Below are 97,643 nucleotides of genomic sequence, written 5' to 3'. Positions count from 1 at the left end.
AGAACACCTGGTCGATAGACCGGACGTGGAAGCCGCGCGAGCGGTGGAGCTGACCGGCACTAACGGTCGAAACACAAACACACCAGACCCGTTCCACGGGCACTGGCCAAGCATCCAACTACGCTAACCAGACCGACCACACACTTGGTCGACAGTCACGAACACACACACGCCCCGCGTCCACCCACCGGTCCCCAAACAACCACACCCGGCCCACGCCACGGGCCATAACAGAAGATTTGCGGCGGCCATGGCCCAGGGGAGACGCCCGGACCCATTCCGAACCCGGAAGCTAAGACCTGGCACGGCAATGGTACTGCACCCGACAGGGTGTGGGAGAGTAGCACACCGCCGCACCACACTTGAGGACCCCGGAAGGCGAACAACCAACCGGGGTCCTTCGCATACCCAACCTATACAACCACGCATCCACCAACACCAGCACCCCACCACCCCGCCAACACACGTTCGTCACGCCAGACGGCATCACGCACGACTTCCGCCAGGACGGTACAGAAGACCGTCATGTTCAAAGACGCCACGCACGACCTTCGTCAGGACGGTACCGAGGATCGTCACGGGACCACCCCCAATGGATGACTTCCGTCGAGGATATACAGAGGATTGCCATGCTCACAGGCGTTTTGCATGACTTTCGTCAGAGAACCACTTAGAGAACCGAAGGGCGCCACCTGTAGATATCGCTACAGGCAGCGCCCTTCGTATATGCCCTGAAACATAGGACATCTATGCCCTGCTATAGATATATATGCCCTGATATATAGGAGCGGATTCGGCTCAGCGGGTGAGGGACCAGTGGGAGAATGGCCAATAGATCAGTTTGCTGACGCCGGTGATATTGTTCATTGGCACGGTGCCCGTGCCATCGGTGCCGGCATCATTGAGGTGGTAGCGGGAATCAGCGGAATTGGTGCGGTTGTCGCCGAGCACGAACACATGCCCTGCGGGCACCGTGACGGAAAACGGGATCTCGCTTGGCGCCATGCCTTTCTGCAGATACGCGGATTCATCAAGCGGCTTGCCATTGACCACAATCGGCGCGCCACCGCCTTCGCACTCCACCGTGTCGCCGGGCATGCCGATCAGTCGTTTGATCAGGATGTCGGAGTGCTTCTTCTCGTCGGTGCGCAGCCAGCCGCCCGGGTCCTTGAACGTGATGATGTCACCGCGTTCGGGCTTTGCGATCGTCGGCTTGACCACCATCACGCGGTCGCCGATCCTGAGCGTGTTCTCCATGCTGCTCGACGGGATCTCGTACATCGTGAACACGAACATGCGCAGCAGCACAACGACCACAATCGGCACGACAACCCAAGGCAGATACTCCAGAATCGTCCTGCCGGCGCTGTGGTGCGGCTCCTGAGCGATCTGTGCGGCATCGGCCCCCGCACCGCCCGCATTGGCGCGCGGCTCGGTACTGTGCGAATCGGAAGAAGTCATTGGTGCACCCCTCATCCCCAAACCCCAGCGGGAGGGATAGTCAACGTTTGCATACTGACACAACATGGTAGCAGTTCGGCGCCGCCGCCCATAGATATGGCAACGCGCGGGCGCACAATATTCACATGTGCGCCCGCGCGTTGCGGGAAATCGCTGTATTACGCGTAGATATTGCGCGTGCGCATGTCTTCGGGCAGGCCGTTGAGCAGATTCGACACGGAGCGCGCCTCGAACACCGAACGGATGCCTGCCGCGAGCAGTGGCGCCGCGGACAGCACCGTCATGTTCGGCAGGCGCTTCTCTTCGGGGATCGGCACCGTGTCCATCAGCACGATCTCCTTGGCGCCGCAGTCACGCAGGCGCTCGACGGCCGGACCGGAAAGCAGGCCGTGTGTGGCGACGAGCGTGACCGACTTGGCGCCGTGCTCGTGCAGCGTGCGTACCGCTTCGGTGATCGTGCCCGCCGTGTCGATCATGTCGTCGATCACCACGCAGTCGCGGCCCTTGACATCGCCGATGATGCCGTGCGCCACCGCGTGGTTGGGGCGCGTCGTGTCGCGCGTCTTGTGGATGAACGCGAGCGGAAGCCCGCCCAGCTTCGCGGCCCACTGTTCAGACACCTTGATACGGCCCGCGTCCGGCGAGACGATTGTCGTATTGTCGAGCGGCAGGCGGCTGCGCATATAGTCAAGCAGCACGGGCAGCGCGGTCAGATGGTCGACAGGGCCGTTGAAGAATCCCTGCTCCTGTGCGGCGTGCAGGTCGACGGTCATAATGCGGTCCGCTCCGGCTGCTGCAAATAGCGTGAACATCAGTTTCGCCGTAATCGGCTCGCGGCCCAGATGCTTCTTGTCCTGACGTGAATAGCCCAGGAACGGCGCCACCACGGTGATCGAGCGGGCCGACGCACGCTTGGCGGCGTCGATCATGATGAGCTGTTCCATGATCGCTTTGTTGATCGGAGTCGTGTGCGCCTGCATGATGAACACGTCGGCGCCGCGCACGGGCTCGGTGAACCGCACATACATCTCTCCGTTGGCAAAGTCGTACGCCGTCGTTGGCAGTACTTCCGTCCCGAGATAATGGGCGGTCTCCTCAGCCTGCTCCGGGTAGGCACGGCCCGTGACGAGTGCAAGACGTTTATCGGGGGTGCCTTCGAGAACTGCAGACATTATTCGCCTTTCAAACTGCGTTCGGATGCCCGTGAATCGAGCATATTCACTATAGCAACGTGCATGTATGTGCGGCCCGTGCGTGTCCAATCTGGCGGGTATGCTGGCACAGTTGCCCGCGCACACCAGTCTGCACCTGCAGTCCGCGTGCGCGCAGGGGCACAACGCATACACACTCCTGTCGCGGAAAGTCCGCGGCCAACAGTCCGAAGGAGGTGGGTGATGTCTGCGCATAACTACGAACTGATGTTCATTGCCGATCCTGAGATGGATGACAACGGCCTCAAGAAGCTGACCGATCAGCACATGGAAATCGTCACCAAGGAAGGCGGTTCCGTCGACAACATCGATATCTGGGGTCGCCGCAAGCTCGCGTACGAGATCGACGGCAAGACCGAAGGCAACTACGTTGTGGTGACGTATTCCTGCGAGCCGGCCACGAGCGACGAGCTCGACCGTGTGCTCAACCTGAACGAATCCATCGTTCGCACCAAGATTCTTCGCAAGTAAGACCACTGCGGCATCAGCACACATACGTTGGAAGGAACGTTATGGCAGGTGAAACGATTATCACCATCGTGGGCAATCTGACCCGCGACCCGGAACTGCGCACCGTGGGCAGTGGCTCCACGGTCGTCAACTTCACGATCGCGTCATCGTCCAGGCAGTTCAACCGCAACACGAACCAGTGGGAGGACGGCGATACGCTGTTCCTCAACTGTTCGGCGTGGGATTCGGCCCGCAACTCGCTGGCGTCGAACATCGCGAACTCGCTGTCCAAGGGCATGACGGTCATTGCACAGGGCCGGCTCACCCAGCGTTCCTACCAGGCACAGGACGGTTCGCAGCGAACCGTCGTGGAGCTGCGGGTGGACGACATCGGCCCATCGCTGCGCCGCGCCACGGCCCAGGTGAATCGACAGTCGTCGAGCTCCGGTTTCGTGGGCAACCAGCAGCAGGGCGGGTTCAACGGCGGTTATCAGGGCGGAGCAGGCTATGCCGGCGGTGCCAACGGCTTCGGTGCGCAGGGCGCGCCGCAGCAGCAGGCACAGGCACCGGTCTCCGACCCGTGGAACAGCGCCGAACCCTCCGGATCCAGCTTCGGCTCCTTCGGCACCTCCGAATTCGGCGGTGGATCCGACGAGCCGGAATTCTAAGACGTATCGCGCGCGTAACGCCGCACCCCACAACATATTGAACAGTATTCGTTAAGGAGACAAATAGATGTCACGCAAGAGGCCGCAGCCGCCGGTCAAGCCGTTTAAGAAGAAGCCGAACCCGCTCAAGGCCGCCAAGGTCACCGAGATCGATTACAAGGACGTCGCGCTGCTGCGCAAGTTCATCTCCGATCGCGGCAAGATCCGCTCCCGTCGCATCACCGGTGTGACCGTGCAGGAGCAGCGCGAGATCGCCAAGGCGATCAAGAACGCCCGTGAGATGGCTCTGCTGCCGTACGCGACCACCGGCCGCTGAGTTCTGAGGAGGAGACGAAATGGCTACTACCAAGGTTATTCTCAAGAAGTCCGTCACCGATCTGGGCCACGCAGGCGACATCGTCGAAGTCAAGAACGGCTACGCCCGCAACTACCTGATCCCGCAGGGCCTCGCCTTCGCATGGTCCAAGGGTGCCGCCGCCCAGGCGGAAGCCATGAAGCGCGCTCGCCTGGCCAAGGCCGTGGCGACCCGTGAAGGCGCCGTCGAGGCCAAGGGCATCATCGAGGGCATCGCCGTCGAGATCCCGGCCAAGGTGTCCGAGTCCGGCAAGCTGTTCGGTGGCATTTCCAACGACCAGATCGCCAAGGCCCTCGCCGACAAGGTTGCCGTGGATCCGCGCGCAATCACCGTCGAGAAGATCCAGACCCTCGGCGAGTTCCCCGCCACCGTGGCGCTCCACCCGGAGATCTCCGCGAACTTCTTCGTGAAGGTCGTCGCTGAGTGAACCCTCGTTGAAGATCGTATGACCGTATGATCTTCCCATCAGACCGATTACCAGTCTGAGCTTAAGCATTGGAAGGCCCCTGCAGTTCGCGCTGCAGGGGCCTTCTGTATGCATGGATTGGGGCCGGACGGTGGCCGGATTGCATGCTTCGGCGTGTCGTTTGTGAAGATAATGGCCGTTGGAGCGGATTATCCGCGCGATCATGTCTGAGCTGGGCGCGTTTGGGGCACATGTGGCCTAGTGGCGCAAAGTGCCCAAAATCGTTGGAATCGCAATGATTTCCTTTTTGCGACACGCCGAAGGTTGCGAAGATGCAGAATCTGAGTATATTTATCACTCGGTTCGCAAAACCAACGCCCCTTTAGCTCAGTTGGTTAGAGCAGCTGACTCTTAATCAGCGTGTCCAGGGTTCGAATCCCTGAGGGGGCACCTGCAAGAAGCCTCGGTCATCACGGCCGGGGCTTCTTTCGTATTCCGGCGCACTGTTGCCCATGGTGGGCGCTACACTCATACCGGTTCCCACGCATTCCCATACGGGGTGAACCATGCAATCCATCCATCAGAGAAGATTATTCAAACCATCTTGCATACGCAGAGAAAAGGCTGAAGAGCAGTGGAATACTCGTTGTTTACGCGGTTGGCGGCGGAGTTCGTCGGTACCGCGGTACTGATGATCTTTGGCAATGGCGCAGTGGCCAATGTCGAATTGAAAAACACGAAGGGGCATAACGCCGGCTGGATCAACATCGCCATGGGCTACGGCTTTGGTGTCATGTTCCCCGTGCTGATGTTCGGCGGTGTCTCCGGCGCGCAGATCAACCCCGCCATGACGATCGCGCAGGCGGTCAATGGCATGTTCCCGTGGAGCGAGGTCCTGCCGTACATCATCGCGCAGGTGCTGGGCGCGGCCGTCGGCCAGCTTGTCGTGTACATCACGTATTACCCGCACTACAAGGCCACGGAGAATTCCGAGGCCATCCTCTCCACGTTCTGCACCACCGATGCACATGAGAGCCGCAGCAACTACTTCATCAACGAGTTCTTCGGCACGCTCATGCTCGTGCTCGGCGCGCTGTGCTGCCTCGAACTGCAGTGGGGCCGCCAGAACTATGCGTCCGCTTCGATCGTCGTCGGTTTCATCGTCTGGGGCCTCGTGTGCTCGATGGGCGGACCGACCGGCCCCGGCCTCAACCCGGCGCGCGACCTGATGCCGCGCGTGCTGCATTCGATCCTGCCGATCCCGCACAAGGGGTCGTCGCGTTGGAACGAGGCGTGGATTCCGGTCGTCGCCCCGATCCTGGGCGCGATCATCGGCGCGTGGCTGTTCAACGTGCTGTTCGCCATCTGATTGCGCGCGTGCTTGTGCACGCCGCATCGTCCAGACAATCCCCGGCAAGCGTGCCGGGGATTGTTGTTTCGAGGGGGAGCGGATATACTCGCCGTACTACCCCAAGAAGTCCATGGAGTGAGAGGTCACGGTGAGCACTACCCGCAGTCCGCGCCGCCACGTGCACGCGCGCCGCAGACGGATCTACCGCATCCGCCGTGCCGTGGTGGTCTGCGCATGCCTGCTGCTCGTGCTTGGCGTCACGCTCAGCGCGCGTGGTGCGTTGCGCGCGCTGAACGCGCTCCACGAGCAGGCCGCGGCGCACACCGGTTCGGGCATATGGTCGTCGGCGATGAGCCCATACCGCGCGCCTGAGCGCAATGCGAGCCCCTCGCCGTCTGAGCAGACGCCGACCGAAGACGAGCATACGAAGAAACAGAGGCAGGAGATCGCCGCACTCGAGGCGCCGCTGACCGACGCTCAACGCAACGAGATCTACGCCAAGGCGAAACAGACCGCGCAATCGAGCGGTGCGGTGCCCACACGCATGACGTATTGCATCGCCTCGCGCGGCAACGTCGGCTCGGTCGACCATTTCGCCAACACCGTGTACCGCGCGCTCAACGACGTGCGCGGCTGGCCGCGCGCTGGCGTCGTGTTCGCGCAAGGGCAGGACGGCCAGTGCGATGTGACGATCACGCTCGCCGAAGCGAAGGAGCTGCCGTCGTTCTCGGCGGGTTGTTCCGAGGAATACAGCTGCCGGGTGGGCAGCGACGTCATCATCAACAAGAAGCGCTGGGGCAGCGCCGTGCAGCACTGGTTCGACGCCGGCGCCACGCTCGCGCAGTACCGCACGATGGTCATCAACCACGAAGTGGGCCATGCGCTCGGGCACATCGACAACGAGACGCCGTGCGGCGGCGACAAGCAGTCGGCGCCGCTCATGCAGGAACAGTCGATGTTCCTCAAGGAATGCTCGCCGAACCCTTGGCCGCTCGACAGCGAGCTGTGGAGCACGTTCGTGGGGACTGAGCCGTAGATGACCGGTCGTTTCGCACCCACCCCCTCGGGACGCATGCACATGGGCAACGCGTACGCCATGCTCGCCGCGTGGCTGTCCGCGCGCGCACGGCACGAGCCGATCCTGCTGCGCATCGAAGACATCGACGCCCCGCGCGCGATTCCCGACGCCGACCGCTGGATCATGGACGACCTGGCATGGCTCGGCCTGGACTGGGACGGCGAGCCGGTCTACCAGTCGCAACGGCTCGACCTGTACGAGGGGGCGTTCCGCCTGCTGCGCGACGCCGACCCCTCGCCGCTCTACCCGTGCTTCTGCTCGCGCGCCGAGATCCGCGCGGCGAGCGCCCCGCAAGAAGGCGATCGGTTCATCATCTACCCGGGCACATGCCGCCGCCTGTTGGCGCACGACCCGCACGAGGTGCGGCGCAGGCTCGACGCCGGTGTGCGCCATTCGTGGCGGTTCGCCGTGCCGCCCGCAGGCACCCCACAATCGCAAATACTGTTTGATGACCGCGTCTTTGGCGCCCAGAACTTCGATTTGGGGGCGGAGCTGGGCGACGTGGTGCTGCGACGGTCGGACGGTCTGTTCTCATACCAGCTCGTCGTCACCGTGGACGACCTGCTGATGGGCGTGACCGACATTGTGCGCGGACGCGACCTGCTGCGCTCGACCGCGCTGCAGATCGCAGTGCGCGAACAGTTGCTCGCGCTCGGCGTGGGCGGCGCGGATTCGCCTGCGGCGGTGCCAGAGTACGCGCATCTGCCGCTGCTCGACAACGCGGCGGGCGTGCGGTTGGCGAAGCGCACGCGCTCGCTCGATCTGGGTGTGCTGCGCGCGCAGGGCGTGAAGCCGCAACAGGTGGTGGGGTATTGCGCGTGGGCGCTCGGGCTTGTGCCGCAGCCGCGTGCGATGAGCACGCGCGAGGCGCTCGCGGCGTTTTCGTGGCGGCGCGTGCGCGCGCATGCGGCCGACGTGCGCGTGCCCGACGACCTGCCCGCGCGCCTGCTGTGCCTGTAGTGCGGGCATTGCGCGCGCGTTGCGGTATGGTTGCGGTAGAGGACTGCCGTTGGCGAGGAAAGGCGGGGCAGCATGACTGCGTATATGGACCATAAGGATCTGGCGAACGAGACGATCGATGCGGCGCGCATCCAGGAGATCACGGATGGCGCGCACCGTGTGCTCGACCTGATTGCACAGACGGAGTTCACGAGTGGGCGCGAAGAGGGGGCGGTCACACTGCTGGCGGCCACGAAGACGCGCGACGTCGGCGAGATCATGGCCGCGATCGACGCCGGCGTGCACATGATCGGCGAAAACCGGCCGCAGGAAGTCATTGCGAAAATCGATGGACTGCGGTATGCATGCCTGCAGCGCGGGATCGTGCTCGGCGCGAGCGACATGCAGACCGTGGCGAGCCTTGACGAGACCGACGACCCCGAGGCGCTCGACCGTCTGCCGCTGCACCTGATCGGGCAGTTGCAGAGCAACAAGATCGGCAAGATGCTGCCTGACGTCAACACGATCGAATCGGTGGACTCGTTCGAACTCGCCGAGAAGATCGCGCGCCGTGCGGCCGCGCGCGAGCAGACGGTGGGTGTGCTGCTCGAAGTCAACGAGTCGGGCGAGCCGACGAAGTCCGGCTGTGCGCCCGACGAGGCGTTTGAACTCGCGCTGCGCATCGCGCAACTCGAGGGGCTTGAATTGCAGGGATTGATGACGGTGGGCGCGCATGTGGATGATGAGCGTGAGATCCGCCGTGGATTCGCGCATCTGCGCGATGTGCGTGACCGCGTGCGCGATTCCGACGCCGAGGGGACCGCCACGTGTGTGGAGCTGTCGATGGGCATGAGCGGCGACATGACGTACGCGATCGATGAAGGCGCGACGATCGTGCGCATCGGGCAGGCGATCTTCGGCGAGCGCGACTTCAAGTGAGCCATGGCGTGCGCCCCGGCGAGGGGATGGTGCCGGCGATGGAGGGTATGCCCGGCACCACTTGAGGTTGCTAGACTGCGGTGCGTTGGCATGGTGCGGCGTCTGGGCGCCCACCGCAGACAGCGCAGGAGCCGGGGTGATGATGCACGCGAACAGCGACGCCGGAACAGGTGGAGGGCCAAGACCACAGTGGCGTCCAGCCACATTCGAGGAGGCGACCGACACCGCGGACGTGGTGCGGGTGCGCAGGTCGTTGCGCCGGCGCATGATCGCGATGCGCGCGCTCGCGCTCGTGCTTGTGGTGGCGGCGATTGTGGTGGGTGGCACGCCGTTCGTGCTGCAATGGAACACCTCCCGTGATCTCGCGTCACAGACGCGGCATGTGCACCAGCGGGTGCTCGGCTGGTCGTATCCGCAAGCGGAGAACCAGCTCAGGGAGGCTCGCGCATACAACAGCAGGCTTGCGGCAGGCGGCCAGGCGGTGCTTGGCGAAGCGGCCGACCCCTTCGCCACCACGGGTGGCGGTTCGGCGGCGTCCACGCAGACGGATCCCGCTTCGGCCCAGAACCGGGAATACCAGTCGCTGCTCGATACAGGTGGCGGGGTGATGGGGGCGATACGCATCCCAAAGATCAGTGTGGACTTGCCGATCTACCATGGCACTTCTGAAAAAGCTCTTGCGGATGGCGCCGGTCATCTGTATGGCACGAGCCTGCCCGTCGGTGGGGTGAACACGCATGCGGTGGTCACCGGTCACCGCGGTCTGGTGTCCGCGCCGATGTTCACGCGCCTCGACGAGTTGCGCAATGGCGATTTCTTCTACATTGAGGTCATGGGTGAGCGGCTCGCGTACCAAGTGGACAGCATTACGGTGATCGAACCGGACGACGCGTCGACGATGCGCGTGGTGCCAGGGCAGGACCGCGTGACATTGATGACGTGCACGCCGTATGGGGTGAACACCCATCGTCTGCTTGTCTCTGGGCACCGCGTCTCGGTACCTTATCAGGCACCGGAGCCGGCCGATGTCCATGATGCGCGGCTGCTTGCCATGATGGCTGCGACTGCGGTGCTCCTAGTGGGCCTGCTGCTGTGGATGTCGTTTGCGAAGCGGCACGGCCGCACAATGCGCATGCGTCATGCACGTTTATGATTTATGTTTTTTCTTTACTCAGATACGAGGAAGATAAAATATTTTCTCATTATACTTATCGTTAGAAGTATCGCATAAATATGCTATTTATTTTACTCCATTAGCGGAACGGGTGACGATATTGCCCTTCTTGTCGAATAGAACTACGGGTTACTGGGCATAGTGTGAAAAGTGTTGGGATTTATGGAATTATGACGTAATGACGGATTGTGGAAATGAGGTTGTCTTTACATGATTCACGACTTTTATATCTTTTTTAAAAGAAACTAGAGGCGGGCATATTCGAGGGGATTACAACGGCGCTGGCGCGGTAACCGCATATGTGTTATGAGGGGATGAATACCTCGAATGGAGAGGTTGGGAACATTGATGTTTTCAGTAGAGTTTCAGTCAGATAGATTCCGCTATCCGTAACACATTGGGGCAGTTATGAGAACGACTATACGATTTGGAAAGTCCCGCGGCGTTGGGCTGATCGCGGTCCTCTGCGTTGTGATCGCCACAGTCGCTGGCTGTGTCGGGCCAGTGGCCGCCGCCCATGGCGAGGAAGTGCCGGGCCAAGAGGCGCCGGTGCATGGCAAGCACGTGACCGCCCATGGCGATGGCACCTATACGTTGAGCATGGACGTGAAAGGTGGGTCCACCGAACAGGAACAGCAGCAGGTGATCCCGCTCGAGGTCGTGCTGGTGCTGGACGTGTCGGGAAGCATGGACGGGGTAATCACCAGAGGGCTGTATCAGGGCAGGACCAGACTTTGGGCGTTGCAGGATTCGGTGAAGTGGTTCCTGCGGCAGATAGGCGAGGAAAACCGGCAGATTCAGCGGCCCGATGACCGCATACGGGTATCGCTCGTCAAATATGCGGGTGAGAGCACGGACAGGATCGGCAACGACACCTACCGCTTCCGGGGAGGCGCCGCTTCCTACAACTACTCCCAGACGGTGAGCCCGCTGACGTCCGATACCGACCGGCTGATCGGCATGGTCGACCAGTTGAGGGCGGCGGGCCCCACCAGAACGGATCTGGGCATGCGGCACGCGGCGGACCAGCTGGGTGGCGCCAGGGTCAATGCGCGGCGTGTTGCCATTGTGTACAGCGATGGTCAGCCGACAACATGGGCCGAGGACTTCAACTACACCGTGGCGAACGCAGCCCTCCAATCGGCGGCGGCCATCAAGAGGATGCCCGACTCCACGGTCTTCTCAATCGGTGTCAGGGACGACGCGAACAACCAGTGGGCCCTGACCAACCAGTTCATGAACTACACCTCAAGCAATTACCCTGATGTGCAGTCCATGCCCCGCACCCCATGGCCTCCCGCCAGTGGCCCCTATTACTATTCGGTCACAGACGACACGAACCTGAGGACCATTTTCGAGAATATCGTCAGCATTGTCATCACCGGAGCCGCGTATCAGGACGTGAAGATGACGGACACGTTGTCGACATACGCCGAATTCGCCATGCCCGACGAGCCGAACTTCGGCGCCCGCCTTGTCGTCAGGGATGCGCAGGGCAAGGATGTCCCCGCGGCATCGGTCGGATTGGGCGGCGATCAGGGAGGCTCCTACACCATTGCCTCTGACCCGGCGTCGAAAACCATCTCCGTGGCCTTCCCTGAAGGCTATGTGATGCGCGACGGATACACGTATTCGCTCGAATACAGGATCAAGCCGTCCACTGAGGCCCATGAGCGGTACGCGGCCAACATCAACGCCGGGGTCAACGGCTATGGCGAACCCCCGGCCGTGGGCGAACCTGGAACCGGCGAATCGTCCGCTGGCAAGGAAGGGTTCCTGAGCAACCAGAAGGCGACGCTCGACTACACGCCACGCGTCAACGGCAAACCGGCGTCGGACCCCCAGACAAGTGAGTACCCGCATCCGGTCATCCAGGTGGACGGTTCGAAACTCACGCGCATGACCATACGCAAGCACTGGGAGGGCGTCACCGAGCCCCCACAGTCCATCCTGGTGAACGTCGAATGCTCGACCGGCGGCAGCCAACCCTGCGCAAGCTACACGGACCTCGAGCTCACGGCAGGTCCAGACGGTGGCGATTGGCAGCGTGATGTGGTCATTCCCGTCAGCGGTGTGGACCGCAGCTACACAGTGACCGAACACAGCTCCGGCGACTACTACACGCGTTACGACGACAAGCGTGTGTGGAACCTGAAAGCCGGTGAGTCGGCCCTTGCGGGTGGCTACGTCACCGTCATCACCAACTATCCGCGCACGGGGCTCGTCGATCTGCACAGCATCCGCATCGGCAAGACCGTCAAAGGGGTGAGCTTGGGCGTGCAGGGGAAGTTTGATTTCACGCTCCTCGCGCCGGAACACCAAGGCGTCACCAAGGACGGTATGCCATTCACTTCCACGTCATCCAGCATCACCGGGCCGTTTGAGAACGGCAGGCAGAAGACCGGCGCGTTCAGTGGGCGTGTGTCAGTTCCGCTGCCCGGACCCGAGGAACAGGAGCGGCGCTACTCCTTTGTTGTTTCGGAAGAAGCCCCGGTCTCCGGCCAGTGGGAGTGGGACCGGGACCATGTGGATGTCACGGTGACGGTCACGAACGCCAGTGGGGGCGTGCCCGCGTTCAACAGCGATAACACCGTGCGGGCCGCAGTCACCTACACATACCAGGCCGGCGACGCCGATGGCGCGGCGTCGAACAGTGGTTTGGCGGCCTTCACCAACACGGTGAAGCCTGTATCGAAGCTTCCCCTTACCGGCGAGAACGGTGCGACGCCGTTGCTTTGGGCTGGTATCGGGGGCGGATTGGGCGCGCTCGCGCTCCTGCTTGCAGGCAGCGCGGCCCTCTTGCAGCGGCGCCGCCCGATCTGACGCCTTCGCCCGGCATGGCTTTTGGCGGTTGCCAAAGGACATGCCGGGCGGGGCGAATACGTCGCCGCATGGCGGCGGAGAACACAACACAGGATGTGGCGACTCGCAGCAGTACGAAGAGGAGCCATACCGCGTTCGCGCGAAAGGCGCGACACAGGAAGGACAAAGCACATGAAATGCAAACGACTGTTTGCCGGCATCGCCGCGGCCGCGACCATGCTCGGGGGTCTGGCGGTGGGCGCCATGGGCGCCAATGCGGCCGATGCGCAGACCATCACCATTACCAATGTCCGTGACGGCATGACATTCAACGCCTACCAGCTTGCGACGTTCTCGGACGTCCAGGGTGCGGATGGCCGAATCTCCTCGCTGCAGCTGGAGACCAATGCGGAAGCCGCCGGAGCGCTGGGTGAGGCGATGGCGCAGATCGGGCAGGCGCCTGCCGACCCGTACCGGAAGAACCCCGCCGCGCAGGCCGCAAGGTTCGATGACGGCCTGCTGCGCCAGCTCGCGGACAAGCTGAAGGACGGGACCGACCGTCTTGGCCAGGCGTACCCGTCCGGTGAGGTCGCCGGCGAATCGACGACGGTCACGGTGCCGGCCGCCGGCTGGTATCTCGTCACAAGTCCCACCGAGGGCGTCGCCCCGGCGATCGTGGCGTCCACCGTCTCCGGCTTCACCACAATCGACCGCAACAACCCCGCCATCACAACGATGGATCTGGGCAAGCTCGTGGCCAAGCACAACCTCACGCCCACGCCCGATAAAACCGTGGACAAGGGCGGCAAGAACGTCGTGGGCGTCGGTGACACGTTGGACTACGAGATCAGGACAACGCTGCCGAGCCGTCAGGCGAACACGGAACCCATCGCTTTCCGCGTGCACGATCGCCCGAGCACCGGCCTGAGCGTCCGGTCGTCCGACATCACAGTCAAGGTCGGCGGTACCGAACTCGCCGCCTCCGACTACAAGCTCGAAGGCTTCGGCGACGATGGCGCCTTCCGCGGCGACGGGCAGCGTCACTTCACGGTGAACCTCGACGACTATGCCAACTCCGCCGTAGGCGAGCGGCACGCCGGCGAGCGCGTGGTCATCTCCTACAAGGCCACGGTGAACGACGACGCCAAGACCGATCCGGTCACCAACTACGTCGCGGTCACCACCACGCCCACTGACGAAGTGGACTTCAGGAAGAAGACCGAGGACATCCCGGTCGGACGCTTCGAGTTCAAGAAGGTCGGTGTCGACGCGCAGGCCACGGGCCTTGCGGGCGCATCGTTCCAGGTGCGCAATGCCGAAGACGCCGTGCTCGCCTTCAGGAATGACGGCGACGGCGTCTATGCCTACGCCCCCGATGGGGGCGCGGGCACCGTTGACACGATCGTCTCGGGTGCGAACGGTCTGGTCAAGGTGACGGGTCTGCCGCAGGGCACGTACCAAGTCACCGAGACCAAGGCCCCGGAAGGCTATTCCGAGCAGTTCAGGCCGACCTTCCGAATCACCGTGGACGGTGACGCCGATGGGGCCGCATGGAGCCTTGCGTCCGGCTCGAACGCCCTTGGCCTTGCGTCTGGTGGTGCCCGGAACGACATCACCGTCAAGAACGTCAAGGCGATCACCCAGCTGCCGATGACCGGTGCCGCTGGCATCACGGTGCTTGTTGCCATGGCGCTGCTGGTCGGTGGCGCGGGCGTGCTGATCGCGATGCGCGCCAACAGCCTCAAGCGTCAGCTGCACGCCTGAGTGGGGCATGATCCGGTCGGGTGATGTGGACTGAACTCCTGATCACCCGCTGCCTCATCCGATGCCGGCCGTTCATCCGCGACGACCGGCATCGGACTGTTCTATCCCGCATCGACCGGTGCCAATCATGGCAGGTGCCCCGCACGGCGATATCCAGAGGAAGGAGCCCATGATGACCAGTGGGGGAGGCATGTTCAGTGCCGAGGAAGTCGCATATCTGAAAACACTGCCAGCGGTCGCGGACGCGACGGTGAAACGCATACTGTACACCGAGGAATTCAAGGCCAGCTGTGTGCAGCGCTACGCGCAGGGCGGCTCGCCCGTCGGGATTTTCCGGGAGGCCGGGCTGGACCCCGCGTTGATAGGGTACAAGCGCATTGAGTGTGCGATCGCCCGTTGGCGCAAGGCGATGGGCGTACCCGCGCGCACCACGGCCCGTGACCGGACCCGGGCCATGTATTCGGCCGGTTCGCCGACGCAACGTCCGTCCCCAGGAGGAAGGGGAAGCGGTGACATACGTGATTTGCTGATCTCCCAGCAAGTGCGGCGCATCGATGAGCTCGAACGGCAAGTGGAGGAGCTGACCGCGCAGCTCGAGGCCGCTGGTGTGGAGCCGCATGCCGCCCAACGGCGTGACACGCCTGGCCTGCGGGACGCGTAGACTGGGGCGCATGAGACTCGCACGTTTTTCCAAGGATGACACGCCCCGGTACGCATTTGTGCAGACCGACGAGGCGGACGGCAACGATTATCTGGTGGTGCTCGACGGCTACCCGCTCGCCGGGCAGGTCAGCCCGACAGGCGAACGCATTCCGCTCGACGCGGACGGCGTGCGCCTGCTCTCCCCGGTGATTCCCTCGAAGGTGTATGGCCTGGCCAAGAACTACGAGGCCCACGCGCAATACATGTACGAGCAGGGGCAGTCCACGGTGGAGCATGCCCCCGAAGACATGGTGATCTTCATGAAGCCGTCGACGTCGGTGATCGGCCCCGACGACCCGATTGTGTACCCGCCGTGCTCGCACGACATGAATTTCGAGCCGGAGGTGGCCGTCGTGATCGGCCGCATCGCCAAGAACGTGCCGGTGGAGCGCGCGATGGACTACGTGCTCGGCTTCACCTGTGTCAACGATGTGACGCTGCGCGACCTGCAGCAGGGCGATCCGATGTGGACGCGCGCGAAGGGCTTCGACACCTCGTGCCCGCTCGGCCCATGGCTCGTGACGAAAGACGAATTCGACTGGCGTGATGCGGCGATCTCGTTCACGCTTAACGGCGAGGCGGTTGAGAAGGCGAGCGGCACCACCGCGAACCTGATTCACGACATCCCCTCGCAGATCGCGTTCATCTCGAGCTTCTCCACGCTGCTGCCCGGCGATGTGATCCTGACCGGCACGCCGGATGCCTCCGGAAGCCTTGTACCAGGCGATGAGGCCGTGGTGCATGTGGAGGGCATCGGCGATTTGCGCAACGTGGTCGTTCGCGGCTGAGCGCTTCCACTATCCATATGCATCCCGCCGGCGCAACCGCGCCGGCGCTGCTGTATCTGCGGCCATCGTCGCAGCCGTATCCGCTTCAAACAAGGCGTTCAGTGGCTGTATTCGCTGTTTTGGTCGGGGTTTTCGCCGTTTTGGTCATGAAATGGCCTAATTTGTGACCAAAACGGCGAAAACCCCGACCAAAACAGCGAACGCATGGACCAAAACGGCGAAAACAGCGGTTAGTGGGGTCGGCTGGATGAGGGTGGTAGCTGAGTAAGAGGGGGAGGCAGCCGGCGGGGCGGAATGGCTGGCATGCGCAGAGACCATCAGGCCAGAGGGGCAGGTATCTGGCAGGGGGCGCTAGGCCAGAGGGGCAGGTGTCTGGCAGGGGGCGCTAGGCCAGAGGGGCAGGTGTCTGGCAGGGGGCGCTAGGCCAGAGGGGCAGGCATCCGGCAAGGGAGGAGCCTCTCGGGCAAAGAAGCGTCCACCCGGCAGGCGGGCTACATTCATACGCCTGACTGGAAGGTGCCGTGGCGCTCTCTGGCTGAGCGCTGAAAACCAACATCCTCCCACCGTTGCGCGACACAATGGGCTGTGGATGGTCGATTGCGAAGCACATCATCATCGTTTTTCAAAACTTGAGCGAGATTCACTCAAGTTTTGGGAATACATGATCTGGATCGTTGGTTGACCATATCAGACAAACGAAGCCGCCGGCTCCGCGTACGCAGCAGCAGCGCGGGGCCAGGCGTGCACTGATGGAGGATGATATGGAACAAAAATTCACGACACTGGCACAGGAGGCCTTGGGCGACGCGATCCAGAGCGCTTCGGCGGCCGGTAACCCGCAGGTGGACCCGCTCCACCTGCTTGACGCACTGCTGCGTCAGGAAAACGGTGTGATCCGCGGCCTCATCGAACAGTGTGGCGCGAACGCACAGCAGATCGGCGCCGCCGTGCGCAACGCCCTCGTCGCGCTGCCGAGCGCCTCGGGGTCGTCGACCGCGCAGCCGCAGGCGAGCCGCCAGCTCACGCAGGCGATCGCCGCCGCGGAAAAGGCGATGAAGGAGATGGGAGACGAATACGTCTCGACCGAGCACCTGCTGCTCGGCATCGCCGAAGCAACGCCGAACGAAGCCGCGAAGATCCTGGGCAACAATGGCGTGACCGCCGACAAGATCCGTGAGGCGATCCCGCAGGTGCGCGGCGGCGCCAAGGTGACAAGCCCCGACGCCGAAGCCTCGTACAAGGCGCTCGAGAAGTTCTCGACCGACCTGACCGCGCGTGCACGCGACGGCAAGCTCGACCCGGTGATCGGTCGTGACCAGGAGATCCGCCGTGTGATCCAGATCCTGAGCCGCCGCACCAAGAACAACCCGGTGCTGATCGGCGAACCCGGCGTGGGCAAGACCGCTGTTGTGGAAGGCCTCGCCGAGCGCATCGTGGCCGGCGACGTGCCGAGCACACTGCAGAACAAGCGCCTGATCAGCCTCGACCTGGGCTCCATGGTGGCCGGCTCCAAGTACCGCGGCGAGTTCGAGGAGCGCCTCAAGAGCGTGCTCGACGAGATCCGCAAGTCCGACGGGCAGATCATCACGTTCATCGACGAGATCCACACGATCGTGGGCGCCGGTGCGGCGGAAGGCTCGATGGACGCGGGCAACATGCTCAAGCCGATGCTGGCCCGCGGCGAACTGCGCCTGATCGGCGCGACGACGCTCGACGAATACCGCGAGAACATCGAAAAGGACCCGGCGCTCGAACGCCGCTTCCAGCAGGTCTTTGTGGGCGAGCCGAGCGTGGAGGACACGATCGCGATCCTGCGCGGCCTCAAGCAGCGCTACGAAGCGCATCACAAGGTCACGATCGGCGACGACGCGCTCGTCGCGGCCGCCACGCTGTCGAACCGCTACATCACCGGACGCCAGCTGCCCGACAAGGCGATCGACCTCGTCGACGAAGCCGCCGCGCACCTGCGCATGGAGCTCGACTCGCAGCCTGAGGAGATCGATGAGCTGCAGCGCAAGGTGACGCGCCTCGAGATGGAGGAGATGCAGCTCAAGAAGGCAGAGGACCCGGCGTCGAAGGACCGCCTGGCCAAGCTGCAGTCCGAACTGGCCGATAGCCGCGAACAGCTCGCGGGACTCAAGGCCCGTTGGGACGCCGAAAAGGCGGGCCACAACAAGGTGGGCGACCTGCGCGCCAAGCTCGACGAAAAGCGCGTGGAAGCCGACAAGGCCACCCGTGAGGGCGATCTGGCGCAGGCCAGCCGCATCCTCTACGGCGAGATCCCGGCAATCCAGAAGGAACTGGCCGCGGCCGAAAGCGAAGCCGAAAAGGAAGACGAGTTCGCGCACCAGAGCGAACCGATGGTCCCCGACCACGTGGACGCCGACTCGGTGGCCGGCATCGTCTCCGAATGGACCGGTGTGCCGGTGGGCCGCCTGATGCAGGGCGAGAACGAGAAGCTGCTCAACATGGAGGAGTACCTCAACAAGCGTGTGATCGGCCAGCCGGAAGCCGTGCAGGCGGTCTCCGACGCCGTGCGCCGTTCGCGCGCCGGCATCTCCGACCCGAACCGCCCGACCGGATCGTTCCTGTTCATGGGCCCGACCGGTGTGGGCAAGACCGAGCTCGCCAAGGCGCTCGCCGACTTCCTGTTCGACGACGAAAAGGCCATGGTGCGCATCGACATGAGCGAGTACATGGAGAAGTCGTCCGTGTCGCGCCTGATCGGCGCCGCGCCCGGCTACGTCGGGTATGAGGAGGGCGGCCAGCTCACCGAAGCCGTGCGCCGCCGCCCGTACTCGGTCGTGCTGTTCGACGAAGTCGAGAAGGCGAACCCCGAAGTCTTCGACATCCTGCTGCAGGTGCTCGACGACGGCCGCCTGACCGACGGTCAGGGCCGCACGGTGGACTTCAAGAACACGATCCTGATCATGACGTCGAACCTCGGTTCGCAGTACCTGGTCAACCCCGACCTGAGCGAGCAGGAGAAGCGTGACGCGGTCATGAACGCGGTGCACACGCAGTTCCGTCCGGAATTCGTGAACCGCCTCGATGAGCTCGTCATCTTCCACCCGCTCACCCGCCAGGAGCTCGGCAAGATCGTGGATCTGCAGGTCAAGCAGGTCGCCTCGCGCCTGACCGACCGCCGCATCACGCTCGACGTGACCGACGCGGCGCGCGAATGGCTCGCCGACACCGGGTATGACCCGGCGTATGGCGCACGTCCGCTGCGCCGTCTGGTGCAGACGGAAGTGGGCGACCAGCTGGCGCGCATGCTGCTCGCCGGCAAGGTCAAGGACGGCGAGACCGTGCTCGTCGACCACACGGGTGGCGAGCATCTCGAGCTTTCGGTGCACGAGATCAACCCGATGGACGGCGACACCAACCCGCTCGACACGGAAGTCAAGATTGACGGCAACGCCGATGCAAACGGCACCAAATAACCCCCGGGAGTGATCCCGGCCTCGCGAACTGCGCAGGCGCGTCACCGCACGCACCTGCGCAGTTCGCATATGGTCGCGTACAGTAGTCACTGTCCGTCAACAACATTGGGGGAGACCCATGAGTCTGAATCTGTTCATTGCAGTGGTGTGCGTGGTCGCGGCGATCCTGCTGACCATCGCAACGGTTCGTTTCTTCTTCAGCGCGCGGAAGCCGCAGGCGCGGCCCGCCTTCAAGGACCAGCCGGCCGACGCGCGCGCGAGCGCCGGCGACACGCTGCGCACCCGCCGTTCGGACAACCGCGAAAGCATCGTGCTGCTGACGCGCCAGCTGGTGGTGAGCGCCATACTGACGCTGCTCGTGCTGCTGCCGTCGCTTGTGCGCGCGCTGTACCCCAACGTTGTGCCCGACTGGATGGTCGACCCATGGGTGCAGGCGATCATCATCACGCCGGTCATGTTCTACGGCGGCGCGCCGATCCACATCGACGGCTGGGACGCGCTGCTGCGCCGCGTGCCGAACATGAACTCCCTCGCGTCGATCGGCACGATCGCCGCATACGCCTACGGCATACTCGTCTGCCTGTTCGAGAGCGCGCTGCCGCAGGCGATGCGCGAACCCTACTTCGAAGTGACCGGCGTGATCATCACCCTCGTGCTGTTCGCGCGCTGGGCGGTGGACATGTGGTTGCCGCGCCGCCCCGCGTTCCCGCTGCAGGAGCGCGTGGACCGCGTGTCGCGCGTGTGGGTGCCTATCACGATCCTGATCGCCCTGTGGGCCTTCGTCTGCTGGCTCATCTTTGGCCCGCAGCCGTCGTTCACGCGCGCCCTGCTCATGGGTGTCAGCGTGCTGATCATCGCATGCCCGGCGGCGCTCGGCTGGGCGGCGCCGCTGTCTGCGGGCGCGGCGCTCGACGACGCGCAGCGCTACGGCCTGACCGTGCGCACCACAAGCGCGCTGCAGCAGGCGAAAGACACGGCTGTGGTGCTCGTGTCGCGCAAGCTCGCGCCGAGCGCCGGGCAGGCCATCGCGCAGCTGAGCGGCACCGGCGTGGCGGTCGCCGAGGTCGATGCGCGACGCACCGACGAGGCGGTGCGTGCGCTCGCCGAACGCCGTGCCAATGGCGCGACCGTCATGTTCATCGGCGACGGCAGCGAGGACGTGCGTGTGCGCGACGCGGCGGACATCGCCGTCGCGTGCGTCGCGCTCGACAACCCCGAGGCCGCGCCGATCCACGCCGACGTGATTGCCGCACCGACCGACTACGCATGCGCGCTCAAGCTGATCCGCCTGTCGAAGGCGACCATGCGCAACATCCGCGAGAACCTGTGGTGGGCGTTCATCTTCAATCTTGTGGGCATTCCGCTCGCAGCCGGCGTGCTCTACCCGTTCACCGGCTGGGTGCTCAACCCCATGCTCGCGTGCGTGGCGATGATCCTCTCGTCGATCTGCGTGGTGCTCAACGCCGTGCGTCTGCGCCACTGCAAGCTCGACGGCGCATGGTGAGTTTTGACAAGCGGCAACGGTACGCTGGGCACCATGAGTGAGGACACAGAATTCCGCAAGACGGGGAGCGACTTCATGATGATGGAGCCGCGCGACCAGCTCAAGACGCTGCTGCGCGAGCATATGCACGACAAGCCGTTTTCCGAGCTCGCGCCGGTCACGTTCGACCACCGTGGCGCCGCGCTGATCGGGCACATCATGCTCGACACCTTGGAAGAACAGGGCTATTCGATCGAGGACTTCGACGCGGTGGGCGCGCTGACGGCGGCCGCCGTGCCGATGGTCTGCTCGCTCATGCATGCCGCCGCCTCGCGTGGCGAGGATCTGGACGGTTTTGTGATGGACTTCGTGTACCCGGCGATCAAGGGGCCATCCATTGCCGGCAAGCGTGTGATCCTTGTTGATTCATGGCTTTCCGAGAAATCGTATGTGCAGACCTCGTCGCTGGTGACGTTGCGCAACGGCAACGAGCTGAGCCTCGACTTCGGCATCGTCGACGCGCAGGGCGCCACCGTGGTGGCCGTGGCCGCGCTGATCGGCGGCGTCGACATGGAGGAGCCGACGCTCAAGATCACCGACCCCGTGACCGGCGGAGCACATGAGACGCCGTTCGTGGAGGTCTTCCACGAATCGGAGCTGCACTAGGCCCCCGCGCACTTTTTCGGGCCGCCGAAAAAAGTGCGCGGACAACAGGGGGATATGGCCAAAAAGTGCGCGCTGTGGCTTCCACTTTTTTCGGCATTCCGAAAAAAGTGGAAGAGCCCCTATCTGACCACCTTCTTCAATCCCATCAAATGATGCTGCTGCTCAACGGTGACCTGGATAATATCCAGAAATTGGGCTGGATTCCGGAAATCTTCCAGTGTCACATAAATAATCTGCCATCCCCTTTTCAACAGGTCATTATGTTTGGCCATGTCCCGGCGCATCTGTTCCACATCGGCGTGGTATGCGCCCTGATATTCAAACGCTATTTTGAGATCCGGGTATGAGATGTCGAGATAGCACACCCTACCTTCAAGCTGTACGCGGAAGTTGGCCACTGGCTTGCCGAATCCGTGGCGTATGAGGAACGCCGCAAGCATGGCCTCCCGGGGTGAGTCGGTGTTGTCAATGAGGAACGGGATGACCTCCATGCACTTCCTCTTGCCATGAAATCCCTTGAGGCTTGTTGCGTACCCTATGATCTCGTCCAATGTGGTCACCCTCCGGACCCTGTCGCGGCATGTGAAGTCGGCGGCGATGGTGATCAAGGTGGTGGGTGGGCAGTGTTGGGCCATCTGCGCCCAACACACTTCCGGACGCACTATCTCGAATCCGTCGTCCACATGGGTGAGGAGCGGGCCACACCACAGATGTGCGCTCACACCTTGCGTATGGGGCCTCTCATCACGTCGAGGCACGCTGACATGGAGCGTGAGCGGCTTCATACTGCTGTCAGTGGCGCGGCTTCCCCAATACTCGATGGCGGTACGGTGCGAAAAGACAGGAGTGTGCTTCATATGGGGAAGCACCAACCGCATCTTGCTTCGGATACATGAACTCAAATGCTGCGCTTCATCTCTCATGAACGATGCCATATTGCTTCCTTTCTATAGGTCGAATGGCCAATGTAGGGGCGCCGGCGTGGCCATGACAATCTGAACAGGCACATGTGGTCGGACGGTCCGCGCACTTTTTTCGTCAGAGAGAACAAGTGCGCGGACCATGAGGGGATATGGTCAAAAAGTGCGCGCTGTGGCTTCCACTTTTTCAAGGCGTCGAAAAAAGTGGGTAAGCTGGGCCCCATGCATGAGCCGAATCCGATCGATATCGCAGCCAAAGCCTCCGGCGAGCCCACATTCCGCGAAGTCGGCGTGGGGCCGTGGGAAGAGGCCCACCCCGGCGAACCCCGCCCCGATGACCCGCGGTTCAGCGCACAACTGCTTGATGATGGCGACCGCCGCAACGTGCTCGACCGCTACCGCTATTGGACGGTCGAGGCGATCAAGGCCGACCTGGACGCGCACGGCAGGCATCCTTTTGAAGTGGCCGTGGAGAACTGGACCCATGACTTCAACATCGGCTCCATGGTGCGCACAGCCAACGCGTTCACCGCGAACCGCGTGCACATCGTCGGCCCGCACAAATGGAACCGCAAGGGCGCGCTGATGACCGAGCTCTACCAGCACGTCGTCAACCACCCTTCCATCCAGGACCTTGTGGACGACTGGCACACACGCATCGCCTCCGAGCGCGCCGAAGCCGAACGGCATATCGCCGAACTTGAACCCCAGCTGCTTGAACTGGCGCCCGGCGACCCCCGCACCGCCGACCTGCGCGCAGGGCTCGAACAAGCCCGGCACCAACTGCACATGGCGCAACATGCCAAGATCATCGCGCTCGACATTGTGCCAGGCGCGGTGCCGATCGAGACCTATGATTTTCCCGAACGCTGCCTCATGCTCTTTGGCGCGGAAGGACCTGGCCTGTCACAGAAGGCCATCGATCTGGCGGACGACGTGGTGTACATCAGCCAGTTCGGCTCGGTGCGCTCAATCAACGCGGGGGCCGCGGCGGCCGTCTCGATGCACGCGTGGATCAGCCAACACGCAGACACAGTGTGAACGCCGCCCCGCGCGGCACCGCCCGCGCATGCTAGCCTTGCGGCGTGATCGAGATACAGGGCATTACCAAGACATTCGGTGCCAACCGCGTGTTGGACGATGTGAGTTTTGTGGCCGCAAACGGCGCGGTCACCGGATTCCTGGGGCCCAACGGCGCCGGCAAATCCACCACGATGCGCGTGCTGCTTGGGCTGATCACGCCCGACCACGGCACCGCGCTGATCGACGGCGTGCCATACACGCGGCAGGCGAGCCCGATGAGCTCGGTCGGCGCCGTGCTCGACGCCAAATGCGCGCCGCGCAACCGCTCCGCTTACGCGTACCTGTGCGCGCTCGCCTACACGAACAACATCGCGCGCGGCCGCGTGGACGAGGTCATGGACCTGACCGGCCTCGCCAGTGTGAAGAAGACGAAGGCGGGCAAATTCTCGCTCGGCATGAGCCAGCGTCTCGCGATCGCGGCGGCGCTGCTGGGCGACCCGAAGAACCTCGTGCTCGACGAGCCGGTGAACGGCCTCGACGCCGAAGGCGTGAAGTGGGTGCGCGACCTGTGCCGCAACTGCGCGGCACAAGGGCGCGCGGTGCTGCTCAGCTCGCACCTGATGAACGAGGTGGCGCTCACCGCCGACAATCTGGTGATCATCGGCGAAGGCCGCATCCTGCGCACCGGTACCGTGGCCGACTTCGTGAAGGAACATTCGCGCCACCTGCTCTCGGTCGTCACGCCGGACGCCGGGAAGATGCATGCGATGCTCGCCGCGTCGCCCACGGTGCGCATCACCGAGAAGCCGGTGGAATCCGGATATCCCGCCGACGCGCGCGCCTTTGAGATCGAAGGCGCGGATTTCGCCGCGGTCGCGCGCGGGTTCGCCGCACACCAGATCATCGCATACCAATTCGTGCGCCAGCAGGTCTCGCTCGAGCAGGCGTACATGGAACTGACCCACGGGCACGCGCGCTATGTTGCTGCGCAGCCCGCCCAACAGCCGCAGAACGGAGGTGCGCGATGAGCGCAACCCAGCCGGCCGAACGCCATGCCGCGCACCGGCCCGTACACACGTTGACCTTCGCCGGTGCGGTGCGCTCGGAATGGTGCAAGATGTGGAGCGCCATGTCCACCTATGTGCTGCTTGTGCTGTGCGTGGCGTTCTTCGCCGTCAACAGCCTGATGATTGGCTGGCTCCTCAATTTCATGGCGTCGCAGGAAGCCATGCCGGTGGGCATGGAAGACGTATGGACCACGGCGAGCGCCGGCGCGACCGACGGCATGCTCATCGTCGGCATCCTGGGCGTCATGGTCATGACAAGCGAGTATTCGAGCCAATCCATCATCACGTCGCTCACCGTGAACCCGCGGCGCGCGATGTTCATGAACGCGAAGGCGCTCGTGCTGGCCGCGGTCACCTTCCTCGCCTCGTTCGTGGGCGTGCTCGTGGCGTGGGGATGCGCGTGGCTCATGCTGCACGGCGCAATCTCGACCGGCACGCAGGCGATGCCCGCGGCGCTGCCGTGGGTCACGCTGCTCGGCGTGCCGGTCGCGATGGCGCTCACCGCGGTCATGGCGATGGGATTCGGCGCCATGCTGCGCTCCACCGTGGGCGGTGTATTGTGCGTCGTGGGACTGTTCACGCTGCTGCCGTCGATTCTGCAGCTCGCGCAACTGCTCGGCGACCGCTTCGCGTGGATCGTCTCGGTCAACAACTGCCTGCCGTCCAGGGCACTGGAATCGTTCATCGGCGCCGGCGCCTCGTCGTTCTCCAACAGCATGGGCGCCGTCATGACGGTCGGGGGGTCGACCCAGCCGTTCCAACCCACATGGGGCTGGGCCGGCGTGATCCTCCTGGCATGGGCTGTGGCGGTCTATGCCGCCGGCGTGGCCGTCACCGCCAGGCGCGACGTCAAGTAGCGCGGGCCTCGTCACATTTGGTTCGTATAGTAAGAGGCATGCCAACATTCACACGCGAAGAAATTATCCATCTGGGTGATCTGGCTCGCATTGCGCTCACCGACGAGGAAATCACTCGTATGCAGAGCGAGCTCAATGTGATCGCCGACGCCATCGACTCCGTGCAGGAAGCCGCCACCGCAGACGTGGAGCCGACTGCCAACCCCGTGCCGCTCGAGGCATACCTGCGCCCGGACGTGCCGGTCACGCCGCTGCCGCAGTCCGAAGTGCTGGCCGCCGCGCCGGCCACCGCCGACGGCATGTTCGTGGCGCCGCAGATCCTGGGGGAGGAGTGACATGACCGATACCACTGAACTCGTCAAACTGTCCGCCGTGCAGATGGCGGAGAAACTGCGCGACAAGGAGATCACGAGCCGTGACCTCGTCTCCGCGCAGCTCGACGTGATCGACGCCGCAGAGCCGTCGATCAAGGCGTTCCTGACCGTCTCGGGCGAAGCCGCCCTTGAGCAGGCGGACGCGTTCGACGACCTGTCCGACGACGAGAAGGCCGAACTGCCCGAGCTCGCCGGCGTGCCGATCGCGATCAAGGACATGATCGTGACGAAGGGCATCCAGACGACGGCCGCCTCGCGCATCCTCGAAGGCTGGATTCCGCCCTACGACGCGACCGTGATCGAGAAGCTCAAGGCCGCGCACATGCCGCTGCTCGGCAAGACGAACCTCGACGAGTTCGCGCAGGGCTCATCGACCGAGCATTCCGCATACCAGAACACGAGCAACCCGTGGGACGTCGAGCGCGTGCCCGGCGGCTCCGGTGGTGGCTCCGCCGCGGCCGTCAGCGCGTTCGAGGCCCCGCTCGCCCTCGGCACCGACACCGGCGGCTCGATCCGCCAGCCGGGCGCGTTGACCGGCACGGTCGGCGTCAAGCCGACGTACGGCGGCGTCTCGCGCTTCGGCGCGATCGCCATGGCCTCGTCGCTCGACCAGATCGGCCCCGTGACGCGCACCGTGCTCGATTCCGCGCTGCTGCAGGAGATCATCGGCGGCCATGACAAGCGCGACTCGACGTCGATCCCCGAGGGCCCGCGCCCGATGGTCGCCGCCGCGCGCGAAGGCCAGCGCCGCGACCTCAAGGGCCTCAGGGTGGGCCTCGTGAAGGAGCTCAACGGCGAAGGCTTCCAGCCGGGCGTCGAAGCGCGCTTCCATGAGGCGGTCGACATGCTCACCGCCATGGGCGCCGAGGTCGTGGAGGTTTCGTGCCCGAACTTCAAATATTCGCTCGGCGCGTACTACATCATCATGCCGTCCGAGGTCAGCTCGAACCTGGCGCGTTATGACGGCATGCGCTACGGCCTGCGCGTCATGCCGCCGGAAGACGTGGCGCAGACCGCCGCGAACATGATGGCGTACACGCGCGAAGCCGGCTTCGGCGACGAGGTCAAGCGCCGCATCATCCTCGGCACCTACGCGCTTTCGGCCGGCTATTACGACGCTTGGTACGGCTCCGCGCAGAAGGTGCGCACACTGATCATCAACGACTTCAAGAAGGCGTTCGAACAGGCCGATGTGCTCGTATCCCCGACGAGCCCGACGACCGCGTTCAAGTTCGGCGAGAAGATGGACGACCCGCTGGCCATGTACATGAACGACATCGCCACGATCCCGGCCAACCTCGCCGGTGTGCCGGCCATGAGCATCCCCGCCGGACTGTCCGACGACGGCCTGCCGGTCGGCTTCCAGTTCATCGCGCCGCAGCAGCGCGACGAAGTGATGTACAAGCCGGCGGCGGCGCTCGAGGCCGCGCTCGAGGAGAGCTGGGGCGCGCCGATCTGGAGCTCGCTCAAGACGCCGTGGCTCGATGGACTGAACAAGTGAAGGTGGCAGGAAAATAATTATGGCTGAACAACTCATGAAGTATTCCGAGGCCGTCAAGAAGTTCGATCCGGTCATCGGCCTGGAAACGCATGTCGAGCTGAGCACGAACACCAAGCTGTTCTGCCCGGCCCCGATCTCGTTCGGCGCGGAGCCGAACACCGAGCTGACCCCGGTCAGCCTTGGCCTGCCGGGTTCGCTGCCGGTGATCAACGAGGCGGCGGTGGATTACGCGATCAAGCTCGGTCTCGCGCTGCACTGCCAGATCAACGAGTGGAGCCAGTTCTCGCGCAAGAACTACTTCTACCCGGACATGCCGCGCGATTACCAGATCTCGCAGTACGACAAGCCGACGAACGGTGAAGGCTACCTGGACGTGGAGCTTGAGGACGGCACCGTGTTCCGCGTGCCGATCGAGCGCGCGCACATCGAGGACGACGCCGGCAAGAACACGCACGTGGGCGGCGCCGACGGCCGCATCGAGGGCGCCGACCATTCGCTCGTCGACTACAACCGCGCGGGCGTGCCGCTCATCGAGATCGTGACGAAGCCGATCGAGGGCGCCGGCGACCGTGCGCCGGAGATCGCGGGCGCCTACATGCGCGCGATCCGCGACATCGTGCGCGCGCTCAACATCTCGCACGCGCGCATGGAGCAGGGCAATATGCGCGCCGATGTGAATGTCTCGCTGCGCCGCGACCCGTCCGACCCGTTCGGCACGCGCTCGGAGACCAAGAACGTCAATTCGTTCCGCGGCATCGAACGCACGATCCAGTACGAGATCCGCCGCCAGGCCGCGATCCTCGACAAGGGCGGCGAGATCCTGCAGGAGACGCGCCACTGGGACGAGGCCTCGCAGGCCACCGCAGGCGGCCGTGTGAAGTCCGACGCCGACGACTACCGCTACTTCCCGGACCCGGATCTGGTGATGCTGCACATCACCCCGGAGCATGTGGAAGAGATCCGCAAGCAGATGCCGGAGATGCCGCGCGAGCGCCGCAACCGCCTCAAAGGCGAATGGAACTTCAGTGACATCGAGATGCGCGACGTGGTCAACGCCGACGCGCTCGACCTGATCGAGGAGACCGTCAAGCTCGGCGCCACGCCGGCCGGCGCCAAGAAGTGGTGGCTCGGCGAGCTTTCGCGCGAAGCCAACGCGAAGGGCGTGGCCCTCGAGGAGCTCGACATCACGCCGCAGGCCGTGGCCGATGTGGAGCGCCTGATCGCGGACGGCAAGCTCAACGACAAGCTGGCCAAGCAGACCGTGGCGTTCGTCCTCAAGGGCGAAGGCACGCCGGAGCAGATCGTGGAGGCCCATGGCTTCAAGGTCGTCTCCGACGACGGCGCGCTGCAGGCCGCCGTGCAGGAGGCGCTCGACGCGAACCCGGATGTGGTGGAGAAGATCAAGGGCGGCAACATGAAGCCGATGGGCGCCATCATCGGCGCGGTCATGCGCGCCACGAAGGGCCAGGCGGACGCCAAGGCCGTCACGAAGATCGTCATGGAGAAGATCAAGGACTGAGCGCGTGCGCGTGCGACCGCCTGACTGTGTGCCTGCCGGGGCCGAGCGCCCGGGCAGGCACACCTGTTTTTCGGCGCATATCCAGCGTTTGTTCGACGACCTCTTAGCATACAATGGAAAGATTGGAGGATGTGGGATTCTCTGATGACAGGATTAAAGGAATGATCATGGTTGAGACAGACGACCGTCTGCAGGGGGAACAGGGCCGCCCGCGGGAGCTGCCCGCGCGCATTGACATACCCGATATCAGAGGGGAAATGGTGTATCTGCGCCCTGCCACGCAGCAGGACCTGGAGAAGATGGACGCCATAGACGCATACGTGAACGCCTCGGGGCTCACCGGCAAGGACCGCGTGGCCGAACGCGCCGCCGTGCATGCGTGGGTGCTGCGTTCGGAGGCCTGGGCCAACGGCACCGACGCCGGCAGCGGCATCGACGACCCCGAACAGCGTCGCACGATCGCGTGGTCGTTGATGACCACGCCCGACGACTGCGAAAGCGAGACGGTCGACGCGCAGAGCGCGACCGAGTTCCTCGGCATGATCTTCCTCATCGACATTGACGGCTGGGCGCGTTCGGCGCGCATCCAGGTGATCCTGGGCAAGGATTACCGCGGGCGCGGCTATTCGCGCGACGCGATGCCGCGCGTCATGACGTACGGGTTCGCCGAACCGCCGGAGGGCCTGGGCCTGCACCGCATCTGGGTCGCGGTGCCCGAAAAGAACACGCGGTCGTACTCCGTCTACCAGTCGCTCGGCTTCGTGCCGTCGGGCGTCTCGCGCCACGCGCTGTGGGACAACCGCCTCGGCAAGTACCAGGACCTCAACGTGCTCGACACGCTCGACGACGAATACGATCCGGTGCGCGCGATGGACGCGTTCGGCATGCACGTCATCACGTCGAACCCGGGCATGGAGAAGGCGCTCTCGCAGCACGAGCACACGCTTGCGATCCGCAAGCAGCAGCTGCTCGCCGAAGCCGGCGCCGTCACGGAGCCGGAAGCGCAGGGCGACACAACAGACAAGGCGGGGATCGGCGAGCGCATGCGCTCCGATTCCGAGCGCATCGCGCAGGACGCGGTCGAATCGGAGAACACGTGGCCGTACAATTCGGCGGAGCGCAACACGTCGAAGAAGGCGTGGTGGCGCACGTTGGGCCACGACCGCATGAAGCGCCGCGCGCACACCGACGCCGACGACCAGTGAGAGCAAGGACACCAAAAAGGACACCATGAGCGCAGAAGACCTCGACAACTATGAGACGAACGCCGAACTCGCGTTGTACAAGGAATACCGCGACGTGATCAAGCTGTTCACCTACGTCGTGGAGACCGAGCGGCGGTTCTATCTGGCGAACAAAGTGGATTTCAACGTGCGTTCGGCAGGACAGGACGTGTATTTCGACGTGCGCCTGACCGACGCATGGGTGTGGGACGTGTACCGTTCCAGCCGCTTCGTCAAGAACGTGCGCATCGTCACGTTCAAGGACGTGAACGTGGAGGAAGTGCAGAAAAGCGACATCGACATTCCCGAAGGAATGTGAATCCGTCAGCCCACACCGAACTGGGTGAAGCCAATGGTCATGCCACGCTTTACAATCGTAAGGTGAAATCCAACGATGCGCCGTCTTGTGTGGCGTTTTCAAGCCAGGTTCGCCGGCAATCCCCGTATATCACCATGGTGACCATGACCATAGGCCGCCGGCGGCCACTGTGAACCTAAAGGAGTGCAACAGCGTGTCTGACAAGGAATCCGTAGTCATCATCGGCGGTGGCCCCGCCGGGCTGACTGCCGCTTGGGAACTGATCAAGGATGGCGGCGACGCGCGCTACGACGTGACGGTGCTCGAGGAAAGCCAGGAGTTCGGCGGCATCGCGCGCACCGTACGCCACAATGGCAACCGCATGGACATCGGCGGCCACCGCTTCTTCTCGAAGGACGACCGCATCATGCAGTGGTGGGCGCAGACGCTGCCGCTGCAGGGCGCGCCGTCGTACGACGACAAGAAGCTGGGCCGCAGCCATGAGCTCGAACCGGGCGGCCCGGACCCGGAGAAGACCGACAAGGTGATGCTCAAGCGCCACCGTGTCTCGCGCATCTTCTGGAACAAGCATTTCTTCGACTACCCGATTTCGCTCTCCGCGTCCACGCTCAAGGCGATGGGCCCGCGCATCACGGTGGAAGCCGGGTTCTCGTACCTCAAGTCCGTGTTCCACAAGCTGCCGGAAGACAATCTGGAGAACTTCTACATCAACCGCTTCGGCCGCAAGCTCTATTCGATGTTCTTCGAGGGCTATACCGAGAAGCTATGGGGACGCCACCCCTCCGAGATCTCGGCGGACTGGGGCTCGCAGCGCGTCAAGGGCCTGAGCATCATGGGCGTGCTGAAGAACGCCGTGCAGAAGCTGCTGCCGAAGAAGCGCAGCAACGCCGAAGTGGAGACGTCGCTCATCGAGGAGTTCTGGTACCCCAAGCTCGGCCCCGGCCAGCTGTGGGAGACCGTCGAACAGAACTGTGTGGACGCTGGCGTGACCGTGCTCACCGGCGCCAAGGTGGTGGCGATCCACCGCGAGAACGGCGCGATCGCCTCGGTCGAATACGAAGACGCCGAAGGCAAGCGCACCACGCTCAAGGCCGACCAGTTCATCTCGTCGATGCCGGTGAAGGACCTTGTGGAAGCGCTCGACACCGAGCAGGACCCGGCGCCGCGGGACATGGTGGCCGTGGCCAAGGGCCTGCCATACCGCGACTTCGTGACGGTGGGCATCCTCGTCAAGCGCCTCAAGCTCAAGAACACGACCGACATCCCCACGCTCGGCAACCCGCCGATCGTGCCGGACTGCTGGATCTATGTGCAGGACCCGGGCTACAAGGTGGGGCGCCTGCAGATCTTCAACAACTGGAGCCCGTACCTCGTCAAGGACGTCGACGACACCGTGTGGATCGGCCTCGAATACTTCTGCGAGGAAGGCGACGACTTCTGGAACATGACCGACGAGGAGGCCACGCGCTTCGCCATCAAGGAGCTCACCCGCATGGGTGTGATCAACGGCGCCCACGAAGTGCTCGATGCGCACCGCGAACGTGTCAAGAAGGCCTACCCGGCCTATTTCGACACCTACGACCAGATGCCGGAACTCGTGGAATACCTCGATTCCTTCGGCAACCTGTATTGTGTGGGCCGCAATGGCCAGCACCGTTACAACAACATGGACCATTCGATGGCCACCGCCATCGAAGCGGTGGGCAACATCAAGGAACACCGTACCTCGAAGAGGAACGTGTGGTCCGTCAACACCGAAAAGTCCTACCACGAATCCAAATAAACCCATAAACCGGCGGCCGGCGGCGCGGGGCCTCCATGGGGAGGAAGGCCCCGCACGCCGCTCGTACGGCGGGCATAGCGCGCCGTACAGTCGCCGTTCCGTTGTACAGTAGGGACGTCCGGCGGAACAATGACGGACATTCCCCAAATTGACGACGGCATCGTCTGATGCTTGTTCGTACAACTCTTTGCTCAGCCATGGCGATCTCCATGCATGGCCAAAGAAAGGCACAACTCAATTGGCAACAACCTCAAACCTAGACGAGATGAAACTCCCGGAGCTCAAAGAGCTGGCCAAGCAACTGGGCCTGCGGGGCGTCTCCACCATGCGCAAGGGCGATTTGATTGCAACGCTGCAGGCCGCCCGCAGTGGCGGCGAAGCCCCGGCCGGAGTGACCGTGCGCGCCCCCAAGGCCGAGGGCGCCGCCGCCCAGGGGCCCAAGAAGCAGGAACAGCCTGCGCCGGCCGCGGAGGAGCGGCAGCCCGCGCCCAAGGCACAGGCCGCCACACAGGAGCCGGCCCAGGATGAGTCGCCGGCCCCGCAGAGCAACATGGAGATGAAGGTCACCGCACGCCGCGTGCGCAAGCGCCGCGGTGCGGAGGCGCCGGCCACCGGCCACACCGACGACGAGGCCGCGAGCAAGGCCGCCGATGACCTGCTCAGCACACTCGACCTGCACGGCGACGGCCAGAAGCAGGGCCGCCGCAATGCCGAACCCCGCCCGCGCCGCGGCCGCCACGCCGCCGACATGGACGAGCAGCCGCGCCACCGCCGCGCCGAGCCGCACGAGGTGCCGCAGGACCTCGACGAGATCCTCGACTCGCTGCCCGTGCACAAGAACGCCGATCACGAATCGTCGAACACGCGCGCCGAGGCGCCGCACCGCGGCCGCAACCGCGCGAACAATGAGCGCAACGAGCGCAACAATGAGCGCAACAACCGCCGCAACAAGAACCGCGACAACGACAAGCGCGAGGAGCAGCCCGCGGACTTGGTGCCCGTGGCCGGCATCGTCGACGTGCTCGATTCGTACGCGTTCATCCGCACATCCGGCTATCTGCCCGGCCCCAACGACGTGTATGTCTCGATGGGGCAGATCAAGAAATACGGCCTGCGCAAGGGCGACGCCGTCAAGGGCTCGATCCGCACACCGCACGAAGGCGACCGCCGCAACCAGCGCCAGAAGTTCGTGCCGCTGCAGTCGATCGACTCGATCAACGGCATGAGCGTGGAGGAGGCCTCGCGCCGCCCGCAGTTCAGCAAGCTCACACCGCTCTACCCGAACGAGCGCCTGCGCCAGGAGACGACGCCGAACCGCCTGACCGGCCGTCTGATCGACATCGTCGCGCCGATCGGCAAGGGCCAGCGCGGCCTGATCGTCTCGCCGCCGAAGGCCGGCAAGACGATCACCTTGCAGAACATCGCGAACGCGATCGCCACGAACAACCCCGAGGTGTACCTGATGGTCGTGCTCGTGGACGAGCGCCCCGAAGAGGTCACCGACATGGAGCGCACCGTGCAGGGCGAGGTCATCTCGTCGACATTCGACCGCCCGGCCTCCGACCACACGACGGTGGCCGAGCTCGCGATCGAGCGCGCCAAGCGCCTGGTGGAACTGGGGCAGGACGTGGTCGTGCTGCTCGACTCGATGACGCGACTGGCCCGCGCCTACAACATCGCGGCGCCGGCTTCGGGACGCATCCTTTCGGGTGGTGTGGACGCGCAGGCGCTCTACCCGCCGAAGAAGTTCTTCGGCGCCGCCCGCAACATCGAAAACGGCGGTTCGCTCACGATCATCTCGTCGGCGCTTGTGGAGACCGGCTCGAAGATGGACGAAGTGATCTTCGAGGAGTTCAAGGGCACCGGCAACATGGAACTGCGCCTGAGCCGCGAGCTCGCCGACAAGCGCATGTTCCCGGCCGTCGACATCAACGCTTCGGGCACACGCCGCGAAGAGCTGATCACCGACCCGCACGAACTGCCGGTGATCTACCGCCTGCGCCGTCTGCTCGGCGGCCTTGAGCCCGAACAGGCGTACCAGACGCTCGTGCCGCGCCTCAAGAAGACGATGACGAACCACGACTTCTTCGGTGCGATCCTGCAGCAGGGCGGCGGCGCGATCAACGGCAACGCCGACCACTGATCCGCGCACGCGCACAGCATGAGGGGGGCGCTTCCCTACACCACGGGAAGCGCCCCCTTCATGCATGGTGAGAGACGCTTTGCGCCCGCTCCTCCTGCATTTGGGCGCTCGGCGTATCGGCCCATGGCGTAGGGCGAACCGTCCGCACACGCCTATTGTGGATAGAGGATTTGACGAGGTCATTCTGGAAGGCGTGTGCATGATGACGGACCATGAAAGCGATGCGTGTGCGTTAGACGACAAGGACCGCATCATCCTCGAATCACTCGAACATGATGGCCGCATGACGCTTGCGCAACTCGCCACGGCAGCCTCGCTCTCCGTGTCCGCCACGCAGTCGCGCGTGCAGAAACTCGAGCACAAAGGCGTCATCACCGGGTACAAGGCGATCCTCGACCCTGAGAAAAGCGGCCAGCCGGTGAGCGCATACATCTCGCTCACCCCGCTCGACTACACCGAGGCGTCGCTGATCCCCGACCGGCTGCGCGACGTGGACGGCATCATCTCGTGCGACGCCGTCTCCGGCTCATCGAGCTACCTGCTCATGGTGCGCGTGGCGTCGACGCACGAACTGGAGACGCTGCTCAATACAATCCACGCAGCGGTGCCGGTCAGCACCGACACGACGATGGTGTTACGCCGCTATTTCGCGAAGTGAACCCCGCCGCGGTATGCTCAACACCATGACTACTGAACACCATGAACCGCAGCGTTCCGCTGCGCGCGCGGACGGCGAAACGGTCATCGATTCCGAAGGCGACTGGCGCGACGCCGAGACCAAGCAGATTGTGCAGCGCATCGAAGTGCTGCGCCAATCCATCGACAACATCGACATGGCCATAGTGGCGTTGCTCGCCGAACGGTTCAAGGCCACGACGCAAGTGGGGGTGCTCAAGGCCGAAGCCGGGTTCGCCCCGGCCGACTACACACGCGAGGAATACCAGCTCGAACGCCTGCAGCAGATCGCGCAAGGCGCCGGGCTCGACCCGCAGATCGCGCTCATGTACAAGGAATTCGTGGTGACCGAAGCCAAGAAACGCCACAAGCGCATCGCGGACTCCGGCGACGACCCGGGCGTGCTCGACATCTTCGCATAGCCACCGACAGGAAACCCACCACAGGAACGGAGAACCACACCGTGCACAGGAGTCTGCGCCACATCTGTGGCGCCACACTGGTTGTGGCGCTCGCGGCGATCACACCCGCGATGCCCGCATCGGCCGCCACGCCATCGCCGGGGCAGCAGGTGGCGGCGCAGGACGCCGCCGCACGATTCGTGGGGCACGATGTGTTCACCACCCTCGAAGTGATCGACGCCCGCCGGTTCTACATCGCCCCGCGCGAAGGCGGCAACGGGATCACCCACATCGCGACCAACGCCGCCCTGCCGTGGGATGTGAGCGTGGACTACACGCTCGACGGGCCGAGCGCCACCGGCGCGCAGGTGCGTGGGGCGAAGGGCATGGTCGGCGTCCATGTGCACATACAGCCCAACAATCTGGCACAGGGCGACATGCAGCGTTTCGCGCGGCAATTGCGCCCCGTGGTGGTGTTCACCATCCCCACACGCGACTGCACCGACATCAGCGCGGATGAGGGCGTCTCGCTCACCCAATCGGGGCAGAGCACCGTGGTGGCGGCCACCGCGAATCCCAGCGAAGCCGTCGATTTCCGCGTATACGCCGACGCCAAGCGGTTTTCGATGAGCCCGGTGGCGCTCGCCGCGCTTTCCGCGGACACGCCTGACCATTACGCCAGCGCCCTGCGCACGCTCGCCGACCAGTCGGGGCGGCTGACCTCGTCCATCGACGACGACGCCAGCGCACAGGCCGCCAACGGCGCACACGCCGAACTCATCGCCACCCTCACCACACTGCGCGACCAGGAGCGGGCGCTCGCCAAGTCGGCGATTGCGGAGCGCACCGCAAGCCACCAACGCGCGTTCCATGATTACATGGCCGCGTATGTGGGGTCGTACACCACCCATCTGTCCGGATCAATCGGCACCACAACGCAGCTCAGCGCGCTCATGGGCACCGCGGGGGAGCTCAAGGGGGACACGCCCCTTGAGCATGCGGTCACCGGACTGGCCACGGCGGTCAACGAGCTGAGCGACGCGCACCAGCACACCGGCGCCGCGGACGAGGTGGACCGGATCATCCAGCGCATCCGCCAGCAGGGCACGCAAGGGCTCGCCGAGGAGCTCAAGAAGACCGCGGGCGAGCAGACGCGCATCGGCGCCAAAGAGTACAGTGCGGGCCAGTCGCAGCTGTCGCAGGCCATGATCCCGTATTCCATGGCGTATACAGACGCCTACACCGCGCATCTCGACACACTCGCGGGCGGCAATGTGGGCGCCGCCGCGCAGTTCGAGCAGCAGGCGATCGAACAGACGAACGCGGACAACACCACCGACCCCACGCTGAGCGGCGACATGCAGGACGTGAACGCGGCGATGGCGACCTTGGCGTCCGCGCGCGAGCACACCGGCGCCGGCAGTGCCGCACGGCAGATTTTGCTGCGGTTCTCCGGGAGGTTCGGCGGCGATTCGGCCGGCACAGACGGCGTGGAGCCGATCAACGAGATGCAGCCGGCGTTGCGGCATTCGCCGCTCGCCCAGCAGGCGTACCGCGACTGGTACACCTATTCGATCGGCGGCCGTGCCGAGATGCTGCGCGCCAAGCGCATCGCCGAGGCGCGCGCCGAGGAGCAGAAGGCGCGTTCGGCGAACGGCGGCGATGACATGTCGACGCTCGTCAGCGCATCGAATGACGACGCTTCGGCCGACGTGGCGAAATATGCGGGTTCGGTCACCAAATCACTGGGCGGTGGCGGCGCAGCATCCAGCCAGGGCAGCGGCGGCACCGGGCGGCACAGCGCCCAATCGGCGATTCCCGAAAGTGAACGGCTCGCCACGCAGCTGGGTATCTCCGGGTTGGCGAACCACCAGTTGATTGTGCCCGATTCGCAGCGGCTCATCGATGAGACCGTGCAGTTGGGATCCATGGCCCCGGCGTTGCATGCCGCGGCCGATGCGATGAGCTCACGCGGTGAGCTCGGCAAACGGATGGCCGCATCCGGTGTGATGCAGGCGGGTGAGGCCTCCGCGTTGGATTCGCGCTTTGTGATGGTCACGAACCCAACGCGGTAGCGGCCATATATTACTTGGCCTTCGGCTTCTTGGCCGGCGGCTCACCGAGCTCGCTTTCGGCCACCACGATCGTCTCGGACTCGTCGCCTTCAGTCTCCTCGCCGTTGGACTGCAGCGTGTTGACCACTTCGATCGCGCGTTCGAGCGAGAAGTCGCCGATCACACGGCCGGCTTCGGCGATGTCGCTCAGGGCCGCGCGGATCGAGGCGCGCACGTCGTCGCTCACGGCGAGGCGCACGCGTTCGATCGGCGTCTTCATCGAGACCTTGGCCTTCGACTTGATGCCGCGCAGCGCGGCGAGCGTGGCGCCCGCATGCGCCAGGATGTCCGGCGAGACGTTGAACGCGGCCGTGGCGTAGGGGAGCGGCTTCGGCCACGGTGCGGTGTGCACCGAGCCTTCGCCGGCGTGCATCCAGCTCCACACCTCTTCGGTGGAATACGGCAGGTACGGGGCGAGCAGGCGCGCGAACGCGTCGAGGCCCAGGCCGAGCGCGGTGCGTGCCGAGAGCACCGCCGCCTCGCTCGGCGTGTTGCCGTTGGCGTCGGCCGTGCCGTAGGCACGGTTCTTGACGAGCTCGATGTAGTCGTCGCAGAACTGCCAGAAGTAGTTCTCGATGACCTCGAGCGCCTTGGAGTGCTCGTAGTTGTTGAGGTAATCGGTGGCCTGCTTGACCACGAGCGACATCTTGGCCATGGCGGCGCGGTCGAGCGGCTCGGTCACGTCCTGCGGACGCCACGTGGCCGTGGCCCCTTGCGCCACATGGTGCTGGTCGTCCTCACGGCCGATTGCGAGCGCGAACTTCGTGGCGTTGAGCAGCTTGATCGCGAGTCTGCGGCCGATCTTCATCTGGCCTTCGTCGTACGTGGCGTCGAGGCCCAGGCGCGCGGACGCGGCCCAGTAGCGCACGGCGTCGGCGCCGTACTTCTCGATCGGCTCGTTCGGCACCACCACGTTGCCCTTGGACTTCGACATCTTCTTGTGGTCAGGGTCGAGGATCCAGCCGGAAAGCGTGGCGTTGGCCCACGGCAGGCAGTCGTTCTCGAGCTGCGCGCGGTCGATCGTGCTGAACAGCCATGTGCGGATGATGTCCTGGCCCTGGGGGCGCAGGTCCATCGGGAACGTGGAGGCGAACAGCGCCTCGTTGTCTTCGCCGGCTTCGCCCCAGCCGGTCACGATCTGCGGGGTGAGCGACGACGTGGCCCACGTGTCCATGATGTCCGGTTCGGCCATGAAGCCGCCAGGCTGGTTGCGCTGCTCCTCGGTGTATCCGGCCGGCACGTCGGTCGTCGGGTCGATCGGCAGCACGTCTTCGCTCGGCGTGATCGGGTTCTCGTAATCCGGTTCGCCGTCCGCGTTGAGCGGGTACCACAACGGGAACGGCACGCCGAAGAAGCGCTGGCGCGAGATGAGCCAGTCGCCGTTGAGGCCGTGCACCCAGTTCTCGTAGCGCACGCGCATGAAGTCGGGGTGGAAGGCGAGCTCCTTGCCGCGCTCGATGAGCTTGGCGTTGAGCGCCTTGTTGGTGCCGCCGTTCTGCAGGTACCACTGGCGTGACGTGACGATCTCGAGCGGCTTGTCTCCCTTCTCGTAGAAGTTCGTCATACGCGTCGTCGGCTTGGGCTCGCCGTCCATGTCGCCGGACTCACGCAGCGCGTCCACCACGATCTTGCGCGCGGAGAACGTGGTCTTGCCTTCGATCTGCTCGAAGAGCGCCTTGCCATCCTCGTCGGTGATCCAGTCGGGCATGTCCATGACGATGCGGCCGTTGCGCTGGATGATCGAACGCAGCGGCAGGTGCAGGTCGCGCCACCATTCCACGTCGGTCTGGTCGCCGAAGGTGCAGCACATGGCGATGCCGGCGCCCTTGTCCATCTCGGCCGCCGGGTGCGCCAGGATCGGCACGCGCACGTTGAACAGTGGCGACGTGACCATCTTGCCGAAGTACGGCTTGTACCGTTCGTCGTCGGGGTGCGCGATGAGCGCCACGCACGCGGGCAGCAGTTCGGGGCGCGTCGTCTCGATGTAGATCGGCGAATCGTCTTCGAAGCTGAACGCGATGCGGTGGTAGAAGCCCGGGTATTCACGCGATTCGAGCTCCGCCTGCGCCACGGCCGTTTGGAACGTCACGTCCCACAGGCCCGGCGCGTCCTGCTGGTACGCCTCGCCGCGCTCCAGATTGTGCAGGAACGCCTTCTGCGCCACGCGCTGCGCGTGGTCGCCGATCGTGTGGTAGGTGCGCGACCAGTCGATCGACAGGCCGAGTTCGCGCCAGAGCTCCTCGAAACGCTCCTCGTCCTGCGCGGTGAGCTTCTCGCACAGTTCGATGAAGTTGCGGCGTGAGATCGGCACCTGGTCCTTGGCCTGGATCTTCTTGCCCTCGGTGCCTTCGAACGGCGGCTTGAAGTCGGGGTCGTACTTGAGCGAGGTGTCCACGCGCACGCCGTAGTAGTTCTGCACGCGTCGCTCGGTGGGCAGGCCGTTGTCGTCCCAGCCCATCGGGTAGAACACGTGGAAGCCGTTCATGCGCTTGAAGCGCGCGATGATGTCGGTGTGCGTGTACGAGAACACATGGCCCACGTGCAGCGAACCGGACACGGTGGGCGGAGGGGTGTCGATCGAGTAGACGGCGCTGCGCTCGCCCGGATTGTCGAATGTATAGGTGCCGTCGGTGTCCCAGACGTCGCGCCACTTGGATTCAAGCCCGTCCACGCCCACACGGTCGGGCAGGGGGGTGAGATTGGCGCTGATGGAGATGTCTTCGCTATCAGTCATACCCGTCAGTCTAAAAAGCGACTGTGACATCACCGCGCGCGCGTTCCGCTCTAGAAAAACCGCGCGAACCGCCTACGCGCGCACATGCGCGAGCGGCAGGCGCCAGCTCGTCAGATCAACCGGCAGGCCCTGCACATGCGACCGTGCCGCCATCACGTCCTTGCCCGTGTACAGCCATGCGCTCGCCGCGTCCTGGCTCACGATCCGGTCGAATGCGCGCAGCTGTTCGCGGTACGACACGAAGTCGGTCTGCGCGAGCGCCTTCGCGTACTGTTCCTGTGCGGCGCCGTTCTGGTAGCCGAACATCGCGCTGCCGTCCACGAACCGCGTGTAGTCGTGCGGGTCGTCCATCTCGATCAATGCGCATGTATAGTCACCCGCCTCCACGCGCGAGGCGAGCGTGGCCGAATCGACCACTTCGAGTGTGACCGGCATCGGGATCGCCGCCATCTCGTCCACGATCCGCTGCGCCAGATCGCGGTGCGCCTCGTCGGCGAGCAGTGTGAACGGCGCGAAATAGCCGGCTGCGAAATACCAGCGCATCGACTGCGCGCGCTCCAGGTCGAAGGGGAACAGCGCGTTGAGGTCCTCATATCCGGGCTGCAGCTGCGAGATCGGGCCGCTCAACTGCGCTTTCGCATCCGGCTGCGCGCGCGCGATCTGCGCCGCGTCAATCGCGAAGCGCGTGAACTGGCGCACCTGTTCGTCGGAGAACGGGCTGCTGCCCGCATTGTTGAACGCCACGAGCGTCTTGCGCGTGCTGATGCCGTCGCTCACCTGCACGCCGTCGATCTTCGCGATCTCACTCGCCGCCTGCGCGCCCTGCGGCAGCGCCACGTCGAGCGAGCCGTCGCGCATGCCGCCCACGAGCGCCTCGTCGCTCGGCATGTACCGCAGCGTCACGCGCGCCAACGCCGGCTTGTCCTGCCAATAACGCTCGTTGCGCGCCAGTTCGATCGTGTCACCGGTGAACGAGCTGACGGTGAACGGGCCCGAGCCATACGACGCGTGCGCGAAATCGGCGTCGTGCGCGTTCGGGTTGACGATGACGCCCGCACGGCCGGCGAGCGCCTCAAGCAGGCGCGGGTTCGGCTCGTGCAGCGTGATCACGACGGTCGTCTCGTCGGGGTTCTCCACGCCCGCCACATGCGCCATGTCGTCCGCGCCCACCTGCCTGTCTTGAATCGTGCGCTGCAGCGAGGCGACGACGGCGCTCGCGTTGAGCGGACTGCCGTCGGCGAACGTGGCGCCTTCGCGCAGCTGGAAGGAGTAGCGCAGGCCATCGGTCGACTCGCTCCAGCGCGCGGCCACGTTCGCGCTGATTGCGCGCTCGCCGTCCATGGTGACGAGCGTCTGGTACACGTTGTCGACGAGCGCCTGCTCCACCGCGCGCTCGCTGTTCGTGCGGATGTCGAGCGACGACGGCTTGTCGCGCAGGCCGACGGTGATGTGCGCGCCCGAGCGGCCCCCGAACGGCGAGCCGCCGTGCGGGCGCAGCAGCAGGAACACGCCGCCCGCGGCGAGCGCGAGCACCACGAGCACCACGGTGAAGACGATCCACGGGCGGACTGATGAACGGTTGCGATGGGTCATGGCACCCGAGTCTAGCGGCCGCGGCGGCCCGCGGTGCGCGGCCGGCGGCGTTTGCGTGCGGCCATGGCCTCGCGCTCGGCTTCGAGCTCCAGGAAGTGCGCGGCGCTCGGGCAGCTGCGCCGCAACGGGCAGCGCGTGCAGTCCGGGCGGCGCGCCATGCAGATGTTACGGCCGAAGATGATCAGCCGGTGGGACAGGTCGGTCCATGTTTCGGGCGGGAAGCACGCGGTGATCTCACGCTCGATGTCTTCGGGCGAGGCGTTCGGTTTCATCCAGTCGTCACGCCAGTGCAGGCGAGCGGTCACGCGGATCACATGGGTGTCGACGGGGAACGACGGCTTGCCGAACGCGTTGCCGAGCACCACGTTCGCGGTTTTGCGCCCCACGCCGGGGAGCGCGGTCAGCGCGTCCATCGATTCGGCGACCTGCCCGTTGTTGGTGGCCACGAGCGCCTGCGCCAGTTCGATGATGTGCTTGCTCTTCATGCGGTAGAAGCCCAACGGGCGGATGATGCGCTCCACGTCCGTGATGTCCGCGGCGGCGAGCTCCTGCGGCGAACCGTATGCGGCGAAGAGCTCGGGGGTGACCTGGTTGACGCGCTTGTCGGTCGTCTGCGCGCTCAGCACGGTGGCCACAAGCAATTGGAACGGCGAGTCGAAGTCGAGCTGGCATTCGACGACCGGGATGAGCTCGCACAATGCCGCATATTCGCGGTGCATGCGCGCGGTGCGCGCGCGTTTCGATTCGGTTGCCATCATGATCCTTCCCGCAGCTTGCGCCATTGCCTGCAAGCGTACTCGCCGTGCTGCGGGCGGCAACCGTCGGGGCGTGTTATTTCTCGGCGGGGGAATGTTCGGCGGCCTCTTTGGCGTGCTCCTGCGCCTCGTCGTTCTCTGGTGGGTCGAAACGGTAGCCCACGTTGCGCACCGTGCCGATCACATGCTCGTATTCGCCGCCGAGCTTGGCGCGCAGACGGCGGATGTGCACGTCGACCGTGCGCGTGCCGCCGTAGTAGTCATAGCCCCACACCTCCTGCAGCAGCTGCGCGCGCGTGAACACGCGGCCCGGATGCTGCACCAGGTATTTGAGCAGTTCGAATTCCTTGTAGGCCAGGTCAATCGGGATGCCACGCAGGTTCGCGGTGTAGCCGTTGGTGTCCACGATCAGCTCGCCCGAGCGGATCAGCCCGTCCTCCTGCGCGTCGGCCTGCTGCGCCGTGCCGTTCGTGGCCACGGTGTATGTGTTGCGGCGCTCCGAGACAAGGCGCAGGCGGCCTTCCACCTCGGCGGGTGAGGCGCTCGCCACGATCACGTCGCTCACACCCCACTCCGCATTGACCACGGTGAAGCCGCCCTCGGTCAGGATGAGCAGGATCGGCGTGGTCAGGCCGGAGGCGTGGATCATGCGGCACAGCGTCTTCGCGTTCGCCAGGTCGTCGCGGCTGTCGAGCAGCAGGATCGTCTGTTCGGGCATCTTCACCAGGCTCGCCGCGTCCATCGGCAGCACGCGCACACGGTGCGACAGCAGCGCGAGCGACGGCAACACGGTCGCCGGGTCGGGGGAAGTGGTCATCAAGGTCAGATCCATCACGTCATACCCCTTTGGTTTCGGTTCGGCGTCAGTCCCGCGGCGGCGCTCGGCGGCGTGTGCGTCACGCCGCTTCGGCCATAGTGTAGTTGGTCACAGTCTATCGGCGCAGCCGTATTTCGCGATGAGAACGCGCGGGCGAGACGATTGGCGGCGGCGGTGTTGTGAGGGGGCGAGACTAGTGTGGTGCGCATATGGATGCCGCCGCGCCCAGCGCCGCAGGCAACGCCCCAAGGTTCGAAGGTGACGATCATGACCGAAGCCCAATCCGTTCCCCAGCCGCACAGCGACATGCGCGCCCGGGCGCCGCAGCGCCCCTTCACATGGCCCCTCGCCGTGCAGGCGGCCGCCTACGTGGTGCTCGTAGCGTTCGCCTGCCTGCCCGGCAGCGGCGCCGTCTCGTCGTCCACATTCTCGGTCACCGCGTTCGCCGTGGCGGCGATCATCGTGCTCTTCGCGTTCTTCTGCCCGTTGCGCGACGGCGTGCCCGGGCGCGTGACCGCCGTGGTGCTCGGGTTCGTGGCCATGGTGTGCGCGTCCACGCCGTTGTTGGGGCAGTTCGTGTTCGAGCGGCAGGGCGCTCCCCACGCCGGCACGGCCAACGCGCAGTATTACAACGCGGCCGCTTGGTGCGCGGGCGTGGCCGGCCTGCTCGTCGTGCTCGTCGTCGCGGCGTTCATCCGCCAGATGGCGCGGCCGCAGCGCACCGACATGATCGTGCAGCTCTCGCATATGGTCACCGACGGCGTGGCGTCGATCGCCGCGTCCGGCTGGTGCTTCCTGCCGATGCTCTTCCATGAGGCCTCCGCCGCCGACGTGTGGCGCATCGTCTGTGTTGTGGTCGTGGTGGCCGGGGCCGTGGCGCTCGCCGTGGTGTCACGCCTGTGGTACCGCGAGGCGCAGCCGCTGCCGGGGGCGCGCGCGGCGTGGGTCGGGTTCGGATTGCTGCCCGTGATGCTGACAGGCGCTTTGGTTGGTATTGCCGCTTTGGTAATGTGGCTTGTGTAATCGTTCAGAGATGACGATTGCCTCTCGAGATAAGGAACTTAATGAGCCCCGTCGAACCGCATGGTCCGGCGGGGCTCACCTTATGGGTAGGTCGTGGGGCCTAGTGCGCCGGGCCCCACAACGCGTGTCAGTCGTTCAGGTCCGCGTCGTGCTCGGCGGCCTGCTTCTGCGCGAGGCGCTCGCGGGATTCCTTGATCTCCTTCTCCGCGGCGGCGGCGTCCGCCCAGTAGTCGCCCGGCATGACTTCCTTGCCAGGCTCGAGGGCCTTGTACTGCTCGAAGAAGTGCTTGATCTCGGCCTTGTGGTACTCGGAGACGTCGGCGATGTCCTTGATGTTGTCGTAGCGCACATCGGCCGGCACGCACAGCACCTTGTCGTCGCCGCCCTCTTCGTCGACCATGTGGTACAGGCCGACGGCGCGGCATTCCACGATGCAGCCCGGGAACACGGAATCGCTGAGCATCACGAGCGCGTCGAGCGGATCGCCGTCCTCGCCCAGGGTGCCGTCGATGTAGCCGTAGTCATCCGGGTAGCCCATCGCGGTGAACAGCGTACGGTCGAGGAACACGCGGCCCGAAGCCTGGTCCACTTCGTACTTGTTCTTCGATCCGCGCGGAATCTCCACAACGACGTTGAAGGTCTCTGCCATGGTAATTCTCCTTACAAGTTGAGTTGGTACCCCTACAACCATACACCGCGCGTGCGCCGCGCGGTGTATGGCCGATCATCAGTATTCGACGCTCAGGATGTGCGCCACGTCGGCCCACGGGGCCAGCGAGACGAAGTTGTCCCAACTCCAGTCGAACGTGCGGTCGGTCAGCAGGTCGCGCACGCGGTACGTGCGGTCGGCCGGCAGGCCAAGCGCGTTGAGGTCGACGTGGATCGACGACTGCTGTTCGTGGTAGCAGTCGAGATTGACCACGATGAGCAGTGTGTCGGGCTTGCCGTCCGCCGTGTACTGCGCCGGCGTCTGGCGCGCGAACGCGACGATCGCCGGGTTGGCGCTCGGCAGAACGGTCAGCGTGTGGTAGCTGCGCGTGGCCGGGTGCGCGGCGCGGATGCGGTTGAGCGAGGTGAGCAGTTCGGCGATGCCGTACTCCACCGCGCCGCTCCAGTCGCGGGCGCGGACTTCGGTGCGCTCATTGCCGAGCGCGGCGGCGCCGTCCGCGATCACGTTGTTCTCCATCAGCTCGTAGCCGTTGTAGATGCCCCAGCTCGGCGAGCCCATCGCGGCGAGCACCGCGCGCACAGCGTGGCCGGCCACGCCGTTGTCGCGCAGGTAATCGCTGAGCACGTCGGGCGTGGCGGGCCAGAACGTGTTGTGCTGGTAGAAGCCGCCTTCGCCGTTGGTTTCGGTGAGGAACGCCTCGAGCTCCTCCTTCGTGTTGCGCCACGGGAAATAGCTGTGGTTCTGCGTGAAGCCGGCGTAGGCGAGCGCGCGCACGAGCGCCGGGCGGCTGAACGCCTCGGCGAGGAACAGCACCTCGGGGTGCTTCTTCGTGACCGCGGCGAGCACATCCTGCCAGAAGCGCACCGGCTCGGTCTGCGGCTCATCGATCTGGAACGCGGTCGCGCCGGCCTCGATCCACACGTCGATGATGCGTTCGACCTCACGCTCAAGGCCCGTCAGGTCGTTGTCGAAGTCGAGCTCGTAGAACGGTTCGGGGTTGCCCTGCGCGTCGAGCGCGTGCATGAACGAGCCGTCGGCGTTGCGGCGGAACCATTCGGGGTGCGCGGCGACCCACGGGTGGGTGGGCGCGCAGCGCAGCGGCAGGCCGAGGGCCACTTCGATCCCCAGCTCATGCGCGCGTGCGCAGAAGGCCTTGAAATCGTCCATCGAACCGAGCTCCGGGTCCACGGTGTCGTGGCCGCCGGCCGCGGTGCCCACCGCGAACAGGCGCGCGTCCGGTGCGCTGTGGTCCATGGGGAAGACGGCGGGCAGGTACGCGATGGTGAAGCCTTCGCTCTTGGCGCGCTCAAGGCCGCTGACGGCGGTGCGCAGCGTGCCGGGCGTCGTCTCGCCGCGTTCGTTGACGGTCGCGCCTTCGGAGCGCGGGAAGAACTGGTACCACGCGCTGAAGCTCGACTTGGGGCGTTCCACGTGGAACACGCGGTCGCGGCTCGCCGTGAGCCCGTCGCGCAGCGGGTTGGTGGTGTGCAGGGCCTCGATCTCGTCGATCTGCGCGATGGCGAGGCGTTCGGCGGCGGGGATCGTCGCGTCGAGCATCTGCTTGGCGGTCTCGCGCAGCACCTTGCGCTGCGTGGCGTCCAAGCCGGCGTCGCGCGTGGCGGCCCAGCGCGTGAGGATCTCGGAGCCGCGCACGATCGCGCCTTCGGCGTCGGCGCTGCCGGCGTCGGCGTTCACGCGGGCGGTGGCGTCGAGCACCCAATCGGTGTAGGTGTCGGCCCAGCCCTCAATGGCCACCTTCCAGTTGCCGAGCTGGCCGAGCACGTCGGCGAAGCCGTCGTCCCACGGCGCCAGGTCGGTGGGGGAGCCGGCCTGCAGCGTGGCGGTCCAGATGTCGAGCCCGGTGTTCGTCTGGGTCATCGGCACGCGGGCCATCACGCGGCCGCGCGGGTTCTTCAGCACGGCGGTCGCGCGCACGGTGGCGCGACCTTCGAGGAACACCTGTGCGCTCACGGTGAACGGTTCGCCGAGCTCCACGCGGGCGGGGAACACGGCGTCCTGCGCGTCGGGGCGCACATCGAGGATGTTGACGCGGCCGAACAGGTTCGGCTCTTTGGCGGCGATGACCGTGGGTGGCATGGCGCCCGAAGCCTTCGCGGAAGTCTTGGTGCGGGTCTTGGCGGCGGCACGCGGCTTGCGCGCGGCGCGGGTTGCTGTGGTGGATTGGTCCTGAGTGCGCTCTTCGGCGCTAGTGGTTTCTCTCATGGCTGCCATTGTAGGGGCACGAACGAATGAATGGCGTTACGCAGGCGTAAACGGTCCCGATATGCGGGCTTTTATACGTGGGAAATGTGGATGACCGGTGCGGCGATAGTGCGCCGTGTGGATGGGCTGCCCGTGCGTCCACACCGCCCTGTGTCCACATTTCGGGATTCCTCCGGCCGTCCGACCACACCACCTCGCCCCGCTTTCGCCCCGATGGCCGCGGTGCCATGCTCGAAGGCACATGCGTGGGGCGCCGCAACGGAGCGGGCCGCCCCATGGATCTGGCAATGGAGCGACGGAAGGATCATCATGACGGCACATGGCACACAACAATCGCGAATACCACAACGGTTGCGCAGACAATTGCGCAGACGGTTATGCAGTGGGTTGCGCACCGCATTGGCGGCATGCGTGGTGGCTGTATTGGCTGCGGCTGCGCCGTTGGGCGCGGCAGTGGCGGCCCCTGGCGAGATACTGACCACAGCCAAATCCCAGGATTACTTCATATATACACACAACGGCGGCACGTATTGGATGGGGCCGGTCGGCTATGATTCCACAAGCACGCGGTACTACTGCATCGAGGAAGCCATGCCATCGACCATGCGGATCGGCTCGGTCTCCCCGCTGCCCGATTCACCGCAGAACCGGCAGCTCGCGGCACTGCTGCGCAAATACCAGCATGCGCACAACAGCGACTACACGCAGACGGCGCTCGCGATCATCATGCATGACGCCTTCGATACCACCACTGGCGTGGCAGGATGGGCCGCGACCCGCGAGACACTGCAGCAATACCCGCAGTTGTTCAAGCGCGCGGACGAGCTGCTCGCCGAAGCGCCGCTGCTTGTGCCACAGACGATGGCGTTGGAACTGGAATACGACGACGTCACGCGCACCGGCACCGTGCGCGTGCGGATCCACAACAGCAATGGTGACCCCGTGTCCGATGTGCCGTTCACCCTCGCGATCGACGGACCGGCGCGGTTCGGCAACGGGTCGGCCACGGTCAGCGGCACGTCGGGCGACTATACGACGATCGTCACATGGCACGCCACCGGCGATGGGCCGGTGACCGTGTCCGGCAGCGCGACACTGCCGTCGATCGACCGCATCGTCAGCTCGCAGGACATGGTCGCGCTCGGCCCCGGGTATGCGCAGGCGCTCGACGAGGTCACCACGCCCGTGCGCACCACGTTCAACCCCACGATCAGCACGCGGACCTCGCCGAAATCAATCGACACCGGCGCGCCGGTGACCGACGACGTGCAGGTCAGCGCATTGCCCGGCAGCGGCGCATGGCCGCGCGGCGCGCACGTCCACGCGCGCGGCTGGTATTTCGGCGGCCTGCCCGTAAGCGCGCTGGGGGAGCGGTACGTGCCGAACGCGCACGCCACCGCGCCCGAGTTCCTCGAACAGCTGGCGCGCGCCGGATACGAGCCGTGCGCGTTCGCCGAAGCCACGTTCGGCGCCAGCGGGCAGACGGTGCATGTGCAGGGCGTGCGCGAGCCGGGGTCGGACGAGCCATACCTCGCCGAACAGGGCGGATTCGGCACATGGGTCTGGGCGATCGAACGCGAGCGGCAGAGCCGTGACGTGCGCGAACTGCTCGTGAGCGACGTGATCACCGCATTCATGGACCCGAGCGAAACACACGCCGTGCGCGCGCCTCTCACCGTGGAGTCGCGCGTCGTGGAAGCCGCCGTGCGGCCCGGCGCGCAGATCGCCGACGTGATCCGTGTGGATGGATTCCCCGATGAGCACGGTGACTGGGCCGGCGGCGGCGAGTACGGCATGGACGCCGACATGCCCTACGCGCAGGTGCGCGTGTGGTGGGCCGGCAGCGGAGACGGGCAAGACGACGGCGCATACGAACCCGCCGACGCGCGGGAACCGGAGGAAGACGACCACCACATACTCATCGGCACATGGGAATACGAGGCGGTCAACGGCGAGATCCATGTCGGGGGAGGAGCGCCCGACGCGCACGGCAGCCCCGTGGAAATCACAGCCGAACGGCCCGGCTGGTACGTGTTCGTCTGGGAATTCGCCGGCGACGGCCGCGTCCAAGCCGCCACCAGCTCGTACGCCGACCCGCAGGAACGCGTGCTCGTGCGCGTGGAGCCTGAGCCCGAGCGCACCTTCGAAGCCGTGCCGGCGGTGGAACCCGAACCCGAAGCACCGCAGCCGCCGGTGCTCGCCGCGACCGGCGTGAGCAATGCATGGCCCATCACCTTGGGACTGCTCACGTTGCTCGCGGCGGCGATCCTGGTGGTGCGCCACAAGCGTGAGCTCGAAGACGGGGAGTGATCCCGCGTCACGCTGTCAGAGGGAGCGGCCGCCAAGGCCGCGCGGCCAACGGTAAGATACACGGTAGCTGAACGAACACCCCGCCACCATGGCATGGCGGCACGAGCAGAGGATGGCATGAACACCACAACACAAGCACCGCACCCCGCCCCGCAGGCCGGCTCCACAAAGCAGAGCGTGGAGCCGCCTGCGCGGTTCGACTGGATGCAGGTGGTGCGGCACATGCTGTTCGCGTGCGTGTGTGGAGTGGTGTGTGGATTCGCATCGATCGTGCTGTGCCTGTTCGTGGGGGCCGCGCGAAGCCTGTTCGAACGCGCGCCGTGGCTCATCTGGCTACTGCCGGTGATGGGCATCGTGCAATTGCTCATGTACAGGTGGTGGAAGCTGCCGCTCAACCTGACGACCGACGCGATCATCGAGAAGATGCGCGCCGGCGACCACCTGAGCGCGCTGCTGGCGCCGGGCATCCTGTTCTCCACGGGCATGACGATCCTGGGCGGCGGTTCGGTGGGCAAGGAGGCCGGGGCGTTGCAGATCGGCGCAAGTCTGGGCACGACCATCTCCAAGCCGTTCCGCCTGCACAACATCCTGCGCCGAGAGGACCATGACGACACCTACGAGATCAACCGGTATGTGGCCTCCACCGGCATGGCCGCCGCGTTCTCCGCCCTGTTCTTCGCCCCGCTGGGATCGTGCATGCTGGTGCTCGAGCTCATGCGGTTCACGCAATTGCAGTACGTGTCGTCCATGCTCATCGCATGTTTCATTGCGTTCCTCATTTCCAACCACTTCGGCATCGGCGACATCATCCACACCGTGCCGGTGCCAGTGGCCTCATGGCGCATCATCGGCGTGTGCATCGTCATCGGCATCGCCGCAGCAGTGGCGGGCAGCGTGTTCTCCATAGCCATACGCCTGCTGCAGGCGCTCACCATGCGCATCCGGCACGATTATTATGTGTGGGTGATCGTGGGCGGCCTGTTGTTCGCCGTACTCGTGACTGTGTTCGGCTGGTGGCGGTTTACCGGCTCGGGCGGCGCGATGCTCAACGATGTGCTCAACATGCCCGATCTGTCGGCCGATTTCGCCATCAAGATGCTGCTGACCGTGCTGTGCCTCGGCATGTGGTTCAAAGGCGGCGAGATCATGCCGTCGTTCTGCATCGGCGGCCTGCTCGGCTCGGCGTGCTTCGCCATGACCGGCACCGACCCGCTGTTCGGCGCCGCGCTCGGCTCGATCTGCTTCCTCGCCGCGCTCAACCGGTGCCCGATGTCCGCTGTGCTGTTGGGGAGTGAGATCTTCGGATGGGGCATGTTCCCGTTCCTCGCGGTGGGCGTGGCCATCGCGTTCCTCTTCGGCTACCCGGTGGGTATGTACGGCGCGAGCATCGACGTGCTCGCGCGGTCGGGCTGGCACCGGTTCTTCTCGAACATCCGCGCCTCCGTGGCGAGCAACGAGGTGCACGACGACGCCGGATTCACCGATTTCGTGATGGCCGCCGGATCCGCGCTGCAGCATGTGGCCGGGTCGGCCGTGCTCGCCGCTGAGAGCGAGGAAATCCGGGAACAGCGCCGCCGACATAAGCACCGGCATGACGTGAACAAGAGCAATTCGCGTTGGCACAACGATGCGCAGCACGGCGATGGAACGGGCGCCCGTCCATGACAGTCCATGAGCTGTAGGGCTACAGTTATTGCGCTTATTGGGAAAAATACGCTAAGCGCTTGGCTGCCGGGAAAACAGATTGAACCACCTTAGAATCGGGGTAGCAACGTTTCGATAGGAGGAAGTTCATGACTGACGAAACAACAACCACCCCGGTGCAGGGGCAGAATCTCACTGATTCCCCGCACTACCTGGCCCAGGCGCTGATGGCGAACGGCATCAAGAATATGTATGGTGTCGTCGGCATTCCGGTGACTGACTTTGCGCGTATCGCCCAGGGCATGGGCATGCGCTACATCGGCATGCGCCATGAAGAGGACGCTGTGAACGCAGCGGCAGCGGAAGGCTTCTTGACAGGCAAGCCAGCCGTGGCGCTGACCGTGTCCGCACCGGGCTTCCTGAACGGTCTGGCGGCCATGCTCGAGGCCACCACCAATGGCTTCCCGGTCATTATGATTGGCGGCTCCTCGAGCCGTAACGTCGTAGATATGCACGAAGGCGAATACGAGGGCCTTGATCAGATGAGCTATGCGAAGGCATTCTGCAAGGAATCCTTCCGCATCGACAAGATCGAGGATATCCCGCTCGCCGTGGCACGCGCCATGCACATCGCGTGCTCCGGCCGCCCGGGCGCCGTCTACATCGACTTCCCGGATGACGCCGTGGCACAGACAATGGATAAGGATGAGGCTGCAGCCAAGCTGTGGACCGCGAACCAGCCGGCACCGGTCATGCCGCCGGCACAGGCGTCCATTGATGAAGCCCTCAAGTTGCTAAGCGAGGCCAAGAACCCGCTCATGCTCGTGGGCAAGGGGGCCGCCCTAGCACAGGCTGAAAACGAACTGCAGGAATTTGTCAAGAAGACCGACATCCCGTTCCAACCGATGTCTATGGCCAAGGGCGTCATTCCAGACGACGATCCGCACAACACCGCTAGCGCCCGTAGCCTCGCGCTACGCTCCGCCGACGTTGTGCTACTGGTTGGTGCACGTCTCAATTGGATGCTGAACTTCGGTGAAAAGGGATGGAACCCGGACGTCAAGTTCATCCAGATTGAGATCGATCCGAACGAAATCGAGAACACTCGTCCAATCGCCTGCCCGATTGTCGGTGACATCAAGTCCGCCATGGCCATGCTCAACGCTGGACTCGAGAAGACCCCTGTCAAGGCTTCCGCTGAGTGGCTCGGCGCCATTCAGTCCGAATCCCAGAAGAACGACGAGAAGTTCGCCGCGCGCATCAACTCCGGCAAGGTGCCGATGGGCCACTACGACGCCCTGGGCGCAATCAAGAAGGTCTACGACCAGAACAAGGACGTCATCCTCACCAACGAGGGTGCGAACACGCTCGACGACTGCCGTAACATCATCGACATCTACCAGCCGCGCCATCGCCTTGATTGCGGCACGTGGGGTGTCATGGGTTGCGCAGTCGGCTATTCCATCGGCGCCGCCGTGGCTACCGGCAAGAAGGTGCTGTACATCGGCGGCGACTCCGGTTTCGGTTTCGACGGCATGGAAGTCGAGGTAGCCTGCCGCTACAACCTGCCGATCACCTTCGTGGTGCTCAACAACGGTGGTATCTACCGCGGCGACTTCGAGAACCTTGGCAAGGACGGCGATCCGTCCCCGCTCACGCTCTCGTATGACGCTCACTACGAGAAGATGATCGAGGCGTTCGGTGGCAAGGGCTACTACGCCACCACGCCGGACGAGGTCGAGCAGATGGTCGGCGAGGCAATCGCCTCCGGCAAGCCGAGCTTCGTGCATGTGCAGCTCGCTGACTACGCCGGCAAGGAGTCCGGCCACATCAGCAACCTCAATCCGAAGCCGGTCGTGGGTCCGCTCGCGACCTCCGAGGTGACCGCCGACCCGTACATCGAGGGCGCACATATGTGATCGATGCCTGATATGGGGCAATGGGCCGCCACGGCTGTGGCGGCCCATTGCCCCGGGCATCCGCCACCGAAGAGAAGAAAGTTTTCATCATGGTACAGATTCTGGTAAACGACATCATCCCGATCATCGTCATCATGGCGTTGGGATATGTCTGCGGCAAGCTCAGCTATTTCGACGACGATCAGCGACAGGGCCTCAACAAGGTCGTGCTCAACATCGCATTGCCGGCCGCATTGTTCATCTCCATCGTCAAGGCGACCCGTGAGGAGCTCGCCCAGGACACCACGCTTACGATTCTTGGATTTGTGGGCATCATCGTCATGTTCATGCTCAGCTACTACCTGTGCCGCCTCTTGTTCAAGCACAGCATCCAGGAAGCGGCCGTGTGCGCGTTGATCGCCGGATCCCCGACGATCGGCTTCCTCGGCTTCGCAGTGCTTGATCCTATCTATGGCGACACCGTGAGCACCAACCTCGTCATCGCGATCATCTCGATCGTGGTGAACGCCGTGACCATCCCGATCGGCATGTATCTCATCAACCTCGGTCAGGCCAAGGACCGCGCCAAGCTGTCGGCTGCCGCCACCACGACCGCCAAGGGCGAAGTGACGGTCAAGGCACCGAAGGCCGACGTGGCCGTCGATCCGTCCAAGGACGCGTCGAAGGACAAGAACGCCGAGGTCATGGTCTCCAAGTCCTCCAACATGGGCAAGAAGAAGAACAGCAACCTCGCCGCGCTCGTCAACGCTTTGAAGCAGCCGGTCTGCTGGGCCCCGCTGCTCGCCATCGTGCTCGTGCTCATCGGCGTGCGTGTGCCTGATCAGGTCGCCCCGACCTTCGACCTGATCGCCAAGGCAAACTCCGGCGTGGCCGTGCTCGCCGCTGGCCTGGCGCTTTCGACCGTCAAGTTCTCGCTCGGCTGGGAGACGATCTGGAACACCTTCTACCGCCTGATCCTGACCCCTGCCGCGTTCCTCGGCATCGGTCTGCTGTGCGGCATGGGCCACGATGTCAACAAGCTCTCCATGCTTGTCATGGCCGTCGCCCTTCCGCCGGCGTTCTCGGGCATCATCATCTCCAGCCGTTACAACATCTACGTCAAGGAAGGCGCCTCCACCACCGCGGTCTCGACCGTTGTGTTCGCCGTCACCTGCCTGCTGTGGATCTGGCTTGTGCCGCTGTGCGTCCACTGATAGTGCGCTAAACGGCATCCATCATCTTGGGGCTCCCCGCCACGTTGGCGGGGAGCCTTTTTTGTGCTGGGAACCTCTTTGCTACGGGTAGTGCTTCTATTGCTACGGGTAGTGCTCTGCCAATTTCTGCATCACTAAAAACATTGGTTTTCAACGATTGTACGTGGTTGTTCCCCAAGGAGGCACTACCCGTAGCAGAAAGAACACTACCCGTAGCGATGAGGCTGATACGTACGCTGAATTCGCCGTTTATGCCATCGCCATGGACGTGGATGTCGATGCTCAGCCACCAACAGCCATATCACCCACGATTGATGGCACTCGGTGTCTAGGCTCAGTCATCTACGTCCATCTCAAGCCACTGCGATGGACTCTCGTGGCTGACCTTAGACACCTACAGCTGTGCAGAGCAATGCCGGCGACAAACCATGACTGACCTTAGACACGTACAGCCATCCCAAGGTATTGGCATCGACTGGAATGCAAATGGGGGTCGAATCGCTTCGGCCCCCATTTACGGATGTCATGAAGGACGGTCTCGCAGCCGTCCGCGGGCGTTATCCAAAGATGAGTAGCAGTGCCCGTTGATGCTTTCATCATATCAGGTACCATGGTTGTTTACCTGAAAGAGGTATGTAGCAGTGCCTTTGACGGTCGCTTTGACAACTGTTGGAGTGCCAGTGCCGCATGCCGAACGCGGTGCGCGGCTGTCACGGGAGGTATCTACCGTGGGTAGGCATTCTCGCAGCCACCAATCGGATGATTCCGGAGCGGCGATAATCGCAGTGATTGCAATCCTTGCCACGAGGATTGGCGAACCTCTTGCTTTCGCTGGCATATTGTTAGCGTTGGCCGCGATTTTCGTTCGCCGGATCATCCGGTAAGCAAGGGCCCGTCCAGATTAGCTGGACGGGCCTTTGCTTGCATCAGTAGATGCATGGAGCATTGTTGTTGATAGTGGCTACTTGTAGTGGGTTGCATGGTCAACGGAAGGCGGCATTGCCGTGGCTAATCCTTATGGCCGTATATATGAATGGTGCCTGTGCATCACCACGAATGCACAGGCACCATTCATATATAGAGAGTCAGTCAGGCTGACAGATCAGTCGGTCGTCGGGGCGGCCACAAGGTCCGCCTTGACGCCGTCGTTGCCGCCGATGACACCCCTGGACTGCAGGTCGGCAATCTGATCGTCGGTGTAGCCGAGGGACTTGAGAATCTCCTCGTTGTTCTCGCCAAGCTTCGGCGCGCGCTTGTAGTCAGGCGCGTAGTTGCTCAGCGTGAACGGCATGCCGATCGTCTTGAACTTGCCACGGGCATCGCCCTGGTCGATCGTGATGAGCGTGCCGTCCTCGTTGAGGTCCGGATCGTTCTCGAGCTCGTTCCAATCGAGCACCGGGCCCACCGGGACGCCCTTCGCGCCGAGTTCCTTGGTCAGCGTGTACTTGTCGTACTGCATGGTGTACTGCTCAACGCGCTTGTACACTTCCTGCTTGTGCTCGTCGCGTGCGTTCGGCGTGCTGAACTTCGGGTCGGTGAGCCAATCCTGGAAGCCCATCGCGTTGCAGAAGTTCTCGAAGCCCTTCTGCGACTGCTGAATCACGATGTACACGTAGGCGTTCGGGTCGGTCTCCCAGCCCTTCGCGCGGTAGCACCAGCCCAGCACCAGACCGCCTTCGGCGTTGGCCGCGCGCGGAATCGCCTTGCCGAACTTGTAGCCCGGGTAGCAGTCGTAGTACGACAGCTGATGCAGGTGGTCGAGGATGAGCTGGTCACGCAGCTTGATACGGCACAGGTTGAGCACCGCGTTCTGCATGGACTGGTAGACGAAGACGCCTTCGCCCGTGCGTTCGCGCTGCAGCAGTGCGGTCAGGATGCCGATGAGCAGGTGCATGCCGGTGTTCGAATCGCCGAGTGCCGCGCCGGACTGGGTCGGGATGTTCTTGTCGCCTTCCCACCAGCCGGTCGTCGAGGCCGCGCCGCCTGCGCACTGCGCGACAGGCTCGAAGGCCTTGACGTGCTCGAAGCGGCTGCCCTGATTGAAGCCCTTCAGCGAGGCCATGATCAGCTTCGGGTTGATCTTGTGCACTTCGTCCCAGCCGAAGCCGAGCTTTTCGACGTCGCCGGGGCCGATATTCTCAACGAAGACGTCAGCGTCCTTGAGCAGATCGGTGAGGATCTTCTTGCCTTCGGGATCCTTCATGTCGAGGGTGATGGACTTCTTGTTGGCATTAAGCTGCAGGAAGTACAGCGAATAGGAACCGTCGACGTCGTTCATCTCGTTACGGGTCGGGTCGCCGCCCTTGACCTTCTCGAGCTTGATGACCTCGGCGCCCATCCAAGCCAGCATCTGAGTGCAGGAAGGACCAGACTGCACCTGCGTCCAATCAATCACCTTGATGCCCGCGAGTGGAGCGGTGTTAGTAGCGTCAGCCATATGAACTCCTTAATATAGATATATAGCCAATTAGCTTCAATATACGCAGGTCAATCCGAGGTCCCAAGTGATTTAAGCTACTGGACAGAACTATTCAGCTGGACGCCAACAATGCGGTATGCGCACGCCGGATCATGCACACAGGGAGCTGCGGAAAACAAAAGACCGGGAATCTTTCGATTCCCGGTCTGTGTTAGTAGCGGGGCATGGATTTGAACCATGGACCTCTGGGTTATGAGCCCAGCGAGCTACCGAGCTGCTCCACCCCGCGCCGGCTGTTTTGAACAGCTCTATTAAACATACTCAGATGCGCGGCTATGTCAATACTCGGCGTGTCGCGCCATATTCCATCATTCGGTCCGCGCAGTGAACACTCGCCGGGCGCTCGTCAGACGCGCGCCGATAATGAAGAGCATGCCTATCAAGATTCCCGGCGGTCTGCCCGCGCGCGCGATCCTCGACTCCGAGCGCATCTTCGCGCTCGAAAAGCCCGAGGCGGAGCGTCAGCGCGTGCGCCCGCTCAAGATGGTGATCCTCAACCTCATGCCCAAGAAGATCGAGACCGAGACGCAGCTGCTGCGCCTGATCTCGAAGTCCCCGCTGCAGGTGGAGATCGACTTCATGAAGACGAGCACGCACGAATCGACGCACGTGAGCGCCGATCATCTCGTGAAGTTCTATGAACCGCTTGAGTCGTTCGCGGACAATTATTATGACGGCCTGATCGTGACCGGCGCGCCTGTGGAACATCTATCGTTCGAGCACGTGGACTATTGGGACGAGTTCCGGCGCATCCTCGATTGGGCGTCGAGCCACGTCTTCTCCACGATATACCTGTGCTGGGGCGCGATGGGTGCACTGCACCACCGCTACGGCGTGAACAAGGTCGATCTGGCAGAGAAGCTGTTTGGTGTGTTCCCGCAGTTCCTGCAGGACGAATACTGCTTCCTCACCAATGGCTTCGACGAGATTGCGCTGCAGCCGCATTCGCGTGTCGCCGGCGTCGACGAGCGCGACCTCGCGGCGCGCCCCGAGCTGCAGGTGCTGACGTGGGGCCCGGAATCCGGCCCCGGCCTGATTTCGACGCGCGATTTCAGCGAGGTGTTCGCGCTCGGTCATTGGGAGTACGGCAAATATACGCTTGCAGAAGAATACGAGCGTGATATGAAGCGCGGACTGACAAATGTGCCGTTTCCGCGCAATTACTTCCCGCACGACGACCCGTCGATCGCACCGCTGTTCTCGTGGCGTGCGCACGCGAATCTGCTGTGGCGCAACTGGCTCAACTGGGTGTACCAGATGACGCCGTACGACCTGACCGAAGTGCCGGACCTGCGCGCGCAGGGCAAGCTCGGCACCGACCACGTGGTGCGCCACGAACCCTGCCCGCCGCGCGAGGATGGATTCCGGCCCTTCCTTGAAGACGGCTACGGGCTCATCGTCCGCTAGGAGCGGCGATACGCTAGACGTTGCGCCAATGTCCACTGGCGAGCCAATAATCACGTTGCGACGAGTTCTGAAGGAACTGTGAAGACGAGAAGATGAACGACGCGCCGAATGGTGCAGTCGCAGGACGCTTGTGCGCCTTGGGAAGAAATCTTGCCGTCACATTCACGGAACAACTTGGATTAGACTAACAGCAGAACACTCGGATTCAGGAGGCATGAATGGTTGATGTATTCGCCGCGGGCGCAGCCACGCTTGCAGAGGCATCGATGGAAATGCCAAGCATTGAAGACTTTCTTCCCCCGGAGATCCTGTTTGAAGGTACCCCGTTCGCCATCAACCGCATCATCTTTGTGCGTATCCTTGCCACAATCATTATGTTGTTGGTGCTTGGTATCACCGCGGCGCGCGCGAAGTTGATTCCGGGACGCTGGCAGGGCGCAGTGGAATGGGTCATCGATTTTGTGAAGAACGACATCGTGTATCAGGTGATGGGCGAAGTGCGCGGTAAGCGCTACGTGCCGATGATCACCACTGTGTTCCTCACGTTGCTTGTGTTCAACCTGTGCGGTGAGATTCCCGGCATGAACATCGCAGCGAGTGCGACGATTACCTTGCCGCTTGTATTCGCTATGTGGTGCTTCGTGCAGTATTGGATTGCGGGCATCCGCGAGAAGGGCCTCGGCCATTTCTTGCGCGACGAGCTCTTCCCGAAGGGTGTGCCGTGGCCGATTTACATTCTGCTGAGCCCGATCCAGCTGCTTGAGCTGCTGGTGATCCGCCCGTTCTCGTTGACGATTCGACTGTTCGCCAACATGGTTTCGGGCCATTTGATTCTTGCGCTGTGCCTTTCGGCCACGCAGTATTTCCTCATTGACGTGGTGAACAAAGTCATGATGCCGTTCGGCGTTGTCACATTTGCGGCGGGTCTGTTCATGTACCTGTTCGAGGTGCTTGTGGCATGCCTGCAGGCCTACATCTTCGCGATTCTGACCACCGCGTACATCAACATGAGCTATCCGGAGATCGACTGACCGCCGGCCAATAACAAATGTGTTGCCACAAGGCAATAACCAGAAAGGAAACAACCATGGATATCGTTACCCTCGCTGAGGTTGCGGGCAACCTGAACGTCGTCGGCTATGGTCTCGCAGCCATTGGTCCTGGCATCGGTCTGGGCATCCTGATCGGCAAGACGATTGAAAGCACGGCGCGTCAGCCTGAACTCGGCGGCCGTCTGCAGACGCTGATGTTCCTCGGTCTCGCATTCGTCGAGGTTCTGGCACTGCTCGGCTTCGTCGCCGCGTTCATCTTCCAGTGATCGAACGGATCTGAGACACGAAGCAATTCCAACCAGGACATGAAAGGAGGAGGGCATCATGGTGACCATGGCCGCCGAAGGCGTTGATTTGTTCATCCCCAAGGTCTATGACATCGTGTGGTCGCTGATCATCCTGTTGATCGTGGCCGCGTTCTTCTACAAGTTCTTCCTGCCGAAGTTCCAGTCCATATTCGATGAACGTGCCGCGAAGATCGAGGGTGGCATCGCCAAGGCGGAGCAGGCCCAGAAAGACGCGGACGAAGCGAAGAAGAAGTATCAGGCCCAGTTGAGCACCGCCCGTGTGGAGGCTTCCAAGATTCGTGACGATGCGCGCGCTGAGGCATCGCACATCATCGCTGACGCGCGTTCGCGCGCCGAGACTGAGGCCGCGCAGATTACGGCAAACGCCCAGCGTTCGCTCGAATCGCAGCAGCAGAAGGCCATGGTGAGTCTCAAGGGTGAAGTCGGCACGTTGGCGACTTCGCTCGCTGAGAAGATTCTTGGTTCCGAACTCAAAGACAGCGCCGTGCAGTCGGAGATGATTGATCAAATGATCGCCGACATGGAACAGGGCGAGAATAAGTAGCGCCAATCCGCAAGGAAGGGAGGTGACCAGATGCGAGGAGAGGCATCACGAGTAGCTGATCGCGAATCACGTGATTCGTTTGCCGCAAAACTGCGCGCATCCGGTGACGACGCCTGGCAGATCGGTGACGAACTGTTCGGCATCACCTGCACGCTCGACCACAATCCGCGTTTGCAGCGCGCGCTGACCGACCCCGGCCGGCCCGTCGCAGACAAGGTGAAACTGCTCAACGAGCTCATCGGCGGCAAGGTGCAGCCGATGACGATGGAGATCATGACCGATCTCGTTTCGCGCAGCTGGAGCCGTGCGTACGACATCGACAATGCCACCGAGGATTTTGCGGTGGATGCGATGATGTACCAGGCAGACAAAGACGGGGCGACGCTGCAAGTGTCCATCGAGCTCGCTCGGTTGCAATCCGCGCTGCTCAATCTGCCGGTCGTCCGTGCGGATCTGTCCAACGCGGACAGCCCGATCGAGGCACGGTACAACCTGCTGCACGCGCTCATCGGCAATGAGGACTTCAACAAGATCACGGTCAGGCTCGCCGCGCACAGCACGCGCAATCCGCGCAACCGCCGCTATCTTGAGACGATCCAGTGGCTCATCAACAAATTCTCCCGTCATATGGGCGAATCGATGGTCACCGTCACCACCGCCGCGCCGCTGACCGAAGCCCAATCCGACCGTCTTGCGCAGATCTACACGAAGAAGGTCGGACGCCCGGTGCACATCCACTCCGTCGTCGACGAGACGGTGATGGGCGGCATGCGCATCCAGGTGGGCGACGAGGTCACCGACAACACGGTGATCGCGCAGTTGCAGAATCTGAAGCGCAAGGCGAAAGCCGGAACCAACGACTGACGCCGCAGCGCGTCATGCAGGCCTGCGCCACGCGCGGACTGCAAGCGAATGTATACACAACACTAAGGAGTGATCATGGCAGAATTGACCATTGATCCCGCCACGATACGCAAGGCGCTCGATGACTTCGTCGATTCGTACAAGCCATCGGACACGCCGACCCAGGAAGTGGGCCACGTCGCCACCGCAGGTGACGGCATTGCGCACGTGACGGGGCTGCCTGGTTGCATGGCCAACGAGCTGCTGACCTTCGAGGACGGCACCCTTGGCCTGGCGTTCAATCTGGACGCCCGGGAGATCGGCGTGGTTATCCTCGGCGATTTCGTCGGCATCGAAGAAGGGCAGGAAGTCCGGCGCACCGGCGAGGTGCTCTCGGTGCCGGTCGGCGACGGCTTCCTGGGCCGTGTGGTCGACCCACTGGGCAAACCCATCGACGGCTTGGGCGAGATCAAGAGCGAAGGACGCCGCATCCTTGAGGCGCAGGCACCCGATGTGATGCACCGCCACCCTGTGGATGAGCCCATGTCCACGGGCCTCAAGGCAATCGACGCGATGACGCCGATCGGCCGCGGCCAGCGCCAGCTCATCATCGGCGACCGCCAGACGGGCAAGACCGCCATCGCGATCGACACGATCATCAACCAGAAGACGAACTGGGAGTCGGGCGATCCGAAGAAGCAGGTGCGCTGCATCTATGTGGCCATCGGCCAGAAGGGCTCCACCATCGCCGCGGTCAAGCAGAGCCTCGAAGAGGCCGGCGCCATGGAATACACCACGATCGTGGCCTCCCCGGCGTCCGATTCCGCGGGCTTCAAGTACATCGCCCCGTACACCGGTTCGGCCATCGGCCAGCACTGGATGTACCACGGCAAAGACGTGCTCATCGTGTTCGACGACCTGTCCAAGCAGGCCGAAGCGTACCGTTCGATCTCGCTGCTGCTGCGCCGCCCGCCGGGGCGTGAAGCGTACCCGGGCGATGTCTTCTACCTGCATTCGCGCCTGCTGGAACGCTGCGCGCGTGTCTCCGACGATCTTGGCGGCGGTTCGATGACCGGCCTGCCGATCGTCGAGACGAAGGCGAACGACGTCTCCGCGTACATCCCGACCAACGTGATCTCAATCACCGACGGCCAGATCTTCCTGCAGTCCGACCTGTTCAACGCCGGCCAGCGCCCCGCAGTGGACGTCGGCATCTCGGTCTCCCGAGTCGGCGGCGCCGCGCAGACGAAGGCACTGAAGAAGGTCTCCGGCACGCTGAAGATCTCGCTGGCACGGTACCGCTCACTCGAATCCTTCGCCATGTTCGCGTCCGATCTGGATGCGGCGTCGAAGGCCCAGCTCAACCGAGGTGCGCGTCTGACCGAGCTGCTCAAGCAGCCGCAGTTCTCGCCGTACTCGATGGAGCAGGAGGTCGTTTCGGTGTGGGCCGGCACCAACGGCAAGCTCGACGATCTGGAGATCGCCGACGTGCTGCCGTTCGAACGCGGTTTGCTCGAATACGTGAGCAGCAACACCGACATCCTCAAGACCATTCGCGACACCGGTGATTTCACCAAGGAGACCGAAGCGGCCCTCGACAAGGCCGTGGACGCCTTCCGTGAGACGTACGTCACCAAGGCCGGCAAGCCGCTCGTCGACAAGAAGCCGGTGCCGAAGGGCGCCACGCCGGTCGACCAAGAGCAGATCAAGGCCCAGGGCCGCAAGGCACAGGCGGCCAAGAGCGCAGAAAAGAAGTAACCTATGGCATCGCAACTCGCATTAAAAAGCAGAATCGCCTCCACGGGTTCATTGGAGAAGATCTTCAACGCCCAGGAGATGATCGCGGCTTCGCACATCGCGCAGGCCCGTGAGGTCGCGCTCAACGCGAAGCCATACACTGATGCGATTTTCGATGCCGTCCAGACACTGGTATCTCACTCCCATATCGCGCATCCGATCGTCAGCAAGGAAGGCGACAACCCGCGTGTTGCCGTGCTCGCCCTGACGGCGGACCGCGGTATGGCCGGCGCGTACACTTCGTCGATCATTCGCGAGACCGAAGATCTGCTCAACCGACTGGAGGGGGCAGGCAAGGAGCCGGAACTGTTCGTCTATGGGCGCCGCGGTGTGTCGTACTACAAGTACCGCAACCGCCCCATGGCGCAGACGTGGGAAGGCGATACCGAGAAGCCTGGCGTCGAAGTCGCAGACGCAATCTCACGCGCCCTGCTGGAGGCGTACATGAAATCCGCCGAAAAGGGCGGTGTCAGTGAGCTCTACATTGTGTACACCGAGTTCATCAACATGGTCGTGCAGAAAGTGCGCGTGTTGCGCATGCTGCCCGTGGAGATCATCGAGTCCGACGACCACCATGCGGGCGGTCCGGACACGGTGGAGTCGCAGCACGTCATGCCGCTGTACTCGTTTGAGCCGAGCCTTGATGAGGTGCTCGATGCGGTGCTGCCGAGGTACGTGCGTTCGCGCATTCACGAATGCCTGCTGGAAGCCGCGGCTTCCGAAGTGGCCTGCCGGCAGAATGCCATGCATACAGCAACAGAGAACGCACGTGATCTGATCAACGACCTGACCCGCAAGCTCAACGCTTCGCGTCAGGCGTCGATCACTCAGGAACTTACCGAAATCATCGGCAGCGCCGATGCGTTGAACAAAAAGGAAGAGTAGGAACGCGAAATGGCTGAGAATCAGACTACAGCGACTTCCGACGAGGCTGTCGAGCCCATCGTTGGTCACGTGACGCGTATCCAGGGATCGGTCATCGACGTGGAGTTCCCTGTCGGTCACATGCCGGATATCTACAATGCGTTGACCGTGGAGATCAACCAGATGGGCCAGCAGGAGGAAGGCGAGCAGAGCCACGTCACCATCATGCTGGAGGTCGAGCAGCACATGGGCGATTCGACCGCCCGCTGCGTGGCGCTCAAGTCGACCGACGGCCTGGTTCGTGGCGCCGCGGTGCACGACACCGGCGGCCCGATCGAAGTGCCGGTCGGCGATGTGACCAAGGGCCATGTGTTCGACGTGGCCGGCCACATCCTCAACAAGAAGCCCGACGAGAAGATCGTGATCAAGGAGCGTTGGCCCATCCATCGCAATCCGCCGGCGTTCGACCAGCTCGAATCGAAGACACAGATGTTCGAAACGGGCATCAAGGTCATCGATCTGCTCACCCCGTACGTGCAGGGCGGCAAGATCGGTCTGTTTGGCGGCGCAGGCGTGGGCAAGACCGTGCTCATCCAAGAGATGATCCAGCGCGTGGCGCAGAACCATGGCGGCGTCTCCGTGTTCGCCGGCGTCGGCGAACGCACGCGTGAAGGCAACGACCTCATCGGCGAAATGGACGAGGCGGGCGTGCTCGAGAAGACCGCGCTTGTGTTCGGCCAGATGGACGAACAGCCGGGCACCCGTCTGCGCGTGCCGCTGACCGCGTTGACGATGGCCGAATACTTCCGCGACGTGGAGAATCAGGACGTGCTGTTGTTCATCGACAACATCTTCCGCTTCACGCAGGCCGGTTCCGAGGTCTCCACGCTGCTGGGCCGCATGCCTTCCGCCGTGGGCTACCAGCCGAACCTCGCCGACGAGATGGGTTCGCTTCAGGAGCGCATCACCTCGACGCGCGGCCATTCGATCACTTCGCTGCAGGCGATTTACGTGCCTGCCGACGATTACACCGACCCGGCCCCGGCCACGACCTTCGCCCACTTGGACGCGACGACCGAGCTTTCGCGTGACATCGCGTCGAAGGGCATCTACCCGGCCGTCGACCCGCTGGCCTCCACCTCGCGCATCCTCGACCCGCGCTATGTGGGCCAGGCGCACTACGACTGCGCGAACCGCGTGAAGGCGATCCTGCAACGCAACAAGGAACTGCAGGACATCATCGCCCTCATCGGCATCGACGAGCTCGGCGAGGAAGACAAGACGATCGTCAACCGCGCCCGCAAGATCGAGCAGTTCCTCGGCCAGAACTTCTACGTGGCCGAGAAGTTCACCGGCGTGCCCGGCTCGTATGTGCCCGCGGAAGAGACGATCGAGGCGTTCACGCGCATCTGCGACGGTGTGTACGACAACGTGCCCGAGCAGGCGTTCTCCGGCATCGGCGGCATCGACGACCTCGAGAAGAAGTGGCACAAGATGCAGAAGGAATACGGTGACTGATCATGGCCGGCACAACGATGGACGTGAACATCGTCTCCGCTGAGTACCCCATCTGGAGCGGCACGGCGAAGGCGGTGCTCGTGCCCGCCTATGCGGGCGGGCTCGGTATTCTGCCCGGCCACGAACCGGTGCTTTCGGTCATTCAGGAAGGCCCGCTCGTCGTCACCGAACCGAACGGCGCGAAGCATTCGTTCGAAGTGACCGACGGGTTCATCTCGTTCGACTCGAACAAGCTGACCGTGGTCGTGGAGCAGGGGCGGCCGATGCAGAACATTCCGATTGACGAAACCGGCATCCAGTGACACGCACACCGCGGCACGCATGATGCGAGGCGGCCGTTGGATTCCACGTGGAATCCAACGGCCGCCTTTTGCATGTGCGGCTTTTCCACTATGGTGGTGCCTCATGCGAATCATTGTTGCCGACTGCAGCGCCGAATACACCGGCCGGCTGCAAGCCACACTCCCCATGGCACGCCGCGTGCTGCTGATCAAAGCGGACAACAGTCTGCTCATCTTCTCGGAACTCGGCTCGTACAAGCCGCTCAACTGGATGGCGTCGCCGTGCACGATCACTGACATCACGCCCGACTACGCCGACGACGACCCCGCCACCGAGATGCCGCAGAAGGTGATCCGCGCGGCCGCCGCCAAATCCACCGACATCCTCGAAGTGACGCTACAGCACATCTACTCCGACGAGACGTACGACCTGGGGGAGGATCCGGGCCTGATCAAAGACGGTGTGGAGGACCACCTGCAGCGCTACCTCGCCGAGCAGATCGAGCGCATCGGCGAAGGCGCCACTCTCGTGCGCCGCGAATACCCGACGGCGATCGGACCGGTCGACATCATGGCGGTCGACGGCAGCGGCGTGCATGTGGCGATCGAGATCAAACGCCACGGCGGCATCGACGGCGTCGAACAGCTCACGCGCTACTGCGAACTGCTCAACCGCGACCCGCTCATTGCCCCGGTGCGTGGCATCTTCGCCGCCCAGACGATTACACCGCAGGCGCGTACGCTCGCCACGGACCGTGGTTTCGAATGCCTGCTGCTGGATTATGACGACATGCGCGGCGTAGAAGACGGCTCCCTGCGCCTGTTCTGACAGACGCAGGGAGCCGGTAGGGAGCGGATTGGTTCCGATCAGTACTTCGCGAGGATGTCGACCACGAAGACGAGCGTCGAATTGGCCGGAATCTCACCCTGCTCCTTGTCGCCGTAGCCGAGGTCCGGCGGCACGACGAGCAGCACCTGGGAGCCGACCTTCTTGCCGCGCAGGCCTTCGGTCCAGCCTTGGATCACGCCACCGTTGAGCGTGGCAGTGAAGGTGTCGTTGCGGTCCCACGACGAATCGAACTGCTTGCCGTCGAGCAGCCAGCCGGTGTACTTGACCACAGCGGCGTAGGTGCTGTCGGTGATCTCCGGGCCATTGCCCTCGATGAGCGTCTGCGCCACGAGCTTGTCGCTGCCCTTGTAGCCGTTCATGTCGATCGACGGCTTGCCGTCGGTGGCCGTGGTGACCTTCGGCAGGTCGGCCGGCACGTCCTTGACCTTCTTGCCCTCGGCCTTCTCGAGATCCTTCGACTGCGAGACCGGCGTGGCCACGAGCAGGTAGTTCTGGTCGTCACCGCTGCCATCGTTGATGCCGACGCCGAACGTGGTATTGAGCTTCTTGCCGCGCAGCGCGTAGTTCGCGATCTGCGAGAGCGTGGCGCTTTCGGCGCTGCCCGGCTCGTCGGACTCATTGAACACGAGCGAGCAATCCGGCACATTGGTGTCCCATGTGGTGGCGACCTCTTCGCCGGTCTTGAGGCTGTACTGCGTCAGCTGCATGCACAGGCGGTCGCCGTTCTTGAGCGTCTCGCCATCGCCTTCCTGCAGGATGGCGGTCGCGTTGTTTTCCACCGAGAGCGGAGTCTTGAACGAGATTTCCGGCTTCTTGCCCGGCGTGCCCTTGACTGTCACGCCGGTGAGCTGCGGCAGTTTCTGCGAACCGGCAGAGGTTTTCTCATCATCGCCGCCGCACGCCGCAAGCGAAATACACATCGCGGCGGTGCACACAGCCGCGGCGGCGCGCGTGAGAACAGTTACTATGGAAGAAGAAGTTGAATGCATAGCCATAACAGTATCGTCCCGGCATGATTTGTGCGCACCGCCATGCCGCGGATCGGCACCGGACCGACTTTGTAGAATGGGACACGTGATGACAGACCAAGAGGCGCAGGAACAGCCACGCAAATACACCAAGCCGACGCGGCGCGCATGGATCATGCGTGGCATCGTCACCCCCATCTTCGGATTGCTCGCCGTGGCATGCGTCGTGTTCGGCGTACTGAATGCAACGGTTTGGAAGCCCAGCCGCAACATCACCGCCACCGCGCAGGCGCATGGCACGCAATATGTCGTCATCGACCCGGGCGTGCTCGACCTCGTCGATACGGCCGTCACCGTCAGCGCGGACAACGGCGAAACCGCGTCGTCAAACGGCGCCGAAGCCGGCACAGATGCGTCAGAAGATTCACAAAATCAGCAAACTTCGCAAGACCAACAGGCCCAAACCGAACCGCAGGTGTGCATGGCGGTCGGGTCGGCGAAAGATGTGTCCGGGTGGCTCGCCGGCGAACCATACGTGCGCGTGACCGGCCTGAGCACATGGCAGGCCCTCTCCACGAGCGAAGAGCAAGCCAAGGGCACCGCCTCAGCGTCGCAGAACCAGGTCGCGTTCGCGGATTCAGACATGTGGTCGCAGGTCGAATGTGGCGGCACATCCGCATCCATGCACTTGAACAGCGCACAGCCGGCGCAGGTCATGCTCATCGACTTCGGCACCAAGACCCCGAACGCGGACCTCAGCATGCACTGGGTGCGCCAACGCGTGCCCGACTTCGCACTGCCGTGGTATTTCGGCGGCGGCCTGTGCGCCGTGCTCGCGGTGCTCTCGGCATCCGTCTTCGCGATGGAGCCACACACCCGCCGCAAGAAGCAGGCGGAGTCCGCGCAAGCCAGGCCCAAGTCGGCGAAACCCGCCGATGAGCCGACGATCGGCGCGGCGCTCGCCGGCACGTTCGCGGCGCTCAAGCCGCGCCCGAAGAAGAAGGCGGCGGCGAAGGGCTCGGGTCGCCATGGCCGCCATGCCGGCGCCGCCGAAGACGAGTCCGCGCAGCAGGGCGCTCCCACCGTGGTCGACCCCGGTGCGCGCAACATCGTGGCCGAGCATGCGAACCGCAACGCCGGCGACGAGACGGCGGAGCACGGCGCCGAGGGCGAGACGACGTCGGTCATCTCGGCCGACGAACTGCAGGCATACTTCGCGCGCCTCGCGCAGGAAGTGGGCGTCGAGCCAGCGGCAGAAGACGCAGCTGAAACCACCGCAGAACCCGCTGATGCCGAGGTGGTCGAAACCGAGACGGCCGTGGTTGAGGAACAGCCCAGTGCGGACCAGTCCGAGGGCAAGGAGAACGAGTGATGAAACGTAGTCCACTGGCTGTTGCAGCCGCGGTGATCGCATTGGGCATGACTGTCTCGCTGGCGGCGTGCGAAGGTCAGATTCCCACCGTCAGTGCGCCGACCGAATCCGCAAGCGCGAACCCCGACCTGACCGAAGACCAGGAGCAGGAGATGCGCGAGGCGCTGCTCAAGACGATCGAGGATTGCAACGAACAGAAGAACCCGGCGAACCTTGGGCAGGCGATGTCGGGCCCCGAACTGGAGATCCGCACGAGCGAACTGCAGGTGGCGCAGAAAACCGGCAAGCTCGACCCCAAGACGACGATTCCCACCGACATCACGCAGACCGTGATCCCCACCGACAACGGCTGGCCGCGCAGCGTGTTCTCGATCACCACGACCACCGAAGACCAGCAGTCCAAGCGCCTGCTCGTCTTCACGCAGGGCGACGCGCGCGAAAACTACAAACTGTGGGGTGTGGCCCGCCTGTTCCAAGGCGTGGAGATGCCCAAGTTCACCGTGCCGAGCATCGGCTCGCAGATGGGGCACCCCACCGACGAGAACCTGGTGATGACGCCCGAACAGGCCGTGCAGCGCTACGCGGACGTGCTGCAGAACGGCACGAAGAGCCAATACGCGGGCGATTTCGCCGACGATTACTTCAGGCAGGACCTGCAGAACCTTTCGCAGACAGTGCAGCAGGGCATGGAACGCAACAAGGGGTCGCAGGAGCAGACGTTCACGCCGGTGGACGGCCAGATGCAGATCATGCGTTCCTCCGAAGGCGGCGATCTGGTCGTGGCGCAGATCAATTCGGTGTGGACACGCACCGCGGGCGAAGGGCGTGAGTCCCTGCCCGCCTCGGACTCGGAGCGCGCGCTGTTCGGCGACGGCAAGGCCACGAGTACGATGAAAGTGACGTACGTGAACGTGATCGCCATGTACATCCCGCCGGCCAAATCGGGCGCGCAGATCACCACGGTGGGCGCCGAACGCCAGCCGGTCAAGGTGGAGGCCGTCTGAGCCACGCCGGCTTAGCGGGCCGGCCAGTAGACTTGAGGCACATGTGCAATCAGGCGGCGAACGCTTCGCCGCGCAGAAAAGAGGCAATATGGCAGACAAGGAATTCAAGCCGGGCATCTCGCTCGCGGGCGCGGTCGATCTGACGGCGCTCCAGCACCAGGTCAAGGCGGAGCCGGGGCAGGCCGGGGGAGCGCCGGCCGCCGGCGGCTATGTGATCGACGTCTCCGAAAACAACTTCGAGTCGATGGTGCAATCCTCGACCACCTTCCCGATCGTGCTGCTCATGTGGGTGCCGACCGATGACCGCCTGTTCCCCATGGCTCAGGCGCTTGGCGATGCCATCGACTCGATGAACGGCCAACTGCAGCTCGCGCGCATCGACGTGGCGAAGGATCCGGCGATCGCCCAGGCCTTCGGCGTGCAGGGCGCACCGGCGCTGTTCGCGCTGATCGGCGGCCGCCCCATGCCGATCCTGCAGGGCGTGCCTTCCAACGAAGAGCTCACGCAGATCACCTCGCAGGTGCTGCCGCAGCTCGTGCAGGTGGCTGCGCAGGCCGGTGTGACCGGTACGGCGCCGTACATCGAGCCTTCGGCCGGCGATGCCTCCGCGCAACAGACGGAACCGCAAGTGCCGGCCGCGCACGCCGAAGCGCACCGCTTGGCGCAGTCCGGCGACTACGCCGGCGCCGCCGCAGCTTATGAGCAGGTGATTGAGGCGGACCTGTCCGACACACTCGCCCAGCGTGAGCGCGCCAAGGCGCTGCTGCTCGCGCGTTCCGCGAACGCGGACGTGCGCGAAGTGCGCGAGGCCGCCGCGGCGAATCCCGACGATGTGCAGGCGCAGCTCGCGGTCGCCGACGTGGACATGATCGGCGGGCAGATCCAGGACGCGTTCAGCCGTCTGCTCGACTTCGCCGGCACGCACCGCGCCGACCTCGAGCCGGTGCGCCAGCGCCTGCTCGAGTATTTCCTCATCCCCGAGCCGTCCGACGAGCGTCTGGCCGCCGCACGCCGCCGCCTCGCCACCCTCATGTACTGATGTACTGACTCCCCTCTTTGCTACGGGTAGTGCTTCCCCTGCTACGGGTAGTGCGTTTTTATCGAAAAACGTTATATTTGTAGGCGTTTTACACTACCCGTAGCAAAGAGGACACTACCTGTAGCAAAACAGGGTGGCCCACACCAATCATTCGAAGGTGTAGGTTCATTCGAGGGTGTTGGTGCCGAAGACCTGCTGGAACTGCGGTCCGGTTTCGCGTAATTCACACTCGAATTCGTCTTTCCACTGATTGAACGGGCGCCACGAGAGGCTGTCGTTGCTGAAGCGCGACTGGTCGGTGATTTCGGTGATGCAGAAGCGCGGGATGATCAGATTCGTGACCGGCGTGCTGCGCTCCGCCTCGGCGATGACGAGCGGGGCGTTCGCGCCGCCGAACACGTCGATGTTCCATCCGTCTGCGCCGATCCACACACTTGTGCGGTTCTTGATGATGAGGTCGCCGCCGCGCAGCATGATCTCCGCGGCCACGCGCGAATCGATGCTGCGTTGCGCCTCGTACCGCGTGCCGCCGCGCGAGGGGCCTTTGACGGTGAGCGTGGCTTCGCGGAAATCGTCGCGGTACCGTTCGAGCACCGCCTTCGGGTCGAGCTGTGCGCTCATCGGCACGCGCACCGCGCGCGTCTGCAGCCGTATGCGCAGCGCATAGTCGTCTTCATGCACGAAATAGCTTTGCACGATCAGCGCGGGGGCGTCGCCATCGTCGAATTCGTCCGGCAGTTCGCGGCAGAAGAACCGGCGTGCGAACTGAAAGTCGCTTGTGCCGCCGATATCGCCCAATCCACCCATATCCATTGCCATAGTCCCAGTGTAATGTCCACGGCGAAAAGCGTTGCCAGCCGTGCGCGGAGTGAACACGACGCACCATGCACGTCCGCCGGTCGTGTAAAGTAGGGCAGTGGTGCGGGCTCGTAGCTCAGTGGATAGAGCGTTCGCCTCCGGAGCGAAAGGTCGTGGGTTCGAATCCCATCGAGCCCACCAGTCTTCTTTCGTTTCATTTCCTTAAGCATTCATTTCCTTGTGCACGCATTTCCTTGTGCATCCATCTCTCTGTGCACCGTATGTCTCACTTCTTCCGCTACGGGTAGTGCTTCTCTCGCTACGGGTAGTTCTTCCGCGGTCATATTTCACATACAATCATTGGAAAGTGGCGGTTTATAGTGAAGGCATCCCCGAAAAAGCACTACCCGTAGCAATGGAGGTACTACCCGTAGCGGAGAGTTGACCACAACGTGGCCGATGCCACTTGCGCGCAACAATTCGGACCGTACAATGCCGACTGCATGAGCCTTACGAAAGGAACCGCTATGTACGAAAATCTCCAGGCGATCGCCACGACGGAGGCGCCGGCCGCGCTCGGCGCATACAGCCAGGCCGTGAAGGCGAACGGCTTCGTGTTCGTCTCGGGCCAGCTCGGCATCGACCCGGCCACCGGCGAGCTTGACGGTGTGACCGCCGCCGAACAGGCCGGCCGTGCGCTCAAGAACATCAAGCATATCCTCGACGCCGCCGGCTGCGGCTTCGAACACGTGTGCCGCGCCACGATCTATCTGCGCAATGTGGAGGATTTCGCCGACGTGGACGCCGTGTACGCCAAGGCGTTCACCGCCACGGTCAAGCCTGCGCGCGTGGCGTTCGGCAACAACATGATTCCCAAGGGCGCACTCGTCGAAATCGACGTGATCGCCGTGAGCCCCGAATCGGAGTGATCGCGCGCCACCGGCGGCCGTCCGCGACTGCGGACGGACGCCGGTTTCTGTCTGCTCTCCCGCTAGACTTGTCTGCATGAGTCCAGAAGCATTAAGTGACCTGATATACGGCGTTGCCCAAGAGCTTGTTGCAAGCGGCAAAGCCGGCAATCTGACCGCCGACCAAATCCCCGAACCAGCCAAGTTCGCTGTGATGCGCCCCAAGGACCGCGCGCACGGCGACTGGGCGTCGAACGCCGCCATGCAACTCGCCAAGAAGGCCGGCATGAAGCCGCGAGAGCTCGCCGAAGCGTTCCAGACGCTGATGAACGACGCCGATGGCATCGCGTGCGTGGAAGTCGCAGGCCCCGGCTTCATCAACATCACCCTTGACTCCGCCTCCGCCGCCGCCGTGGTGGACCAGGTGCTCGCCGATGGCGCGAACTTTGGTAAGAACGAGCACCTGAGCGGCAAAACGCTCAATCTTGAATTCGTCTCCGCCAATCCGACCGGCCCGATCCACATCGGCGGCACGCGCTGGGCCGCCGTCGGTGACTCGATGGCCCGCGTGCTCGAGGCGAACGGCGCCGAAGTCGTGCGCGAATACTATTTCAACGACCACGGCGAGCAGATCAACCGCTTCGCCAAGTCGCTCGTCGCGGCCGCCCACGATGAGCCGACGCCGGTCGACGGCTACAAGGGCGCCTACATCGACGAGATCGCGCGCCGGGTGATCGCCGAGGCGAACGCCGACGGCATCGACATCCTCAATCTGCCGCGTGTCGACGGCGGCACCGACGAGAAGGGCGAGCCGCTCGGCGAAGGCGACTCCGCGCAGCGCGAGGAGTTCCGCAAGCGCGCCGTGCCGATGATGTTCGATGAGATCCGCCATTCGATGCAGGAATTCCGCGTCAAGTTCGACGTCTGGTTCCACGAGAACAGCCTGTACGAAGACGGCGAGGTCGAGAAGGCGATCGACGACCTGCGCGCACGCGGCGACATCTACGAAAAAGACGGCGCCACGTGGTTCGAGTCGACGAAGCACGGCGACGACAAAGACCGCGTCATCATCAAATCCGACGGCAACTACGCGTACTTCGCCGCCGACATCGCCTACTACCGCAACAAGCGCCACCGCAAGGACCACCCGGCGGACGTGGCGATCTACATGCTCGGCGCCGACCACCACGGCTACATCGGCCGCATGATGGCCATGTGCGCCGCGTTCGGCGACAAGCCCGGCGAGAACATGCAGATCCTCATCGGCCAGCTCGTCAACGTCATGAAGGACGGCAAGGCCGTGCGCATGAGCAAGCGCGCCGGCAACGTCGTCACGATCGACGACCTCAACGACGCGATCGGCGTCGACGCGTCGCGGTATTCGCTCGCCCGCACCGACTACAACTCGCCGGTAGACATTGACCTCGACCTGCTCGCCTCGCACTCCAACGACAACCCGGTCTACTACGTGCAGTACGCGCACGCGCGTTCCTGCAACGTGGACCGCAACGCCGCCGCCGCGAACATCACGCGCGAAGACGCCGACCTGTCGCTCCTCGACACCGAGGCCGACGGCGAGGTGCTCGCACTGCTCGCGCAATGGCCCGCCGCGCTCGCGCAGGCCGGCGACATGCGCGCCCCGCACCGTGTCGCGCACTATCTGGAAGACCTGGCCGCCGCCTACCACAAGTGGTACAACGTGGAGCGCGTCGTGCCCGTGGCACTCACCGAACCCGAAGAGCGCGCCGATGAGGCGACCCGCGAAGCCACGCGCATCGCCAAATGCCCGGAGCCCGCACGCTCCGCCGCGCGCTTGCGCCTCAACGACGCCGTGCAGACCGTCATCGCCGCAGGACTCGACCTGCTCGGCGTGACCGCGCCGGACAAGATGTGAGCGCAGGCAAGAGAGCAAGGGAGAGGAACACCATGGGCATCACCCCGATCTGGCCCGAGGCCGCCGCGCGCGACGCACAGGGCGCCATCGCCTTCCACAGCATCACCGCCGAACAACTGCTCAACGACTTCGGCTCGCCGCTCTACGTGCTCGACCTCGACGAAGTGCGTGCGCGCGCCCGGTGCTTCGCCGCGGCCGCCGCGCACGCGTTCAGCACGACGACGACGCACGTGAGCTACGCCGGCAAGGCGTTCCTCTCCAAGGAGATGGCGCGCATCGTCACCGAAGCGGGGCTCTACGTGGACACCTGCACGATGGGGGAGATGCGCATCGCGCTCGCCGCCGGCGTGCCGGGGCGCCGCCTTGTGCTGCACGGCAACAACAAGTCGGACGCGGAGATCGAGCTCGCGATCACCGAAGGCTTCGCGAAGATCGTGGTCGACGAGCCGGACGAACCGGCGCGCATCGCCGCGATCGCGCGCCGTCTGGGCAAGCGCGCGCGGGTCATGCTGCGCGTCACGACCGGCATCCACGCCGGTGGCCACGAGTTCATCTCGACCGCGCACGAGGACCAGAAATTCGGCATCGCGCTGCTGCCGGCGGGCGCGGACACGACGATCGTGGACGGTATCAGCTCGCTCGAAAACGTCTCGCCGGCCGCCGCGAACGCGATTGTCGCCGAGACGCGCGCGCAGGAGGACGGCAAGGAGCTACGCCACGACATCCGCTACCCGTACGACCTCAACGCCGCAAGCGTGACCGAAGGCGACAAGATGCTCGCCGCCGCCATGGAACTCGTGGCGAACGGGCCGGCCGTGGCGGTGCTGCGCGAGATCGCCAAGTACAACAGCGAACTCGAGCTTGTGGGCATCCACTCGCACATCGGATCGAACATCCACGACGCCGACGCGTTCATCCACGCCGCGCGCCGCATGATGCTGCTGCGCAAGACGTTCTACGCCACCAACGGCTACACGCTGCCCGAAGTGGATCTGGGAGGCGGCTATTCGGTGGCCTATACCGACGGCGAGGATTCGATGGACATCGAGCAGGAACTCGACCGTCTGGCCGCGGCGGTGGCACAGACGAACCGCCTGCTCGGCATGCCGATGCCGGTCATCTCGTTCGAACCGGGCCGTTGGATCGTGGCGCCGGCCGGTGTGACGCTCTATCGCGTGGGCACCGTCAAGACGGTTGAACTCAGCGGCGACACCACAGACGCCGATGGCGCGCCCGTCACCGAGCGCACGTACGTCTCGGTCGACGGCGGCATGAGCGACAACATCCGCCCTGCGCTATACGGCGCGGATTACACGGCGGTCGTGGCGAACCGCGATTCGCACGGTGACACACGACTCTCGCGCGTCGTCGGCATGCACTGCGAGTCGGGAGACATCGTGGTGAAGAACGCGCAACTGCCGAGCGACATTCGCCGCGGTGATGTGCTCGCCGTGCCGGTGACCGGCGCGTATGGCCGCACGATGGCGAGCAATTACAACCAGGCGCTCATTCCGGCGGTCGTCGGCGTCGATTCGACCGGCGCGCATCTGATGATGCGCCGGCAGACCGTGGAGGATCTGCTCGACCTCGATGTGAGCGAGTGACCTCACCAAGCAGATCAGTTATGGACGGGCGGCGCGCATCCTCGCGCGTTGCCCGTACAATGAGCAGCAGCATCAACCGCCGCACGAAAGGAACGGACAGTGGCAGAGAACAACGCACCGATTCGAGTGGGCCTGCTGGGGGCAGGGACCGTCGGCTCGCAGACCGCACGTCTGCTCGTGGAGCAGAAGGACGAGCTCGCGCAGCGCATCGGGCGCCCGATCGAACTGTCCGGCGTGGCGTGCCTCGACCCGGAGGAAGTCGATTTTCCGTGGATCGAGAAGTCGCTGCTGACTTCCGACACGATGTCCGTCGTCAAGAACGCGGACATCGTCGTCGAGCTGATCGGCGGCACGGGCGTGGCCCGCACGTTCGTGCTTGAGGCGATGAAGAACGGCGCGTCCGTCGTGACCGCCAACAAGGCGCTGCTCGCCAAGTACGGCCCGGAACTGTACAAGACGGCCGAAGACAACAACGTCGACATCTACTTCGAAGCGGCCGTGGGCGGCGCGATCCCGATCGTGCGCCCCTTGCGCGAATCGCTCGTCGGCGACCAGGTCAAGGACATGCTCGGCATCGTCAACGGCACCACGAACTACATCCTCGACGAGATGACCACGAAGGGCCTCGATTTCGACGTGGCGCTCAAGGACGCGCAGGCCAAGGGCTACGCCGAGGCCGACCCGACCGGCGACATCGAAGGCTACGACGCAGCCAACAAGGCCGCGATCATGGCCACGCTCGGCTTCCACACGAACGTCGGCATCGACGACGTGACCGTTGAGGGCATCACGCGCATCACCGCGGACGACATCGCCGCGGCCACCGCCGAAGGGCGTGTCATCAAGCTGCTCGCCGTCGTCGACAAGACCGACGATGGCGTCTCCGCGCGCGTCTACCCGGCCCTCATCAAGCAGGAGCACCCGCTCGCCTCGGTGCGCGGCTCGTTCAACGCCGTGTTCCTGCGCGCCGAGTACGCCGACGACCTGATGTTCTACGGCCGCGGCGCCGGCGGTGCACCGACCGCCTCCGCCGTCGTGGGCGACATCGTGACCGTCGCGCGGCACATCGCCGCCGGCTGCACCGGCCCGGCGATCCGCATGTACAACGACTATCCGATCGCGCCGCTGAGCGCGTCGAAGGCCGCGTTCGCCGTGCGCTTCCTGATCCACGACAACCCCGGCGTGCTCGCCAAGATCTCCGCCGTTTTCGCGAAGAACGGCGTCTCGATCAACGGCGTGAACCAGGACCTCAAGCCCACGCTCAAGGACCCGGGCTACGACGGCGAGATCCAGCAGCTGCGCCTCGTGACGCACATGACCGACGAGAACACGCTGCGCGCCACCGTGGCCGAGGTCTGCGAACTCGACTGCGTGACCGGCGAGCCGTCGATCCTGCGCGTGCTCGACTGACCGCGCAGCCGCCCGCCGGCGATTGACCCAATCACAGACTGACTAGTAAGGCAGGATTTTCCCGATGGATCCGGTTACCCGCAAGGTGCACGTGCGTGTGCCCGCGACCAGCGCCAACCTCGGCTCTGGGTTCGATACCGTGGGACTCGCGTTGGATTACCACGACGAACTGGAGTTCACGCTGAGCTCCGACCCGCTCAACATGGCCGCGCAAGTGATCATTGACGGCGAGGGCGCGGACACGCTGCCGCGCGACGAGTCGCATCTGGTCGTCTCCACGTTCCGCCGTGCATGCTCGCGCTTCGGCCTGAGCAAGACCGGATTCATCCTCGAAGCACACAACCGCATCCCGCAGGCGCGCGGCATGGGATCCTCGGCCGAGGCGATCGTGGCCGGCATCGCCGCGGCCTATGCCTTCAGCCACGAAGGCGAGCTCGACCGCGATGTGATCTTCGATTACGCGGCGCAGCTCGAGGGGCATCCGGACAACGTGGCGCCCGCGGTCTACGGCGGCATGACGGTCTCGTGGACACAGCCGGGTGATGGCGTCGTGCAGCCGGACGGCACCACGCCCGCCGCGCTGTTCCGGTCGGTGAACTACCTGGTGGGGCCTGATGTCACGGCTTCGGTGTTCATCCCCGATTTCGAACTCTCCACGAGCAAGGCGCGCGAGGCGCTGCCGACGGTTGTGCCGTTCGCCGACGCCGTGTTCAACGTCTCGCGTGCCGCGCTGCTGATCGGCGCGATGAACCCGGCCATGCTGACGAGCCCGCGCGACCCGAACGAGCTGCTGATGGAAGCCACCGAAGACAAGCTGCACCAGGCGTACCGCGGGCCGCTCATGGAGCCTTCGACGCGCCTGATCACGCTGCTGCGCGCGAACGGATTCGCCGCGATGGTCTCCGGCGCCGGCCCGTGCGTGCTCGTGCTGCACAACGGCGACGCGAACAGCGCGATTGACGCCGTGGCCCACGAACAGCTCGAATCCGGCCATTGGAAGGTGCTGCACCTTGCCACCGACACGCAAGGTGTGCAGGTCGCGCGGCTGTAATCAATTGCGTCGAGTGTAAAGGCTACTATAAAAAAGCTGAATTCAAGAGACAGGACCGGCAACCGCGTTCCGTGCTATGAAGGGCGCTCGGTACGGCAGGGTCTCACCTCTCAGATGGGAATACACCTCGATGGCTGAAAATACTATGGAGCAGCAAGCCTCCGGCCAAGCCGGTGCTAGTGCAAAGCAGGAAAACGACGGCATGACGCTGTCGGCACTCTTCGGCATCATGCGCAAGCACATCATCACAATTATCATCACCTTTTTTGTTGTGCTTGGTGCGGTCATCACACTGACCGCGATGTCGCCTGTGGAATATACGACGACGTCCCAGTTGTTCGCGACGTACAATGATTCGTCGGACGGCACTGCGAATTCGTCCGAGCAGAACAGCGGTAGCTCGTACATCATGAGCCAGATCAAGTCGTATCCGGCGCTCACCACAACGCAATCGGTGCTCCAGCCGGTCATCGATGACCTTGGTCTCCACACCACGGTGGGCCAGCTCAAGGGGCAGGTCAGTGTCACCAACCCCACGAACACCGCGTTCGTCAACATCTCGGTGACCAACGGCGATCCCGCCCAAGCGGCGGATATCGCGAATGCCATAGCGAAATCACTGAGCTCCGTGGTGGAGAACACGCTGTATGCCTCCGGCTCGCATTCGTCGGTCAAGCTGTCGATTGTGCAGCCGGCAATCTCGCCGACCACGCCCAGTGCACCGAAGTGGAAGCTCAACATCCTCATCGGCATCATCGGTGGCCTGATTCTTGGTGTGTTCGCCGCATTGCTCAAGGACGTGCTGGCCAAGCAGATTCAGGATGATGACGAGATCAGCGAATACATCGATGCACCGATCATCGGCCGTATCCCGGAAGTGGATCTGCTCAATGAGTCCAAGCCGGTTGTGGTCAACGAACCAGGCAGCCCGGTCGCCGAGGACTTTCGTCGTATCCGCACGAACCTCTCGTTTCTCGCCCCTATCGAAGACACGAACTGCCGTCTCATAGTGGTCACATCGACCGGCGCGAGCGAAGGCAAGACCACGACTTCGGTCAACATCGCAGCGGCGCTTGCCGAAAACGGTGCGAAGGTGCTGCTCATCGACGCCGATTTGCGCCACCCCTCCGTTGCCAACAAACTTGACATCGACGGTTCCGCAGGCCTGACACACGTGCTCTCCGGCCAGGCGTCGGTCAAGGACGTTGTGCAGCGCTATTGGACGCCGAACCTGCATGTCATGCCGGCCGGCCCCAAGCCGCCGAACGCGTCGACGCTGCTCAACTCCCCGATCATGGTCGAGCTGCTCAACAACGCCATAGGCCGCTACGATTATGTGCTGATCGATACCGCGCCGATGGTTGTGGCGAACGACGCCGTCATCTTCGTGCGCCGTGGCGGCTCCCTCATCATGGTCTGCCGCCGCGACCAGACACTCAAGCGCGATCTGCGTGAGATCTCCGAAGAGCTCACCACGCTTGACCTGCCCACAAGTGGTATTGTCTTCAACTGCGCGCGCGAATCGAAGAAGTCGCTCGAGCGCAGCAACTACTACTACTATTACTCGGACCGTGACAAGGACCATCGCAAGAAGCGCCGCTTCTCGCTCAACAAGTAGTGGGTTCCCGATAATCCGCGGATTCCTTGAGATTCAAGGAATCCGCGGATTTTGTAGTGTGAATGATTCATAAGGAGCAGCATGTCGCAAGCGAATGCGCAGCAGTATCACCACCGTCACCGGCATCACCGCAAGCGCCGGCGTGTCTGGCCTTGGGTTGTAGGGATCCTCGTATTCATCGTCCTCGTACTTGCAGCGGTAGGCATAGCGGGGTGGCAGCTGTACAAGCAAGCGAAGCAAGTGCAGGACCACGAAAACAACGCGATCGCCATGCTGTCGAAATTCTCGACAGGAGACGCCGAGACCCTGGCCCATGCCGGCGACACACTTCCACAGATCGCCCAGCAGACCCAGCAGGCCGCGGACATCGCTCATGGCGGCCTGTGGAATACAGCGGCGAAGATGCCGTTCATTGGCGATGACATTTCCACTGTGCAAGGCATGACGACCGCCATCAACGGCATTGTGCAGGATTCGATCCCACAGTTTGTGAATGTTTTGAAGACATTGAGCGACGCACAGATTGCCAATGGCGACGATGGCGTGAACCTGCAGCCAATCATCGACGCAGTGGAGCCATTGAAGCAGGCGAATGCGTCATTCCAACAGCAGGTGCGCGACTATGACGCGCTCCCCACGCCGGAAATCAGCATGATTCACGCCGCGTATAGCAAAGGCGAGACGCAGCTCAATGAACTCGCTGACCGTGTGAATGCGCTGTCGAACACATTCCAGGTCCTGCCCACGCTTTTGGGTGGTGGGCAGCAGCGTACCTATGCGGTCATGGCAATGACGCCTTCCGAGATGCGTTCTTCGGGCGGCCTCATCGGCTCCGTCGGCGAATTGGTCACGGCCAACGGCACCGTGCATGTCGGCGATTTCCGGTCGAACGGCGATTATCTGCCATATGGCATTGGCGATCATTCCGCGGATATGAAGCGGGTGTTCACCGACGAAGGGCCGTTGCACATGTCGTTCGATATCCGCGATTTGGCTGTCTTCCCAAACACCGCCGATTCGGCGGTCGCCATGCAATCCGTCTGGAACCGCACGCCATGGGGGCAGGGTGTGCCCCTTGACGGTGTGGTCATGGTCGATCCGGTCTTTTTGCAGGAGCTCATTGCGATCAACGGCAATGTGACGCTGCCTGACGGCACTGTGCTGACTGGCGACAACACCGCTGAATTCCTGATGAACACCGTGTACCAGAAGTATCCGGAAAGCGAGACGGATGCTTTGTTCGGCGTTGTGGCCAGCCAGGCCATGAAGTCGATGTTCTCGCACATGAGCATGGGCAAGTTGTACAAGACCGGCCAGATGCTGGGCACCATGGCGAAAGACCGCCATTTCACGATGTACGCGTTCGATGAGCAGATCGAGCAAGGCGTCCAGGCCGCAGGTTTCACCGGCCAGACTCCGAATAGCGAGACCGACCCGTCCGTCGGCATCTATCTGACCGAACAGAACCCTTCCAAGATGGGCTGGTATATCAAGCGTGAGGCGAAGATCCAACGTGTGAATTGCGATGATGGCGACCTGTACCACGTCGAATTCATGGTACACAACACGATGACCCAGGAAGAGGCACGGACCCTTCCCATGTACATCACCGGCAACAACACCAACAACACCGGCAAGGCCATGGAGAAGATCCTGTTCTATGCGCCCCAAGGCGGATCGATCAGCAATCTCATGCAGCTCGGCGGCAACGTCGATGCAGCCAAGGAAACGACGATCGACGGCGTGAACGCCTACGAAACGTACGTGCAAATCAACCCAGGGCAGATCGCAACCTTCACCTTTGATGTGCGTGTCTCACCGAAGGCGACTGCCCCATTGACGATTGACCAGACGCCGATGGGATGGGTCGATGACGGCATCACCTACCTCGATCCGAAATGCGAGGATAAATGAGTAGCAAAAGGGTCTAGGCGAGTAGAGCGCGGGGCGGCATGATAATGTCGCCCCGCGCTTTTTATTAGATATGCTTCTTGATAACGGAATCCACACGAGAGGATTAATCAGTGAAGTCATTGTGCAGTGTGCAAATTCCGTGAAGGGTCTGGATACTTGACCGTCGAGTCTATGACAGCGTTGGCGATGTATGAAACACGACTTGGAATAGTATCGTGATAACGCTATACTAGATGCAATGCGAACGGTTGCACAATGATTGTACGGCCGCAGTGCCATAGCCTGAGTTCCGGAGAGAGACGAATAGTCGCAGTGAATATGGCACTGGCGCACATATACCCTGCAAAGGGAAATAAGAAAAGAAACCCAAGAGAGTCCTTATCTCTAGAGAAGAAAAGGAGACAGCGGGCATGAAACCTCTGTCTGAGAGAGCCGCTTCCCGGACCGGCGAAGGCCGTCGTCCATTCGGAGGCCGGCTTATTAAGAAGGCCGTAGCGGGACTTGCCGCAGCGGCGACGCTGTTCGGCGGCATGGTGGTAGGCGTGTCCTCGGCCGAGGCTGCGGACATGACAAGCTATAACCGTACGCTTGGCAACGCGCAGTTCGAAGCTGCACGTGAGTCGAATGGCTTGGCCAAAGAGATGAACTACGGTTCGATTCTGCATGCTTGGATGTGGTCGTTCAACACGATCAAGGATCATATGGCCGAGATCGCGGATGCAGGATATACGTCAATCCAGACGTCGCCAATCAGTAATATTGTCGGCCCGAACCATGGCAAGGTGTTTACGGAGAACTGGTATTATGTGTATCAGCCGGCCGGCACGAGCATTGGTAACGCTGTGGTGGGCACTGAGTCCGATCTCAAGGCCATGACGGCTGAGGCCCATAAGTACGGTATCCGTATCATTGTGGACGCCGTCATCAACCACTTCACGGCCGACTGGAACGGCATCGAGGACAGCTGGCGCAATTCGAGCAATTTTCATACGCGTTCCGAGGGCAATTGCGGTGACAACGGCACCGCCATCGATTACAGCAAGCGTTGGCAGGTGACGCATTGCCATCTGCTGGGTCTGTGGGATCTGAATACGGAGAACCAGAACGTCGCCAACCGTATGCAGGCGTTCCTCAAGCAGGCCGTTGCCGACGGCGTGGACGGCTTCCGCTACGACGCCGCCAAGCACATCGAGCTGCCGAACGAGTTCGGTACGTACTCGCCGTATTTCGATACGATTCTGAACAACGGCGCCCAGTATCAGTACGGCGAGGTGCTGCAGGGCGACAACGGTCTGAATGCACCCGCGTATCCGGCTCTGTTCGCCAAGTATTCCTCGAACGGCGGCGGTAACACGGGTTCCAAGTTCGGCTATGCGATTCGCAACGCGGTGCAGTGGAAGAGCCTGAACGCGGGCAATCTGGGAAGCCTGCAGGGTGACGGCGTGCGCGACAACCAGTTGGTGACGTGGGTTGAGTCGCATGATACGTATGCGAACACGAACGAGCATTCCAGCGAGCTTACGGCCTGGCAGATTCGCATGGGCTGGGGTGTTGTCGGCTCCCGTTCCGGTGGTGCGCCGCTCTTCTTCAACCGGCCGGTCGGTTCTGGTGCTCCAAACCCGCGTTTCGCGGAGAAGTCACAGCTCGGTGACGCGGGCGACGACGAGTGGAAGCATCCCGAGGTCAAGTGGGTCAATAAGTTCCGCAACGCCATGGAGGGCAATGCGGAGTATCTGCGTAACTGCCAGCAGGACAACTGCCTGATGATCGAGCGTTACAAGGCTGATGGCAACAACAAGAACGATGGTGTGACCGTGGTCAATATGGACGGCGATAAGAATCTCGCCGGCATGGCCACCACGCTGGACGATGGTGAGTATGTTGATCAGGTGTATGGCAACAAGCTCACGGTCTCGGGCAAGAAGATCACGTCCGGTTCGGTCAACAGTGGCAAGATCCATGTGTTCTACAATGCTTCGAACACACCGCGCGCCTCCCTCTCAATCACTGGTTCCAAGACTTTCAAGACGGACACCACCACGGTGACGCTGAACGCCCGTAACGTCAACAACGCCCGTTACTCCACATCGGAAGGCGCCTCCGGTTCCTTCACCGACGGTCAGCAGCTCACCATCGGCGCCAAGTCCGCCGTGAACACGCAGATTACCGTCACGCTGACCGGCACTGATCAGGACGGCAACTCTGTCAAGGCCGAAGAGACCTTCACCAAGAAGGACCCGAACGCTACCGTCAGCTACACGGCGTATGCCAAGAAGCCGGCGACTTGGAACAAGATCTACGCATACGTGTATGTCGACAACAATGCGCCTGCCGGCTCTGTCATCCAGAATTCGGTGTGGCCAGGCGAACTGATGACTGCCGAATCCGGCGCATGTGACGGCACTGCCGATCAGGTCTACGAGATTCCGGAAGACATCATCGATCAGGCTGGTGACGACCCGATTCGTGTCATCTTCAACAACGGTGGCGCCGGTGAAATCGCCGGCAACAAGTTCCCGGGCGACTCCGCAACCGATGATCCAGATGACCATGTCGACGCTGCGGGCCTGCTGATTGACGGCTCCTATGTCTGGGATGGCAACATCACCAGCGGCACGTGGGAGGAAGCCTCCTGCCTCGCCGTGACCGTCGACTCCGTCAAGATCAGCCCGAGCGGCACGATCAACCTTGACCTCGCCGATGGCGCGACGACCCAGCTCACCGCCGCCGTGGCTCCGGCTGCGGCCGCGAACAAGCCGGTCAAGTGGACCTCTTCGAATGAGAAGGTCGCTGTTGTCAAGAACGGTGTTGTGCAGGGTGTCGCGAAGGGCACTGCGACTATCACCGCATCCGTTGGCGGCAAGTCCGATACCGTGACCGTGAACGTGACTGGTGAAGCACCGGTCGTCCATGATACGACTGTCTACTATCCGGCTGCAACCTATGGTGCGAACTCCACCTACCTGCATTACCGCATTGGCACTGGCACGTGGACGACCGCTCCGGGCGTGAAGATGGAAGCGGCGTGCGACGGCTATGTCAAGTACACAATCGAAGGCACTGAAGGTGGCCAGATCGAGTTCGTGTTCAACAACGGCAATGGCACGTGGGACAACAACGGCAACAAGAACTACACCGCGAGCGGTGCGAACATCGTCGTCGAGAGCGGCACAATCGGCTCTGTTGCTCCGTGTGTGACGGTTGTTCCGGTGTCGTCGGTGTCGATTTCGGGTGGCAACTTCGAGCTCAAGGAAGGTGCCACGAAGCAGCTGTCTGCGACCGTCGCGCCGTCGAACGCGACGAACCGCAGCGTGAGTTGGAAGTCTTCGAACACCTCGGTGGCTACTGTTGACGCTTCGGGCAAGGTTACAGCCGTTGCGGCTGGTTCAGCGACAATCACTGCGTCCGCGGGCGGCAAGTCCTCGACCGTCACCGTGACGGTGAAGGGTGATGATCCGGTTATTCCGGTCCAGTCGGTGTCGATTTCGGGCACTGGTGTGTCGGGTGGCAAGGCGACGATCAATGTCGGCGCCGGTTTGGACCTGACTGCTACGGTCTCCCCGTCGAACGCGACCGACCGCACTGTGACGTGGATTTCCTCTGATGACTCCATCGCAACGGTCTCCTCGACCGGTGCGGTGCGTGGTGTCAAGGCCGGCATGGCGGTCATCATGGCAACCGTTGGCGGTAAGTCGAGCTCCGTCATCGTGACCGTCAAGGAAGCCGGACCGGTTTTGCAGTCGGTTGCGATCGCCGGTACTGGTGTGGCGAACAACAAGCTCACGCTCGCGCAGAACAAGACGGTGCAGTTGTCGGTGAAGGCTACTCCGGCGAATGCTTCGCTGGGTGTGGTGTATTGGTCGTCGTCGGACACGTCGGTGGCGACCGTGAGCGGCACTGGCAAGGTCACGGCCAAGGGCGAAGGTATGGCTGTCATCACCGCAACAGTTGGTGACAAGCATTCATCAATCGTCCTGACGGTGTCGAAGAATGGTCAGGTGTCTGATCGGTTCTCTGATGTGCCGGCTGGTGTGCCGTTCCATGATGAGATCGAGTGGCTGGCGGCCAATGGCATCTCGAATGGGTATGCGGATGGCCGGTTCGGGTACAACGACAAGTTGACGCGTGCGGATATGGCGATCTTCCTGTATCGTACGGCGGTGCTGCATGGTGTGGGTTCGGCGTCCTCGTATTCGCCGTCGGCGGCGGAGTACGCGAAGTTCTCGGATGTCAAGCAGGGTACGCATGGGGCCAAGGAGATCCTGTGGTTGGCCAAGCATGGCATCACGCAGGGGTCGAACGGCAAGTTCAATGGCGGGGCGTATCTGTCGCGTCAGGACATGGCGGTCTTCCTGTACCGGTATGCGCATCTGGCTGGTGTGCCGGGTGTGGCTTCGTTCTCGCCTGCGGCTGCGGATTATGCGCGGTTCAAGGATGTGAATCGGGGTACGTTCGCGGCCAAGGAGATCCTGTGGTTGGCGAAGTCGGGTATTTCGTTGGGTAATCCGGATGGCACGTTCGGGTTCGGCGCGAAGATGGAGCGCAAGGCGATGGCCGCGTTCCTGTACCGCCTCGACAAACTCATCTAAACCACACAGGGTAATCCACCCCAACCATTGAAACACTAGGGTGGTTCCGGAAGATGTTTCCGGAACCACCCTTTACGTTTACGGGTATGTATGTGTTTGTTTGGGGAAGGATTCGATAGTTGAAAAGAGAGCAAATGTCTATTCTAAGGAGCAGATGTTTGCAATGCGAACGTTTTCGGTATAAATGATGTATGTTGCCGTTGTGCGGGGTTTTAGCTATACTAGACGCAATGCGAACGGTGTCACAATGATTGTGTCGGCTGGCAGGATTTGTTCGCCGGTGGAATAGTTACTGTTTCCTTCGGTGTGGCAGATTTCGCATGGCTTTGCGGCTCTGGTGACGTGAAGCGAGCACAAGGAAAGAAAGAACCTTATCTAGAGAAGAAAAGGAGACAGTGGCATGGCACCTCTGTCTGAAGAGCGCGGGGTTTCCCCCGTCTCGGATAAGCGCCCCTCGAGGCGCGGGTTCCTAAAAAAGGCGATCGCCGGCTTCGCAGCTGCGGCGACGCTCGCTGGCGGTATGGTGGTTGGTTCCACCACGGCTGTTGCAGCAGACCATGTGGGCCCAACAACAAGTTATGATCGTACGCTTGGTAATGCGCAATTCGAAGCGGCGCGTAAGCAGTATGGTCTATCTCAGGAAATGCGTTACGGTTCGATTCTGCATGCGTGGATGTGGTCGGCCAATACGATTAAGAACAACATGCAGGCCATTGCTGATGCGGGCTATACCTCAATCCAGACGGTGCCGATGAGCACAATCAAGGGTCCGGTTGAGGGCATGCGTTTTGAGAAGAACTGGTACTATGTCTACCAGCCGTCGGGAACTGGAATCGGTAATAAGGTTATCGGCACAGAAGCCGAAATCAAGGCGATGACCGAGGAAGCGCACAAGCATGGTATCCGTATCATCGCCGACGCCGTCATTAACCACTTCACGTCCGATTGGAACGCGGTGGAAAGCGGTTGGAAAGATCGCAAGTACTTCCATGGTGATTTCGATGTCTGCCAGAAGTCGAAGCCGGAAGCCATCCGCGGTGACGCAATTAATTACGGCAACCGTTGGGAGGTCACGCAGTGCCATCTGCTCGGTCTGCTTGATTTGAACACGCAGAGCCAGGATGTTGCTGACCGAATGAAGGACTACCTGACCCGCGCTGTTGCGGCCGGTGTGGATGGTTTCCGCTATGATGCAGCAAAACACATCGAGCTTCCTGACGAATTCTCCCAGCATTCGCCGTATTACGACACGATTCTGTCGAACGGCGCACAGTACCAGTACGGTGAGGTCCTTCAGGGTGATACCGGACTCAATGCCGCAGCCTACCCGGCGCTCTTCGATAAGTATTCGAGCAACGGTGGTGGTAACACCGGTTCGAACTACGGCAAGGCTATTCGCGGCGCCATCAAATCGGGCCGTATGAACGCCAACTCGCTGCGCGATCTGCAGGGAACTGGTGTGCGTGATAACCAGCTCGTTACGTGGGTGGAATCGCACGATAATTATGCGAACGACGACAGGGAATCCACTGGCATCACAGCCGACAAGATTCGTATGGGTTGGGCCATCGTCGCCTCCCGCGCCGGCGGCGCTCCGCTGTTCTTCAACCGACCAGCCGGTTCCGGTGGCAATAACGCGCAGTTCTCCGAGCAGACCCAGCTCGGAGCGGCGGGCGATGACGAGTGGAAGCATCCCGAAGTCGTGGCGGTCAACAAGTTCCGCAACGCAATGGAGGGCGCGCCTGAATATCTGCGCAACTGCAAGGACGATCAGTCCTGCCTGATGATCGAGCGCGGCATCGCCGATGGTACTCCGGACAACAACGGTGTGACGGTCGCGAATATGGGCGGTGACAAGGATCTGTCCGGCCAGGTGACGACCCTCGATGACGGTACGTACAAGGACCAGGTCAACGGCAATTCGATCACTGTCTCCGGGGGCAAGATCACATCCGGTTACGCGAAGGGCAACAAGGTCTCCGTGTTCTGGAACGGTGGAAATGGCTCGACGATCGACGCGGAGTCAATCAGCGCATCCCCGACGAATACCACCTTCACCGGTAACGGCATCGAAGTCACCGTTCGCGCGCAGAATGTCACGAACACGAAGTGGAGCACTTCGGATGGCAAGTCCGGCACTTTCGAATCCGGCGACAAGATTACTGTCGGCGCTGGTGCAGAGGTCGGTGACGTCATTACGCTGACGCTCACAGGCAAGGGCACCGGAAGCACCGGGAAGGACTTCAATCTCCAGTACACCTACGAGAAGGTCGAACGGAGCCAGCAGCAGCTCGCGAAGTACTATTCGACAAACACCACCGGCAACGTTCCGAAGAAGACCATCACTGTCGACGGCTCGGTCAGCGATTGGGACAGTTCGATGCTCATCGCGCAGGGCGCGGCGAATGACGATCCGCGTGTCTACCGTGAGAACTCGATGTACGAGGTTCCGGTCGATCTGTATGCGCTGTACGGTACGTACGATGATGACAACCTCTACCTCATGTGGGAGATGACCAACGTTCAGGACTACGTCGACCCCGGTGACAATTACCCGATTGGCCGTCCGCTCTTCGGTGAACTCAACTGCCCGGTGTGGATTGTGCTTGACACTGGTCGTACGGACAACAAGATCGGGAAGAACCTCAACCTCACCACCGGCGGTACCATCTGGGCCTCTAACAATCAGTGGGAGCAGAGCCTCAACAATCTCGTCGGCATCTCCTACAACGGCGCCAATGGCCCGTGGATGTATGGCGGTGACGAGAACGGTCTGAACTCGAACGCCATCTTCGGACCAGGCGCGGCTCCAGCTGTGGGCACTCAGAAGACAGGCATGAAGTTCAAGTACGGCAAGGGCATCCTGAGCAAGGAAGTCTGGGGTATCGACGGCGGTTGGGGCACTGCCCACAACCGTGTACCCGGCGATATGAAGAATGACAATGCCAACTGGGTCGAGTTCAATAGCAAGGGCCATAACTCCGCCGCGGAGGATGTGAACTACGAGCTCTCGATTCCGCTGTCCGAGCTGGGTATCACCGCTGCCGATGTCGCAAAGACCGGTGTCGGCGTTCAGATCGTGGCCACTATGGGTATGTCCGGCATGGATTCACTGCCATACGATCTTGCGTCGAATGATAACGCCGATCTTCCGGATACAACTTCGCAGGAGAACAACTCCTACGAGAAGTCAGATGATGACTCCTACTCCGCCCCGCTCGCCCGCATCGGCGCTGCCGGTGGCGTCATCGAAACGATTCCGGTCGAATCGGTGACGATCAACGAAGGTGCCTCAATGTCGATTGACCTCGGCACCTCCCGTACCGCTAAGTTGAGCGCGACGGTCGCCCCGTCAAACGCCTCGAACAAGAAGATTGCATGGAGCTCGTCCAACGAGCAGATTGCGACCGTCGATGCGAAGGGTAACGTCAAGGCGAACAAGGCCGGTACGGTGAAGATCACGGCGAAGGCTGGCGAGAAGACCGACACGATCACCATCACGGTGACCGGTGAACTCATCATCCCGACCACGACGACCATCTACTACCCGACGTCGGGCTTCGGCGCGAATTCGACGTATGTGCACTACCGCGTGAACAAGGGCGGCACTGCAGGTACGTGGACGACCGTCCCGGGCGTGAAGATGGAAGCGGCGTGCGACGGCTACGTGAAGTACACGATCGACAACCCGGATCAGGATGAAGTCGAATTCGTCTTCAACAACGGTTCCGGCAACTGGGACAACAACGGTGAGGCCAACTACAAGGGCACTGGCGAGTCGCTGCTCGTCAAGAACGGCGCTCTCACTGTTGACAATCCTCCGTGCACGGTGACTGTTCCGGTGTCTTCGGTCTCTATTGCTGGTGGTGATTTCCAGTTGCCGGTTGGTTCCACGAGGAAGCTTTCGGCGACGGTTGCCCCTGCGAATGCGACGGATCGTGCGGTGTCGTGGAAGTCGTCGAATACGTCGGTGGCTACGGTGGACGCTTCGGGCAAGGTCACGGCTGTCAAGGCTGGTACGGCGACGATCACGGCGACCGCTGGCGGCAAGTCCGCTTCGGTGAAGGTGACTGTTGCATCCGATTATGTTGCCGTCTCCTCGGTGTCGATTTCGGGTACTGGTGTGTCGGGTGGCAAGGCGACGATTAATGTCGGCGCCGGCTTGGACCTGACTGCTACGGTCTCCCCGTCGAACGCGACCGACCGTGATGTAGTGTGGAGCACGTCGAACGCAGCAGTGGCGACCGTCAACAACGGCACCGTACGCGGACTCAAGGCCGGTAATGCCGTGATTACGGCCACCGCAGGCAACAAGTCGAGCTCCATTGTCGTGACGGTGCAGGCGAATGGCACTGTACTGCAGTCGGTTGCGATCGCCGGTACTGGTGTGGCGAACAACAAGCTCACGCTGGCGCAGGGCAAGACGGTGCGCTTGTCGGTGAAGGCTACTCCGGCGAATGCTTCGCTTGGTGTGGTGTATTGGTCGTCGTCGGACACGTCGGTGGCGACGGTGGACGGCACGGGCAAGGTCACCGCCAAGGGCGAGGGCATCACGGCGATCACGGTGACGGCTTCGGGCAAGTCGGCCGCGATTGTGTTGACGGTGTCGAAGAATGGTCAGGTGTCTGATCGGTTCTCTGATGTGCCTGCTGGTGTGCCGTTCCATGATGAGATCGAGTGGCTGGCGGCCAATGGCATCTCGAATGGGTATGCGGATGGCCGGTTCGGGTACAACGACAAGTTGACGCGTGCGGATATGGCGATCTTCCTGTATCGTACGGCGGTGCTGCATGGTGTGGGTTCGGCGTCCTCGTATTCGCCGTCGGCGGCGGAGTACGCGAAGTTCTCGGATGTCAAGCAGGGTACGCATGGGGCCAAGGAGATCCTGTGGTTGGCCAAGCATGGCATCACGCAGGGGTCGAACGGCAAGTTCAATGGCGGGGCGTATCTGTCGCGTCAGGACATGGCGGTCTTCCTGTACCGGTATGCGCATCTGGCTGGTGTGCCGGGTGTGGCTTCGTTCTCGCCTGCGGCTGCGGATTATGCGCGGTTCAAGGATGTGAATCGGGGTACGTTCGCGGCCAAGGAGATCCTGTGGTTGGCGAAGTCGGGTATTTCGTTGGGTAATCCGGATGGCACGTTCGGGTTCGGCGCGAAGATGGAGCGCAAGGCGATGGCCGCGTTCCTGTACCGCCTCGACAAACTCATCTAAACCACACAGGGCCAGCGGTCATGCCGGATCCAACGGCCGACATTCGTGACTGAGTTACAAGCAGCGTGTGGAGCAAGGGCATAGGATGCCTGTGGCTCCACACGCTGCTTTTCTTATAGGTCATTTCTACTTATTCCGTATGGGCAGACGTGGTCTTCTGTCGCTAGGTACACATGCCGAGATGACAACGATCGTATTGCTGGACATATTGGTATGGAAAACGTGGAGGACGATGTATACTGTCTCCTGTGAATACGTTCGCAACGAGCGTAGGTCGTCTGAGAGCGAACGGCACCTTGCCGGGAGATTACTTGGAATGCAAGCGTCAATCCGATGCCGCCTGCAGGCCACACCATGAGAGACACGCCGGGACAGAGAGATGAGAAGGCGCGTCGGGCGTCATAACAACGCTTGTTTCTCGCTCGGGTATTAGGAGGAACAATGTCGATCTTTGATCGGTTACATGGCATGAGAAAGAAAGTGATGGCTGGCGCCATTGCCGCGGTGACGCTTGTTGCAGGCATAGGGTTCACCGTGCCAGCCTACGCGGCTGATTTCCATCTTGTTGGCCCGGATACGGTGCCGACTTCGGACAAGTTCCAGATTACGGCACTCGGTCTTCCGGCCGATGTGGCTACTGATGAGATCACGTGGGAGACCTCGAACTTCAGGAACGTCACGCAGTCCATTTGGCCACAGGACCAAGGCAATACATCTGCGTGGGACGCGAGTATGAGCGTCGACGGTGATGATGGCACGGTGACGATTTCCGCCACTTACCAGGGCCAGACTGCGGAAAAAACCGTTCAGCTTGAGAAGAAGCCCTATCAGTACCTTGCTGGCTTTGACCTGACCGCCGAGGGCCTTGAGGGCTCCGATGGCGAGTACACGTTGCATATTCCGTCGGGCGGGACTGTGGAAACGTCCGCGACCTTCAACCCGGAAAACGCGACTTATCAGCATCTCATCTGGCAGTCGATGGATCCGAGCATCGTGCGCGCTGGTGCTGATGGCGTTATCCGCGCCGTGAGCAATGGTACCGCCGATTTGGTCGTCTATTCATATGGTCGAATCCACAAGAAGACCATCCATGTGACTGTCGGTGGCGATGCGCCGATTAACGTTCCTGTCGAGTCCGTTTCCATCAATGGTGGTGACGTGACAATGCAGGCCGGTGAGACGAAGACACTGTCCGCAACTGTTGCGCCGTCCAACGCGACAAACAAGAAGGTCACGTGGAACACTTCTGATGCGACCGTCGCAAGTGTGGACAATGCCGGCATGATTACGGCACGCAAGACGGGTACCGCAACAATTACCGCAAAGGCCGGCAGCAAGAGCGATACCGTTACCGTGACGGTCGAAGCGGCACCGCCGACACCTTACGACTCCGTTAAAATCGAAGGTGGAAATTTCTCGATCAAGGCCGGCGATACGCATCAACTGACCGCTGTATTGCTTGCCGCAGGTGCTGAAGTCACTTCCGATGACACGTTCAACTGGACGTCCTCCAACGCCGATGTCGCATCCGTGAATACGAATGGTCTTGTCACTGGCGTTGCCAAGGGCATTGCGGATATCACCGTGGCGGTTGGTGACAAGTCAGCCACCGTGACCGTTACAGTCACTGAAGACGAGCCGGTTACCAATGGCACCACAATTTATTATCCGTCCTCCAAGTTTGGTGCGGATTCCACATATCTGCATTGGCGTTTTGCCAATGGCATCTGGACCACGTCCCCTGGCAACAAGATGTCAGCTGCGTGTGACGGTTATGTGTCCTTTACGATTGAAAATCCGGAGCAAAAAGAAGTCGAATTCGTCTTCAACAACGGCGCAGGTCAGTGGGACAACAAGGGTGGAGTCTCTGGCCAGAACTACATGGCTTCGGGTGCGATCGTGGTTGTCACGGACAACTCGGGCAACTATTCGACCACGGCTCCGTGTGTCGTGACCATTCCGGTGGCGTCCATCACCATTGCTGGTGGCAGCTTCTCCCTTAAGGAGGGCGCTTCGAAGAAGCTTACAGCCACCGTGGCGCCGGCAAACGCAACCGACAAGAAGGTTACGTGGACGTCCTCCGACGACTCTGTTGCGACGGTGGATATGAGTGGTACTGTGAAGGCCATCAAGGCCGGCACGGCGACGGTTACGGCGACCGCGGGGGGCAAGTCCGCTTCGGTGAGCGTCACCGTTATACCGGCCACTGAGCCGATTGAATCGGTGACTATCACGGGTGCCGGCGTCAGCGATGGCAAGCTCTCCGTCGAAACCGGCAAGAGCGTTCAGCTGAATGCCGTCATCACGCCATCGTCGGCGACAGGCGTGGTGTATTGGTCGTCATCGGACACGTCGGTGGCGACGGTGGACGGCACGGGCAAGGTCACCGCCAAGGGCGAGGGCATCACAGCAATCACTCTTACGGTGTCAGGCAAGACCGACTCGCTGATCGTGACTGTTACGAAGAATGGTCAGGTGTCTGATCGGTTCTCTGATGTGCCGGCTGGTGTGCCGTTCCATGATGAGATCGAGTGGCTGGCGGCCAATGGCATCTCGAATGGGTATGCGGATGGCCGGTTCGGGTACAACGACAAGTTGACGCGTGCGGATATGGCGATCTTCCTGTATCGTACGGCGGTGCTGCATGGTGTGGGTTCGGCGTCCTCGTATTCGCCGTCGGCGGCGGAGTACGCGAAGTTCTCGGATGTCAAGCAGGGTACGCATGGGGCCAAGGAGATCCTGTGGTTGGCCAAGCATGGCATCACGCAGGGGTCGAACGGCAAGTTCAATGGCGGGGCGTATCTGTCGCGTCAGGACATGGCGGTCTTCCTGTACCGGTATGCGCATCTGGCTGGTGTGCCGGGTGTGGCTTCGTTCTCGCCTGCGGCTGCGGATTATGCGCGGTTCAAGGATGTGAATCGGGGTACGTTCGCGGCCAAGGAGATCCTGTGGTTGGCGAAGTCGGGTATTTCGTTGGGTAATCCGGATGGCACGTTCGGGTTCGGCGCGAAGATGGAGCGCAAGGCGATGGCCGCGTTCCTGTACCGCCTCGACAAACTCATCTAAACCAAGTGAATAAGGGGTGTCCTCAGCAGTATGGCACTGCTGAGGACACCCCTTATTCACACTCAAACCCGTTATGGTCGCGTTTAACAAGCGCTCCCGATTACAACATGCGGCCGCTGCGGCGTTGCGACGCGACGTCCAGGATGGGCATGCAATGAAGAAAAATAGCTGAGACCTTGACAAGGTTGGTACGCGTGACGTTGCGCACACCAAGTTCCTTGATTCGTTGTTTGATGAGCTTCTTTGTAGACGAGACAAAGTCGCGATACTCACCGGGGCGGAACCGCTTGCGGGATTCATATGCCCAAATAATGGCACCGCTGAGGTATCTAATCGACCAGTTCAGCTCAGAAACCCGTAGTTGTGGGAAGTAGTGTTGCTTGGCAAATACATCGATGATTTGAATAAAATGCACTGTGCCCTCGCACATCGCTTGGCTCTTGACACCAAGAATCGAATTCGGGCGCACACGGTAATTGTAGAGGGGTTCGGGCAAGAAATATACGGCATTCGCTTGGTTGTACAGCAGGTACGCGGTGCCCATATCCTCCATCAGATATCCTTTGGGGAAGCGAATGCCGGCATCATATACACGGCGGTGTACCAGATAAGACCAAGCAAAATTCTGTACCTTGTCGTCCCACAGCAATTTCAATGCCTGCTCCGAACTCCTGCGTCCCTCGGTGGGGAATTTGCTGGCATCGTCGGAAAGTCGTACAAGGGAACCATCATCACTGGCGCTGTTGTACTCGAACACCACCATGTCTGAATCTGTATCCTGAGCTACAGCAAGGGCCCGTTCGACGAGATTGGGCTGGATCCAGTCGTCGGAATCTACACAATAGATATACTCGCCATGTGCGCGGCCGATGCCGTAATTGCGGGCATCCGAAAGGCCCCCATTAGGTTTGTGCAAGGCGGTGATGCGCGAATCGCGGGTGGCCCATTCATCGCAGATACGGCCGCAATCATCCGGCGAACCGTCGTCCACAAGCAGAATCTCGAGATGATCGTAGGTCTGGTTGACAATCGACTCCACACATGTGTCGAGATACCGCTCCACATTGTAAATCGGAACAATGATGGTCACGAGGGGATTGGCTTGTACGGCTTCCATGCTCCCATACCCTTCCTATTCGTCTTACCCATACTCCCAGTACCGTACTGTACGTGATGGGGAAGATACTGTGCTTTTTTATATATGCACACGGAAAAAGCGCATACGGCTGATATTCTCAATAGCATGGGTTTTAAAGAGAACATGAAAGAGATGTTTGGCGCTGCCCGCATTGGGCGGTTGAACAACCTTCAGGCATACCTGAAGGGAGCCGAACAGCATCGGAACGAATTCGAAGCAATAGGTGATCAGCGGCTTTGCGTGCTGGTCGGTATGGCGAATTACGGCAATATCGGTGATTTGGCGATTTCCGAAGCGCAACTCCAGTTCATGCGCCGCAATTTTGACGGAGCGGTGCTGGAAATACCCACCATGCATTTCTGGGAGTACGAAAAGCTGCTCAAGGAGTATCTCAAGCCGCATGACGTCTTGTGCCTGCAGGGCGGCGGCAATATGAGCGACCTGTACTACTGGTTTGAATATGAGCGTTGTTCCGTGATGGAGGTGTTCCCGAAGACGCGCACGCTTGTGCTGCCGCAGACGCTGGCGTACACGACCCCGGATTCGTCGTTGCTGCGGTACAGCCAGCGTGCATACGCACAGTGCAGTGACCTGCACCTGTTCGCCAGGGAACGTGTTTCCGAAGAACTCATGAAAAAGACGTACCCACATACGGATGTGCGCTTGGTCCCCGACATCGTCCTCAGCCTTGATGCCGCGGATTATGCGGATTTCACCCTTCCCCGGCGCACGCTGACCACGATGCTGCGCAAGGATGAAGAGCGCAAACTGACCGATGCCGATTGGTCGGTCATTCATGAGGCGGCGAGCGCGATGTCGTTGCCGTTGAAGGAGACGGATACCATCATCGAGACGATGGACATCACCCCGCAGCAGCGCAAGGTCATTCTGCGCGATATGCTGAACACCTTCGCCTCATCGCGCGTGGTGATCACGGACCGCCTCCACGGCATGATCTTCGCGGCCATAACCGGCACGCCGTGTGTGGTGCTTTCGAACAGCAACCACAAGATCCAAGGCGTGTACGAGTGGATCAAGGACTTGCCCTACATCGAATTCATCTCCGATGTGCACGAGACACAGGGAGCCTTGAACCGTGTGATTTCTGCGGACACCACCTATCCGCTGGAGCGAATCCGCAAGGAATTCGCCCCGCTGAAGGATTGCCTGCGCTGATACAACAGACGCACGGGGCCGTGCATGGTGGGACTGGGACTCAATGTTTTTTCGCGAACCGATTGAGGACCAGTCCTTTTTCTTGCTTGTTGAGGATGCACGCCCAGAAGACACCACCGAATACCGCGCTGTAGACTACAATCCATGCGATGAACGCGATCATCGAGTGGACCGGAACGAAATGCGCGCCAATGAGGCAGACAGCCAAAACGCCTACAGCGCCGGCCACGATTGGCAGCTGGTGACGCCAGAAATACATCATGTTCAGCCCGATGTGGGTGTGGTAATACCAGTTCATGAACAGACCAGTGCCGAGGAGGATGCTGGCGATGTAGCCGATGGCTGTGGCCCAATATCCCATGCGGGGAATCAGGATGATGGAGATGGCGATATCGAGCGCCGCGGTGAGGATATAGATGACGCTGCGGGCACGATGCCGGTTTTTGGCACGCTGGATTT

General features: G+C 62.7%; 71 protein-coding genes, 3 tRNA genes, 1 rRNA gene and 2 pseudogenes (1 of these 77 running past the window's edge). 62 read left to right on the top strand and 15 right to left on the bottom strand.

Annotation, left to right across the window (positions count from 1 at the left end; all coding sequences use genetic code 11):
• Positions 1–240 precede the first annotated feature (240 nt).
• A 5S ribosomal RNA gene (gene rrf, locus PG2093B_RS08030) occupies positions 241–357 on the top strand.
• A gap of 441 nt (positions 358–798) precedes the next feature.
• On the opposite strand, the gene lepB is transcribed toward rrf, so the two are convergent.
• Positions 799–1,461 carry a signal peptidase I gene (lepB, locus tag PG2093B_RS08025; RefSeq protein WP_242502877.1) on the bottom strand — a complete coding sequence of 221 codons (663 nt, stop codon included), beginning with the start codon at positions 1,459–1,461 and terminating at the stop codon, positions 799–801.
• Between the two features lie 158 nt (positions 1,462–1,619).
• Positions 1,620–2,633, bottom strand: a complete 1,014-nt coding sequence (locus PG2093B_RS08020) for a ribose-phosphate diphosphokinase (RefSeq protein ID WP_101429770.1) — start codon at positions 2,631–2,633, stop codon at positions 1,620–1,622.
• A 222-nt stretch (positions 2,634–2,855) separates the two neighbouring features.
• Between PG2093B_RS08020 and rpsF the strand changes: the two genes are divergently transcribed.
• From rpsF to PG2093B_RS07935, 17 genes are all read left to right on the top strand, one after another.
• Positions 2,856–3,143, top strand: a complete 288-nt coding sequence (gene rpsF, locus PG2093B_RS08015; protein WP_022858970.1) for a 30S ribosomal protein S6 — start codon at positions 2,856–2,858, stop codon at positions 3,141–3,143.
• Between the two features lie 41 nt (positions 3,144–3,184).
• A complete protein-coding gene (locus tag PG2093B_RS08010) occupies positions 3,185–3,790 on the top strand; it encodes a single-stranded DNA-binding protein (RefSeq protein WP_022858969.1) in 606 nt (201 codons plus the stop codon).
• A gap of 67 nt (positions 3,791–3,857) precedes the next feature.
• Positions 3,858–4,106, top strand: a complete 249-nt coding sequence (gene rpsR, locus PG2093B_RS08005; RefSeq protein WP_022858968.1) for a 30S ribosomal protein S18 — start codon at positions 3,858–3,860, stop codon at positions 4,104–4,106.
• Between the two features lie 19 nt (positions 4,107–4,125).
• Positions 4,126–4,572, top strand: a complete 447-nt coding sequence (gene rplI, locus PG2093B_RS08000; protein ID WP_129898026.1) for a 50S ribosomal protein L9 — start codon at positions 4,126–4,128, stop codon at positions 4,570–4,572.
• Between the two features lie 355 nt (positions 4,573–4,927).
• Positions 4,928–5,001, top strand: a tRNA-Lys gene (locus tag PG2093B_RS07995).
• A 184-nt stretch (positions 5,002–5,185) separates the two neighbouring features.
• Positions 5,186–5,920, top strand: coding sequence for an MIP/aquaporin family protein (locus PG2093B_RS07990; RefSeq protein ID WP_129898025.1), 735 nt, complete (start codon positions 5,186–5,188; stop codon positions 5,918–5,920).
• 130 nt (positions 5,921–6,050) lie between these two features.
• Complete coding sequence (locus PG2093B_RS07985; RefSeq protein ID WP_242502875.1) at positions 6,051–6,938, top strand: DUF3152 domain-containing protein; 888 nt, start codon at positions 6,051–6,053, stop codon at positions 6,936–6,938.
• Complete coding sequence (gluQRS, locus tag PG2093B_RS07980; RefSeq protein ID WP_129898024.1) at positions 6,939–7,940, top strand: tRNA glutamyl-Q(34) synthetase GluQRS; 1,002 nt, start codon at positions 6,939–6,941, stop codon at positions 7,938–7,940. It abuts the gene before it with no gap.
• Positions 7,941–8,012: 72 nt separating this feature from the next.
• The gene (locus PG2093B_RS07975; protein ID WP_129898023.1) at positions 8,013–8,858 is read left to right on the top strand and encodes a YggS family pyridoxal phosphate-dependent enzyme; all 846 of its coding nucleotides are present in this window, start codon (positions 8,013–8,015) and stop codon (positions 8,856–8,858) included.
• 139 nt (positions 8,859–8,997) lie between these two features.
• On the top strand, positions 8,998–10,011 hold the full coding sequence (locus tag PG2093B_RS07970) for a class C sortase (protein WP_129898022.1): 1,014 nt from the start codon (positions 8,998–9,000) through the stop codon (positions 10,009–10,011).
• Positions 10,012–10,503: 492 nt separating this feature from the next.
• Positions 10,504–12,855, top strand: a complete 2,352-nt coding sequence (locus PG2093B_RS07965) for a DUF7604 domain-containing protein (RefSeq protein WP_165369750.1) — start codon at positions 10,504–10,506, stop codon at positions 12,853–12,855.
• A gap of 171 nt (positions 12,856–13,026) precedes the next feature.
• Positions 13,027–14,598, top strand: a complete 1,572-nt coding sequence (locus tag PG2093B_RS07960; protein ID WP_165369749.1) for a SpaH/EbpB family LPXTG-anchored major pilin — start codon at positions 13,027–13,029, stop codon at positions 14,596–14,598.
• A 172-nt stretch (positions 14,599–14,770) separates the two neighbouring features.
• A complete protein-coding gene (locus tag PG2093B_RS07955) occupies positions 14,771–15,259 on the top strand; it encodes a transposase (RefSeq protein WP_347379607.1) in 489 nt (162 codons plus the stop codon).
• A gap of 10 nt (positions 15,260–15,269) precedes the next feature.
• On the top strand, positions 15,270–16,088 hold the full coding sequence (locus PG2093B_RS07950) for a fumarylacetoacetate hydrolase family protein (RefSeq protein WP_022858881.1): 819 nt from the start codon (positions 15,270–15,272) through the stop codon (positions 16,086–16,088).
• Positions 16,089–16,849: 761 nt separating this feature from the next.
• Positions 16,850–19,531, top strand: a complete 2,682-nt coding sequence (clpB, locus tag PG2093B_RS07945) for an ATP-dependent chaperone ClpB (protein ID WP_129898019.1) — start codon at positions 16,850–16,852, stop codon at positions 19,529–19,531.
• A gap of 118 nt (positions 19,532–19,649) precedes the next feature.
• Positions 19,650–21,035 carry an ATPase P gene (locus PG2093B_RS07940; RefSeq protein ID WP_129898018.1) on the top strand — a complete coding sequence of 462 codons (1,386 nt, stop codon included), beginning with the start codon at positions 19,650–19,652 and terminating at the stop codon, positions 21,033–21,035.
• A 33-nt stretch (positions 21,036–21,068) separates the two neighbouring features.
• The gene (locus PG2093B_RS07935) at positions 21,069–21,680 is read left to right on the top strand and encodes an orotate phosphoribosyltransferase (RefSeq protein ID WP_129898017.1); all 612 of its coding nucleotides are present in this window, start codon (positions 21,069–21,071) and stop codon (positions 21,678–21,680) included.
• A 119-nt stretch (positions 21,681–21,799) separates the two neighbouring features.
• On the opposite strand, the gene PG2093B_RS07930 is transcribed toward PG2093B_RS07935, so the two are convergent.
• Entirely contained in the window at positions 21,800–22,615 is an 816-nt protein-coding gene (locus tag PG2093B_RS07930; protein ID WP_129898016.1) for a hypothetical protein, read from the bottom strand.
• A 207-nt stretch (positions 22,616–22,822) separates the two neighbouring features.
• Here PG2093B_RS07930 and PG2093B_RS09180 point away from each other — a divergent pair.
• From PG2093B_RS09180 to PG2093B_RS07865, 14 genes and pseudogenes are all read left to right on the top strand, one after another.
• Positions 22,823–23,275, top strand: a pseudogene (locus PG2093B_RS09180) (TrmH family RNA methyltransferase); the annotation flags it as partial.
• Between the two features lie 87 nt (positions 23,276–23,362).
• Positions 23,363–23,641 (top strand): annotated as a pseudogene (locus PG2093B_RS09175) (TrmH family RNA methyltransferase); the annotation flags it as partial.
• Between the two features lie 44 nt (positions 23,642–23,685).
• Positions 23,686–24,651, top strand: a complete 966-nt coding sequence (locus PG2093B_RS07920) for an ABC transporter ATP-binding protein (protein WP_165369748.1) — start codon at positions 23,686–23,688, stop codon at positions 24,649–24,651.
• A gap of 89 nt (positions 24,652–24,740) precedes the next feature.
• Entirely contained in the window at positions 24,741–25,547 is an 807-nt protein-coding gene (locus tag PG2093B_RS07915; protein ID WP_129898050.1) for an ABC transporter permease, read from the top strand.
• A 38-nt stretch (positions 25,548–25,585) separates the two neighbouring features.
• Positions 25,586–25,882, top strand: a complete 297-nt coding sequence (gene gatC / locus PG2093B_RS07910) for an Asp-tRNA(Asn)/Glu-tRNA(Gln) amidotransferase subunit GatC (protein ID WP_022858888.1) — start codon at positions 25,586–25,588, stop codon at positions 25,880–25,882.
• Position 25,883: 1 nt separating this feature from the next.
• A complete protein-coding gene (gatA, locus tag PG2093B_RS07905) occupies positions 25,884–27,422 on the top strand; it encodes an Asp-tRNA(Asn)/Glu-tRNA(Gln) amidotransferase subunit GatA (RefSeq protein WP_129898014.1) in 1,539 nt (512 codons plus the stop codon).
• Positions 27,423–27,441: 19 nt separating this feature from the next.
• Entirely contained in the window at positions 27,442–28,941 is a 1,500-nt protein-coding gene (gene gatB / locus PG2093B_RS07900; RefSeq protein ID WP_129898013.1) for an Asp-tRNA(Asn)/Glu-tRNA(Gln) amidotransferase subunit GatB, read from the top strand.
• A 167-nt stretch (positions 28,942–29,108) separates the two neighbouring features.
• A complete protein-coding gene (locus PG2093B_RS07895; RefSeq protein ID WP_129898012.1) occupies positions 29,109–30,146 on the top strand; it encodes a GNAT family N-acetyltransferase in 1,038 nt (345 codons plus the stop codon).
• 25 nt (positions 30,147–30,171) lie between these two features.
• The gene (locus PG2093B_RS07890; protein WP_022858892.1) at positions 30,172–30,483 is read left to right on the top strand and encodes a DUF2469 domain-containing protein; all 312 of its coding nucleotides are present in this window, start codon (positions 30,172–30,174) and stop codon (positions 30,481–30,483) included.
• A 193-nt stretch (positions 30,484–30,676) separates the two neighbouring features.
• Positions 30,677–32,266 carry an NAD(P)/FAD-dependent oxidoreductase gene (locus PG2093B_RS07885; protein WP_101399766.1) on the top strand — a complete coding sequence of 530 codons (1,590 nt, stop codon included), beginning with the start codon at positions 30,677–30,679 and terminating at the stop codon, positions 32,264–32,266.
• Between the two features lie 265 nt (positions 32,267–32,531).
• A complete protein-coding gene (gene rho, locus PG2093B_RS07880; protein ID WP_431520224.1) occupies positions 32,532–34,409 on the top strand; it encodes a transcription termination factor Rho in 1,878 nt (625 codons plus the stop codon).
• A gap of 199 nt (positions 34,410–34,608) precedes the next feature.
• A complete protein-coding gene (locus tag PG2093B_RS07875; protein WP_431520223.1) occupies positions 34,609–35,067 on the top strand; it encodes an Lrp/AsnC family transcriptional regulator in 459 nt (152 codons plus the stop codon).
• A gap of 25 nt (positions 35,068–35,092) precedes the next feature.
• The gene (locus PG2093B_RS07870; protein WP_129898010.1) at positions 35,093–35,506 is read left to right on the top strand and encodes a chorismate mutase; all 414 of its coding nucleotides are present in this window, start codon (positions 35,093–35,095) and stop codon (positions 35,504–35,506) included.
• A gap of 41 nt (positions 35,507–35,547) precedes the next feature.
• Positions 35,548–37,560, top strand: a complete 2,013-nt coding sequence (locus tag PG2093B_RS07865) for a tubuliform spidroin (protein WP_129898009.1) — start codon at positions 35,548–35,550, stop codon at positions 37,558–37,560.
• A gap of 10 nt (positions 37,561–37,570) precedes the next feature.
• Here the strand turns inward: PG2093B_RS07865 and valS are convergent, their stop codons facing one another.
• The 4 genes from valS to PG2093B_RS07845 form a co-directional block, all read right to left on the bottom strand.
• Positions 37,571–40,333: a valine--tRNA ligase gene (gene valS, locus PG2093B_RS07860; RefSeq protein WP_129898008.1), complete on the bottom strand. Its 2,763-nt coding sequence runs from the start codon at positions 40,331–40,333 to the stop codon at positions 37,571–37,573.
• 72 nt (positions 40,334–40,405) lie between these two features.
• Entirely contained in the window at positions 40,406–41,926 is a 1,521-nt protein-coding gene (locus PG2093B_RS07855; protein WP_129898007.1) for an ABC transporter substrate-binding protein, read from the bottom strand.
• A gap of 11 nt (positions 41,927–41,937) precedes the next feature.
• Positions 41,938–42,681: an endonuclease III gene (nth, locus tag PG2093B_RS07850; RefSeq protein ID WP_129898048.1), complete on the bottom strand. Its 744-nt coding sequence runs from the start codon at positions 42,679–42,681 to the stop codon at positions 41,938–41,940.
• 76 nt (positions 42,682–42,757) lie between these two features.
• The gene (locus PG2093B_RS07845) at positions 42,758–43,513 is read right to left on the bottom strand and encodes a response regulator transcription factor (RefSeq protein WP_338326808.1); all 756 of its coding nucleotides are present in this window, start codon (positions 43,511–43,513) and stop codon (positions 42,758–42,760) included.
• Between the two features lie 252 nt (positions 43,514–43,765).
• On the opposite strand from PG2093B_RS07845, the gene PG2093B_RS07840 reads away from it, so the two are divergent.
• Positions 43,766–44,521 carry a transporter gene (locus PG2093B_RS07840; RefSeq protein WP_129898006.1) on the top strand — a complete coding sequence of 252 codons (756 nt, stop codon included), beginning with the start codon at positions 43,766–43,768 and terminating at the stop codon, positions 44,519–44,521.
• Positions 44,522–44,648: 127 nt separating this feature from the next.
• Here PG2093B_RS07840 and PG2093B_RS07835 read toward each other — a convergent pair whose 3' ends face one another.
• Positions 44,649–45,170: an inorganic diphosphatase gene (locus PG2093B_RS07835; RefSeq protein WP_118239681.1), complete on the bottom strand. Its 522-nt coding sequence runs from the start codon at positions 45,168–45,170 to the stop codon at positions 44,649–44,651.
• A gap of 78 nt (positions 45,171–45,248) precedes the next feature.
• Positions 45,249–47,423 (bottom strand): maltotransferase domain-containing protein, encoded by a 2,175-nt coding sequence (locus PG2093B_RS07830; protein ID WP_431520221.1) that lies wholly within the window; start codon positions 47,421–47,423, stop codon positions 45,249–45,251.
• A gap of 402 nt (positions 47,424–47,825) precedes the next feature.
• Here PG2093B_RS07830 and PG2093B_RS07825 point away from each other — a divergent pair, with 402 nt between their 5' ends.
• From PG2093B_RS07825 to PG2093B_RS07810, 4 genes are all read left to right on the top strand, one after another.
• Complete coding sequence (locus PG2093B_RS07825; protein ID WP_165369747.1) at positions 47,826–49,724, top strand: LPXTG cell wall anchor domain-containing protein; 1,899 nt, start codon at positions 47,826–47,828, stop codon at positions 49,722–49,724.
• A gap of 117 nt (positions 49,725–49,841) precedes the next feature.
• Positions 49,842–51,389, top strand: coding sequence for a chloride channel protein (locus PG2093B_RS07820; protein WP_242502870.1), 1,548 nt, complete (start codon positions 49,842–49,844; stop codon positions 51,387–51,389).
• A gap of 128 nt (positions 51,390–51,517) precedes the next feature.
• The gene (gene oxc / locus PG2093B_RS07815; RefSeq protein WP_129898002.1) at positions 51,518–53,287 is read left to right on the top strand and encodes an oxalyl-CoA decarboxylase; all 1,770 of its coding nucleotides are present in this window, start codon (positions 51,518–51,520) and stop codon (positions 53,285–53,287) included.
• Between the two features lie 89 nt (positions 53,288–53,376).
• Entirely contained in the window at positions 53,377–54,480 is a 1,104-nt protein-coding gene (locus PG2093B_RS07810; RefSeq protein WP_129898001.1) for an AEC family transporter, read from the top strand.
• A 1,102-nt stretch (positions 54,481–55,582) separates the two neighbouring features.
• Here the strand turns inward: PG2093B_RS07810 and frc are convergent.
• Positions 55,583–56,917 (bottom strand): formyl-CoA transferase, encoded by a 1,335-nt coding sequence (gene frc, locus PG2093B_RS07805; protein WP_129898000.1) that lies wholly within the window; start codon positions 56,915–56,917, stop codon positions 55,583–55,585.
• A gap of 197 nt (positions 56,918–57,114) precedes the next feature.
• Positions 57,115–57,188, bottom strand: a tRNA-Met gene (locus tag PG2093B_RS07800).
• Positions 57,189–57,331: 143 nt separating this feature from the next.
• Here PG2093B_RS07800 and PG2093B_RS07795 point away from each other — a divergent pair.
• The 10 genes from PG2093B_RS07795 to nucS all read left to right on the top strand — a co-directional run bounded on the left by PG2093B_RS07795 (position 57,332) and on the right by nucS (position 66,402).
• The gene (locus tag PG2093B_RS07795) at positions 57,332–58,366 is read left to right on the top strand and encodes a homoserine O-succinyltransferase (RefSeq protein WP_129897999.1); all 1,035 of its coding nucleotides are present in this window, start codon (positions 57,332–57,334) and stop codon (positions 58,364–58,366) included.
• 218 nt (positions 58,367–58,584) lie between these two features.
• Positions 58,585–59,397, top strand: coding sequence for a F0F1 ATP synthase subunit A (gene atpB, locus PG2093B_RS07790; RefSeq protein WP_129897998.1), 813 nt, complete (start codon positions 58,585–58,587; stop codon positions 59,395–59,397).
• 56 nt (positions 59,398–59,453) lie between these two features.
• Positions 59,454–59,684 carry an ATP synthase F0 subunit C gene (gene atpE / locus PG2093B_RS07785; RefSeq protein WP_004219171.1) on the top strand — a complete coding sequence of 77 codons (231 nt, stop codon included), beginning with the start codon at positions 59,454–59,456 and terminating at the stop codon, positions 59,682–59,684.
• Between the two features lie 61 nt (positions 59,685–59,745).
• Positions 59,746–60,270 (top strand): F0F1 ATP synthase subunit B, encoded by a 525-nt coding sequence (locus PG2093B_RS07780; protein ID WP_207215011.1) that lies wholly within the window; start codon positions 59,746–59,748, stop codon positions 60,268–60,270.
• Between the two features lie 30 nt (positions 60,271–60,300).
• Positions 60,301–61,134, top strand: a complete 834-nt coding sequence (locus PG2093B_RS07775; RefSeq protein ID WP_129897996.1) for a F0F1 ATP synthase subunit delta — start codon at positions 60,301–60,303, stop codon at positions 61,132–61,134.
• A gap of 75 nt (positions 61,135–61,209) precedes the next feature.
• Positions 61,210–62,871, top strand: coding sequence for a F0F1 ATP synthase subunit alpha (atpA, locus tag PG2093B_RS07770; RefSeq protein ID WP_129897995.1), 1,662 nt, complete (start codon positions 61,210–61,212; stop codon positions 62,869–62,871).
• 3 nt (positions 62,872–62,874) lie between these two features.
• Positions 62,875–63,795: a F0F1 ATP synthase subunit gamma gene (locus PG2093B_RS07765; RefSeq protein WP_101399734.1), complete on the top strand. Its 921-nt coding sequence runs from the start codon at positions 62,875–62,877 to the stop codon at positions 63,793–63,795.
• 9 nt (positions 63,796–63,804) lie between these two features.
• Positions 63,805–65,292 carry a F0F1 ATP synthase subunit beta gene (gene atpD / locus PG2093B_RS07760; RefSeq protein ID WP_026643838.1) on the top strand — a complete coding sequence of 496 codons (1,488 nt, stop codon included), beginning with the start codon at positions 63,805–63,807 and terminating at the stop codon, positions 65,290–65,292.
• A gap of 2 nt (positions 65,293–65,294) precedes the next feature.
• Positions 65,295–65,594 carry a F0F1 ATP synthase subunit epsilon gene (locus PG2093B_RS07755; RefSeq protein ID WP_129897994.1) on the top strand — a complete coding sequence of 100 codons (300 nt, stop codon included), beginning with the start codon at positions 65,295–65,297 and terminating at the stop codon, positions 65,592–65,594.
• Between the two features lie 103 nt (positions 65,595–65,697).
• Positions 65,698–66,402, top strand: coding sequence for an endonuclease NucS (gene nucS / locus PG2093B_RS07750; protein WP_129897993.1), 705 nt, complete (start codon positions 65,698–65,700; stop codon positions 66,400–66,402).
• Between the two features lie 38 nt (positions 66,403–66,440).
• On the opposite strand, the gene PG2093B_RS07745 is transcribed toward nucS, so the two are convergent.
• Entirely contained in the window at positions 66,441–67,418 is a 978-nt protein-coding gene (locus tag PG2093B_RS07745) for an FKBP-type peptidyl-prolyl cis-trans isomerase (RefSeq protein ID WP_242502868.1), read from the bottom strand.
• A gap of 82 nt (positions 67,419–67,500) precedes the next feature.
• On the opposite strand from PG2093B_RS07745, the gene PG2093B_RS07740 reads away from it, so the two are divergent.
• The 3 genes from PG2093B_RS07740 to PG2093B_RS07730 all read left to right on the top strand — a co-directional run bounded on the left by PG2093B_RS07740 (position 67,501) and on the right by PG2093B_RS07730 (position 70,806).
• Complete coding sequence (locus PG2093B_RS07740; protein WP_129898045.1) at positions 67,501–68,763, top strand: GTPase; 1,263 nt, start codon at positions 67,501–67,503, stop codon at positions 68,761–68,763.
• Positions 68,763–69,767 (top strand): hypothetical protein, encoded by a 1,005-nt coding sequence (locus tag PG2093B_RS07735; RefSeq protein ID WP_022858942.1) that lies wholly within the window; start codon positions 68,763–68,765, stop codon positions 69,765–69,767. The genes PG2093B_RS07740 and PG2093B_RS07735 overlap by 1 nt, the downstream gene beginning before the upstream one ends.
• Positions 69,768–69,855: 88 nt before the next feature.
• Entirely contained in the window at positions 69,856–70,806 is a 951-nt protein-coding gene (locus PG2093B_RS07730; RefSeq protein WP_129897992.1) for a tetratricopeptide repeat protein, read from the top strand.
• Between the two features lie 165 nt (positions 70,807–70,971).
• Here PG2093B_RS07730 and PG2093B_RS07725 read toward each other — a convergent pair whose 3' ends face one another.
• On the bottom strand, positions 70,972–71,625 hold the full coding sequence (locus PG2093B_RS07725) for a hypothetical protein (protein ID WP_129897991.1): 654 nt from the start codon (positions 71,623–71,625) through the stop codon (positions 70,972–70,974).
• A 104-nt stretch (positions 71,626–71,729) separates the two neighbouring features.
• Here PG2093B_RS07725 and PG2093B_RS07720 point away from each other — a divergent pair.
• From PG2093B_RS07720 to PG2093B_RS07670, 11 genes are all read left to right on the top strand, one after another.
• Positions 71,730–71,805: transfer RNA gene (locus PG2093B_RS07720), tRNA-Arg, on the top strand.
• 326 nt (positions 71,806–72,131) lie between these two features.
• The gene (locus PG2093B_RS07715; RefSeq protein ID WP_129897990.1) at positions 72,132–72,533 is read left to right on the top strand and encodes a Rid family detoxifying hydrolase; all 402 of its coding nucleotides are present in this window, start codon (positions 72,132–72,134) and stop codon (positions 72,531–72,533) included.
• 76 nt (positions 72,534–72,609) lie between these two features.
• On the top strand, positions 72,610–74,406 hold the full coding sequence (gene argS / locus PG2093B_RS07710; protein WP_129897989.1) for an arginine--tRNA ligase: 1,797 nt from the start codon (positions 72,610–72,612) through the stop codon (positions 74,404–74,406).
• Positions 74,407–74,438: 32 nt separating this feature from the next.
• The gene (locus PG2093B_RS07705; protein ID WP_129897988.1) at positions 74,439–76,010 is read left to right on the top strand and encodes a diaminopimelate decarboxylase family protein; all 1,572 of its coding nucleotides are present in this window, start codon (positions 74,439–74,441) and stop codon (positions 76,008–76,010) included.
• Positions 76,011–76,109: 99 nt separating this feature from the next.
• Positions 76,110–77,420 carry a homoserine dehydrogenase gene (locus PG2093B_RS07700; RefSeq protein ID WP_101429739.1) on the top strand — a complete coding sequence of 437 codons (1,311 nt, stop codon included), beginning with the start codon at positions 76,110–76,112 and terminating at the stop codon, positions 77,418–77,420.
• A gap of 64 nt (positions 77,421–77,484) precedes the next feature.
• Positions 77,485–78,471, top strand: a complete 987-nt coding sequence (gene thrB / locus PG2093B_RS07695; RefSeq protein WP_129897987.1) for a homoserine kinase — start codon at positions 77,485–77,487, stop codon at positions 78,469–78,471.
• Positions 78,472–78,601: 130 nt separating this feature from the next.
• Positions 78,602–80,089 (top strand): polysaccharide biosynthesis tyrosine autokinase, encoded by a 1,488-nt coding sequence (locus PG2093B_RS07690; RefSeq protein ID WP_129897986.1) that lies wholly within the window; start codon positions 78,602–78,604, stop codon positions 80,087–80,089.
• 81 nt (positions 80,090–80,170) lie between these two features.
• A complete protein-coding gene (locus PG2093B_RS07685; RefSeq protein WP_129897985.1) occupies positions 80,171–82,003 on the top strand; it encodes a DUF4012 domain-containing protein in 1,833 nt (610 codons plus the stop codon).
• Positions 82,004–82,569: 566 nt separating this feature from the next.
• Positions 82,570–86,592: an Ig-like domain-containing protein gene (locus PG2093B_RS07680; RefSeq protein ID WP_165369746.1), complete on the top strand. Its 4,023-nt coding sequence runs from the start codon at positions 82,570–82,572 to the stop codon at positions 86,590–86,592.
• 703 nt (positions 86,593–87,295) lie between these two features.
• The gene (locus PG2093B_RS07675) at positions 87,296–91,804 is read left to right on the top strand and encodes an Ig-like domain-containing protein (protein ID WP_242502866.1); all 4,509 of its coding nucleotides are present in this window, start codon (positions 87,296–87,298) and stop codon (positions 91,802–91,804) included.
• 441 nt (positions 91,805–92,245) lie between these two features.
• Positions 92,246–94,870, top strand: a complete 2,625-nt coding sequence (locus PG2093B_RS07670) for an Ig-like domain-containing protein (protein WP_129897982.1) — start codon at positions 92,246–92,248, stop codon at positions 94,868–94,870.
• A 100-nt stretch (positions 94,871–94,970) separates the two neighbouring features.
• Here the strand turns inward: PG2093B_RS07670 and PG2093B_RS07665 are convergent, their stop codons facing one another.
• Positions 94,971–95,987: a glycosyltransferase family 2 protein gene (locus tag PG2093B_RS07665; protein ID WP_129897981.1), complete on the bottom strand. Its 1,017-nt coding sequence runs from the start codon at positions 95,985–95,987 to the stop codon at positions 94,971–94,973.
• An 84-nt stretch (positions 95,988–96,071) separates the two neighbouring features.
• On the opposite strand from PG2093B_RS07665, the gene PG2093B_RS07660 reads away from it, so the two are divergent.
• Entirely contained in the window at positions 96,072–97,184 is a 1,113-nt protein-coding gene (locus tag PG2093B_RS07660) for a polysaccharide pyruvyl transferase family protein (RefSeq protein WP_129897980.1), read from the top strand.
• A gap of 40 nt (positions 97,185–97,224) precedes the next feature.
• On the opposite strand, the gene PG2093B_RS07655 is transcribed toward PG2093B_RS07660, so the two are convergent.
• Positions 97,225–97,643, bottom strand: partial view of a lipopolysaccharide biosynthesis protein gene (locus tag PG2093B_RS07655; RefSeq protein WP_129880828.1) — the 3' portion only. Its footprint extends 1,087 nt past the window's final position; 419 of the gene's 1,506 nt are visible here — the last part of the coding sequence; its start codon lies off the right edge, out of view — the gene reads right to left on this strand; its stop codon occupies positions 97,225–97,227.

Origin of the sequence: Bifidobacterium pseudolongum subsp. globosum, assembly GCF_004155535.1 — a bacterium.
Lineage (GTDB): Bacteria > Actinomycetota > Actinomycetes > Actinomycetales > Bifidobacteriaceae > Bifidobacterium > Bifidobacterium pseudolongum_C.
The sequence above is the reverse complement of the archived record's forward strand: the minus strand, read 5'-3'. Positions and strand labels throughout refer to the sequence as shown.

Coding starts and splice junctions, on each gene's coding strand:
- frc (WP_129898000.1), bottom strand. CDS start 56,917: ATGGCTGACGCTACTAACACCGCTCCACTCGCGGGCATCAAGGTGATT.
- lepB (WP_242502877.1), bottom strand. CDS start 1,461: ATGACTTCTTCCGATTCGCACAGTACCGAGCCGCGCGCCAATGCGGGC.
- nth (WP_129898048.1), bottom strand. CDS start 42,681: ATGGCAACCGAATCGAAACGCGCGCGCACCGCGCGCATGCACCGCGAA.
- PG2093B_RS07845 (WP_338326808.1), bottom strand. CDS start 43,513: ATGGATCTGACCTTGATGACCACTTCCCCCGACCCGGCGACCGTGTTG.
- gatB (WP_129898013.1), top strand. CDS start 27,442: ATGGCTGAACAACTCATGAAGTATTCCGAGGCCGTCAAGAAGTTCGAT.
- PG2093B_RS07680 (WP_165369746.1), top strand. CDS start 82,570: ATGACAAGCTATAACCGTACGCTTGGCAACGCGCAGTTCGAAGCTGCA.
- PG2093B_RS07740 (WP_129898045.1), top strand. CDS start 67,501: ATGACAGACCAAGAGGCGCAGGAACAGCCACGCAAATACACCAAGCCG.
- PG2093B_RS08010 (WP_022858969.1), top strand. CDS start 3,185: ATGGCAGGTGAAACGATTATCACCATCGTGGGCAATCTGACCCGCGAC.
- PG2093B_RS07735 (WP_022858942.1), top strand. CDS start 68,763: ATGAAACGTAGTCCACTGGCTGTTGCAGCCGCGGTGATCGCATTGGGC.
- PG2093B_RS07775 (WP_129897996.1), top strand. CDS start 60,301: ATGCGAGGAGAGGCATCACGAGTAGCTGATCGCGAATCACGTGATTCG.
- PG2093B_RS07930 (WP_129898016.1), bottom strand. CDS start 22,615: ATGGCATCGTTCATGAGAGATGAAGCGCAGCATTTGAGTTCATGTATC.
- PG2093B_RS07890 (WP_022858892.1), top strand. CDS start 30,172: ATGAGCGCAGAAGACCTCGACAACTATGAGACGAACGCCGAACTCGCG.
- PG2093B_RS07915 (WP_129898050.1), top strand. CDS start 24,741: ATGTGGAGCGCCATGTCCACCTATGTGCTGCTTGTGCTGTGCGTGGCG.
- PG2093B_RS07745 (WP_242502868.1), bottom strand. CDS start 67,418: ATGGCTATGCATTCAACTTCTTCTTCCATAGTAACTGTTCTCACGCGC.
- PG2093B_RS07730 (WP_129897992.1), top strand. CDS start 69,856: ATGGCAGACAAGGAATTCAAGCCGGGCATCTCGCTCGCGGGCGCGGTC.
- PG2093B_RS07765 (WP_101399734.1), top strand. CDS start 62,875: ATGGCATCGCAACTCGCATTAAAAAGCAGAATCGCCTCCACGGGTTCA.
- PG2093B_RS07830 (WP_431520221.1), bottom strand. CDS start 47,423: ATGGCAGCCATGAGAGAAACCACTAGCGCCGAAGAGCGCACTCAGGAC.
- thrB (WP_129897987.1), top strand. CDS start 77,485: ATGGATCCGGTTACCCGCAAGGTGCACGTGCGTGTGCCCGCGACCAGC.
- PG2093B_RS07960 (WP_165369749.1), top strand. CDS start 13,027: ATGAAATGCAAACGACTGTTTGCCGGCATCGCCGCGGCCGCGACCATG.
- PG2093B_RS07820 (WP_242502870.1), top strand. CDS start 49,842: ATGAACACCACAACACAAGCACCGCACCCCGCCCCGCAGGCCGGCTCC.
- PG2093B_RS07955 (WP_347379607.1), top strand. CDS start 14,771: ATGACCAGTGGGGGAGGCATGTTCAGTGCCGAGGAAGTCGCATATCTG.
- PG2093B_RS07935 (WP_129898017.1), top strand. CDS start 21,069: ATGAGTGAGGACACAGAATTCCGCAAGACGGGGAGCGACTTCATGATG.
- atpD (WP_026643838.1), top strand. CDS start 63,805: ATGGCTGAGAATCAGACTACAGCGACTTCCGACGAGGCTGTCGAGCCC.
- PG2093B_RS07970 (WP_129898022.1), top strand. CDS start 8,998: ATGATGCACGCGAACAGCGACGCCGGAACAGGTGGAGGGCCAAGACCA.
- argS (WP_129897989.1), top strand. CDS start 72,610: ATGAGTCCAGAAGCATTAAGTGACCTGATATACGGCGTTGCCCAAGAG.
- rho (WP_431520224.1), top strand. CDS start 32,532: ATGAAACTCCCGGAGCTCAAAGAGCTGGCCAAGCAACTGGGCCTGCGG.
- PG2093B_RS07835 (WP_118239681.1), bottom strand. CDS start 45,170: ATGGCAGAGACCTTCAACGTCGTTGTGGAGATTCCGCGCGGATCGAAG.
- PG2093B_RS07665 (WP_129897981.1), bottom strand. CDS start 95,987: ATGGAAGCCGTACAAGCCAATCCCCTCGTGACCATCATTGTTCCGATT.
- rplI (WP_129898026.1), top strand. CDS start 4,126: ATGGCTACTACCAAGGTTATTCTCAAGAAGTCCGTCACCGATCTGGGC.
- atpA (WP_129897995.1), top strand. CDS start 61,210: ATGGCAGAATTGACCATTGATCCCGCCACGATACGCAAGGCGCTCGAT.
- PG2093B_RS07685 (WP_129897985.1), top strand. CDS start 80,171: ATGTCGCAAGCGAATGCGCAGCAGTATCACCACCGTCACCGGCATCAC.
- PG2093B_RS07795 (WP_129897999.1), top strand. CDS start 57,332: ATGCCTATCAAGATTCCCGGCGGTCTGCCCGCGCGCGCGATCCTCGAC.
- PG2093B_RS07755 (WP_129897994.1), top strand. CDS start 65,295: ATGGCCGGCACAACGATGGACGTGAACATCGTCTCCGCTGAGTACCCC.
- PG2093B_RS07855 (WP_129898007.1), bottom strand. CDS start 41,926: ATGACCCATCGCAACCGTTCATCAGTCCGCCCGTGGATCGTCTTCACC.
- PG2093B_RS07670 (WP_129897982.1), top strand. CDS start 92,246: ATGTCGATCTTTGATCGGTTACATGGCATGAGAAAGAAAGTGATGGCT.
- PG2093B_RS07660 (WP_129897980.1), top strand. CDS start 96,072: ATGCACACGGAAAAAGCGCATACGGCTGATATTCTCAATAGCATGGGT.
- atpE (WP_004219171.1), top strand. CDS start 59,454: ATGGATATCGTTACCCTCGCTGAGGTTGCGGGCAACCTGAACGTCGTC.
- PG2093B_RS07895 (WP_129898012.1), top strand. CDS start 29,109: ATGGTTGAGACAGACGACCGTCTGCAGGGGGAACAGGGCCGCCCGCGG.
- PG2093B_RS07875 (WP_431520223.1), top strand. CDS start 34,609: ATGATGACGGACCATGAAAGCGATGCGTGTGCGTTAGACGACAAGGAC.
- PG2093B_RS07705 (WP_129897988.1), top strand. CDS start 74,439: ATGGGCATCACCCCGATCTGGCCCGAGGCCGCCGCGCGCGACGCACAG.
- PG2093B_RS07975 (WP_129898023.1), top strand. CDS start 8,013: ATGACTGCGTATATGGACCATAAGGATCTGGCGAACGAGACGATCGAT.
- PG2093B_RS07810 (WP_129898001.1), top strand. CDS start 53,377: ATGGTACAGATTCTGGTAAACGACATCATCCCGATCATCGTCATCATG.
- clpB (WP_129898019.1), top strand. CDS start 16,850: ATGGAACAAAAATTCACGACACTGGCACAGGAGGCCTTGGGCGACGCG.
- PG2093B_RS07725 (WP_129897991.1), bottom strand. CDS start 71,625: ATGGCAATGGATATGGGTGGATTGGGCGATATCGGCGGCACAAGCGAC.
- PG2093B_RS07840 (WP_129898006.1), top strand. CDS start 43,766: ATGACCGAAGCCCAATCCGTTCCCCAGCCGCACAGCGACATGCGCGCC.
- PG2093B_RS08020 (WP_101429770.1), bottom strand. CDS start 2,633: ATGTCTGCAGTTCTCGAAGGCACCCCCGATAAACGTCTTGCACTCGTC.
- oxc (WP_129898002.1), top strand. CDS start 51,518: ATGACTGACGAAACAACAACCACCCCGGTGCAGGGGCAGAATCTCACT.
- valS (WP_129898008.1), bottom strand. CDS start 40,333: ATGACTGATAGCGAAGACATCTCCATCAGCGCCAATCTCACCCCCCTG.
- PG2093B_RS07690 (WP_129897986.1), top strand. CDS start 78,602: ATGGCTGAAAATACTATGGAGCAGCAAGCCTCCGGCCAAGCCGGTGCT.
- PG2093B_RS07715 (WP_129897990.1), top strand. CDS start 72,132: ATGTACGAAAATCTCCAGGCGATCGCCACGACGGAGGCGCCGGCCGCG.
- atpB (WP_129897998.1), top strand. CDS start 58,585: ATGGTTGATGTATTCGCCGCGGGCGCAGCCACGCTTGCAGAGGCATCG.
- rpsR (WP_022858968.1), top strand. CDS start 3,858: ATGTCACGCAAGAGGCCGCAGCCGCCGGTCAAGCCGTTTAAGAAGAAG.
- rpsF (WP_022858970.1), top strand. CDS start 2,856: ATGTCTGCGCATAACTACGAACTGATGTTCATTGCCGATCCTGAGATG.
- gatA (WP_129898014.1), top strand. CDS start 25,884: ATGACCGATACCACTGAACTCGTCAAACTGTCCGCCGTGCAGATGGCG.
- PG2093B_RS07675 (WP_242502866.1), top strand. CDS start 87,296: ATGCAGGCCATTGCTGATGCGGGCTATACCTCAATCCAGACGGTGCCG.
- gatC (WP_022858888.1), top strand. CDS start 25,586: ATGCCAACATTCACACGCGAAGAAATTATCCATCTGGGTGATCTGGCT.
- nucS (WP_129897993.1), top strand. CDS start 65,698: ATGCGAATCATTGTTGCCGACTGCAGCGCCGAATACACCGGCCGGCTG.
- PG2093B_RS07940 (WP_129898018.1), top strand. CDS start 19,650: ATGAGTCTGAATCTGTTCATTGCAGTGGTGTGCGTGGTCGCGGCGATC.
- gluQRS (WP_129898024.1), top strand. CDS start 6,939: ATGACCGGTCGTTTCGCACCCACCCCCTCGGGACGCATGCACATGGGC.
- PG2093B_RS07950 (WP_022858881.1), top strand. CDS start 15,270: ATGAGACTCGCACGTTTTTCCAAGGATGACACGCCCCGGTACGCATTT.
- PG2093B_RS07870 (WP_129898010.1), top strand. CDS start 35,093: ATGACTACTGAACACCATGAACCGCAGCGTTCCGCTGCGCGCGCGGAC.